This is a genomic window from Salinivibrio sp. VYel1, from assembly GCF_009377945.1.
Classification (GTDB): Bacteria; Pseudomonadota; Gammaproteobacteria; order Enterobacterales; family Vibrionaceae; genus Salinivibrio; species Salinivibrio siamensis.
On the sequence record NZ_RSAM01000009.1, the window covers coordinates 57,672 to 173,014 of the forward strand.

108 protein-coding genes, 1 tRNA gene and 3 pseudogenes (2 of these 112 cut by a window edge) are annotated in these 115,343 nt (G+C 51.3%); 92 read left to right on the top strand and 20 right to left on the bottom strand.

Annotated features, from left to right (window positions below; all coding sequences use genetic code 11):
* From hisS to der, 4 genes are all read left to right on the top strand, one after another.
* A protein-coding gene (gene hisS, locus EHW58_RS09975) for a histidine--tRNA ligase (protein ID WP_370517849.1) crosses the window boundary here: on the top strand, positions 1 to 915 show its 3' portion. 354 nt of this gene lie to the left of the window's left edge; 915 of the gene's 1,269 nt are visible here — the last part of the coding sequence; its start codon lies off the left edge, out of view; the stop codon is at positions 913 to 915.
* Between the two features lie 11 nt (positions 916 to 926).
* A complete protein-coding gene (locus tag EHW58_RS09980; protein WP_370517850.1) occupies positions 927 to 1,520 on the top strand; it encodes a YfgM family protein in 594 nt (197 codons plus the stop codon).
* Positions 1,521 to 1,529: 9 nt separating this feature from the next.
* A complete protein-coding gene (bamB, locus tag EHW58_RS09985; RefSeq protein WP_152796208.1) occupies positions 1,530 to 2,687 on the top strand; it encodes an outer membrane protein assembly factor BamB in 1,158 nt (385 codons plus the stop codon).
* Positions 2,688 to 2,780: 93 nt separating this feature from the next.
* A complete protein-coding gene (gene der, locus EHW58_RS09990) occupies positions 2,781 to 4,286 on the top strand; it encodes a ribosome biogenesis GTPase Der (protein WP_152796210.1) in 1,506 nt (501 codons plus the stop codon).
* 403 nt (positions 4,287 to 4,689) lie between these two features.
* Here the strand turns inward: der and xseA are convergent, their stop codons facing one another.
* Positions 4,690 to 6,078, bottom strand: coding sequence for an exodeoxyribonuclease VII large subunit (gene xseA, locus EHW58_RS09995; RefSeq protein ID WP_152796212.1), 1,389 nt, complete (start codon positions 6,076 to 6,078; stop codon positions 4,690 to 4,692).
* A 214-nt stretch (positions 6,079 to 6,292) separates the two neighbouring features.
* On the opposite strand from xseA, the gene guaB reads away from it, so the two are divergent.
* Together guaB and guaA are read left to right on the top strand one after the other, a co-directional pair.
* A complete protein-coding gene (guaB, locus tag EHW58_RS10000; RefSeq protein ID WP_046074993.1) occupies positions 6,293 to 7,756 on the top strand; it encodes an IMP dehydrogenase in 1,464 nt (487 codons plus the stop codon).
* A 75-nt stretch (positions 7,757 to 7,831) separates the two neighbouring features.
* A complete protein-coding gene (gene guaA / locus EHW58_RS10005) occupies positions 7,832 to 9,409 on the top strand; it encodes a glutamine-hydrolyzing GMP synthase (RefSeq protein WP_046074992.1) in 1,578 nt (525 codons plus the stop codon).
* A gap of 106 nt (positions 9,410 to 9,515) precedes the next feature.
* Here guaA and EHW58_RS10010 read toward each other — a convergent pair whose 3' ends face one another.
* Positions 9,516 to 10,376 carry a pirin family protein gene (locus EHW58_RS10010; RefSeq protein WP_152796214.1) on the bottom strand — a complete coding sequence of 287 codons (861 nt, stop codon included), beginning with the start codon at positions 10,374 to 10,376 and terminating at the stop codon, positions 9,516 to 9,518.
* Positions 10,377 to 10,725: 349 nt separating this feature from the next.
* Between EHW58_RS10010 and EHW58_RS10015 the strand changes: the two genes are divergently transcribed.
* Both EHW58_RS10015 and tadA read left to right on the top strand, forming a co-directional pair.
* Positions 10,726 to 12,240, top strand: coding sequence for an AbgT family transporter (locus EHW58_RS10015; protein WP_152796298.1), 1,515 nt, complete (start codon positions 10,726 to 10,728; stop codon positions 12,238 to 12,240).
* A 98-nt stretch (positions 12,241 to 12,338) separates the two neighbouring features.
* Complete coding sequence (tadA, locus tag EHW58_RS10020) at positions 12,339 to 12,881, top strand: tRNA adenosine(34) deaminase TadA (RefSeq protein WP_077577991.1); 543 nt, start codon at positions 12,339 to 12,341, stop codon at positions 12,879 to 12,881.
* On the opposite strand, the gene EHW58_RS15680 is transcribed toward tadA, so the two are convergent.
* Both EHW58_RS15680 and mltF read right to left on the bottom strand, forming a co-directional pair.
* Positions 12,878 to 13,039, bottom strand: a complete 162-nt coding sequence (locus tag EHW58_RS15680) for a hypothetical protein (RefSeq protein WP_167369481.1) — start codon at positions 13,037 to 13,039, stop codon at positions 12,878 to 12,880. The two genes, tadA and EHW58_RS15680, sit on opposite strands and share 4 nt — an antisense overlap.
* 7 nt (positions 13,040 to 13,046) lie before the next feature.
* A complete protein-coding gene (gene mltF, locus EHW58_RS10025; RefSeq protein ID WP_227486536.1) occupies positions 13,047 to 14,567 on the bottom strand; it encodes a membrane-bound lytic murein transglycosylase MltF in 1,521 nt (506 codons plus the stop codon).
* 402 nt (positions 14,568 to 14,969) lie between these two features.
* Between mltF and purL the strand changes: the two genes are divergently transcribed.
* Positions 14,970 to 18,860, top strand: coding sequence for a phosphoribosylformylglycinamidine synthase (gene purL, locus EHW58_RS10030; RefSeq protein ID WP_152796300.1), 3,891 nt, complete (start codon positions 14,970 to 14,972; stop codon positions 18,858 to 18,860).
* Positions 18,861 to 19,010: 150 nt separating this feature from the next.
* A complete protein-coding gene (glnB, locus tag EHW58_RS10035; RefSeq protein WP_046074987.1) occupies positions 19,011 to 19,349 on the top strand; it encodes a nitrogen regulatory protein P-II in 339 nt (112 codons plus the stop codon).
* 104 nt (positions 19,350 to 19,453) lie between these two features.
* Here the strand turns inward: glnB and EHW58_RS10040 are convergent, their stop codons facing one another.
* Complete coding sequence (locus EHW58_RS10040; protein ID WP_046074986.1) at positions 19,454 to 20,071, bottom strand: YitT family protein; 618 nt, start codon at positions 20,069 to 20,071, stop codon at positions 19,454 to 19,456.
* A 522-nt stretch (positions 20,072 to 20,593) separates the two neighbouring features.
* On the opposite strand from EHW58_RS10040, the gene glyA reads away from it, so the two are divergent.
* The 10 genes from glyA (at position 20,594) to EHW58_RS10090 (ending at position 30,012) form a co-directional block, all read left to right on the top strand.
* The gene (gene glyA, locus EHW58_RS10045) at positions 20,594 to 21,844 is read left to right on the top strand and encodes a serine hydroxymethyltransferase (RefSeq protein WP_046074985.1); all 1,251 of its coding nucleotides are present in this window, start codon (positions 20,594 to 20,596) and stop codon (positions 21,842 to 21,844) included.
* Positions 21,845 to 22,026: 182 nt separating this feature from the next.
* Complete coding sequence (nrdR, locus tag EHW58_RS10050; protein WP_046074984.1) at positions 22,027 to 22,476, top strand: transcriptional regulator NrdR; 450 nt, start codon at positions 22,027 to 22,029, stop codon at positions 22,474 to 22,476.
* Positions 22,473 to 23,603 (top strand): bifunctional diaminohydroxyphosphoribosylaminopyrimidine deaminase/5-amino-6-(5-phosphoribosylamino)uracil reductase RibD, encoded by a 1,131-nt coding sequence (gene ribD / locus EHW58_RS10055; protein WP_152796216.1) that lies wholly within the window; start codon positions 22,473 to 22,475, stop codon positions 23,601 to 23,603. The genes nrdR and ribD overlap by 4 nt, the downstream gene beginning before the upstream one ends.
* 5 nt (positions 23,604 to 23,608) lie before the next feature.
* Entirely contained in the window at positions 23,609 to 24,271 is a 663-nt protein-coding gene (locus EHW58_RS10060) for a riboflavin synthase (protein WP_152796217.1), read from the top strand.
* Between the two features lie 10 nt (positions 24,272 to 24,281).
* Positions 24,282 to 25,391, top strand: coding sequence for a bifunctional 3,4-dihydroxy-2-butanone-4-phosphate synthase/GTP cyclohydrolase II (gene ribBA / locus EHW58_RS10065; RefSeq protein WP_046074981.1), 1,110 nt, complete (start codon positions 24,282 to 24,284; stop codon positions 25,389 to 25,391).
* Positions 25,392 to 25,514: 123 nt separating this feature from the next.
* The gene (gene ribE / locus EHW58_RS10070; RefSeq protein ID WP_046074980.1) at positions 25,515 to 25,985 is read left to right on the top strand and encodes a 6,7-dimethyl-8-ribityllumazine synthase; all 471 of its coding nucleotides are present in this window, start codon (positions 25,515 to 25,517) and stop codon (positions 25,983 to 25,985) included.
* A complete protein-coding gene (gene nusB / locus EHW58_RS10075; protein WP_069363225.1) occupies positions 25,986 to 26,450 on the top strand; it encodes a transcription antitermination factor NusB in 465 nt (154 codons plus the stop codon).
* Positions 26,451 to 26,513: 63 nt separating this feature from the next.
* Complete coding sequence (thiL, locus tag EHW58_RS10080) at positions 26,514 to 27,503, top strand: thiamine-phosphate kinase (RefSeq protein WP_152796219.1); 990 nt, start codon at positions 26,514 to 26,516, stop codon at positions 27,501 to 27,503.
* Entirely contained in the window at positions 27,490 to 27,978 is a 489-nt protein-coding gene (pgpA, locus tag EHW58_RS10085) for a phosphatidylglycerophosphatase A (protein ID WP_370517851.1), read from the top strand. The genes thiL and pgpA overlap by 14 nt, the downstream gene beginning before the upstream one ends.
* A 144-nt stretch (positions 27,979 to 28,122) precedes the next feature.
* Positions 28,123 to 30,012, top strand: coding sequence for a BCCT family transporter (locus EHW58_RS10090; RefSeq protein WP_152796221.1), 1,890 nt, complete (start codon positions 28,123 to 28,125; stop codon positions 30,010 to 30,012).
* An 8-nt stretch (positions 30,013 to 30,020) separates the two neighbouring features.
* Here EHW58_RS10090 and EHW58_RS10095 read toward each other — a convergent pair.
* Both EHW58_RS10095 and EHW58_RS10100 read right to left on the bottom strand, forming a co-directional pair.
* A tRNA-Arg gene (locus EHW58_RS10095) sits at positions 30,021 to 30,096 on the bottom strand.
* Between the two features lie 50 nt (positions 30,097 to 30,146).
* On the bottom strand, positions 30,147 to 31,280 hold the full coding sequence (locus tag EHW58_RS10100) for a flagella assembly protein FlgT (RefSeq protein ID WP_152796224.1): 1,134 nt from the start codon (positions 31,278 to 31,280) through the stop codon (positions 30,147 to 30,149).
* Positions 31,281 to 31,490: 210 nt separating this feature from the next.
* Between EHW58_RS10100 and EHW58_RS10105 the strand changes: the two genes are divergently transcribed.
* Positions 31,491 to 32,126 (top strand): FlgO family outer membrane protein, encoded by a 636-nt coding sequence (locus EHW58_RS10105; RefSeq protein ID WP_046074975.1) that lies wholly within the window; start codon positions 31,491 to 31,493, stop codon positions 32,124 to 32,126.
* Between the two features lie 24 nt (positions 32,127 to 32,150).
* A complete protein-coding gene (locus tag EHW58_RS10110) occupies positions 32,151 to 32,585 on the top strand; it encodes an LPP20 family lipoprotein (protein WP_046074974.1) in 435 nt (144 codons plus the stop codon).
* A gap of 302 nt (positions 32,586 to 32,887) precedes the next feature.
* Here the strand turns inward: EHW58_RS10110 and EHW58_RS10115 are convergent, their stop codons facing one another.
* From EHW58_RS10115 to flgA, 3 genes are all read right to left on the bottom strand, one after another.
* Complete coding sequence (locus tag EHW58_RS10115; protein ID WP_152796226.1) at positions 32,888 to 33,322, bottom strand: flagella synthesis protein FlgN; 435 nt, start codon at positions 33,320 to 33,322, stop codon at positions 32,888 to 32,890.
* A 16-nt stretch (positions 33,323 to 33,338) separates the two neighbouring features.
* Entirely contained in the window at positions 33,339 to 33,662 is a 324-nt protein-coding gene (flgM, locus tag EHW58_RS10120; protein ID WP_046074972.1) for a flagellar biosynthesis anti-sigma factor FlgM, read from the bottom strand.
* 89 nt (positions 33,663 to 33,751) lie between these two features.
* Positions 33,752 to 34,444, bottom strand: a complete 693-nt coding sequence (gene flgA / locus EHW58_RS10125) for a flagellar basal body P-ring formation chaperone FlgA (RefSeq protein ID WP_152796228.1) — start codon at positions 34,442 to 34,444, stop codon at positions 33,752 to 33,754.
* A 125-nt stretch (positions 34,445 to 34,569) separates the two neighbouring features.
* Here flgA and EHW58_RS10130 point away from each other — a divergent pair, with 125 nt between their 5' ends.
* From EHW58_RS10130 to flgL, 13 genes are all read left to right on the top strand, one after another.
* Positions 34,570 to 35,493 carry a chemotaxis protein CheV gene (locus EHW58_RS10130; RefSeq protein WP_152796230.1) on the top strand — a complete coding sequence of 308 codons (924 nt, stop codon included), beginning with the start codon at positions 34,570 to 34,572 and terminating at the stop codon, positions 35,491 to 35,493.
* Between the two features lie 26 nt (positions 35,494 to 35,519).
* Positions 35,520 to 36,347 (top strand): protein-glutamate O-methyltransferase, encoded by an 828-nt coding sequence (locus tag EHW58_RS10135; RefSeq protein ID WP_152796232.1) that lies wholly within the window; start codon positions 35,520 to 35,522, stop codon positions 36,345 to 36,347.
* Positions 36,348 to 36,533: 186 nt separating this feature from the next.
* Entirely contained in the window at positions 36,534 to 36,929 is a 396-nt protein-coding gene (gene flgB, locus EHW58_RS10140) for a flagellar basal body rod protein FlgB (RefSeq protein ID WP_046074968.1), read from the top strand.
* Between the two features lie 3 nt (positions 36,930 to 36,932).
* On the top strand, positions 36,933 to 37,346 hold the full coding sequence (gene flgC, locus EHW58_RS10145) for a flagellar basal body rod protein FlgC (protein ID WP_046074967.1): 414 nt from the start codon (positions 36,933 to 36,935) through the stop codon (positions 37,344 to 37,346).
* 14 nt (positions 37,347 to 37,360) lie between these two features.
* Complete coding sequence (gene flgD, locus EHW58_RS10150) at positions 37,361 to 38,104, top strand: flagellar hook assembly protein FlgD (protein ID WP_046074966.1); 744 nt, start codon at positions 37,361 to 37,363, stop codon at positions 38,102 to 38,104.
* A gap of 24 nt (positions 38,105 to 38,128) precedes the next feature.
* Positions 38,129 to 39,442 carry a flagellar hook protein FlgE gene (flgE, locus tag EHW58_RS10155; protein WP_152796234.1) on the top strand — a complete coding sequence of 438 codons (1,314 nt, stop codon included), beginning with the start codon at positions 38,129 to 38,131 and terminating at the stop codon, positions 39,440 to 39,442.
* A gap of 174 nt (positions 39,443 to 39,616) precedes the next feature.
* Positions 39,617 to 40,366, top strand: a complete 750-nt coding sequence (flgF, locus tag EHW58_RS10160; RefSeq protein ID WP_046074964.1) for a flagellar basal-body rod protein FlgF — start codon at positions 39,617 to 39,619, stop codon at positions 40,364 to 40,366.
* A gap of 22 nt (positions 40,367 to 40,388) precedes the next feature.
* Positions 40,389 to 41,177 (top strand): flagellar basal-body rod protein FlgG, encoded by a 789-nt coding sequence (gene flgG / locus EHW58_RS10165; protein ID WP_046074963.1) that lies wholly within the window; start codon positions 40,389 to 40,391, stop codon positions 41,175 to 41,177.
* Positions 41,178 to 41,197: 20 nt separating this feature from the next.
* The gene (locus EHW58_RS10170; protein ID WP_152796304.1) at positions 41,198 to 41,992 is read left to right on the top strand and encodes a flagellar basal body L-ring protein FlgH; all 795 of its coding nucleotides are present in this window, start codon (positions 41,198 to 41,200) and stop codon (positions 41,990 to 41,992) included.
* A 58-nt stretch (positions 41,993 to 42,050) separates the two neighbouring features.
* Positions 42,051 to 43,106 carry a flagellar basal body P-ring protein FlgI gene (locus tag EHW58_RS10175; RefSeq protein WP_369795706.1) on the top strand — a complete coding sequence of 352 codons (1,056 nt, stop codon included), beginning with the start codon at positions 42,051 to 42,053 and terminating at the stop codon, positions 43,104 to 43,106.
* An 8-nt stretch (positions 43,107 to 43,114) separates the two neighbouring features.
* A complete protein-coding gene (gene flgJ, locus EHW58_RS10180; protein WP_077577998.1) occupies positions 43,115 to 44,065 on the top strand; it encodes a flagellar assembly peptidoglycan hydrolase FlgJ in 951 nt (316 codons plus the stop codon).
* Positions 44,066 to 44,234: 169 nt separating this feature from the next.
* Positions 44,235 to 46,112, top strand: a complete 1,878-nt coding sequence (gene flgK / locus EHW58_RS10185) for a flagellar hook-associated protein FlgK (protein ID WP_152796238.1) — start codon at positions 44,235 to 44,237, stop codon at positions 46,110 to 46,112.
* Positions 46,113 to 46,123: 11 nt separating this feature from the next.
* Positions 46,124 to 47,317 (top strand): flagellar hook-associated protein FlgL, encoded by a 1,194-nt coding sequence (flgL, locus tag EHW58_RS10190; RefSeq protein WP_046074959.1) that lies wholly within the window; start codon positions 46,124 to 46,126, stop codon positions 47,315 to 47,317.
* A 106-nt stretch (positions 47,318 to 47,423) separates the two neighbouring features.
* Here the strand turns inward: flgL and EHW58_RS10195 are convergent, their stop codons facing one another.
* Positions 47,424 to 49,526, bottom strand: coding sequence for a lipopolysaccharide assembly protein LapB (locus tag EHW58_RS10195; protein ID WP_152796240.1), 2,103 nt, complete (start codon positions 49,524 to 49,526; stop codon positions 47,424 to 47,426).
* Between the two features lie 444 nt (positions 49,527 to 49,970).
* Between EHW58_RS10195 and EHW58_RS10200 the strand changes: the two genes are divergently transcribed.
* The 37 genes and pseudogenes from EHW58_RS10200 (at position 49,971) to EHW58_RS10375 (ending at position 85,471) form a co-directional block, all read left to right on the top strand.
* A complete protein-coding gene (locus EHW58_RS10200) occupies positions 49,971 to 51,113 on the top strand; it encodes a flagellin (protein ID WP_152796242.1) in 1,143 nt (380 codons plus the stop codon).
* Positions 51,114 to 51,381: 268 nt separating this feature from the next.
* Positions 51,382 to 52,506 (top strand): flagellin, encoded by a 1,125-nt coding sequence (locus tag EHW58_RS10205; RefSeq protein WP_152796244.1) that lies wholly within the window; start codon positions 51,382 to 51,384, stop codon positions 52,504 to 52,506.
* An 86-nt stretch (positions 52,507 to 52,592) separates the two neighbouring features.
* On the top strand, positions 52,593 to 52,991 hold the full coding sequence (locus tag EHW58_RS10210; RefSeq protein ID WP_227486540.1) for a flagellar protein FlaG: 399 nt from the start codon (positions 52,593 to 52,595) through the stop codon (positions 52,989 to 52,991).
* Between the two features lie 18 nt (positions 52,992 to 53,009).
* Positions 53,010 to 54,368 carry a flagellar filament capping protein FliD gene (gene fliD, locus EHW58_RS10215; protein WP_046074954.1) on the top strand — a complete coding sequence of 453 codons (1,359 nt, stop codon included), beginning with the start codon at positions 53,010 to 53,012 and terminating at the stop codon, positions 54,366 to 54,368.
* Positions 54,368 to 54,673: a hypothetical protein gene (locus EHW58_RS10220; RefSeq protein WP_077606536.1), complete on the top strand. Its 306-nt coding sequence runs from the start codon at positions 54,368 to 54,370 to the stop codon at positions 54,671 to 54,673. Before fliD ends, EHW58_RS10220 begins: the two co-directional genes overlap by 1 nt.
* A gap of 12 nt (positions 54,674 to 54,685) precedes the next feature.
* Complete coding sequence (gene fliS / locus EHW58_RS10225; RefSeq protein WP_046074953.1) at positions 54,686 to 55,090, top strand: flagellar export chaperone FliS; 405 nt, start codon at positions 54,686 to 54,688, stop codon at positions 55,088 to 55,090.
* A 163-nt stretch (positions 55,091 to 55,253) separates the two neighbouring features.
* On the top strand, positions 55,254 to 56,738 hold the full coding sequence (locus EHW58_RS10230; RefSeq protein WP_152796247.1) for a sigma-54 dependent transcriptional regulator: 1,485 nt from the start codon (positions 55,254 to 55,256) through the stop codon (positions 56,736 to 56,738).
* Positions 56,739 to 56,876: 138 nt separating this feature from the next.
* Positions 56,877 to 57,926 carry a PAS domain-containing sensor histidine kinase gene (locus EHW58_RS10235; RefSeq protein ID WP_152796249.1) on the top strand — a complete coding sequence of 350 codons (1,050 nt, stop codon included), beginning with the start codon at positions 56,877 to 56,879 and terminating at the stop codon, positions 57,924 to 57,926.
* Positions 57,923 to 59,080, top strand: a pseudogene (locus EHW58_RS10240) (sigma-54-dependent transcriptional regulator); the annotation flags it as partial. The gene EHW58_RS10235 and the pseudogene EHW58_RS10240, both read left to right, overlap by 4 nt.
* 78 nt (positions 59,081 to 59,158) lie before the next feature.
* Positions 59,159 to 59,332: pseudogene (locus EHW58_RS16035) on the top strand (helix-turn-helix domain-containing protein); the annotation flags it as partial.
* Between the two features lie 110 nt (positions 59,333 to 59,442).
* Positions 59,443 to 59,754 (top strand): flagellar hook-basal body complex protein FliE, encoded by a 312-nt coding sequence (gene fliE, locus EHW58_RS10245; RefSeq protein ID WP_046074949.1) that lies wholly within the window; start codon positions 59,443 to 59,445, stop codon positions 59,752 to 59,754.
* A gap of 15 nt (positions 59,755 to 59,769) precedes the next feature.
* Positions 59,770 to 61,545 (top strand): flagellar basal-body MS-ring/collar protein FliF, encoded by a 1,776-nt coding sequence (gene fliF, locus EHW58_RS10250; protein WP_172970035.1) that lies wholly within the window; start codon positions 59,770 to 59,772, stop codon positions 61,543 to 61,545.
* Positions 61,535 to 62,590 (top strand): flagellar motor switch protein FliG, encoded by a 1,056-nt coding sequence (fliG, locus tag EHW58_RS10255; protein WP_152796251.1) that lies wholly within the window; start codon positions 61,535 to 61,537, stop codon positions 62,588 to 62,590. Before fliF ends, fliG begins: the two co-directional genes overlap by 11 nt.
* A 22-nt stretch (positions 62,591 to 62,612) precedes the next feature.
* Positions 62,613 to 63,575, top strand: a complete 963-nt coding sequence (locus tag EHW58_RS10260) for a flagellar assembly protein FliH (RefSeq protein ID WP_152796253.1) — start codon at positions 62,613 to 62,615, stop codon at positions 63,573 to 63,575.
* Positions 63,575 to 64,894 carry a flagellar protein export ATPase FliI gene (gene fliI, locus EHW58_RS10265; protein ID WP_046074945.1) on the top strand — a complete coding sequence of 440 codons (1,320 nt, stop codon included), beginning with the start codon at positions 63,575 to 63,577 and terminating at the stop codon, positions 64,892 to 64,894. The genes EHW58_RS10260 and fliI overlap by 1 nt, the downstream gene beginning before the upstream one ends.
* 3 nt (positions 64,895 to 64,897) lie before the next feature.
* The gene (fliJ, locus tag EHW58_RS10270; protein WP_077606539.1) at positions 64,898 to 65,353 is read left to right on the top strand and encodes a flagellar export protein FliJ; all 456 of its coding nucleotides are present in this window, start codon (positions 64,898 to 64,900) and stop codon (positions 65,351 to 65,353) included.
* Between the two features lie 88 nt (positions 65,354 to 65,441).
* On the top strand, positions 65,442 to 67,070 hold the full coding sequence (locus EHW58_RS10275; protein ID WP_152796255.1) for a flagellar hook-length control protein FliK: 1,629 nt from the start codon (positions 65,442 to 65,444) through the stop codon (positions 67,068 to 67,070).
* A gap of 22 nt (positions 67,071 to 67,092) precedes the next feature.
* Entirely contained in the window at positions 67,093 to 67,584 is a 492-nt protein-coding gene (gene fliL / locus EHW58_RS10280; protein ID WP_077638747.1) for a flagellar basal body-associated protein FliL, read from the top strand.
* Between the two features lie 8 nt (positions 67,585 to 67,592).
* Entirely contained in the window at positions 67,593 to 68,663 is a 1,071-nt protein-coding gene (fliM, locus tag EHW58_RS10285) for a flagellar motor switch protein FliM (protein ID WP_077638746.1), read from the top strand.
* 29 nt (positions 68,664 to 68,692) lie between these two features.
* Positions 68,693 to 69,091, top strand: a complete 399-nt coding sequence (gene fliN / locus EHW58_RS10290; protein ID WP_046074940.1) for a flagellar motor switch protein FliN — start codon at positions 68,693 to 68,695, stop codon at positions 69,089 to 69,091.
* A gap of 8 nt (positions 69,092 to 69,099) precedes the next feature.
* Positions 69,100 to 69,483, top strand: a complete 384-nt coding sequence (gene fliO, locus EHW58_RS10295; protein WP_158010009.1) for a flagellar biosynthetic protein FliO — start codon at positions 69,100 to 69,102, stop codon at positions 69,481 to 69,483.
* Entirely contained in the window at positions 69,480 to 70,319 is an 840-nt protein-coding gene (gene fliP / locus EHW58_RS10300) for a flagellar type III secretion system pore protein FliP (RefSeq protein ID WP_077578010.1), read from the top strand. Before fliO ends, fliP begins: the two co-directional genes overlap by 4 nt.
* A gap of 11 nt (positions 70,320 to 70,330) precedes the next feature.
* Positions 70,331 to 70,600: a flagellar biosynthesis protein FliQ gene (gene fliQ / locus EHW58_RS10305; protein WP_046074938.1), complete on the top strand. Its 270-nt coding sequence runs from the start codon at positions 70,331 to 70,333 to the stop codon at positions 70,598 to 70,600.
* Between the two features lie 11 nt (positions 70,601 to 70,611).
* Entirely contained in the window at positions 70,612 to 71,394 is a 783-nt protein-coding gene (gene fliR / locus EHW58_RS10310) for a flagellar biosynthetic protein FliR (RefSeq protein WP_152796257.1), read from the top strand.
* A gap of 4 nt (positions 71,395 to 71,398) precedes the next feature.
* Positions 71,399 to 72,535: a flagellar biosynthesis protein FlhB gene (gene flhB / locus EHW58_RS10315; RefSeq protein WP_152796260.1), complete on the top strand. Its 1,137-nt coding sequence runs from the start codon at positions 71,399 to 71,401 to the stop codon at positions 72,533 to 72,535.
* Between the two features lie 150 nt (positions 72,536 to 72,685).
* Positions 72,686 to 74,791: a flagellar biosynthesis protein FlhA gene (gene flhA, locus EHW58_RS10320; RefSeq protein ID WP_152796262.1), complete on the top strand. Its 2,106-nt coding sequence runs from the start codon at positions 72,686 to 72,688 to the stop codon at positions 74,789 to 74,791.
* Positions 74,792 to 74,846: 55 nt separating this feature from the next.
* Positions 74,847 to 76,367 carry a flagellar biosynthesis protein FlhF gene (flhF, locus tag EHW58_RS10325; protein WP_370517852.1) on the top strand — a complete coding sequence of 507 codons (1,521 nt, stop codon included), beginning with the start codon at positions 74,847 to 74,849 and terminating at the stop codon, positions 76,365 to 76,367.
* Entirely contained in the window at positions 76,360 to 77,247 is an 888-nt protein-coding gene (locus EHW58_RS10330; RefSeq protein ID WP_046074933.1) for a MinD/ParA family protein, read from the top strand. The genes flhF and EHW58_RS10330 overlap by 8 nt, the downstream gene beginning before the upstream one ends.
* Positions 77,240 to 77,965 carry an RNA polymerase sigma factor FliA gene (locus tag EHW58_RS10335; RefSeq protein WP_077578014.1) on the top strand — a complete coding sequence of 242 codons (726 nt, stop codon included), beginning with the start codon at positions 77,240 to 77,242 and terminating at the stop codon, positions 77,963 to 77,965. The genes EHW58_RS10330 and EHW58_RS10335 overlap by 8 nt, the downstream gene beginning before the upstream one ends.
* A gap of 55 nt (positions 77,966 to 78,020) precedes the next feature.
* Complete coding sequence (gene cheY, locus EHW58_RS10340) at positions 78,021 to 78,389, top strand: chemotaxis response regulator CheY (RefSeq protein ID WP_046074931.1); 369 nt, start codon at positions 78,021 to 78,023, stop codon at positions 78,387 to 78,389.
* A 30-nt stretch (positions 78,390 to 78,419) separates the two neighbouring features.
* Entirely contained in the window at positions 78,420 to 79,154 is a 735-nt protein-coding gene (locus EHW58_RS10345; RefSeq protein WP_152796266.1) for a protein phosphatase CheZ, read from the top strand.
* A 9-nt stretch (positions 79,155 to 79,163) separates the two neighbouring features.
* Positions 79,164 to 81,398, top strand: a complete 2,235-nt coding sequence (locus EHW58_RS10350; RefSeq protein WP_152796268.1) for a chemotaxis protein CheA — start codon at positions 79,164 to 79,166, stop codon at positions 81,396 to 81,398.
* 18 nt (positions 81,399 to 81,416) lie between these two features.
* Positions 81,417 to 82,553 carry a chemotaxis response regulator protein-glutamate methylesterase gene (locus tag EHW58_RS10355; protein ID WP_046074928.1) on the top strand — a complete coding sequence of 379 codons (1,137 nt, stop codon included), beginning with the start codon at positions 81,417 to 81,419 and terminating at the stop codon, positions 82,551 to 82,553.
* A 10-nt stretch (positions 82,554 to 82,563) separates the two neighbouring features.
* The gene (locus EHW58_RS10360; protein ID WP_046074927.1) at positions 82,564 to 83,346 is read left to right on the top strand and encodes a ParA family protein; all 783 of its coding nucleotides are present in this window, start codon (positions 82,564 to 82,566) and stop codon (positions 83,344 to 83,346) included.
* The gene (locus EHW58_RS10365) at positions 83,333 to 84,514 is read left to right on the top strand and encodes a chemotaxis protein CheW (protein ID WP_152796270.1); all 1,182 of its coding nucleotides are present in this window, start codon (positions 83,333 to 83,335) and stop codon (positions 84,512 to 84,514) included. The genes EHW58_RS10360 and EHW58_RS10365 overlap by 14 nt, the downstream gene beginning before the upstream one ends.
* A 34-nt stretch (positions 84,515 to 84,548) precedes the next feature.
* Entirely contained in the window at positions 84,549 to 85,037 is a 489-nt protein-coding gene (locus EHW58_RS10370; RefSeq protein ID WP_021023081.1) for a chemotaxis protein CheW, read from the top strand.
* Positions 85,037 to 85,471: a DUF2802 domain-containing protein gene (locus tag EHW58_RS10375; protein ID WP_046074924.1), complete on the top strand. Its 435-nt coding sequence runs from the start codon at positions 85,037 to 85,039 to the stop codon at positions 85,469 to 85,471. Before EHW58_RS10370 ends, EHW58_RS10375 begins: the two co-directional genes overlap by 1 nt.
* A gap of 21 nt (positions 85,472 to 85,492) precedes the next feature.
* Here the strand turns inward: EHW58_RS10375 and EHW58_RS10380 are convergent, their stop codons facing one another.
* Both EHW58_RS10380 and EHW58_RS10385 read right to left on the bottom strand, forming a co-directional pair.
* Entirely contained in the window at positions 85,493 to 85,792 is a 300-nt protein-coding gene (locus EHW58_RS10380; protein ID WP_370517160.1) for an EscU/YscU/HrcU family type III secretion system export apparatus switch protein, read from the bottom strand.
* A complete protein-coding gene (locus EHW58_RS10385) occupies positions 85,792 to 86,601 on the bottom strand; it encodes a hypothetical protein (protein WP_152796272.1) in 810 nt (269 codons plus the stop codon). The genes EHW58_RS10380 and EHW58_RS10385 overlap by 1 nt, the downstream gene beginning before the upstream one ends.
* 120 nt (positions 86,602 to 86,721) lie before the next feature.
* Here EHW58_RS10385 and ccmA point away from each other — a divergent pair, with 120 nt between their 5' ends.
* The 10 genes from ccmA (at position 86,722) to EHW58_RS10435 (ending at position 94,572) form a co-directional block, all read left to right on the top strand.
* Positions 86,722 to 87,339 (top strand): cytochrome c biogenesis heme-transporting ATPase CcmA, encoded by a 618-nt coding sequence (gene ccmA, locus EHW58_RS10390; RefSeq protein ID WP_152796274.1) that lies wholly within the window; start codon positions 86,722 to 86,724, stop codon positions 87,337 to 87,339.
* Positions 87,336 to 88,004, top strand: coding sequence for a heme exporter protein CcmB (gene ccmB, locus EHW58_RS10395; protein WP_077578019.1), 669 nt, complete (start codon positions 87,336 to 87,338; stop codon positions 88,002 to 88,004). The genes ccmA and ccmB overlap by 4 nt, the downstream gene beginning before the upstream one ends.
* Positions 88,005 to 88,032: 28 nt before the next feature.
* On the top strand, positions 88,033 to 88,770 hold the full coding sequence (locus EHW58_RS10400) for a heme ABC transporter permease (RefSeq protein WP_046074920.1): 738 nt from the start codon (positions 88,033 to 88,035) through the stop codon (positions 88,768 to 88,770).
* Positions 88,770 to 88,976, top strand: a complete 207-nt coding sequence (gene ccmD, locus EHW58_RS10405; protein ID WP_077638738.1) for a heme exporter protein CcmD — start codon at positions 88,770 to 88,772, stop codon at positions 88,974 to 88,976. Before EHW58_RS10400 ends, ccmD begins: the two co-directional genes overlap by 1 nt.
* On the top strand, positions 88,973 to 89,458 hold the full coding sequence (ccmE, locus tag EHW58_RS10410) for a cytochrome c maturation protein CcmE (protein ID WP_046074918.1): 486 nt from the start codon (positions 88,973 to 88,975) through the stop codon (positions 89,456 to 89,458). The genes ccmD and ccmE overlap by 4 nt, the downstream gene beginning before the upstream one ends.
* A complete protein-coding gene (locus EHW58_RS10415) occupies positions 89,455 to 91,419 on the top strand; it encodes a heme lyase CcmF/NrfE family subunit (protein ID WP_152796276.1) in 1,965 nt (654 codons plus the stop codon). The genes ccmE and EHW58_RS10415 overlap by 4 nt, the downstream gene beginning before the upstream one ends.
* Entirely contained in the window at positions 91,416 to 91,967 is a 552-nt protein-coding gene (locus EHW58_RS10420; protein WP_152796277.1) for a DsbE family thiol:disulfide interchange protein, read from the top strand. The genes EHW58_RS10415 and EHW58_RS10420 overlap by 4 nt, the downstream gene beginning before the upstream one ends.
* Positions 91,964 to 92,530 (top strand): cytochrome c-type biogenesis protein, encoded by a 567-nt coding sequence (locus EHW58_RS10425; protein WP_152796279.1) that lies wholly within the window; start codon positions 91,964 to 91,966, stop codon positions 92,528 to 92,530. Before EHW58_RS10420 ends, EHW58_RS10425 begins: the two co-directional genes overlap by 4 nt.
* Positions 92,527 to 93,738, top strand: coding sequence for a c-type cytochrome biogenesis protein CcmI (ccmI, locus tag EHW58_RS10430; protein WP_077578023.1), 1,212 nt, complete (start codon positions 92,527 to 92,529; stop codon positions 93,736 to 93,738). Before EHW58_RS10425 ends, ccmI begins: the two co-directional genes overlap by 4 nt.
* Before the next feature lie 75 nt (positions 93,739 to 93,813).
* Positions 93,814 to 94,572 carry a VacJ family lipoprotein gene (locus tag EHW58_RS10435; RefSeq protein ID WP_152796281.1) on the top strand — a complete coding sequence of 253 codons (759 nt, stop codon included), beginning with the start codon at positions 93,814 to 93,816 and terminating at the stop codon, positions 94,570 to 94,572.
* A gap of 83 nt (positions 94,573 to 94,655) precedes the next feature.
* Here EHW58_RS10435 and EHW58_RS10440 read toward each other — a convergent pair whose 3' ends face one another.
* From EHW58_RS10440 to EHW58_RS10450, 3 genes are all read right to left on the bottom strand, one after another.
* Positions 94,656 to 96,002: an outer membrane protein transport protein gene (locus EHW58_RS10440; protein ID WP_152796283.1), complete on the bottom strand. Its 1,347-nt coding sequence runs from the start codon at positions 96,000 to 96,002 to the stop codon at positions 94,656 to 94,658.
* A 274-nt stretch (positions 96,003 to 96,276) separates the two neighbouring features.
* Positions 96,277 to 96,981 (bottom strand): DUF3379 family protein, encoded by a 705-nt coding sequence (locus tag EHW58_RS10445; protein WP_077771491.1) that lies wholly within the window; start codon positions 96,979 to 96,981, stop codon positions 96,277 to 96,279.
* Entirely contained in the window at positions 96,968 to 97,507 is a 540-nt protein-coding gene (locus EHW58_RS10450) for a sigma-70 family RNA polymerase sigma factor (protein ID WP_152796285.1), read from the bottom strand. The genes EHW58_RS10445 and EHW58_RS10450 overlap by 14 nt, the downstream gene beginning before the upstream one ends.
* A 463-nt stretch (positions 97,508 to 97,970) precedes the next feature.
* Between EHW58_RS10450 and fadI the strand changes: the two genes are divergently transcribed.
* Positions 97,971 to 99,281: an acetyl-CoA C-acyltransferase FadI gene (gene fadI, locus EHW58_RS10455; RefSeq protein ID WP_077578027.1), complete on the top strand. Its 1,311-nt coding sequence runs from the start codon at positions 97,971 to 97,973 to the stop codon at positions 99,279 to 99,281.
* Positions 99,281 to 101,416 (top strand): fatty acid oxidation complex subunit alpha FadJ, encoded by a 2,136-nt coding sequence (fadJ, locus tag EHW58_RS10460; protein WP_077665883.1) that lies wholly within the window; start codon positions 99,281 to 99,283, stop codon positions 101,414 to 101,416. Before fadI ends, fadJ begins: the two co-directional genes overlap by 1 nt.
* 61 nt (positions 101,417 to 101,477) lie before the next feature.
* On the opposite strand, the gene EHW58_RS10465 is transcribed toward fadJ, so the two are convergent.
* A complete protein-coding gene (locus EHW58_RS10465) occupies positions 101,478 to 104,255 on the bottom strand; it encodes an insulinase family protein (RefSeq protein WP_172970034.1) in 2,778 nt (925 codons plus the stop codon).
* 142 nt (positions 104,256 to 104,397) lie between these two features.
* Between EHW58_RS10465 and sixA the strand changes: the two genes are divergently transcribed.
* Positions 104,398 to 104,889, top strand: coding sequence for a phosphohistidine phosphatase SixA (sixA, locus tag EHW58_RS10470; protein WP_077578029.1), 492 nt, complete (start codon positions 104,398 to 104,400; stop codon positions 104,887 to 104,889).
* A 45-nt stretch (positions 104,890 to 104,934) separates the two neighbouring features.
* Here sixA and smrB read toward each other — a convergent pair whose 3' ends face one another.
* On the bottom strand, positions 104,935 to 105,465 hold the full coding sequence (gene smrB / locus EHW58_RS10475) for an endonuclease SmrB (RefSeq protein WP_046074905.1): 531 nt from the start codon (positions 105,463 to 105,465) through the stop codon (positions 104,935 to 104,937).
* 120 nt (positions 105,466 to 105,585) lie between these two features.
* On the opposite strand from smrB, the gene prmB reads away from it, so the two are divergent.
* Both prmB and aroC read left to right on the top strand, forming a co-directional pair.
* Entirely contained in the window at positions 105,586 to 106,518 is a 933-nt protein-coding gene (gene prmB / locus EHW58_RS10480; RefSeq protein WP_077606560.1) for a 50S ribosomal protein L3 N(5)-glutamine methyltransferase, read from the top strand.
* A 176-nt stretch (positions 106,519 to 106,694) separates the two neighbouring features.
* On the top strand, positions 106,695 to 107,768 hold the full coding sequence (gene aroC, locus EHW58_RS10485) for a chorismate synthase (RefSeq protein ID WP_046074904.1): 1,074 nt from the start codon (positions 106,695 to 106,697) through the stop codon (positions 107,766 to 107,768).
* Positions 107,769 to 107,825: 57 nt separating this feature from the next.
* On the opposite strand, the gene EHW58_RS10490 is transcribed toward aroC, so the two are convergent.
* A complete protein-coding gene (locus tag EHW58_RS10490) occupies positions 107,826 to 108,449 on the bottom strand; it encodes a trimeric intracellular cation channel family protein (RefSeq protein ID WP_046074903.1) in 624 nt (207 codons plus the stop codon).
* A gap of 201 nt (positions 108,450 to 108,650) precedes the next feature.
* On the opposite strand from EHW58_RS10490, the pseudogene EHW58_RS15845 reads away from it, so the two are divergent.
* Positions 108,651 to 109,184, top strand: a pseudogene (locus EHW58_RS15845) (elongation factor P hydroxylase); the annotation flags it as partial.
* Between the two features lie 27 nt (positions 109,185 to 109,211).
* Positions 109,212 to 109,490, top strand: a complete 279-nt coding sequence (locus tag EHW58_RS15850; RefSeq protein WP_077484690.1) for a YfcL family protein — start codon at positions 109,212 to 109,214, stop codon at positions 109,488 to 109,490.
* Positions 109,491 to 109,596: 106 nt separating this feature from the next.
* On the opposite strand, the gene mnmC is transcribed toward EHW58_RS15850, so the two are convergent.
* Positions 109,597 to 111,597 (bottom strand): bifunctional tRNA (5-methylaminomethyl-2-thiouridine)(34)-methyltransferase MnmD/FAD-dependent 5-carboxymethylaminomethyl-2-thiouridine(34) oxidoreductase MnmC, encoded by a 2,001-nt coding sequence (gene mnmC, locus EHW58_RS10500; RefSeq protein ID WP_172970033.1) that lies wholly within the window; start codon positions 111,595 to 111,597, stop codon positions 109,597 to 109,599.
* A 118-nt stretch (positions 111,598 to 111,715) separates the two neighbouring features.
* On the opposite strand from mnmC, the gene fabB reads away from it, so the two are divergent.
* From fabB to EHW58_RS10515, 3 genes are all read left to right on the top strand, one after another.
* A complete protein-coding gene (gene fabB, locus EHW58_RS10505; protein WP_152796290.1) occupies positions 111,716 to 112,930 on the top strand; it encodes a beta-ketoacyl-ACP synthase I in 1,215 nt (404 codons plus the stop codon).
* Positions 112,931 to 113,183: 253 nt separating this feature from the next.
* Positions 113,184 to 114,338, top strand: coding sequence for a 4-phosphoerythronate dehydrogenase (locus EHW58_RS10510; protein WP_077668780.1), 1,155 nt, complete (start codon positions 113,184 to 113,186; stop codon positions 114,336 to 114,338).
* Positions 114,335 to 115,343 carry the 5' portion of an aspartate-semialdehyde dehydrogenase gene (locus EHW58_RS10515; RefSeq protein ID WP_046074897.1) on the top strand. 5 nt of this gene lie beyond the right edge of the window, so the window shows 1,009 of its 1,014 coding nt (coding positions 1–1,009); its start codon is at positions 114,335 to 114,337; its stop codon lies off the right edge, out of view. The genes EHW58_RS10510 and EHW58_RS10515 overlap by 4 nt, the downstream gene beginning before the upstream one ends.

Below are 115,343 nucleotides of genomic sequence, written 5' to 3' on the forward strand. Positions count from 1 at the left end.
AAAGGTCGTTATCGCCAGTTTCATCAGTTTGGCGTTGAGGTGTTTGGCCTAAATGGCCCAGACGTGGACGCGGAACTTATCATGATGACCGCACGTATGTGGCGTGAGCTGGGCATTGCTGAGCATGTGCGATTGGAGCTTAACTCAATCGGCTCACCACAAGCGCGTGCGAACTATCGTCAAGCGCTGGTGGACTTTTTGATGCAACACGAATCAGTGTTGGATGAAGACAGCAAGCGTCGAATGCGGACCAACCCATTGCGCGTGCTCGATACCAAAAATGCGGACATCCAAGCTGTATTGGTTAATGCGCCTCAGTTGGGTGATTATCTGGATGACGAATCAAAACAGCATTTTGCCCTCTTGTGTGAACTCTTGGACGCGGCAGGTATCGAATACCAAGTTAACCACCGTTTGGTACGTGGCCTCGACTACTACAACCGGACCGTGTTTGAGTGGATCACCGATAGCTTGGGTGCGCAAGGCACGGTGTGCGGTGGTGGCCGTTATGATGGCTTGGTTGAGCAACTCGGGGGGAAAGCGACGCCTGCCGTTGGGTTTGCAATGGGATTGGAGCGTTTGGTTCTGATGCTGGAAAACCTCAACCAAGATGATGTCCGCCCGGCGGTGGATGTGTACATGGTCACGGCGGGTGAAGGCGCGATGATCGCTGGGATGAAACTGGCGGAGCGCTTACGTGAACAGGTGCCCGGACTGCGTGTGATGTCACATTTTGGCGGTGGTAGCTTTAAGAAACAGTTTAAGCGCGCGGATAAAGTCGGCGCCTCTGTGGCGCTCGTGCTAGGCGAGGATGAAGTTGCCAACGGCACAGTGGCGTTAAAAGATTTGAAAGGCGGCGAGCAACAAACACTGAATCAGGATGAGATCGCCGCGTCACTAAAAGCATTGATTTAAGAGGACAGAACGTGGACGTCTACACCACAGAAGAGCAGCAGGTTGAAGCCATTAAGAAGTGGTGGCGAGACAACGGTAAAGCGGTCGTGATCGGCGCCGTTGTCGGTTTGGGGGCGTTATATGGCTGGCGTTATTTTCAGTCACAACAGCTCACCAGCCAAGAGCAAGCCTCGCAGCAATACGAACAAGTGCTAAGTGGTATTGAAAGCGGCGATACCGTGTCATTGAGCCAATTAGAAGGCCATGAAGGTTATCGTGCCTTGGCAGCATTGCAGCTGGCACAAAAGCATGTTGCGCAAGGGGAGCTGGAAAGTGCCCGTGAGCAATTGCAAAATGCTCAGCAAGCCGTGAAAGACGAGGCGCTGTACGGGTTGGTGACGACACGCCTAGCGCGCGTTGAAGCGGAGTTAGGCAATTACTCAGCCGCATTGAGCGAACTCGACAAAGTCACCACGCAGAGCTGGACCGCGAAAGTGGAAGAGATCCGCGGCGACGTCTTGCTTCGTCAAGGCGACAAGCAGGCAGCGCGAGACGCGTATGCAGCGTCATTGGCGGCGGCGGAAAGCCCGACCGTTAACATGAAGCTTGATAATCTGAGTCAATAAGGTCGTGGTATGAAAAAACGATTATGGCGCATGGCTGCAATGGCCACGACCATGGCTGTACTGGCTGGCTGTGCCGGTGAAGAAGATGTGGTGCAAATGGCGCCACTGCCTGCTGTGACCAATGAGATATCTTCAACCCAGCATTGGCGAGCACAAGTGGGCGACGGTGTCGGGCAGTATTATTCCGCACTTCGGCCTACAGTTGCCTATGACAAAGTCTTTGCGGCTGATCGACAAGGTTTAGTCGCCGCCTTTGATGTAGAAAGCGGTGAATCTATCTGGCAACAGTCGGTGCAAGACGAGACACCGGCGTTGCTCTCCGGCGGGTTGAGCGCCTCATACGGCAAAGTGTATGTGGGTGGCGAAACGGGTCAAGTGTACGCACTGGATGCGGAAACCGGCGAGCGGGTTTGGCAACAGAACGTGAATGGCGAAGTGCTGGCCAAGCCTTTGGTGGAAGCTGGGTTGGTGATCGTTAACACCAGCCGTGGTGAGTTAGTGGCATTGGACGCGGAATCGGGCGAGCCACAGTGGAACAACACCAATGATGTGCCGAACTTGAGCCTACGCGGTGAAAGTGCGCCGGTGACTATTTCCGGCGGCGTATTCTGGGGGATGGCCAATGGACGCCTAGGCGCGGCGATGATCGAAACCGGACGGTCTATTTGGCAAATTCCTATCTCGACACCAAAAGGGGCGACTGAAATCGACCGCTTAGTGGATGTGGATGCGACCCCAGTGATCGATGGCGACCGTTTGTATGCAGTAGGCTATAATGGCCAATTAGTCTCTATTGATTTGCGCTCCGGAAAAGCGGCGTGGAAGCGGGATTTTTCCTCTGCTAAAGACTTCCTCGTAGCAGGCAATAGTATTTATCTTATTGATGATAAAGACAATATTGTTGCGTTAGATGCACGCAACGGCCTAGAGAAGTGGCGCAACACACAGTTGGCGTACCGTATCTTAACGGCACCCGCGGCAAGCGGCGGCTATCTGGTGGTCGGCGACAGCCAAGGCTACTTGCATTGGCTTGACCCGCAAACGGGCGATTTTGTCGCGCAGCAATCACTGGAAGGTAACGGGATCGCTGTTGCCCCAGTGCAAACGGATGATGGCTATATCGTGATCACCCGTGATGGTCAACTGAGAAAGCTGAGTATCGAGTAAGCGAAGCCACCCAGTTCTATATTTAGGCTCCTGGCTGCAAAGACAGTCGGGAGCCTTGTTTATTAATAAAGCGAATGAAAAGAAGAGGCCTACATGATTCCTGTTATAGCCCTAGTGGGGCGCCCGAATGTGGGGAAATCGACGCTCTTTAACCGTCTTACCCGCACACGCGATGCATTAGTAGCGGATTTTCCGGGACTGACCAGGGATCGAAAATACGGCAAAGCATTGCTGGATGATCACGAGTTTATCGTGATCGACACCGGCGGCATTGACGGCACCGAAGAAGGTGTAGAAACCAAGATGGCGGAGCAGTCGATAGCGGCGATTGAAGAAGCCGATGTCGTGCTGTTTATGGTGGATGGTCGAGCCGGTCTTACGCCAGCGGACAAAGACATTGCTCAGCATATCCGTACCCGTGAAAAAACCACCTTCTTGGTGGTGAACAAAGTGGATGGTATTGACCCAGACACGGCAACCGCTGACTTTTGGCAGCTGGGTATGGACAACATGTTCCAAATTGCCGCCGCGCATGGTCGAGGCGTGAGTGGCTTGATTAATCGTGCGTTGACGCCTTTGGTTGAGCAAGTGTCCGCGGACGAGGACGACGAGCAAGCAGGCTTGGTCGATTTGACCGATGAAGCGGATACGCTCGACAGTGGCGAAGACGCGGTTAAAACCGAAGAGCAGGCTGAAAGCGAGTATGAATACTTACAGTCGCTGCCGATTAAAATCGGTATTATCGGCCGTCCCAATGTGGGTAAATCAACCCTGACTAACCGTATGCTGGGCGAAGAGCGCGTGGTGGTTTATGACATGCCAGGCACTACCCGTGACTCGATTTACATTCCCATGGAGCGTGATGGTCGCGAATACGTGATGATTGATACCGCCGGGGTTCGACGTCGTAAACGGGTGACCGATAAAGTGGAAAAATTTTCGGTGATCCAAACCCTCAAGGCGATTGAAGATGCCAACGTCGTATTGTTGGTGATCGACGCACGAGAGAACATCTCGGACCAAGACTTAAGCTTACTTGGTTTTGCGCTGAATGCGGGCCGCTCGATTGTTTTGGCGGTCAACAAGTGGGATGGCTTAGATAGCGAAGTGAAAGAGCGCGTGAAGTCTGAGCTTGATCGCCGCTTAGGGTTTGTCGACTTTGCCCGTGTGCATTTTATTTCTGCGTTGCACGGCACTGGGGTAGGTCACTTGTTTGAGTCGATTCAAGAGGCGTATCAGTCAGCGACAAAACGCGTCGGAACCGCGATGCTCACCCGCATTTTGAAAATGGCGCAAGATGACCATCAGCCACCGATGATCCGTGGGCGTCGGGTGAAGCTCAAATATGCGCACGCAGGCGGCTACAACCCGCCGATTGTGGTGGTTCATGGTAACTTGGTCAAAGAGCTACCAGACTCTTATAAGCGTTATTTGATGAATTACTATCGGCGAACCTTGGATATTATGGGCACGCCGATAAAGATCCAATTCCAAAACAGCGAAAACCCCTATGAGGGGAAAAAAGAAAAGCTGACATTATCTCAATCCCGTCAGCGTAAACGCTTAATGGATATGGTGAAAAACCGCAATAAGAAGTAATACAAAGCCCAGCAGCGATGCTGGGCTTTTTTTTGATCGCGATGTGGTGGGTTCGATCTCTCTTAGGATCGGTTACTGAATAAAAGTGATCTGACTCACATTAATGAGCGCGATTATCTGTTGTCTTAGATCCTAGTGTGTCACGCTGCCGCTCAGGTTTTGAGCGGTGATAAAATCGACACCCCTTCCCACGTCACACTTTTAGATTGTTCTGGATCCAGGCTTTAATAAAACGCATTTCAGGTTTTTATCCTTTTAAAAATCCAAATGCAGAATATGTAACTTATGCTTTCGGGAAGTGTATTGATAAATATTCTTTTCAGGGTAGGAAGCTGATCAAGGGGAATAAACCCCAAGATCGCGCGATCGCTTACTGATCGGTCAGATGTGTGTTGTGCAGAGTTTAATCAGAAGATTGATGCGGGTGTCGCTGCCGAACCACGCTGGTGACATCGCCGTTGCTGAGCTGAGTGTGTAAGGTATCGCCCTCTTCTAGCTGGTTGATGTTAGTGACGATGTGCCCATCACTATCACGGCTAATTGAATAGCCGCGAGAAAGGGTGGCAAGTGGGCTGACCGCATCTAAGGTGGCGACCAAGGTGGCGAGTCGCTGTTGCGCATGTGACAGGTGTGAGTCCATCGCGTGGGTGAGGCGTTGATGGTATTGCGCCAATTGAGCCTGATGTTGCTGAATACGACGGTCAGGCGTCATGCGCTGCAATCGATTATCTAGCGTGTTCAGTTGGCTGCTGTACCGTGAAAACTGCTTAGTGAGTGCCTGATGCATCCGTCTTTGCAGCTCATCAATATGCTGACTTTGCTGTTGTAGACGACGGCGAGGGTGCTGATGAGACAAACGGTGTTCGTGCTGCGTCAGTGCCCGTTGCTGGCGATACAGGAGGGTGCCAATCGCGTTTTTGAGCGCTTGCTCGCGCTGCTGATATTGCTGCAAGCGATAACTGAGGTCACGGCTCACTAATTCTGCGGCGGCTGATGGCGTCGGCGCGCGCACGTCGGCAACAAAGTCAGCAATGGTAACATCCACTTCATGGCCCACGGCACTGACGATAGGGATCTGACTGGCGGCGATAGTACGGGCGACGATTTCTTCATTAAAGCACCATAAATCTTCGAGTGAGCCACCGCCACGGCCAACAATCAGCACATCACATTCGTTGCGGCTGTTGGCACGTCCAATGGCTTGGGCAATAGAGACCGCTGCCTCTTGTCCTTGTACCAGCGTTGGATAGATAACCACTGGCAGGCTCGGATCGCGCCGTTTCAACACATTTAGAATATCGTGCAAGGCAGCGCCTGTTTTGGAGGTGATTATGCCAACGCGTTTGGGTTGGTCGGGCAAGGCCTGTTTGGCGCTTTGTGCGAATAAGCCTTCAGCGGCTAACGCTTGTTTGCGTTGCTCAAACGCCTGTTGCAGTCGTCCATCGCCTTCGGGCTGCATGTTTTCTAAGATCAGTTGATAGTCGCCGCGAGGCTCGTACATAGAGACACGCGCACGCACCAACACTTGATCGCCGTTTTTAGGTTTGAACATCACGCGGCGATTGTTACCACGGAACATCGCACATTTAACTTGGCTTTGGTTATCTTTCAACGATAAATACCAGTGACCGGATGTCGCAGCGGTAAAATTAGAGATTTCACCCGTGAGCCAGACGATACCGATGTTTTTCTCCAAGCAAAGACGCACTTCGGCATTTAAGCGAGAGACGGAAAGAATGTTTCGGTTGTTAGCGGTCACGATCACGGATCCTTTCAATAAGCCTGAGGGCATACTACCTGCCGCACCCCAGTATGCCAAATAGACCTTGAGCAATCGGTTGCGAAAAAGTCGCGTTGATATCTGGTGATAAATCAACCGACTAAAAATCCGTTGCCCACCAAACAGCGATTCTTAATAAAAATCGATAGCCAAACGTTTGCGCTGCCCGTATAATGCTGCGGCAATATTTTGTTCCCCTTCACAAATTTTGGTGTGAGATATTGCAATGCTGAGAATCGCGAAAGAAGCGCTAACCTTTGACGATGTACTCCTCGTCCCTGCCCACTCAAATGTTCTTCCTAACCATGCCGATCTGCGTACAAAACTGACACGCTCGATCAGCTTAAACATTCCTGTTCTATCCGCCGCGATGGACACGGTGACCGAAGCCCGTTTGGCGATTGCCTTGGCGCAAGAAGGTGGTCTTGGCTTTATCCATAAGAACATGACTATCGAGCAACAAGCCGAACAAGTACGCTTGGTCAAAATCTATGAAGCAGGCATGGTCACCAATCCAGTGACTGTAACCCCAGAAATGACCATTGCTGACGTGAAGGCACTGACTGAGCGTAACGGCTTTGCCGGTTACCCTGTTGTCAATGCACAAAAAGAGCTGGTGGGGATCATCACAGGCCGTGACGTACGTTTTGTGTCTGACTTAAGCAAGCGCGTCGAAGACGTGATGACACCAAAATCTCGCCTCGCCACTGTGCAAGAAGGCGCAGAACGTGAGCAGGTACAACAGCTCATGCAACAGCACCGCGTCGAGAAGATTTTGGTGGTCAACCCAAGTCATCATCTCACCGGTATGATCACCGCCAAAGATTTCCAAAAAGCGGAAAGCAAGCCCAATGCCTGTAAAGACGAGCAAGGCCGCTTGCGTGTCGGTGGCGCGGTTGGTGCCGGTGCGGGCAACGAAGAGCGCATTGCCGCCTTGGTTGAAGCGGGCGTGGATGTGCTGCTGATTGACTCATCACATGGCCACTCTGAAGGGGTTCTGCAACGTATTCGTGATGCACGTGCCGCGTATCCGAACCTGCAGATTGTGGGCGGCAATGTCGCCACCGCTGAAGGCGCACGCGCCCTGATTGAAGCCGGTGTCGATGCCGTCAAGGTTGGAATTGGCCCAGGCTCGATTTGTACCACGCGTATCGTTACCGGCGTGGGTGTCCCGCAGATCACTGCGATCAGTGATGCAGCCGCTGTAGCGCAAGAGTACGGCATTCCCGTGATTGCCGATGGCGGTATCCGCTTCTCAGGGGATTTGTGTAAAGCGATTGCCGCGGGCGCGTCGTGCGTGATGGTGGGCTCAATGCTCGCTGGTACCGAAGAGTCTCCAGGGGAAGTCGAACTTTACCAAGGCCGTGCATATAAATCATATCGCGGTATGGGCTCGGTGGGCGCGATGTCAAAAGGCTCGTCTGACCGTTATTTCCAAAGCGACAACGCCGCAGACAAGCTGGTACCTGAAGGGATTGAAGGGCGTGTCGATTACAAAGGCATGATGAAAGAGATCATTCATCAGCAAATGGGTGGCCTGCGCTCCAGCATGGGCCTCACCGGCTCTGCCACCATTGAAGAGATGCGTACCCAAGCGCAGTTTGTTCGCGTCACTGGCGCGGGCATGAAAGAGTCACACGCGCATGATGTCACCATTACTAAAGAAGCGCCGAACTACCGTCTCGGCTAAAGACATCACCACCGCGATGCATTTGAGAGGGGAGCTCGGCTCCCCTTTGTTCCACTTAATTGAGAAAGCCAGATAATGACCCAGAACATTCATGCTCAACGTATTTTGATCCTTGATTTTGGCTCCCAGTACACCCAACTGATTGCGCGCCGTGTCCGTGAAATCGGTGTGTATTGTGAGCTTTGGAGCTGGGATGTGGATGAGCAAGACATTCGTGACTTTGCCCCTAACGGCATCATCCTATCCGGTGGCCCAGAGAGCGTGGCAGAGGAGAACTCGCCGCGTGCACCGCAGTATGTCTTTAATGCCGGCGTGCCTGTGTTAGGGGTTTGTTATGGTATGCAGACCATGGCCGAGCAGCTTGGTGGTAAGGTGGCCGGCTCTGAGCACCGTGAGTTTGGCTATGCGCAAGTGAAGCGCGTTGGGCAAAGTGCACTGTTTGATGGCATTGAAGATGCCATCGCCGATGACGGGCATGCGCTCCTCGATGTATGGATGAGCCATGGTGATAAAGTGGTCGCCATTCCAGAAGATTTTGTCAAAGTGGCCGAGACGGACACTTGCCCCTTCGCGGCCATGGCCAATGAAGACAAACGTTTTTATGGCGTGCAATTCCATCCAGAAGTCACTCACACGCGCCAAGGCCAACGTATGTTGGAGCAGTTTGTGATGCAAATCTGCCAATGCGAGCGCTTGTGGACACCAGCCACCATTATTGACGATGCGATTGAGCGTATTCGTGAGCAAGTCGGGGATGATGAAGTGATCCTTGGCCTGTCTGGCGGCGTCGACTCTTCTGTGGTCGCCATGCTGGTTCACCGCGCAATTGGCGATAAGCTTACGTGTGTATTCGTCGATAACGGCCTATTGCGTCTTAATGAAGGTGAGCAAGTACTGGAAATGTTCGGTGACCACTTTGGTTTGAACATTGTCCATGTCAACGCCGAAGACCGTTTCCTCGATGCTCTTAAAGGCGAAGCGGATCCTGAAGCCAAGCGTAAAATCATTGGCCGCGTGTTTGTCGAGGTATTCGATGAGCAAGCGAGCAAAATGAAAAATGCTAAGTGGCTGGCACAAGGCACCATCTACCCGGATGTAATTGAGTCAGCAGCCTCGAAAACCGGTAAAGCGCATGTGATCAAATCACACCACAACGTCGGTGGCCTGCCGGAAGAAATGGAAATGGGTCTGGTTGAGCCACTCAAAGAGTTATTCAAAGACGAAGTGCGTAAAATTGGCCTTGAGCTAGGCTTACCGTACCACATGCTTTATCGCCACCCCTTCCCAGGGCCAGGCCTTGGTGTGCGCGTGCTGGGTGAAATTCAAAAAGAATACTGCGATCTGCTTCGTCGCGCCGATGCGATCTTTATCGAAGAGCTGCGCAACGCCGATCTCTACGAGAAAGTCTCGCAAGCCTTTGCGGTATTCCTACCTGTTCGTTCGGTAGGCGTGATGGGCGATGGCCGTAAATACGACTGGATCATTGCCCTGCGTGCCGTCGAGACCATCGACTTTATGACCGCACATTGGGCACACCTGCCATACGATTTTCTGGGTAAGGTATCAAACCGCATCATCAACGAAGTCGACGGCATCTCCCGCGTGGTTTACGACGTCTCCGGCAAACCGCCAGCGACAATTGAGTGGGAATAATTTCCAACCGAAAAGCTTGACGTTAACAAGCTCTAAATAGAAAAAGTCCGCGCAATGGCGGACTTTTTTATTGGTATTCGCGGATGACAGCGTCTTGGCTCAGTCCTTATAACTGTCCGAATTTACCTGCTTGCAGATCGTTGAACGCTTGCAAAATCTCTTGCTTAGTATTCATCACAAAAGGGCCATGACCGACGATGGGATCGGTCATGGGCTCGCCACTGAGTAGCAAAATCACGCTATCTTGTGAGGCGTGCAATGCGACCTCGCGTCCTTGGCGACTAAGCAGTGCCATATCGGCATCGCCAATTGGGTCGGCGCCGTTGATACTGACATTGCCCTCCAGTATTACCACCGCGGTGGTCCAGTCTTGGGGGAGCGTAAGCTGCGTTTTTCCGTCAGCGTTTAACCGTATATCCCAAACCTGCATAGGACTGAAGGTTTTGGCCGGTCCCTGCTGGCCCTCAAACTCACCGGCTATGAGCCGTAATGTGCCCGCCTTATCGGCCAGGGGAATGTCGGGGATATCGGCTTTGCGAATGCCTTGATAGTTCGGGTCGGTCATTTTGTCTTTTTTGGGGAGGTTAACCCACAGTTGCGCCATTTGCAGCTCGCCGCCAGTGTGGCTGAACGCACTGGAATGAAACTCCTCGTGCATAATGCCGCTGCCTGCGGTCATCCACTGCACATCCCCGGGGCCAATCACGCCGCCTTTACCGCTGGAGTCACGATGCGCCACTTCACCTTGGTACACAATGGTCACGGTTTCAAAGCCGCGATGGGGATGCTCACCCACGCCTCGCTTCACGCCATCCGCCGGAAAGTGCATCGGGCCAGCATAGTCCAGCAGTAAAAAGGGGCTCATCTCCGCCGCTTGATTGTGATAGGAAAACAGTGAGCGGGCAGGGAAACCATTACCGACCCAGTGCGGTGCAGGGGCTTTTATGACACGCGAAATGGATTTCATGGTGATCTCCTCGAGTGGGTTTACCTCCATCATATATTTGATGACATAGATTGCTAGGGGTTAAAACACGACTTCCACGCCATATAGGTTTTTTGTTTCTAAATGTTTCAGTGTCCTCAGTAAGCATCCGTTTTTTGTGCTGCTTTTCTAACTACAAAATAATTTAACATTTGGTTAACTGGCTTGCTTATGGCTAACTATGCTGTTTTTTGCTTTACTGGCGATGGTTTGTCATTTTAATGTCACTAAAGCCTGGTGGATCAGGTAAGCAAAGACACAACATCGAAAAATGGAGTAAACAGTGAGCCAACACATAAGCGACTCAACCGATGCTGGCCAGCCGCGCGGCATGGATCGGTTTTTGAACATGATAGAGCGGGCAGGGAACCGAATTCCGGATCCCGCGCTATTGTTTTTTTGGGGGCTGATCACCGTGTGGGTATTATCAGCCATTCTCTCTCAGGTTTCTTTTGATTCAGTCCACCCTTTGACCGGTGACGCTGTCCAAGTGAAAAACCTGCTCACCGGTAGTGCGCTCGCCCACTTTTTAGCCAATATGGTTGACACCTTTACTGGATTTGCGCCGCTGGGGATTGTTTTGGTGGCGATGCTCGGTGTGGGGGTGGCTGACCAGTCCGGCTTTATTACCACCGGCCTTAAGAAAATGCTGAGTGTGACGCCAAAGCAAGCGCTTACGCCGATGCTGATTCTGGTGGCGATCGTTTCGCATACCGCCGCAGATGCAGGCTATGTGCTGGTGATCCCGCTGGGTGGGATTATCTTCCACGCCGCGGGTCGTCATCCGTTGGCCGGTATTGCTGCCGCCTTTGCCGGGGTATCCGGCGGCTTCTCCGCGAACTTTATTCCGTCAGGGATTGACCCTTTGCTGGCCGGTTTTACTGAATCTGCCGCGCATGTGTTGGACGATAGCTATCAGGTAAACCCGCTTGCGAACCTCTATTTCACTGGTCTGTCATCGATTTTGATTGTGGCGTTGGGCTGGTTTGTGACTGAGAAAATAGTCGAGCCACGTCTAAATCGCACGCCAATTGATGAGGACGCAGAAGACGCACCAGATTTAGGCTCTTTTACGGCAATTGAAGGGAAGGCGTTTAATCGAGCTGGGCTGGCGATGCTGCTAGGAATTGCCGCGCTAGTGGCGGCCTCATGGCCGGAAACGTCACCGCTTCGCTCACCGGCGGGCGAGCTGACCGCCTTTGATGCACCGATTATGCAATCGATCGTGCCGCTGATTTTTGTGCTGTTTATAATTCCAGGCATTGTTTATGGCAAAACCGCGGGTACCTTTAAAACTAGCCAAGACGTGATCAAATCCATGTCTGACACTATGGCGACCATGGGCGCTTATATGGTGATGGCGTTTTTCTGCGCGCAATTCTTAGCCGCATTTACCCAATCAAACATTGGTACTTTGTTGGCGCTCAGCGGCGCGGAGCTGTTGCAGTCAATGAACCTGCCAGGTGAGATGACGATTGTGGGGATGATTTTGCTGACGGCAATGGTGAACTTATTGATTGGTTCCGCGTCGGCGAAATGGGGGCTGATCGGGCCGATTCTCGTGCCGATGTTAATGGTCGTGGGCATTTCTCCTGAATTGTCGCAAGCGGCTTATCGTGTGGGTGATTCTGTGTCGAACATTATCTCGCCATTGATGGTGTTCTTCCCGTTGGTGGTGGTGTACTGCCAGCGTTACGTGAAAACCACGGGGATTGGTACCGTGGCCTCAATGATGATCCCTTATTCTCTGACCATGCTGGTGGGCTGGACCTTATTCTTACTCGCCTACTGGGCGCTAGGATTGCCTCTGGGCATTCAAGCCAGTTACCAATACTTGGTGCAGTAATACGCTGTTGCGCGTTGAGTGTCTTAAGCCGGCCTTCGAGCCGGCTTATTTGTATCGTATACTGAGGGCGTATTAGGTTGTTAGTCACAGAGGTTGGGATGAAAGATCCACACGCGTCGGGTAGCGAGCACGACGTTTATATGCGCCACGCGATCCAGCTAGCAGACAAAGCGGAGCAAGAGGGTGAAGTGCCTGTTGGCGCTGTCGTGGTGTATCAAGGTGAGGTGGTGGGCACGGGGTGGAACCGAACCATTACCCAGCATGATGCAACGGCCCATGCCGAAGTGATGGCATTACGCCAAGCCGGCCAAGTGCTGGGTAATTATCGTTTATTAGACGCGGATCTTTATGTGACATTAGAGCCTTGTCCCATGTGTGCGGCGGCGATGGTGCATGGCCGTGTCAGAAAGGTTTTCTTTGGCGCGCCTGATCCCAAAACCGGGGCCGCTGGCTCGGTAATGAACTTACTCAGCTATGACGGTGTTAATCATCATGTGCAAAGTGAGGGAGGGATGTTAGAAGCGGAATGCCGTGCGCAACTGCAAGCCTTTTTCCGCCGTCGTCGTGCCGAAAAAAAGGCCGCTAAAAAAGCAGCCTGTCAATCTCAATCTTGCTTACCTGACTCAGGCAAGGTGTCCTAAAACGCGTCATCAAAGGCCGCAAATTCACGAATCGCAAAGGCACGTTGTCGCCAAAGTACCTTCTTGTGCATATTTTGGCGCATACGCTTACGCCGGTTAGCGGATGAAATGTTGTTTTTGCGAAAGCTTTGTTTCACCAGCCGTTTTCTTGGAACCATGCTGTCCTCATTGCGGTTGCGTGTCTGATTGCGGTGTCGAGTTATCCTCTGACTGCGATGACGCCGGGTCAGGCGCTTGCTCGGTTGTTTGCTCGGGGGCATTTTCCGACGGCTCGTCAGGGGCGACGATCGTCTGCAGACCACCGAGATCTTCAACTTGTTGGCTGTCAAGTGACTCTATGTGCGCTTTCTCATAGCCTAGAATACTTTGGTAATAGCGGCGAATATTTTCGACGTAGCTAAGCGCTTCGTAGCCACGCGCGTAGCCGTAGCGTGTTTGGGTGTAATACTGGCGCTTGGCTAACAATGGCAGCCGCTGTTTTACATCACTCCAAGAGTTAGGATCGGCGCCTTGCGCCTCCGTCAGTCGGCGCGCATCCATCATATGGCCAAAACCAATATTGTAAGACGCGAGAGCAAACCAAATGCGCTCGTGTGGATTAACACTGTCTGGTACACGGTCAAGTACACGTTGCAGGTAGAGCGAACCGCCTTTAATGCTTTGCTCTGGGTCGAGGCGATTGCGCACGCCCACGGATTTGGCCGTCGGCAGGGTAAGCATCATCATGCCGCGCACCCCAGTGGGGGAGATCGCCCGTGGGTTCCAATGTGACTCTTGATACGATAGGGCCGCCAGTAAGCGCCAATCAAAATCGTTCGCGTGCTTTTTGAAAAGCGGCTCCCACTTAGGCAACTTGCTCTCCAATGCCCGTAAAAAGGCGCGGGTATCGACGTAATCGAATTGGTCGACGTGACCAAAATACTTCTCTTCTAAAATAGCTAATTCGCCAGTTTGGTTTATCTCACCGAAGAAGTTGACCATTAAGGCATAGGCACTGCTGTCGCCTTGTTTTTTCATAAACCAGGCCACGGGTTCGTCCTCACTAAGGGCCATGGCGACGGCAATATCTGGGTGGGTGCGTTGCATCAAGGCAATATCGACGGAGTCGGCAATGGTAAAGTCAATCTCACCGTCTGCGACTTGTTTAAGCAGCTCATCATCGTCGGCGTCCTGCACGACTTTCCAGCTGAGATCAGGGTGATCTTGTTTTAACGCTTGCAAGGTGAGGTCGTGGCTAGAGTCTTCCACCACCGCCATGATGGCATCTTCACGATTAAAATCATCAACATCCCGCGGGCGCCAATGCCCTTTTTTATAGACCACTTGTTGGCTGACAAAGTAGTAGGCAGGGCCAGGGCGAAACTGAGCTAAACGTTGGTCGGTAATGGTAAGGCCTGCCGCAATCAGATCCACGTCGCCGCGTTCAAGGGCTGGAAAGAGGCCGGAAAGCGTATAAGTGGGCACCATTTCTAGCTTGACCCCGAGCTTGTCAGCAAACCGAGCGGCGAGCTCGTAATCTAGTCCGGTAGGGCCGTCGGGGCCGATGTAGTAAGAGAGTTCGTTGTTGAGTGTCCCGACTCTTAAGACACCACGGTCTCGAATTTTTTCTAGAACGGTACGATCGTCGAACGTCCAATCACAGCCTGTGACGGTGAGGCTAAGCACAAGCACCGTTAGGCTAATCATCCATGATCGCAAAGAAAAGTCACGCTGTGTCAAAGGCTGTCGCTCACTGTTGCATGCCAGCATCAAACGGCTAGCGATGATCGATAGACGCGCCATTCTACGTGAATAGACGTCAGACCGATAGAGGGAAAATTTTTTGCGCAAACGGTTGCGTCAGGTGTGTTGTCGGTGACAGTTTTCCCCTATAATGGCGGCCGCTTAGGCAAAACGCCAGTCTTAAAGCGCGTGTGGCGTGGCGACACCTCCGAGCAACGTGGGAGGACTGCCCTGGGAGTCAGCGTTAACGATAACGGAGAGAGCAACCATTGCGGCAATGCCGGTGGTGATACCCAAGTTATGGTGCCAAGATGCGATAACTTGGGTATACCCCTTTCATTTACCGCTAACGAGAGACGTACGCACATGGATATTTTGCGTGGTTCCCCCGCACTGTCTGAGTTTCGTGTCAACAAATTACTGGCGAGCTGCCAAGCACACCAGTTACCTGTCACGGCACTGTATGCTGAGTTTATTCATTTCGCCGACTTGTATCATCCTTTGGATAGCGCGAGTCGCGAAAAGCTCGAAAAGCTGCTGACTTATGGACCAACCTTATCGCCGCACGCGCCGGAAGGCATATTGTTTCTCGTGACGCCTCGCCCTGGCACCTTGTCGCCGTGGTCCTCCAAGGCAACCGATATTGCCCATAACTGCGGCTTGGATGCGGTCAAACGCTTGGAGCGCGGGACGGCGTACTATATTCAGTTATCTGCACCTTTGACCAATGAGCAACACGCGACCTTAGTCGGATTGTTGCACGATCGGATGATGGAAGCGGTGTTCAGTGAGCTTGAGGCCGCCGCGGTGCTGTTTGAGCAAGCGGAACCTGCGCCGATGCATAGCGTAGACATTCTCTCCGGTGGCCGAGCCGCCTTAGTCGAGGCCAACCAAGCCTTAGGGTTGGCACTGGCAGAAGACGAAATTGATTATCTGGTCGAGAACTTCACCCAGCTGGGGCGTAACCCAAACGACATCGAACTGATGATGTTTGCGCAAGCTAACTCAGAGCATTGCCGACACAAAATCTTTAACGCCGACTGGACTATCGATGGTGAAAAGCAGCCTAAATCGCTGTTTAAGATGATCAAAAACACCTATGAGCAAACCCCAGATAACGTGCTGTCGGCGTATAAAGACAACGCAGCCGTGATGACTGGCTCAAACGTTGGACGCTTTTTCCCCACTCCAGAGAGCCACACTTATCAATATCATCATGAACCGGCTCATATTTTGATGAAGGTGGAAACCCATAACCATCCCACCGCGATTTCACCGTGGCCAGGCGCAGCGACCGGCTCAGGCGGTGAAATTCGTGACGAGGGGGCGACCGGTGTCGGGGGCAAACCCAAAGCAGGATTGGTCGGTTTTTCTGTCTCTAACCTTAAAATTCCGGGCTTTATTCAGCCGTGGGAGCGCGATTATGGCAAGCCTGAGCGCATTGCCACTGCGCTCGATATTATGCTGGAAGGCCCGCTAGGCGGTGCGGCGTTTAACAACGAATTCGGTCGCCCTAACTTGCTGGGCTACTTCCGTACCTATGAGCAATGGGTGACCTCACATGCCGGTGAGGAAGTGCGTGGCTACCACAAACCCATCATGATCGCCGGTGGTATGGGTAACATCCGCGATGGCCATGTGCAAAAAGGCGAGATAGATGTGGGCGCCAAACTGATTGTGTTAGGTGGCCCGGCGATGAACATCGGCCTTGGCGGCGGGGCGGCATCGTCGATGGCATCAGGCCAGTCGGCGGAAGACTTAGACTTTGCCTCGGTACAGCGTGAGAACCCAGAAATGGAGCGTCGCTGCCAAGAGGTGATTGATCGTTGCTGGCAACTTGGCGACAACAACCCGATTGCCTTTATCCACGATGTGGGCGCGGGTGGCTTGTCCAATGCCATGCCAGAGCTGGTCGATGATGGCGGCCGCGGTGGGCGCTTTAATTTGCGTGATATTCCTAATGACGAGCCGGGAATGAGTCCGCTTGCCATTTGGTGTAACGAGTCACAAGAGCGCTATGTCTTGGCGGTTAAACCGGAAAATATGGCGCTTTTTGAAGCCTTGTGCGAGCGTGAACGGGCGCCGTACGCGGTGCTTGGTGAGGCCACCGATGCGCGTCATCTGTCGCTTGAAGACAGCCACTTCGACAATACCCCTATCGACATGCCGATGGACATTCTGCTGGGTAAAGCGCCCAAAATGCACCGGGATGTGACGCGTCAGCAAGTGATAGGTGTTGCGCTTAACACCCAAGGCATTGAGCTGGATGAAGCCTGTGAGCGTGTTTTACGCTTGCCGGCGGTGGCGGAGAAAACCTTCTTGATCACTATCGGTGACCGTTCGGTGACCGGATTGGTTGCTCGTGACCAAATGGTCGGCCCGTGGCAGGTACCGGTCGCCAACTGTGCGGTGACGGCGGCCAGCTATGACAGTTATCACGGCGAAGCGATGGCGATGGGTGAGCGTACCCCAGCTGCCTTGCTTGACTTTGCTGCCTCTGCCCGTATGGCGGTGGGAGAAGCACTCACCAATATTGCCTGTGCCGATATTGGTAGCCTGACTAACATTAAACTGTCTGCGAACTGGATGTCCGCGGCAGGTCACCCGGGCGAAGACGCCGGCTTGTACGAAGCGGTCAAGGCAGTGGGTGAGGAGCTGTGTCCTGAGCTGTCACTGACCATTCCAGTGGGTAAAGACTCAATGTCGATGAAAACCCAGTGGCAGCAAGACGGTGAAAACAAAACCGTGACCGCGCCGATGTCGCTGATCATCACCGCCTTTGGGCGCGTGGAGGATGTGCGTCGTACTGTAACCCCACAATTGCGTACCGACAAAGGTGATAGCCACTTGATCGCAATTGACCTCGGTGAGGGCGCGCAGCGTCTGGGCGCAACCGCGTTGGCTCAGGTTTATCATCAATTGGGCGATAAGCCTGCCGATGTCACCAGCAGCGCTCGCCTAAAAGGCTTTTTCCATGCGATGCAAACCTTGGTGGCAGAGCAAAAGCTACTGGCGTATCACGACCGTGCCGATGGCGGACTGTTCGTCACCTTGGCAGAAATGGCGTTTGCCGGTCACACCGGTATTGACGTGGATATCGCCCGTTTAGGCGACGATGCCTTGTCGGTACTGTTTAACGAAGAGCTGGGCGCGGTGATCCAAGTGGCGGCGCAAGATCTCGAGCGTGTTTATGCGGTGTTGGATGAACATCAATTAACCGAATGCAGCCATCTGATTGGCGGCTTAAGCGATAGCGATGAGATTATCTTGCGTCACGGTGAGGCATCTATCTATCAAGCCAGTCGTCAGTACCTGCGTCAGGTTTGGGCTGAAACCACCTATCAAATGCAAGCGCGTCGCGATAATCCGGACTGCGCTCGTCAAGAGTTTGACGCCAAGCAGGCGGTCGATCCTGGTTTACACGCTAGCCTGAGCTTTGATGTGCACGAAGACATCGCTGCGCCTTATATCGCCACCGGTCAACAACCGACCATGGCTATTTTGCGTGAGCAAGGCGTGAACTCGCATGTGGAAATGGCAGCTGCCTTCGATCGCGCTGGATTTAACGCCGTGGACGTTCATATGAGTGACATTCTCTCAGGACGCGTCAGTTTGGACGGCTTCCAAGGGCTGGTGGCCTGTGGCGGCTTCTCTTACGGTGACGTGTTGGGCGCCGGTGAAGGTTGGGCAAAATCAATATTGTTTAACAGCCGCGCGCGCGATCAATTTAGTGCCTTCTTTACGCGTGAAGACACCTTAGCACTTGGCGTGTGTAATGGCTGCCAGATGCTATCGAACCTACATGAACTGATCCCAGGCGCTGCACACTGGCCACGATTTGTTCGTAACGAGTCGGAGCGCTTTGAAGCCCGCTTTAGCATGGTGGAAGTGCAATCCAGCCCCTCCGCCTTCTTTGCCGGGATGGCAGGGTCACGGATGCCTATTGCGATATCGCATGGTGAGGGGCGCGTGGAGGTGCGCGATGCTGAGCATCTGGCGGCCATTGAAGCGTCCGGCACGGTGACGCTGCGTTACACCGATAATCACGGCCTGCCAACACAAGCGTATCCTGCCAACCCGAATGGCTCACCGAATGGCATTACCGCGCTGACCACAGAGTCGGGCCGCGTCACCATTATGATGCCGCACCCTGAGCGGGTATTCCGTACAGTCGCCAACTCTTGGCACCCAGATGATTGGGGCGAAGACAGTGCGTGGATGCGTATGTTCCGCAATGCGCGGGTGACCTTGGGGTAACCCTTAAATGTGATACAAGCCGCCATCGTTTGGCGGCTTTTTCGTGTTATGCGTGAATCGATGGATGATTTTTTATCCTGCTGCGATACAATTTGAGCTAAACACTTGATCCATCAGGACCGGCCAGCGGCCAACGAGAGGGATAACAGAATGAAAAAAATTGAAGCCATCATCAAGCCATTTAAACTCGATGACGTACGCGAGGCGCTCGCCGACGTGGGGATTACGGGGATGACCGTCTCAGAGGTAAAAGGCTTTGGTCGTCAAAAAGGCCACACTGAGCTTTATCGCGGCGCCGAATATATGGTCGATTTTTTACCCAAAGTGAAGCTTGAAGTGATCGTCAGTAACGATGTGGCTGAGCAGTGTGTGGATACCATTATTGATACCGCACAAACCGGTAAAATCGGAGATGGCAAAATCTTTGTCTTTGATGTTGAGCGCGTGGTGCGCATCCGTACCGGTGAAGAAGACGAAGAAGCGATTTAATCACGCGCTATAAGCGAATACGATCAGTAGTAAAAAGCCAAGCATCATGCTTGGCTTTGTTGTTTTGCGCCGTGCTGTCGGATTGATTAGCGTTGAGAGGGCGCTCAAGCCCCGGGGTTAGCAGGATGCGCCTGATAGCGCCCGGGCTTATGATTCATCGCCAAGACTAAGTTGAGCACAATCGCGCCAACCACCGACCACATCAAGAGGTTGAGGTCGATGAGGAAGAAAGATAACGCGAGGATGGTGCAGTCGATGCCCATTTGTAGTTTTCCTGCCGAGATCCCAAACTTGTCCTGACAATAGAGCACCAAGACGTTAAAGCCGCCTAAGCTGGCGTTGTGACGGAAGATCATCAACATGCCGACGCCCATTAGCAACCCACCAATGACGGCACAGTACGCAGGTGCCAGCCAGGTAATTTCAAAGAAATAGGCAATATGGTCAGCCATCACCGATACCGCGCCCCCCGCAAGTAAGCTGCGCAGTGCGAAGCGTGGGCTCATGCGAAACCATGCCATCAAATAAAATGGGCAATTACACAGAAAGTACAGGGTGCCGAAGGACAAGTCTGTAAATTGGCTGACCAACAGAGCCAGCCCTGTGGTCCCGCCCGTTAAAAGTCCGGCTTGTTGCAAGAAAAACACCCCTTGGGCGACTAAGAACGCGCCAGAGGCAATAGCAATAATGTCTTCTTTAAAGCTGTGTTGATACTGACTCACACGGCTTCTCCCTACTTATTAGCGTGACAACAACAAAAACGTGATAACAACAAAAAGCCCGCCAAAACCCAAAGGGCTGGCGGTAAAAAGTTAATGGGATAATCGGGCGCGGATTTTATCGCCAATTAGGACGAAGAGAAAGGCGGGGAGGTAAATCACTTGAATGTAGAATGTCAGCATTATGATACTCAGCTGTAAAACCTTTACACCGACTATGTTCGTTGACGCCCGACCATTACGATTGCCATGCGCGATAAAAAATTGTGACGCAGGCTACCTGATAGGTTGGATTTTTTGTAGAATAGCAAACGCAGTCATAGCGGTAACGAAAACGTTTGCGTGGTGCTGGTATGGCGAACGATTTTCCTTGGCTTAATCGCTTTGATTTGTCATCTTAAGGCGACTAAGCCAAGGCGTGATCTAAGCCATCGCCCCTGCGCCGGTTTTTGCTAGGTGAGCTGAAAAAGCCCTAGCGTTTGCTTTATGGGTAATTGCCCGCCAATGTTAAGTCAGGAGAGACAAATGCTAAAGCGTGACATGAAGATTGCGGATTACGATCCCGCCCTGTTCGCCGCCATTGAAGAAGAAACGGCACGTCAGGAAGAACATATTGAGCTGATCGCATCAGAAAACTACACCAGCCCACGCGTCATGGAAGCGCAAGGCTCTCAACTGACCAACAAGTACGCGGAAGGCTATCCCGGCAAGCGCTATTACGGTGGGTGTGAGTATGTCGATAAAGCCGAAGCGCTGGCGATTGAGCGCGCGTGTGAACTGTTTGGTTGTGAGTATGCGAATGTGCAGCCTCACTCAGGTTCACAAGCAAATAGCGCGGTATATATGGCCCTGCTCAACCCTGGAGATACGGTTCTGGGAATGAGCTTGGCGCATGGTGGTCACCTGACTCATGGCTCGCCGGTCAACTTTTCTGGTAAGCATTACCATGTCATCCCTTACGGTATCGATGAAGCGGGCAAAATTGACTATGAGCAAATGGAACAGCTTGCGCTGGAGCACAAGCCCAAAATGCTCATCGGTGGCTTTTCTGCTTATTCACAAGTGGTGGATTGGAAGCGCATGCGTGAAATCGCCGATAAAGTGGGCGCATGGCTATTGGTCGATATGGCGCACGTCGCGGGTTTAATTGCGGCAGGCGTATATCCAGATCCATTGCCACACGCGCATGTGGTGACGACCACTACCCACAAAACGCTTGCGGGCCCTCGCGGTGGTTTGATCCTGTCTAATGCGGGTGAAGACCTCTACAAAAAGCTCAACTCTGCGGTGTTCCCAGGTGGTCAAGGTGGCCCACTGATGCACGTAATTGCGGGTAAAGCTGTCGCGTTTAAAGAGGCGATGGAACCTGAGTTTAAGGCTTACCAAGCGCGTGTGATTGATAATGCTCGCGCGATGGTCAAAGGCTTCCAAGCGCGTGGCTACAAAATAGTATCAGGCTCAACCGATAATCATTTGTTGCTGGTTGATCTTATCGATAAAGACATTACCGGAAAAGAAGCAGACGCAGCACTGGGCGCGGCTAATATCACTGTGAACAAAAACAGTGTGCCGAACGACCCACGCAGCCCGTTTGTCACCTCTGGTATTCGTGTGGGCACCCCAGCCATTACACGTCGTGGCTTTACTGAGCAAGATGCTGAGCAGCTTGCGCATTGGATGTGTGATGTCTTGGATAATATCGATAATGAGCAAGTGATTGCCGAGACCAAAGAAAAAGTCCAAGCGATTTGCCGTCGCCTGCCTGTGTATGCCTAATTAATAACACGGAAATGAATAGGTTATAAGGCGCCTTTGGGCGTCTTTTTTATTTTTATCGACACGATGTGCCTCACTGGCTTTGTTTAGCACACAAAACCACCATAAAGTCCTCTTCGATAGGCTTTTTCATCGCTACAAATCGGTTACACTAGCAAGACGATATTGAGGAGGCGACACTCATGCACTGTCCATTCTGTGGTGCTACCGACACCAAAGTGATCGATTCTCGTCTTGTGGCTGATGGTCACCAAGTTCGCCGTCGCCGCCAGTGTTTGGCGTGCGCAGAGCGTTATACCACGTTCGAAACGGCGGAATTAGTGATGCCACGGGTGATTAAGACCAACGGTAACCGAGAGCCGTTTGACGAAGAGAAACTGCGTGGCGGCATTCAACGCGCATTAGAAAAGCGTCCAGTGAGCGCGGATGATATTGAAAAAGCGATCAACAGTATAAAGTCACGTTTGCGTGCCACCGGAGAGCGCGAAATTGGCTCTGCCATGGTAGGGAACTTGGTCATGGAAGCGCTCAAGGAGCTCGATAAAGTGGCTTATATTCGCTTTGCCTCTGTGTATCACAGTTTTGAAGACATTCGTGAATTTGGCGAAGAAATCGCACGGTTGCAAAAATGAGTCAAAGCGATCGGGATACAACCATGATGATGCGCGCGTTAGCGCTCGCGGCGCAAGGCTGTTATACCACCACGCCTAATCCTAATGTCGGTTGTGTGATTGCACAGGGCGACGAAGTGGTCGGTGAAGGGTTTCATATTGCCCCCGGCGGCCCGCACGCTGAAGTACATGCATTAAAGGCTGCGGGAGCACGCGCACAAGGGGCGACAGCTTACGTCACCTTAGAGCCTTGTTCTCACTATGGTCGCACGCCGCCGTGTTGCGATGCGCTGATTGCTGCCAACGTTAGCCGCGTCGTGTGCGCGATGCAAGACCCAAACCCGCAAGTAGCTGGACGTGGAATCGCACGGTTACAAGAAGCCGGCATTGAGGTGGTTGTGGGCGTGATGGCCGAGCGCGCCAACGCGCTGAACCCCGGTTTTATCAAACGTATGCAAACTAAAATGCCCTATGTGCAGCTCAAACTGGCAGGGAGCCTCGATGGGCGCACCGCCTTGGCGAATGGGCACAGTAAATGGATCACTGGGGAACCCGCGCGCGCCGATGTGCAAGCATTTCGCGCGCAAGCGAGTGCGATTCTATCGACCAGTGCCACGGTGATTGCGGATAACCCGAGCCTCAATGTCCGTGACAACCAACTTCCTCGTGCTGTCCTCGACCATTATCCTCAATCGACGCGACGCCAACCGACACGTGTGATCTTGGATAAACACAATCAAACCGTGCCGGAAGCGAGTGTCTATCAACTTGCGGGCAACGTGATCCGTATTGTTGATACGCCGAGTAATAAAGCGTGGCCAGATAACGTGCAAGAATGGGTGATGCCCGATGCATCGCTCACCACTATCCTTCGTGCATTGGCGGAACATGATATTGACAAAGTATGGGTGGAAGCAGGCGCGAGGCTGGCAAGCCAGCTGCTGAGTGAATCCTTGGTGGATGAGCTGATTGTCTACCAAGCGCCGGTATTATTAGGGGCCGATAGCCGTCCTTTGGTCGCATTAGGCGGATTAGAGTCGATGGATGACGCGCCACGTTTCCACTTTAACCAGGTAAAGACTGTCGGTGACGATGTCCGCTTACGGGCGAGCCTCTCTGAGCATGCCGTAATTACGCAAGAGTATTAAGAACAATGTTTACTGGAATTATTGAAGCGATAGGGCGCGTACAAACCCTGAGTCGTCGGGGACAAGACATTACTCTGACGATCGACAGCGGTGCGCTTGATCTCTCGGACGTCAAACTGGGTGACAGCATTGCCACCAACGGGGTGTGCTTGACTGTCGTCGCATTGACCGCAACGGGCTATAGCGCGGATGTCTCCTCTGAGACTTTGGCGCGTTCATCGCTGGGCGCCTTGTCGGTAGGAGATAGCGTTAACCTTGAGAAAGCCATGCTACCTACCACCCGTTTTGGCGGTCATATGGTTTCGGGGCATGTTGATGGCTTGGGAGAAGTAACGTCCGTTAGCCAAACTGGCCGCGCCTGGGAGTACTGGATTGCATTACCGCCTGAACTCGCCAAGTATGTGGCATTGAAAGGCTCTATCACGGTGGATGGTATCAGTTTGACGGTGAACGAGGTGAACGGCAGTGCGTTTAAACTCACCATCGTGCCGCACACGGCTGAGCAAACCACTATTCAGCACTTTGCGCCTGGGCGCAAGGTAAACATCGAAGTCGATGTCATTGCCCGTTACCTTGAGCGATTGATGCTCGGTGACAAGGCCGCTGAACCGACACAATCAACGGGTGTCAGTCTAGACACATTGGCCCGTTCCGGCTTTTTGAAATAAGGATCCCAAGATGGCAATTAGTAGCGCTCAAGAAATCATTGACGATATCCGCCAAGGCAAAATGGTGGTGTTGATGGATGACGAAGATCGCGAGAATGAAGGTGATTTGATCATCGCGGCAGAAGCTGTGACCCCAGAAGCGATCAACTTTATGGCCACGCATGGCCGAGGGTTGATTTGTTTGACGCTGACCCAGCAGCGCTGCCAGCAACTTGGGTTGCCTTTGATGGTGTCGGACAATAATGCGCAATTTTCCACCGCGTTTACCGTGTCGATTGAAGCGGCAGAGGGTGTTACCACCGGGATATCGGCGGCCGACCGCGCACGCACCGTGCAAGCCGCGGTTACTCCCGACGCTAAAGCGGCTGACTTGGTGCAGCCGGGCCACGTCTTCCCCTTGATGGCGCAAGAAGGAGGGGTGCTCACCCGTGCTGGCCACACCGAAGCGGGGTGCGATCTGGCCCGTTTAGGTGGCTATAGTCCTGCTTCCGTGATCGTTGAGATCTTAAATGAAGACGGCACCATGGCGCGTCGCCCAGACTTGGAAGTATTCTGTGACAAACACGGCATCAAGCTGGGCACCATTGCCGATTTGATTGAATACCGTAATCTCAATGAGACGACCATTGAACGGGTGGCGTCTTGTAAATTGCCGACGGAATTTGGTGAGTTTGATTTAGTCACCTACCGCGACACCATTGATAACCAAATCCATTATGCGATGTGTAAAGGCGAGGTGACCGCCGATCCCACCCTAGTGCGTGTGCATCTGCAAGACACTTTTACCGATGTGCTCCAATCTGATCGGACGGCTGAGCGCAGCTGGAGTCTGACCCGCGCGATGCAAAGGGTTAGCGATGAAGGCGGGGTGTTGGTGATTCTGGGTAAAGAAGAAACCAGCGATGCCATTATCAACAAAGTGAAAGCGTTTGAAGCGCAAGATAAAGGTGAAAAACCCGCCGGCGCTAAATGGCAGGGGACCTCTCGCCGAGTGGGGATTGGGTCGCAAATATTGGCGGATCTTGGTGTCAAGCAAATGCGCCTGCTGTCGTCGTCGACCAAGCGTTATCATGCCTTGTCAGGCTTTGGCCTGAACGTGGTGGAATACGTCACCGAATAAGATAGATAAACGGGGCGCGCGATTAGCACCATCATCGACTGGCACGGAACATGGTGCCATCGGATAAAAATGTGGTAGAATCGCGCGGTTTCTCATTCCGGAAAGCAAGTCACAGGAAGGCTCATGAACGTAATCGAAGGGGCATTTGCCGCGCCCAACGCGCAGGTTGCTATTGTTATCTCTCGCTTTAATAGCTTTATCAACGAGAGTTTGCTGGATGGTGCGGTTGACGCACTGAAGCGCCAAGGCCAAGTCAACGACGATAATATCACCGTGGTGCGTTGCCCAGGTGCCTACGAGTTGCCTGTGGTGACCCAAAAGCTCGCCAAGAGCGGTCGCTATGACGCGATTGTGGCACTCGGATCGGTGATCCGTGGTGGCACACCGCATTTTGACTATGTCGCCGGAGAATGTAATAAAGGGTTAGCACAAGTTGCACTGGAGTTTGAAACCCCAGTCGCATTTGGTGTGCTGACGGTAGACACCATTGAGCAAGCGATCGAACGCGCAGGTACCAAGGCTGGTAACAAAGGGGCAGAGGCTGCACTGAGCGCGCTTGAAATGGTGAATGTTCTGTCCCAAATTGAATCCTAAATGGGGGTTAAAGTGAAACCAGCCGCACGACGTAATGCACGTCAGTTTGCATTGCAAGCCATCTATTCATGGCAGCTAGCGCAAGGCAATGTCGCTGATATTGAAGCCGCGTTTCTTGCCGCAGATAAATACGAAGAAGAAGACGAGCATCAGAAAACCGAGCCGCTTCTACGTGAACCAGAAACGGATGTTGCTTATTTTCGTAATCTGTTTAGCGGTGTAGCGCTTAGCCATCAAGAGCTTGATAGTAAGATGCGCCCGTACCTATCCCGTCCTTTGCAGGATTTAGATGATATGGAGCACGCCTTACTACGCCTTGCAATGTATGAGCTGATCAAGTGCGACGATGTCCCCTACAAAGTGGTTATCAATGAGGCCGTGGAACTGGCCAAACGCTTTGGCGCAGAAGACAGCCATAAGTTTGTTAATGGCGTCTTGGATAAAGCGTACCCTCGGCTGCGCTAATCCCTTCCTGACTAGGCCAGCACTGCTGGCCTTTTTATTGTTCTATCCAACAAAATAGTGTTTATGACACGCAACGAATTTGATTTGATTCGCGACTACTTCGCTCGTCAGCCGGTCAAGCGTCGTGATGTCGCTTTAGGTATTGGTGATGACTGTGCGTTGGTCGAGGTCCCTGAAGGCTGCCAGTTAGTGGTGACCACAGATACGCTGGTGGAGGGCACCCATTTTCTTCCGACTGCGAGTGCCTCTGATGTGGCGCATAAAGCGTTAGCCTCTAACTTAAGCGATCTGGCTGCAATGGGCGCAATACCAGCGTGGTGTTCACTGGCGCTTACCTTGCCTGACCCCGATGAAGCTTGGGTGGCAGGGTTTTGCCAAGGCTTTGCGGCCCTTGCCGAGCACTTTCAAGTCCAGCTGATTGGCGGTGATACCACACGTGGGCCCAAAAGCATCACCATTACCCTACATGGTCATGTTCCTAAAGGGCAGGCGCTGACTCGTGCGGGGGCGAAACCGGGCGACTGGATTTTTGTGACCGGCACATTGGGTGAGAGCCAAGCGGGGCTCGATTATATTCTCGGCAAGCCAGTGGTTGATAAGGCTCGCGCAACCACATTGATCAATCGTCATTATCGGCCTCAGCCACGAGTGACCGCTGGACAGGCATTGCGAGGTATCGCGTCAGCGGCGATTGATATTTCTGATGGTTTACACGCAGACTTAACCCACATCCTCACCGCTAGTGGTGTCGGTGCAAAAGTTGATGTGACGCAACTGCCGCTTTCTGAGTCTTTGTTAGCGGAGATCGGCGATACTGAGCAGGCACAAAAACTCGCCCTCACCAGTGGCGAGGAGTACGAGCTTTGTTTTACGGTACCGGAAATGTATCGGGGGATGCTAGATACGACGCTTAAGCACAGCGGAGTCAATGTGCAATGCATCGGGCAAATAACCGGCAACCACCGCCTTGAACTTGTGGCAGACAGTCAGCCTCTCGATTGGGTGCTGTCTGGATGGGATCATTTTAAGGAGCCACGTCGTGACAGATCCTAAGCATCGTTTATCCTTGACCAATCCATATCATCTATTGGCACTTGGCTTTGGCAGTGGCTTATCACCGATTGTACCCGGGACGGTCGGTACCTTGTTTGCGGTGCCATTCTACCTGGTGCTGGTGAACGTTGGGGGAACGCTTGCACTGTGGTTGGCGATTATTGTCGGTAGCTTAGCGGGCATTGCTATCTGTGGTCGGGCATCGAAAGACATGCAAGTGCATGACCATGGAGCGATTGTTTGGGATGAGTTTGTTGGTTTTTGGCTGACAATGGCGTTGGTGCCTACCACCGACTGGCAAACCGTTTTAGCCGGTTTTGTGTTATTCCGCCTCTTCGATATGGTTAAGCCATGGCCGATCAGCTGGTTGGATAAGCACATCCATGGTGGCTTAGGGATCATGTTGGACGACATTTTAGCTGGCGTGATGGCAATGCTGAGCTTGTGGCTCATGACTCACTTCTTCCCTATTTAGTGAGCCGCTTAAGCAACGGTTAGCTCTGAAAAAGCGACACTCGCATCGAAAAAATTATCTGTTCGTTACCATAAGAAAGTTTTGTTATTTAATTCTTCGAAAAAAGTATAGACTCGCGTCGATTACTTGCTGGAGATATAAGTTATGAATACAAAACTTATTGATAAACCAACATTTATTGGTTCAATAGGGCTGTTGCTGCTTGTTGTGACACTGTTAGCTGCCTTTCCTGTCAAAGGTGCAGAGTGGATCGCTTATGCAAAAGACATGATGACCAGTAAGCTCGGTGTTGCCTATTTGGCTCTCGGGCTTGCTGCGTTGTTTTTTATGGTTTTTGTGATCTTTAGTGATTTAGGGCAAATCAAACTGGGCGAAAAAGACGAGAAACCAGAGTTTGGCCTAGCTTCATGGGCGGCAATGCTATTCTGTGGTGGTATTGGTGCCAGTATTCTCTACTGGGGCTGTATCGAGTGGGCTTATTACTATCAAAATCCGCCCTTTCAGCACGCGCCTGGCAGTGAAGCCGCGATTCAGTGGGCATCCACCTACGGTATTTTCCATTGGGGACCCGTTGCTTGGGCTATTTATATGATCCCTGCGCTGCCGATCTCTTATTTCTTTTATGTTCGGAAACAACCTGCGCTAAAAATCTCGAATGCATTAATGCCAGCGATAGGCGAGCGGCGAGCTAAGGGGGCGCTTGGTAAATGTTTAGATGTCATGTTTATCTTTGGCATGTTGGGTGGGGCGGCAACGACATTAGGTTTAGCCGCACCACTTATTAATGGCGGTTTGACATATTTGACGGGGCTACCGAACAATACATTGACCCAAGTTGGCGTGCTCATTATTTGTACGACGATTTTTGCCTATTCGTCTTATGTCGGGATGGAAAAAGGGATTAAATTCCTAAGCAATATCAATTTTTGGGGATCAATGGGGTTACTGCTGTTCGTTTTTATCGTTGGTCCCAGTGTGTTTATGCTCGAAACAGGGCTAGACGCAATCGGTCGCATGATGTCGAACTTTTTCTCTATGGCGACTTGGGCTGAGCCATTTGGAGGCTATGGCGAGTTCTCCAACACTCAGTTCCCACAAGATTGGACCATTTTCTATTGGGCATGGTGGTTAGTGTTTGCTCCGGTTATGGGCCTATTTGTCGCGCGGATTTCCCGAGGACGTACCATTAAAGAGATGGTCACGGGCGCCATTTTCTTTGGTTCAATGGGCTGCGCGCTATTCTTTATCGTCTTGGGCAACTATGGCCTATCGCTACAATTAGGTGGCCAACTTGATGTCGTCGCGATTCTCAACGCACAAGGCGCACCCGCTGCGATCTTCGCGACCCTAGATCAGTTACCGATGTCGACCCTGGTCATCGCCGTTTTTACCTTATTATGTGTCATATTCACAGCAACGACGTTTGATTCAATATCTTACATTCTTGCTGCTGTTGTACAGAATAATGTTGAAGAAGAGCCAATGCGTTGGAATCGCTTGTTTTGGGCGTTTGCGCTGTCCTTCTTGCCTGCTGTTTTGATGTTTATGGGGGGCTTATCGACATTACAGACGGCTGCAATTGTTGGTGGGTTGCCGTTACTGGTGATATCGGTGTTGTTGATGATCTCATTTGTGCGAGCCGCAACGCTTGATCTGCGAGAGCAGGCTGAGTATGAAGATCCTGTCATTCATATTGAGGCTTTCCCGCAGGTTGATCCATGGTCACATGAAGGCGCAGCTTTCGGAGAGTTTGAAAGCTTATGTCAGTCTGCACGCCAGGCCGTCGAAGACGTGCAAAAAGAGACGGAAGCACTGACATCTCTGAAACGTGAGTACTTTGGCTTTTTTAAAGGGGAAATCCTTGAAAATGAGATGAATGAGCTTTCAGAGCAGCAAGTTGCGAAGTTGAGAAAAGCAGAAAAAGCTTTAAAAGATGCAATTGCTCGTAAAGTTCGCCTTTCTCAGCAGGCGGAGAAAGCGCATGCTGAGTATAAGAAGTTATCGACAGACAACGACGAAGCTCAGGTGGCGTAAGAAAAAGATGGCGCTCCCACAGGGACTCGAACCCCGATCGATCGCTTAGGAGGCGACTGCTCTATCCTGTTGAGCTATGAGAGCGTGTCGACATTATACGTAAAAACAGGCGCGATTTAAGCGCCTGTTTTCATTTAATTTACCCCTTTGGTCACTATGTCGCCGATTTGTATGCTGCCGCTGAGATTATTGGGCTGAACCACGGCTTCCGCGCTGCTTTCATAAACGCGTGCAACGGTCAGTGTGATGCCGCTTTTTCGACGTTGAGTACGTACGATACCTAAATCATCGGTGAACGAGGCAATGTGCCACAGGTTCAGTTGATCGCCTTGTTTAACCCCATTGATACGCCCGACACTTATTTGTGCAATATTGTCTTTAAGGGCGACGATTTCTGGCTTACTGGCGCGACAAGACAGTGATGACTCCAAGTCTAACAATATATTTCGACTCATTCGGCGTGCCATTTGCCCATAAGGAGATTGCCAAAAGCGCGCGGTCTGGGTATCGACTTGGCTATGGCGTTCAAACGGCCATTGGGCAACATCGCGATAGCGGCGTTGAAATATGACTTCACCACTCTCACTGTCCATTGCCTGGACATTGACGGCCAATTGGCGGTTATTTTGTGCCTCACCAAAGCCACTGGCGTCCGTCGTGGCAGACAGATCAGTGATTGCGCCGGTGATCACAAACTGCGCGTCTTTGTCTTCAGCTAACATGGCCACCGTGCGGGGCGCATTAGGAGAGACATCAACATTGGCGATACCACGCCCGACAAAGCTCTGTGCGTGTTGTTTTATCTCACGGTTGAGGAGTACCGAAAAGTCATCGCCAAATTGATAAATGCCCCCTAACGCGGCTTGTTGGGGTGAAACAATCGGAAAACGTGTTAACACCATGCCTTTTTTATACTGGGTTTTGTGGCAAGCGTTTGCCGATGGATAGATATCTAAGCGCAGATTGACAACATAATTGCCGCCTTGAGTGCCTTCTTCTAAGACTTGTACCTCGCGTACCGCATTGCCGCTAAACTGATAACCAGGTTTAGCTTGCGAGTAAAAACGCTTGAGTTGCTGCAAGCTACCTACATCGGCACCGGCAAAGCGCATAGCATCAAAGGTCGCGGCTTCAAGTGCCCGAACACGGGCGGCTTGCTGGCTTTCGAGTATGGGGGAACTGGCCGATACTTCATACCACGCCGCGTGTGTCCAAGGAGCGACACTCAGGCTGACAATGAGCGTTAACCGCGCCAAAAGGGTTTTCATAGTCAAGATCTCACTTAGTGGGTATGGAAATTGCTTTCAATCTATTAGAGCGTAGGGTTAAGCCCTACCAAAAAGATGACGCAAAGACGCTGATGCAAGTTGTGTACCTAAATAGAGCCAGCAATCAAAGGTAAAGGTTTCATCAAATCAACCGATACCCTTAATGACACACTTGTCTCACATCGATGACTGAGCGCGGAGCATGATACGATGAAAAAGTGGATAGTGGCGATAGTAGCGCTATTGGTAACAGGCTGTGCTTACACGCCAATTTATAACGGCAAAGAGCCGTATTCGGGCAGTGAGTTTTTCCTTAAGCAGCGGCCACGTCACACGCTTGATTACTTTCTAAACAGTATGGCCGATGAGCTGTTAGCCACCAATGCGTATTTGACAGCGCGAACGCCCTTGGCGGTCACCTCGTTTGTTGATTTGCAAAAAATGGATGAGACCAACTGGTTAGGTAATACCGTCACCGAGGGACTGATTTATCAAATGCAGCGCCGCGGCTTTACGGTGATTGACTTTAAATCGACGGGCGCGATTCGGGTGACGGAAGATGGTGATTTTACCATTAGCCGAGACTGGAAAGAACTTAACCCTGAACAACAAATCGATTATGTATTGACGGGGACTATGTTGCGTCAAGGCGGCGGGGTATTGGTTAATGCCCGGGTAATCGGTATGGAATCTCGCGTGGTGGTTGCTTCGGCGCAGGGCTTCTTGCCGGCCGATCGTATTGGGCGTGATATTGATAGTTTATACAAGGTTCGCAAACGCGATGGCGTGATTATTCGAGACGATCAAAACCGCGTGAAGCGAGAGACAGTGGTGCTAAAACCTTAGTACAGGAAAGAGTAAGGTAGATAAATGTTTACGAAACACGGATTTGTCATCGCAATCTTGCTGATGCTGTCAGCCTGTCAGCCATTAACTAAGATGAAAGAAGAAAATATCATCTCGGCGGTGGGAATGGCGTCAATTAGTGCACAACAAGGCGCAACCCAAGAAGAAAAAGAAACCCGGGCCATGCGTGCCTCTAAAGTGGATGCGTACAAAGAATTGAGTGAACAAGTATATGGCTTGCGGGTTAGCAGCCGTGCACGCGTTGATGATCAAAGTTTAGGCCGCGACACGACCCAGGGCGCGGTGGATGGTATTATTCGCGGCGCAGAAGTGGTGGCCAGTTATAAAGTGGGTGACAGTTACGTCACTGAACTCGAACTCGATCTCGATACCATGCAGAAAATGAAACGCTATGGCGAATCGCAGCCTGTACCGAATAACAATAATATTATTTTCTAGCCACTAGGGCGTCTTGCTTTGATCAAATGAGAAGGATGACGCCAACATCTTGGCACTTAAGCAGGCAGGGTGTAAAAACGACGTATGCCTTTAGACGGAGAGCGAGCACTATGCTCGCTTTTTTTGTGCTTGAGTCAGGTACCATCGTGGCGCGATAGTGCGTTAGGCCATCTTAGGGAGCAAGCCAGAGTCGACAAAAAACAGGCAGACGATTGTGCGCCGATAAGATAGGCAAGAAAAGCGAGACAAATAGGTGGCCGGTGTGGTGGCTTGGAGCGTGGTCGTTGTTCGTAGGAAAGACGTTATGCTTTAACGTTAGTGCCTAGGGTTTTTCTCCCCGACGCATTGCCGTCTTGATTATAGGTCAATTCTGACTTACCACCGCTTTCTTGGAACAGGTTGCGCAGGCGATGAATACTCAGACTCGCGCGCTGAAGCGCGATGCCATTGGTTTCATTTTGCTGTTTGCAGGCTGAGAGGGTGGCTTGAATGGCATTCACGTGTTCACTTAACGTTTCATCATGGTTAAGTAAATCGCGCTCTGGGTGACGGCTAATTTGCGCATCATTACGTTGAATTTCGTTGATAAGCGACTGTTTTTGCTTGGCTATTGCTTCGATATCTTCAGAGGAGCGGCTGGCAATGACACCGGCTTCTTGCTCGAGCACGCTTTGTAGCGCTTGGACTCGCTCGAGTTGCTGTTCAACCAAGGTTTTTAAAGGCGCAGTAGGGGTCATAACCACTCCAATCAGCTTAGCTGTCGTTGAGATCGTTCTCGAAACGCATCATGTTTGCGGCGAGCTTATCAGGATCTACTTTGTAAGAGCCGTTTGATATCGCTTGCTTGATTTGATCAACCTTGGCGCTATCAAAGTAAGGCTCAGATGCCATTTTCTGATTCATTTTATCGATCACTTGGCTTTGTTGGCTGAGTGAAACAGCGTCGTCTTGGGGTTTTACCCCTTGCTGTTCACGGACTGAGCCGCTTTGCGTTTCTTGTGTTTTGGTCTGGTTACTCGTATTACGAGTTGTGGTCAGGGGTTGCTGATTACCACGTAGTTGGTCAATACTCGCCATAACATCGCCTTACTGTCAGTCGCTTTTTGAGTCCGTTGCTCAGCATATCGGCACACCTTGCTGTTACTTTAGCATTGTGACGTAAAAAGTTAGAAATTAACCGTTACTTCGCCGACCGCTGAGATTGTAGCATCGACAATCCGGTTAGATTTATTGTTCTTCACTTTTATTTGCTCACCTAGAGCGCCATCACTTAATGCCGTGCCTTTTGCAACAATGTTCAGTCCGTTTCCTTGCGCAGTGATCAAAACGTCATCATTTCGACACACGGCGCAGACATCGTTACTGCTGATCGGTTCACCTATTCCCACGGTTCGTTTGACTTTAGAGCCAATTAAACGCGCGGGTTGCGTATAGGTATGCCCGCGTTGAAACCGACTATTTACCATTTGAACAGCTAGATCATTCGATGCAATAGTCATGCCACGGTTGAGTGGTCGCTTTGCGACAACCGAGGGGGTCATCAACTCGATTTTAACCGGAATATACACTTGCCAGTTGTCTCGATCACAAGACACCATCACGGTGACCGAGGTATTAATCTGTTGACGGCCTGGCACTTTGGTGTCGAGTGGCACGGGGCAATCGGTTAGGCGCATGCGCGAATCAAGGTTCCCCGCCGCGATGTTGAGTTCGCCATTTTTAGGTAGAGAAATAATACCGGCGACATGTGCCTCTGCGGCTTCTTGCACCGCTTCAATTTGACTTACTGTCGCAGCAGCTATACTTAGGCTAAAGCTTGCAAGCCAAATGACGATAAATAAACGTGATATCTTGGACATAATTCAATCCAGCAGTAGCGGACGTTAAGAAAAAAAATCCCTTCTTTTCTCGAGAGTCATGTGATTACCCACTATGATTACCATGCTACTCTACAAAAAAAACGGGGCAATATGGAGTTTATCTTATGACAGGTGGTGTTCTTGATTCGGTCAACCAGCGTACACAGCTGGTAGGGCAAAACCGGTTAGAGCTGTTGACTTTCCGCCTGATGAGAAAACAGCGCTTTGGCATTAATGTTTTTAAAGTCAAAGAAGTGTTGCAGTGCCCACGGCTCACCGCAATGGCAAATTTGCATCCTTTGGTGAAAGGAGTGGCCCACATCCGCGGTCAAACCGTCTCTGTCATCGACATGAGCCTAGCAACTGGCGGGCCAGCTATTCCCGATCCAGAGAACCGCTTTGTGATTATTGCCGAGTTTAACCGTTCCATGCAGGGCTTTTTAGTCGGCTCGGTCGAGCGTATCGTCAATATGAACTGGGAAAAAATTCTTCCTCCCCCGCAAGGGACAGGACGATCGCACTACCTCACTGCGGTCACCGAAATTGATAACGAGTTGGTGGAAGTGCTCGACGTTGAAAAAATTCTCAATGAAATCGCGCCTGTGAATGAAGATGTGAGTGAGGAAGTACTCTCGAAACGTGAAGAGCGGGAAGAAAGTGCTCCGAGTCAAGTGCTAGTGGCCGATGATTCCAGCGTTGCACGCCGACAGGTGAAGCGCGCGGTTGAAAGCGTCGGTTATGACGTTATCTTGGTACAAGATGGCAAAGAAGCACTCGAAAAACTGAAAGAAATGGCCGCTGAGGGAAGCATCTATAGTCAACTTGCCTTGGTGATCTCCGATATCGAAATGCCTGAAATGGATGGGTATACCCTCACAACTGAGATTAGAAAAGATTCGAGTCTTAAAGATCTTCATGTAGTATTGCACTCATCATTGAGTGGGGTATTTAATGAGGCCATGGTTGAGCGTGTCGGGGCTAACTCGTTTATCGCGAAGTTCGACCCTGACGAATTGGGCTCTACCGTACTCGAGGCGGTTAAGTCGTAACCCAACCAAAGCGATTGAGTTAATTAATGACAAATGTAGCAATCAGTGACCAAGAATATCGAGACTTTTGCAAACATCTCGAAGCCAAGTGTGGGATCGTACTGGGAGACAGCAAGCAGTATCTGGTACGTAGCCGCTTGAGCCCGCTGGTGAATAAATTTGGTGTGGGGTCGCTGTCAGAGTTGATAAAGTCAGTCACCACTGGACGTAATCGCGAGCTGGCAGTCGCTGCGATAGATGCGATGACCACCAATGAAACCTTATGGTTTCGCGATACTTATCCGTATGAAGTGCTGGCACATCGTTTGTTACCCGAGCTAGCCAAATCTCGTAAGCCGATAAAAATCTGGTCTTCAGCAAGCTCCTCAGGGCAGGAGCCCTACTCCATTGCCATGACAGTGGCGGAAACCCAGCAACGCAAACCTGGCATGCTTGGAAGCGTGAGTATCACCGCGACTGATATATCGACATCCATGCTGGAGGCGTGTCGCCAGGGGATATACGACAACTTGGCACTGGGACGCGGACTGTCGCCGGAACGTCGACGTACCTTTTTCGAGGACGTGGGAGATGGCAAAATGCGGGTGAAAGAAAATATCAAGCGCATGGTGACGTTCCGCCCGCAAAACTTGATGGAAAGCTATAGTCTGTTAGGCAAGTTCGACATCATTTTTTGTCGTAATGTACTGATCTACTTTTCACCTGATATGAAAGCCAAAGTGTTGAATCAGATGGCGGGGGCATTGAATCCTGGCGGTTACTTGATCTTGGGCGCGTCGGAGTCACTCACGGGGTTAACCGATAAGTTTGAAATGATCCGCTGTAACCCCGGCATTATCTATAAGCTTAAATAGCAGGCGGCAAAGCGGCACATGGTTTGCCGCTTTTTACATCTCTCTGCCGCTCTCTCACTTTTTATCGATAGACATTCCTGTCTCTCACCCCACGTCCCACCTGAGCTGAAGACAAAAACAAGGCCTTGTTGAAAACTTGGCACCCTGTTTGCTTTATTACATGCAGTAAGAACTCGGAGGTTGTCCATGGCGATCACATTTGACAATGCACTTGGTGTGCACCAGCACACAGTTGGCGTTAGAGGCAAGCGGGCAGAAACCCTGTCTAGCAACATTGCGAATGCCAACACGCCAGGTTACAAGGCGCAAGACATCGACTTTCAACGCGCCTTAAAAGCGGCAACATCCGAGGCAAGTATTGGCCTAAGCCGCACCAATGAGCGGCACATTGCTGCCTCTAGCCAGGTGATGGGGGAAAAGAAATACCGTATCCCCACGCAACCAGACACTGGCGATGGCAACACGGTTGATGCGCAATTAGAAAAGAATTTGTTCATGCAGAACGCACTAGAATACCAAGCCTCACTGGACTTTCTTGGCTCTAAGTTCAAGAACATGAAGAAGGCATTGAATGGGAAATAATCGATGAGTTTGTTTAATATTTTTAACGTGTCGGGATCGGCGATGAGTGCCGAGTCAGTACGATTGAACACCACATCAAGCAACCTGGCCAATGCCAACTCGGTGAGCAGTTCTGCGGAAGAAACGTATCGAGCTCGGCATCCGATTTTCTCTGCGGAGCTTAACCGCTTTAAACAGCAAGGGGAAAGTGTGCCGGTCAACATTGACGGTATTGTGGAAAGCCAAAAGCCATTACGGGCGGAATATAACCCTGATCATCCGATGTCGAATGAAGAAGGGTATATCTTCAAACCGAACGTGAATGTCATGGAAGAAATGGCGAACATGATTTCGGCATCGCGGGCCTACCAGACCAACGTGCAGGTTGCCGATGCCAGTAAACAAATGCTGATGCGTACGCTTCAGATGGGGCAGTAATGTAGGAGGCGAAGATGGCCGGAATCGACGGTACAGGTTCGAGTAACGGACTGTCCTACATTGACCAGCTAAAGGCGCAGCAAGAGAAAAAACTGCAAGAGAGCCAAGATAGTACAACAGGCAAACAGGCACTCAAGCAAGAAGACTTTCTTTCTCTGCTCACCAAACAGCTGTCACAACAGGATCCGTTCAAACCTGTCGATAATGACAAGATGATCTCGCAGATGGCGTCTTTTGCGACGGTAGAAGGCATCGGCAAAATGAACAATCAGTTTGATACGTTCAACGAGTCGATTACTTCCAACCAAGCATTGCAAGCGTCATCCTTGGTCGGACGTGATGTCCTTGTGCCTGGATCGACAGGTGTTAAAGGAGAGACTGGCGGTGTGGCTGGTATGGTGAAGTTGCCGCGTGCGCTCGATAACGTCAGTGTCCGAGTTGAAAACGAACAAGGACAGCTATTACGAACGTTCAGTATGGGTGCCAAACCGCCGGGCGATCACCGTGTGGAATGGGATGGGCTCGACGATAACGGCAATCCTATGCCGGAAGGGACCTATAAGCTCAAAGTTAGCGGCTTGGTTGATGGCCAAACTCAAGAGTTTGATGTGTCGACCTATGCCAATGTAAACAGTGTCTTGCTGGGGAATGGCGATGGCAACGTGATGCTAAATCTTGCCGGCTTCTCCTCACCGTTTAAGCTTGCTGAAGTGCTAGAGGTCGGTAATGCCGACGTCGGAAATGTGACGAAAGGCTAACCGATTTATTAGGAGTGAAAAGCAATGGGTTTTAATATTGCGTTAAGTGGCCTTGGTGCGGCCCAGAAAGACATGAACACCACCAGTAACAACATCTCGAATGCCAATACGTATGGCTTTAAGGAGTCACGTGCTGAGTTTGGTGATGTCTACTCAACCTCCATCTTCTCTAATTCGAAGACCACGAACGGGACCGGTGTACAAACGTCGACCGTGGCACAGCAGTTCCACGAAGGCTCGAGTATCTACACCAACAACCCGCTTGATTTGCGGATTAGCGGTAATGGTTTTTTCGGCGTGTCAAATGACAAGCTGCAAAACAACGATTACCACTTAACGCGCAACGGTGCCTTCCACCTTGATAAAAATAACGACATTATCAACTCTGAAGGCCAGTATCTGCTCGGTTATAATGTCGACCCTGATACTCAGCAGGTTTCGTCGTATGAGCCGCAGTCGCTCAATGTCCCAGATCAGTTTGGCCAGCCTCGTGCGTCACAAAATGTTGATATCGGCTTGAACTTGCCTGCCGGCGGGGAAGAGAAAGATCCCGCGCAGTTTAATTTTGAAGATCCAGAAACCTACAATAAGCAAACCTCTGCCACAGTCTATGACTCCCTCGGTCAGCCATATAAGTTGTCGACGTACTATGTAAAAGGCAACGATCCGGCGAACCCGAACAGCTGGTCAGTGTACTACACCATGACAGATCCTGAAGGCGAGAAGCCGGTGAATATTCAAGGTGGTAACGTGACGAGCGCGTCTGGACAGGTTGGCCACACCATCGACTTTAACTCTGATGGTTCAGTGAACAATATCAATGGTGGCAACCCGATCGTGACCGATGCCCTAGGGCCTGCGGGGGCGGGATTGGAAATGAACGGCGCGAATGGTGATCAGCAGCTCACGCTCAACTTCGATAATCCGACCCAGTATGCGGCACCGTTTGAGATGCGAAAATTCACCGATGATGGCGCAACCACGGGGTATCTCACCAAAGTCGACATTGATCCTAAAGGCACTATCATGGCGACCTACAGTAACGGCGAAAATGTCGCGCTAGGACGAGTGGCGATGGTGCGTGTTGCCAACCAGCAAGGCTTGGCACAAGTGGGCAATACGCAATGGGACGTGACGCAAGATTCGGGTGACCCCGTTTTTGGTGAAGCGATGCAAGGAGCCTTCGGGCAGGTAAAAAGTGGCACGATCGAACAGTCCAATATCGATATGACCCAAGAGTTGGTTGATTTGATCACCGCGCAGCGAAATTTCCAAGCAAACTCTCGTGCCTTGGAAGTGAGCAACCAGATGCAACAAAATATCCTACAGATCCGCTAGCGATGATACGCCTTGCCGCTTAGCCATAGGGCGGCAAGGCTTTTCCATTCTCTCCCTTTTTTCTTTCTTTTTAACCACACCACATCCCTGTTAAAGTGCTGATATTTAACGATTTAAATTACTGGCACGCTCTTTGCTTTCTTCTCTGTAGAACGATTGTGGAGGCAACCAATTATGGATCGCTCGTTATACCTAGCCATGAGTGGCGCAAAGCAAGATATGCAGGCCATGCAACTGCGCGCCAATAACCTGGCCAATGTCAGCACCACAGGCTTTCGAGCAGATTTAGAGCAATCTCGCTCCATGCAGGCCTATGGTGAAGGACTACCCAGCCGTGTGTTTAACATGACTGAGCGACCTGGATACAGCTTTGAACAAGGCTCGACGATCACCACTGGCCGAAACCTCGATGTGGCGGTGCAAGGTGAAGGCTGGATGTCAGTGCTAGACAGCCAAGGGCAAGAAGGCTATACCCGTGCGGGCCATCTCAAAGTGGATCAAACCGGCTTACTCCAAAACAGTAATGGTAACCTCATTGTCGGAGAGAGTGGGGGCCCGATATTTATTCCCCTCCCTGCAGCCAAAATTGAAGTGGGCAAAGACGGCGGTGTCTCTGTACTCCCCCAAGGTGCGCCAGCTGATGCGATGGAAGTGGTGGATAGAATCAAACTGGTTCGCCCAGATAATCAAGATCTCTTTAAAGACAAAGACGGCGTGTTCAAACCCAAAGAGCCCGGCACTGTGTTTCCGGCCGATGCGGGTGTGACGTTGCAAACGGGCGCGTTAGAAGGCAGTAATGTCAACGCTGTGGGTGAGATGACTGGGTTAATCGACTTGCAACGTCATTTTGAAATGCAAGTGAAGTTAATGAAAACCGCGGAAAAAATGGACGAGTCGTCTTCATCGTTATTACGGCTTGGCTAAGGTTTATTAAGAGGAAGTAATTATGCATCCAGCATTATGGGTCAGTAAAACCGGACTTGATGCGCAGCAGACCAATATCTCGACGATTTCGAATAACCTAGCCAACGCATCCACGGTCGGGTTTAAAAAATCACGCGCGGTGTTTGAAGATCTCTTCTACCAGAACATCAACCAACCAGGTGGGCAATCCTCACAGAACACTGAGTTGCCAAGTGGATTGATGCTCGGTGCTGGTTCAAAAGTGGTGGCCACTCAGCGCGTGCACACCAATGGTAATGTGCAAACCACAGACAATGCCCTTGATATGATGATTGAAGGGGATGGCTTTTTCCAAGTATTACTGCCTGATGGCAACATCGGCTATCAGCGTAACGGCCAATTTACCCTGAATGACGAAGGCACGATAGTGACATCAGGTGCGGGCTATACGCTAGAGCCAGAAATTACTGTTCCTGAAGACGCGGTACAAATTACGGTCGGAACGGATGGTGAAGTGTCTGTGCGATTACGTGGTCAACAAGAGAACCAAGTACTCGGGCAAATAACCACGGTTGATTTTATTAACCCAGGTGGGTTGGAGCCTATCGGCCAGAATATTTACCTGCCCACTGGTGCGAGTGGTGATCCTCAAGAGGGGGTGCCTGGACTCGATGGGTTCGGTGAAGTGAAGCAATCGATGCTGGAAACCTCTAACGTGAATGTCACCGAAGAGCTGGTGAATATGATTGAGGCTCAGCGCGTCTACGAAATGAACTCCAAAGTGATCTCGTCGGTCGACCAGATGCTCAGCTACGTCAATCAGCAGCTGTAATAAGGGTTAAGGAGGCAATGATGACGGTGCAACGTATATTAATCCCAGGCCTTTTCCTTGCCACCTTGTTGGGGCTAGGTGGCTGTTCATTGCCGGGGCAACAAGACACAGGCAGTGATCTTGACCAAGCGACCTCGACCACCGACGCGGTCGAAGGGGACACCACACCGGACAGCGAAGGCTTGATTGGCTTATTGCGTCAACGTGAAGACCCCAAAGCGGATGATCCAGCGTGGTCGCCAATCCGGCCGCAACAAGCGCCCGAGCATTACGCCACGGCGACAGGATCCTTATTCAACGTGAATGACCAGCGTGACCTGTACGATGGTTCAAAACCACGTAGTCTGGGTGACATTGTGACCGTGATGCTGGAAGAAAACACCCAAGCGCAAAAAAGTGCCAGTTCTGACTTGGCTAAATCCAATGATCTCAGTATGGATCCCTTATCACTAGGCGGTGAGGAGATCACCATTGGTGAGCGAACACTGTCGTACGAGGTCAGTAACGACAACTCGGTAACCGGCTCCACCTCGGCGGATCAGAGCAACAGCCTGCAAGGCTCTATCTCTGTACAGGTGGTGGATGTACTCGCGAATGGGAATTTGATGGTACGCGGTGAAAAGTGGCTTACCTTGAATTCAGGGGAGGAATATATCCGCCTCAGCGGTACAATTCGCCCGGCCGATATTGGCCCTGACAACACCATTGCTTCGACCCGTATTTCCAACGCTAGAATTCAGTATTCAGGGACAGGTGAGCGACAAGATACCCAAGAGCAAGGCTGGTTGGCACGATTCTTTAATGTCACCTTGTAGCCCTACAATGTGTCGGAGAGTTGACGTGAAAAAGTGGTTGTTATCGATAGTCTTGCTGATGGTGGCGATGCCAAGCCTCGCCGCACGCATCAAAGATGTGGCGGAGGTCGCAGGGGTACGCAGTAACACCCTAACCGGCTATGGCTTGGTGGTGGGGTTACCCGGTACAGGTGAAAGCACGCCCTTTACCGATCAAAGCTTTAAGTCGATGCTGGAAAACTTTGGCATCCAATTGCCGCCAGATATCAATCCTCAATCAGCTAACATTGCCGCCGTTGCCGTCACCGCTGACTTGCCCGCGTTTGCAAAACAAGGTCAAAAACTTGACGTTACCGTGTCGTCGATTGGTTCGGCAGAGAGCTTACGTGGTGGCACCTTGTTACAAACTTTTCTCAAAGGCTTGGATGGTAATGTCTATGCGACCGCACAAGGAAACTTGATTGTGGGCGGTTTTAGCGCCACCGGTGCTGATGGCTCTCAGTTGGTGGGCAACACCCCAACCGTTGGACGGATCACTAATGGCGCGTCCGTTGAGCGGGAAGTTCCTAATCCTTTTGGTCGTGGTGATTACCTGACTTTCAACTTATTCCAATCCGACTTTACTACCGCACAGCGTATGGCGGATGCGGTTAATCGCTTTCTTGGTCCGTCAACCGCATCAGCTATGGATGCAACCTCAGTGAGAGTCAGAGCACCGCGTGATGTTAGCCAGCGTGTGGCTTTCTTATCAACGGTTGAAAATATTGAGTTTCAGCCGGGTGATGCGGCAGCGAAAATAATCGTTAATTCTCGCACTGGCACGATTGTGGTCGGGCAAAATGTGCGCCTTCGCCCAGCGGCGATCACCCATGGTGGCATGACGGTCTCGATCCAAGAGGACTTCAATGTTGATCAGCCTAATCCATTAGGTGGCGGTGAAGCTGTGGTCACGCCTGATACCGAGATCAATGTTGAGGAAGAGCAAGGGCGGATGTTCCACTTTAAACCTGGCGTGACATTAGACGACTTAGTCCGCGCCGTGAATGGCGTTGGTGCTGCTCCCTCCGATCTCATGGCGATTCTGCAAGCGCTGAAACAAGCTGGGGCCATTGATGGCCAATTGATAGTGATATAGGGCAACGCATGAAATCTCCTGTTGATAGTCAATTTGTACACGATATAAGCCAGCTCGACTCACTACGTCGCCAAGCCGTGAAAGGGGAAGAAGGGGATGAGCAAGCGGCGTTGCGTTCAGCCGCCGAGCAGTTCGAGTCCTTATTTACCCAGATGCTGTTCAAGTCAATGCGTGATGCCAATGAGGCGTTTGAGTCTGATTTAATCGACGATCGTACCTCGAAGTTTTATGAGCAGATGGCCGATGAACAAATGGCCAGTGAACTAAGCCGAGAGGGCTCACTGGGCCTCGCGGATATGATTGTTGAACAATTAGGCAAAGCGCAAGGCGACAGCCAGCCAGATATGAATGAAGCGGCTCGCGCGTCGGCGCAATCTTTGCCGTTGGATCAAAACCGTAGTCGAGAGGCAGCAGAAAAAGCGATTGCGGCGCTCGATAGTCAGTCTATCGCGCCGCCAGTCGCCAGTCCCCCTACGCCCCAACGTTCAGAAGGCTTCGATTCGCCTGATTCCTTTGTGAACACGCTGGCACCGCATGCTCGTCGCGCGGCCCGCGCGTTAGGCACGGATCCGGCGATTATTCTTGCTCAAGCAGCACTAGAAACCGGTTGGGGAAAAAAGGTTATCGCCAATGCCCGCGATAACAGTCATAACTTGTTTAATATAAAAGCGGATCAACGTTGGGGAGGCGATAAAGTCGCCACACAAACCCTAGAAGTGTATGACGGGATCCCGGTCAAAGAAACGGCAAGCTTTCGGTCGTACCCCTCCTATCAAGAGAGTTTTGACGATTTCGTCTCATTTTTGCGTGACAACCCGCGCTATGAGCAAGCTTTATCGCAATCTGCGCAACCTGAACAGTTTATTCGGGCACTTCATCAAGCCGGATATGCCACCGATCCGGAATATGCCGATAAAGTCATTCGTGTGCTCGACCAAGTGCGTGGCATGATGGACTAAGGCGGCGGCAGGCAAGAGCTTGCCGTTTTTACTTCATCTTGCTTTAATTGTACTCTTGAACTCCTTAATACATTGTTTTAATGAGACAATAACTCAAATTCACTCCTTGGCTCAATTTTTGCTTAACCCCTAGTATCTCGTTTTAATTGCCGGGTTATTTGGAGGCACAATGGGCTTGGACCTGCTTTCCCTTGGGTCGCAAGGCGTACTGACTGCGCAGCGACAGCTGAATACAACAGGTCACAATATCTCTAACGTGAATACGGAGGGATATAGTCGTCAGTCGGTTGAGCAAAAAACCAATGATGTCCAGTTTTGGGGCGGCAATAACTACGGCACCGGTGTCCATGCCGCGGCAATACGCCGCAACTATGACAAGTTTGCGGTCAACGAGTTAAATGTCTCGACGTCAAACCTTTCTCATGCTGCTGCCCGCAATGAACAGCTTGGGCGGCTTGACGATATGATGGCGCATTCGGCCAAAAAAATACCCGAGAATATGAACGAATTTTATGGGGCGGTCAAAGGGCTGGCAGATAGCCCCAGCGACATGGGCGCTCGTAAAGTCGTGCTCGAGAAAGCGCGTATGGTCGCTTCTGGTATGAACGATGTTTATGGTGTGTTGCAGCAGCAATCAATTGATACGTCCTCGCAAATTGATGCCACCGTCAAACGAATGAATGACATTGGTCAAGAGTTGGTGGATGTGCATAAAGCCATACTGAAAACGCCCGCCGAAGCCAATGACTTGCTAGACCGGCATGACAAGCTGATCAAAGAGCTCTCTGAATATACGCAGGTGAGTGTGAACGCGCGTGAAGATGGGCTATTCAACGTGATTATCGGCAGTGGCCATATGTTGGTGTCAGGGATGAATAGTAGCGAGTTGACCACCTTGCCGGGCAAGCCTGACCATCAAGAGCGTCGTTTGGCGTTGGTGGAAGGTAAGACAGTGAAAGCGATTTCTAATCAAGACATCCGCGGCAAACTCGGGGCATTGTTTGAATATCGTGATGATACCTTAGGACAAGCGCGAGACGAATTAGGACGGATGGCCATTGGCTTTTCTGAATCGCTCAATGACTTACAGGGTCAAGGGTTTGATCTTAACGGTGAGGTTGGCAAGAACATTTTCACTGACTACAACAGTGACCGTATTGCGAGTGCGCGCGCGATAAAAAGCGGCGACTCTACCGCTGACTTGAAAGTTTATATCGATGATCTTCAGCAGCTCAAGCGGGGTGATTATCAACTGAAATTTGATGGCACCCAATATACCCTCACCTCACCGGATGGAAAGCAATCGACGGTGACACCGAGTGGCACGCCGCCTAGTTTTAATGTCGACGGGATGCGAGTACAAGTGGATGCCGGGTTGGCGGCTAATGAGCGCGTTTTAATTCGGCCCGCTCGCTCAGCGGCTGGGCAAATGCGTGTGACCATGGAGGATCCGGCGAATATTGCGGCGCAAAGTTATGTCAGTGCAAGCTCGGTGAGTCATGGCGACGGTGATGTGCGAATTTTACAAGCCGGTGGACAAAAAGAGTTTCAAGTTCGGCTCTCCCCCGATGGCAGCCAATTTGCGGTGACCGATCCTAAGGGGCAAGTCTTGGTCGCGCCACAAGCCTACCCACCGGGTGGACCGATTGATGTCAATGGCACTGTCGTTGAGATCAACGATAAAGCGGCACCGGATGATGTGCTGGCTATCAGCCTTATCCCGGCTGATGGTGACAATAGTAATCTTATCCGCATGCAAGAGCTGCAAACGGAAAAACTGATGGATAACGGTCGCTCGACGGTGCTCGATGTCTATGAGGGACTAAGTACCGATCTTGGGGTGCAAAAAGCCTCTTATGAGCGTCTGCAAGATGTGAGTATGGTTGAACACGATGCCGCAGAAAGTCGTGTGGCGGAAGTGTCTGGGGTGAACCTGGATGAAGAAGCGGCCAATATGATGAAGTTTCAGCGCGCGTACATGGCGGCGTCACGGATTATGACCGCCGCTAACGAAACATTTGACTCTCTGCTCAATGCAACGCGATAAGGTAGGACAGTATGATTAGTCGTATTGCCAGCTTTCACAATTACCAGTCGGTCTCCAACGACATTATGCGTCAGAATGTGAAGGTGCAGGATAACCAAGAGCAGATGGCGACGGGGAAACGTGTTATTACATCCGGTGATGATCCGGTGTCGTCTATCTACATTCAAAACTTTCGCCAGCAAGATGAGCAGATTGACCAATTTATTGACTCGATAACGTTAGCGCGAAACCGACAAACTCGCGAAGAAATCGCGATTGATGAGTCCGAACAGCTCATGGACGGCGCGAAACGCAAAGTGATGGCGATGATCAACGGCTCGTTATCGGTGGAAGACCGCACCGCGCATCGGCAAGATTTGCAAGGGATGTTTGATAACTTTATGGACTTGGTGAACACCAAGGATGAGTCAGGCAATTTCTTGTTTTCTGGTACCCAAACCAGTACGCAGCCTTTTTATCGTGATAGCCAAGGCAACGTGCGTTATGCGGGGGATAGTTACTTTCGTACGGCCCAAGTAGCCCCAGCGGTAGAAGTGCCGACGTCTGATCCAGGCGATAAACTGTTTATGGAAATTGATAACCCTTTTGGTGATTATCAGCCTGAATACGATCTTGAAGACGGGTCTTTACTGCTGATGGCGAAAGCGGAAAATACCAATGATGCGGATACCTCTAACTATTCGGTGTCTTTTGACGTTAATGCGAGTGGGGACACCACCTACTCGTTGATGCAAGATGGTACTGAGGTCAGTGCCGGGCTGTATGATCCTCAAAACGGCGTTGAGTGGAACACGCTGAAAATGACTTTCGAGGGTGAGATGAAGCCAGGTGATACCATTAACCTTGAAAGGCAAGACAGTTTTAACGTTTTTGATTCGTTTAAAAATGGTGCCGCGCTGTCTTATGCCGATATTGACGATGCGTCTGCCACAGCAGAACTCCACCAAGTGACCGAACAGTTTGCAGCAGCCTTCAAGCATTTGAACAAGGCTCGTTCAGAAGTGGGAACACGACTGACCACCTTAGATAGGCAAGAAAGTATGCACAAAGACTTCAAGTTGGTACTCAACCGCTCACTGGGCACCATGGAAGACCTGGACTATACCCAGGCGGCCATCGATATGAACGAGGACATGCTCGCGCTGCAAGCGTCCCAACAGGCCTTTGCCAAAACGAAAGATCTCTCGCTGTTTAATTATATCTAACCCAAAGCGTAAGCCTTTGTTGGCCACAAGGTGCCGAAGATAAGAGAAAAACGGGGTCGCATCAGCGGCCCCGTTTTGTATTCGTTTAGACTTGCAGTCTCATCCTTCAGGGGCAGAGGTCACTCACCATACGGTGTGCCATGGCATCGAGCAGGGGTTGCTTATCTTTGAGCATGGGCGGATAACTGAACGCGTACTCATGGTTCCCCGGCATCGCGTCAGGGGTTTGCATATCACTGTGCTGATGGCCGGCAAAAAACACATAACATGGGGTGCCAACTGCAACCGTCAGCCTGTGTACCGCTGTCCCTGCGGTAAACACACCAGACAATTGTTTGATTGTGTGCGCCGTCCCCATAAAGTCATTTTTAAGATCCAGTCCCGGCAAGGAGACGATCTCGACCCCCGTTTGTTTCTTAATTTTACTGAGTTCTTTATCACACTCGCCATATTGCAAATTGACAAATTGGGCATTGGGGCAAAGCTGGCGCATGGTTTTTATCCAGCCAGCCAATTCATCCGCGACCAAATAGTGAATATTACGGGTGGCGGCGGCGAGGCCACTTCGCCAACACACGCCAAACACGGGCCCGTGTTGATGTAGCTCGGCTAACGGGGCGATCCAAGGCGCATCGGCGGCGACATCTGGGACAATGTAGGTTTGGTGATACAAATGGCGCCCAAAGTGTTGGTAGCACAGGCCCGCCAACGAGCCACCGGCAATCCAACTATCAATATCGGCCAGGACATGCTCTGGCACAAAAATGTCTTTCCCGTCAGTACGAGAAATGGGCACAATTTCCGTGCTGGGGAAAGCTTGGCGTAGTAGGGGCTCTAAGCGGGGATCACAGCCGACATACACTTTCCGAGTGCGTTCAACCACCATGGCAACATTGTGAAAATAAGCCAGTTCATCCCCAACCCCTTGCTCGGGCATGATAAGCACGGCATCGGTTTTTGGCCGAGATAAATCCCAACGGGGTAAGTTGCCGTGATATTTGAGGCGGCGACCGCATTCAATCCCAGCTTCATTGGCTTGGTAGAATTTCTCCCAGGCCATTTGCGTACGATAGACAAACGCCAGGTTAAATCGCAGTGCCTGATCATCCGGCTGCGCCGATAGCAATGCTTCTAGACGATGCTGTGCTTGCTCAATATCGCCCATATACCAATCAAGCTCGCCCAGTTGTGCTTGTAACGTATTGGCTTGCTTATCCTTGACATGATTGAGTGCCTTGAGGTGGATCTGGTAGCAATCGGTTAATTTATCTTGGGTAAATTGATGGTGCTGCTTGAGCAGTTCGAAGGTCGCACGGGCATGGGCATAGTGTAGTTCACCGCGCTCAGGTTCATCACGCAAACATTGTTTGGCCAGTTTACTTGCTTCTAGCCAGTTAGCTTCATTGAGATAAACCACTAGGAGTTGACGCAAAAATGCCGTGTCTTGCGTTTGCTTATAGGTCGTTAAACAGCGCTGGCGCGCGCTGGCATACTCCCCCAGTCCGGCTTCTGCGCGGATGAGTAGCAGTTGCCAAACTGGATGAGCCTGTGCTTTTTCACTGCCACGTAGTAGCAATTGTTGTGCTTTGCCGAACGCTTTCTGATCCAATGCTTGTTGCGCCAATGCCATCAGCGCCGGTGGGTAATCCGGCTCCAGCGTGAGTATGGTTTGGTAAAGCTGCTCAGCTTGGTCACTATGCCCATCAGCGACCAAATCAGCCGCCACTGACAAGGTTTTGTTAATTTCATCGGCCAGCCCTTGGTTTTTTAGCTGGTGGAGCTCGTCACGCAAAGCATGCGTTCGACGACTTTCTCCCTGTAGGCCGAGCTTGGCTGTTAACTGCTCACGCAAATTAAGGATGTCTTGGTTCGTCGGAGCGGCGGCAAACAATGTCTCAACAAGTTCCATGGCCGCGTGATTATGCCCTTGTTGCGTCAATAACTGTGCCTTATCGAATAACAAAGACAGATCGTCAGGGGCATGCTCAAGCGCGTGGTCAAGGTGAGCCATTGCTTGCGCGTGTTGCCCCGCTTCCGCATCCAATACGGCCAGCACTTGCCGCACTTGCACGGTATCGGGTGCGTGGCTCAGTATTTGCTCGAACACTTGCCGCGCGTCGGTTTTCTTCCCTTCTTGGTAAAGACGAATCCCGAGCTGGAAGGCGTCATCCAGCGTCATATTAGTGTGGCCGTCATTGTCTTGCGTCATCGGTTACATCGTCCTGTTATCCGTGAGAGCCTCGCGTATTACCGCAAGAGGCTGGCGAGCATCGATAAGCCAATAATTTAGCAAAAAATATGCCTCGCGTCCGGCTGTTGAGCGAAGTTGGCCGCTAACTTGCAGGCTAACGCTCACATAGACGGCAAAAGCTAGGCGAGGCATTGCCGCACCTTGCCGCCAAGCACAGAAAAGCGGCAGCGCTTTTTGAATCAATTTTGGCTGTTAGTACAACGAAAAGCGTTTAAAATCATGATTTTTAAGGATTTAAAAAAGTTGGCACACATATTGTATTTATTCGAACAAGCGGCCAGTTTTTGAACGGGCTGATTTTGAAACTGATTAACAAGCTGTTCCCGCAGCACCGCCAAACACAGTGCAACACGTCGCGGGTAGGCTGTTTCGCAAAGCAAGCGAAAGTCAAAGGAGAGCAAAATGGGTGTAACAGTTAACACCAACGTGTCTGCGATGACTGCGCAGCGTTACCTGAATAAAGCGACCGATGAGTTGAATAATTCAATGGAACGTCTGTCGTCAGGTAGCCGAATTAACAGTGCTAAAGACGACGCGGCGGGTTTGCAGATCTCTAACCGTTTGGTTGCCCAAACACGAGGCCTTGATGTGGCAATGCGAAACGCCAATGATGGTATTTCTATTGCGCAGACTGCCGAAGGGGCAATGCAGGAATCGACCAACATTTTGCAGCGTATGCGGGATCTTTCCCTCCAGTCTGCAAACGGTGCCAATGGTAAATCTGAGCGTGTCGCTATCCAAGAAGAGGTAGAAGCACTGAAAGATGAGCTTAACCGGATTGCTGAAACCACGGCGTTTGGTGGCCGTCGATTGCTTAATGGCTCGTTTGGTGAAGCCTCGTTCCAAATTGGTGCGGATGCCGGTGAGGCGATCATCATGGGACTATCGAGTATTCGCGCTGATGATTTCCGCATGGGTGGCGTAGAATTTGTTGGCGGTCAACCCAAATCAGCTGGGTGGGAAGTGGATGGCGCAGCCTCGACATTACAGCTGCAATTTACGACTAAAGATGGTGAAAACATCAGCTTGAGCATTAATGCAAAAGCGGGCGATGATGTCGAAGAGCTGGCCAGCTATATCAATGGTCAATCGGATGAAATGCTCACCGCATCGGTTGATGAACAGGGGCAATTGCAAGTCTTTGTGCAAGAGCCCGATGTGCAGGGGGCGGTCACATTTAGTGGTGGTCTAGCGGCATCACTTGGTTTAGCGAGCGGTAATGGCGATCTGGTCTCTACTGCTGACATTGATGTGTCAGATGTGGGTGGCGCGCAAATGGCTGTGGGGGTGATTGATTCGGCTATGCGCTATATTGACAGCCAACGTGCGGACTTGGGTGCCAAGCAAAACCGACTCAGCCACACCATTAGCAACTTGTCGAATATTCAGGAAAACGTGGCGGCATCGAATAGCCGGATCCGCGATACCGACTTTGCCCGAGAGACCACGGCAATGACCAAAGGGCAGATCTTGCAGCAGGCGGGCACCTCCATGTTGGCGCAAGCGAAACAAATGCCACAAGCGGCACTGAACCTTCTGCAATAATTCTCTTTATATCAACACACTAAAAGCGGCAATGGGTTGCCGCTTTTTTTTGTGCCATTTTTTCGCAAAATCTTGCTAAAGATATTTCTCCTTTGGGCGTTAACCTTCATAGCGCCTTACGGCAGTGGTGTAAATGCACCGCCAAGCACCGACAAAAAAAGCTAAAGCTTTCTCAACGTGCGCCGCTAAATGGGTTGTGAACAATTTTGATACTGGTTTTCCCTGGTCAGCTGGGCGAAGCCGGACCTAGAACCAAAGGAGAATAGTTATGGCTATTACTGTTAACACTAACGTCCCTGCGATGACTGCTCAGCGTTATTTGAATAACTCAACCGATGCGCTGAACAACTCGATGGAGCGTTTGTCATCCGGTTCTCGCATTAACAGTGCTAAAGACGACGCGGCAGGCCTTCAGATTTCTAACCGTTTGATGGCACAAAGCAGTGGTTTGGGCGTGGCTGTACGAAATGCGAATGACGGCATCTCAATGGCGCAAACCGCTGAAGGTGCGATGGAAGAGTCAAGCAACATCTTGCAACGTATGCGTGACTTGTCACTGCAATCAGCTAACGGTGCCAACGGTGATGCTGAGCGTAGCGCAATCCAAGAAGAGGTTGTCGCGCTGAAAGACGAACTGAACCGTATCGCAGAAACCACCTCGTTTGGTGGGGCGAAACTGCTTAACGGTACCTTCGGTACGCGCTCTTTCCAAGTGGGTGCAGACGCCGGTGAAGCTGTGATGATGGAGTTTAAAAACATCCGTGCTGACCACAGCGAAATGGGTGGGGCAAGCTTTACGGCCGCTAACGCTAAATCAGCAGGTTGGACGGCGACTGCCGGTGCCACCATGGCAATCAATATCACTAATGCTGACGGGACGTCCACATCTATCAATGTGACGGCCAAAGGCGGAGATGATATTGAAGAGATCGCTACTTACATCAATGGTCAAGCTCAAGATAAACTGAGTGCGTCTGTGACTGAAGATGGCGAGCTGCAAATCGTAACCGGTGCTGGATCAGATGCCACCTTCACGGGAGCCTTGGCAACATCGCTAGCGATGGGTACCAAAGTGGATGAAACCATTAAAGATGTTGATGTTTCGTCTATGGGTGGTGCGCAAAAAGCCGTGGGTATGATTGATAATGCAATGCAGTTTATCGACTCTCACCGTGCGGAATTGGGTGCGAAGCAAAACCGCTTGAGCCACACCATTGCCAACTTGGATAACGTTAATGAAAACGTCTCGGCCTCTAACAGCCGTATCCGTGATGTGGACTTTGCCAAAGAAACAACCAACTTGACCAAATCACAAATCTTGCAGCAATCTGGTACCTCTATTTTGGCGCAAGCCAAGCAGGCACCACAAGCCGCACTGAGCTTGCTCGGTTAAACCATTCACGAGTGGCGGCCTAATCGCCGCCGCTACGTTTTGGGAGGTGAATAGCGATGGACATTTCATCCGTTACAAATTCATCCCTGCCGCACTCAGCTCATTCTGATGGCACAAAGGTTGCTAGAGATGTAAGAGTTGGAAAAGTACGCCCAGATCCGGTCAGCCAGCACCAGCAGGCAGAGCGTCGTGAGGCGAGAGAGTCAATGCAACAACGCCGTGTAGAGCAGTCACAGCGCATTGAGGAAAATCGTCAGCTACAACGCAAACAACTGGAGAAGTTGGTAGAGCGGCTCGATGAGTTTATGTCCGACTTTAACAAGGGGCTCGCATTCCGTTTGGATGAAGACACAGGACGCAGTGTGGTCACCGTTTATGAAATGAACAGTGGTGACATCATCCGTCAGATCCCAGAGCAGGAAATGTTAGAGCTTGCTAAGCAATTGTCGCAACACGCGCGAGGGCTTGTCACAGAAAAGGTATAACGAGGTGAGAGAGTCGTTATGAGTGTTAAGGCAGCAGGCATGGGCGGTGGCATGGATATCAACTCCATGGTCACTAAAATCGTGGATGCTGAGCGTGCACCTAAACAAGAGCGTATCGTCAAACGCATGAATGATGTCGAAACCGACATCAGTGCGTTTGGCCGCTTAAAAGAATCTCTCGATAAACTCAAAACCCAAATGTACGATTTTCGTCGTAATGAAGGTTTTGCGGCGAGAACCACATCAGTTAGCAATCCAGACGCACTTGGCGCCAGCGCGACGCCAGATGCCATCCCCGGTCGTTATCAAATCGATGTTCAGCAACTCGCGGGTGCACACAAGCTTGTGTCACCGGGCGTTGATGCTGATGCGTCTTTAGGTAGTGGCAAGCTCACTATTACCATGGGTAATCGCACCAGTGTGATTGATGTTCCCCAAGGCAAAGACAGCTTGGCAGACATCGTGCGTGCGATTAATAGCGATCCGAAAAATCCCGGTGTACAAGCGTCGCTTATCCAAGATGATAGCGGCGCACGCATGGTGTTGAATGGCAATAAAACGGGGGCGGATAATCAGGTGGAAGTCAGTGTTGATGCGCAAGTGGGGAGTGCGCTTCATCAGTTAGGCTTCAAAGCGGGACAAGCCAATAACGGCATGGCACAAATGCAAGCTGCACAAGATGCCAAGATACTGATTGATGGTATCGCGTCAGTCTCCAGTGCCACGAACACCTTTGATAATGCCATCGAAGGCGTATCACTGGAAGTCGCGCAAACCAGTGATAAGCCGTTGGCACTCGCCGTTGAACATGACCGAGAGTCTGTACGTTCGACCATTACGTCGTTCGTCGATAATTACAATGCGTTTTTCCGTGTCTCGCAAGCGGTCAGTAAGTATGACCCTGAGACCCAGCAAGGTGGCCCTTTGGTGGGGGAAAGTGTCATTCGAACGGCAACCAGTCGATTGCGCAATCTTTTCTCGTCACCGATTGAGCAAGCCCCGGAGGGAATGAAAACCCTGAGCGAGCTTGGTGTCACTACTACTATGGACGGTCGTCTAGAAGTCGACAACAAGGTGCTTGATCGGCAACTGCGTCAAAACTTTAACGCATTGGAAGGTTTTTTTGGTGGTAATGATGGCTTTGCGCGTCAGCTTGAACAAGTCGTCGGCGGCTTTACCGGCGCGGGTGGTGCGATCAGTAATCGTGAAAGCACATTGTCAGAGCAAAAACTTCGCCTTCGTGATGACCAACGAGAGTTAGACCGCCGCATGGAAAACTTAGAGTCGCGCACCATGCAGCGCTTTTCTGCGATGGAAGAAGCCACCTCGCAAATGCGTTCACAGTTACAAGCTATGCAAAACATTATGCCGGGTTAATGATGACCCAGGTATCCGAATGGCTCGACGCACTCGAGCAGATTGATGAAGCAATTGCGCAGCAATTGAACATGAGTGACATTGATTCAGAAAAACTGGCTCAGCAATTGCATGACAGACAAGCGTTGCTTGAGCAGATTGCAGCGTCGCCACAAGCGCCGAATCAACAGCAATGGTCTCAAGCGTTAGCAAGAACAGAAACGCTCATTGATGCACTCGAGGGGCAGAAAGCCGATGCTGCCAAGCGCTTGTTACAGCAGCGCAAGGGGAAGCAGTCTGTGCAGCTGTATAAGAAATTTCAATAAGTGAGGAAGACTATGAGAGGCTCACTACAGGCCTACAAGAAGGTCTCGGTTGACAGTCAATTAAGCGCTGCGTCGCCTCATAAGGTTATCCAAATGCTGATGGCAGGCGCGATTGAGCGCTTAATTCAAGGCAAAGCTGCCATGGCACAAGGCGACTTATCCGTCAAAGGTGAGCGGTTAGGTAAAGCGTTAGATATCATTATTAATCTACGTGCATGTCTATCAATGGATGATGGCGGCGATATTGCTGATAACTTAGACGCCATCTATGACTTTATGATTCGTCAGGTGAGTACCGCGAATTTGGAAAACAAACCGGAACCCATCGACGATGTGATTGAGCTGTTAAGAGAGATAAAATCCGCTTGGGACCAGATCCCTTCCGAATACCATAATATGACTCAAGCGACCAGTTAAACTGCCTATCAAACCACTGACATGGCACTGGAGTCACAGGTTTACTGTGTCTCCGGTTGCCTTATGCGCGTTCTCTATTACAATGTCTTGATTAAAATTGAGATTGTTGTTGCTTAAAAGCGACACAATTATAAAAAGTTATCAGGGCAGACGTATCTCACACATGCAAGATTTAGCAAAGATCCTCGTTATCGATGACGATGACCAGTTTCGTCACGATCTCGGCGTGATACTCGACTTTATCGGCGAGCGTTACGCGCTTCACTCGACCACAGATGTCAGTGATGCACTTTGGGAGCAAAACTGGGGCGCATGTTTTCTTGGCCACGTCCGCTCGACACCGCTACTTGAAAAAGTACTTGAGCAGCTTGCGACCTATCATCACGTGCCTGTGATTGCGATTCGACGCCACGATCGTGAGCTTTCAGGGTTACCTAACTATGTGGGTGAACTTGGGCTACCTTTGAACTACCCGCAATTATTCGATGCACTCCATCACTGCCGCGAGTTTGCTGGTAAACAGGCTTTCAGTATTCCACAGTTGTCTGGCGATAATACCGCCTTTCATAATATGGTGGGCAAAAGCGATGCCATCGAACAGGTCCGTCATCTTATTGAACAGGTCGCTTTTACCGAAGCCAGTGTTTTGATCCTCGGTGAATCCGGTACCGGAAAAGAAGTGGTGGCGCGTCATATTCACCATGCCTCATCGCGCGCGTCTGGCCCCTTTGTGCCCGTCAATTGTGGGGCGATTCCAGGAGAGCTGTTAGAAAGCGAACTCTTCGGTCACGAGAAAGGTGCCTTTACGGGCGCGATTTCAGCGCGTAAAGGGCGCTTCGAACTGGCGGAAGGCGGAACGCTGTTTTTGGATGAAATCGGCGACATGCCGATGCCAATGCAAGTCAAATTGTTACGTGTGTTGCAAGAACGCACGTTTGAGCGAGTGGGAGGCAACAAAAGCATTCGCGCCAATGTTCGCGTCGTTGCCGCGACCCACCGTACGCTAGAAACCATGATCAAAGACGGTGAGTTTCGAGAAGATTTGTATTATCGACTCAATGTCTTTCCTATCGAAATGCCAGCGCTGCGCGAGCGAATTGATGATATTCCGCTATTGATCCATGAGCTCATGTCTCGTCTTGATGTGGAAGGTAATGGTCGGATCCATATTTCACCTCGCGCGATTAATTCGCTGATGGAGCATGAGTGGCCAGGCAATGTACGCGAGCTGGCTAATCTCATTGAACGTTTGGTTATCTTGTATCCTGGGCAAATGGTCGATGTGAACCATTTGCCAGCTAAATATCGCTACAGTGATATCCCTGAATTCCAGCCTGAGGCCTATTCGGTCGAAGATACTGAAATGGCGGAGCGTGATGCGCTAACGGCGATGTTTCATGAGCCGGACGAACCTGCTTTCGAAGAGGATATGCCAGGCTTTGCAGATAGCCCAGGATTCACAAGCTTGCCGCCTGAGGGGGTTAACTTGAAAGAAACCCTCGCCGAGGTTGAGATTGATTTGATTAAGCAGGCGCTAGAGGCGCAGTCTGGTGTGGTTGCTAGGGCGGCTGACATGCTGAGTATGCGGCGAACGACACTGGTAGAAAAGATGCGAAAGTACGGATTGAATAAGGAAGAATTAATCTAGAACGACGAGGCGTCAAAAAGCGGAGTCAAAAAAATGACTTCGCTTTTTTGTCTTCAACTAGCTGATAATATTAGTTATTTTTATGGCATAATCTCTGCTTAAGTGAGTAAAACCTTGATCGAAATGTGTGTTGCCTAAATGGAAACCCAATCTTCGCCACTGGGATCAGTGGATCAACAAGTCACTCGGTATAAGCAAGTTCTCGATGTGATGCCAGCAGGCGTTATTTTGCTTGATGCGAATGGCCGTGTCGCTGAAGCCAATCCAGAGGCACATCGCCTTCTTGGGGAACCGCTTACTCAGCAGCGATGGTTTGATGTGATTCAACGCGCATTCTCGCCGCGAGATGATGATGGACACGAAGTCTCTCTCAAAGATGGTCGTCGGGTGAAGCTTGCCATTTCTGCGTCCGATTCAGGGCAACTTATCTTGATCACCGACATGACAGAAACCCGTTTATTGCAGTCGCGCGTCAGTGATCTGCAACGGCTATCGTCGTTGGGGAAAATGGTGGCGTCGCTGGCACACCAAGTGCGTACGCCGCTATCTAGCGCGATTTTATATGCGTCGAATCTTGGCGCGCCCAACCTCAACGATGCGACCCGGCAGCGGTTTCAATTCAAACTGTTAGACCGGCTACATGACTTGGAAAAACAAGTGAATGATATGTTGTTGTTTGCGAAGGGTGGCGACAACAAAGTGGTTAAAGTGTTTACCGTTGAGCAGTTGTTTAACGAGTTCGAGCCGATGGTGGATGCGGTGATTCAAGGTCACGATGTTGACTTTGCCATCAACAGTGATGATGAGAGTCTTGCGTTGCTCGGTAACCCCAATGCATTGGCCAGCGCGCTGAGTAACTTGGTCGTCAATGCCGCTCAAGTGGCAGGCAAGGGCTGCCAAGTTGTGGTTGATTCGCGCCAACAAGGCGATAATTTATTGCTGTCTGTTGCGGACAATGGTCCTGGGATTGCGCCTGAACTGCAAGCGAAAGTTTTAGAGCCTTTTTTTACTACACGACAGCAAGGTACAGGTCTTGGCCTCGCCGTTGTGCAAATGGTGTGTCATGCCCATGATGGCAAGCTCACCTTACAATCGGAGCCTGAAAAAGGGGCCTGTTTTACATTGTGTTTGCCGCTCGCCAAGGGTGTAGCGGCAGAGCAGGGTAAGAGCGTAGGAGAAACACAATGAGCCAAACCACAGTGCTAATCGTTGAAGATGATGAAGGCTTGCGCGAGGCGCTGGTCGATACCCTAGCCTTGGCGGGATACCATTGGCGTGAGGCGGACAGTGCAGAGCAAGCCCTAGTGACACTCAAAGCCGAGCCGATTGATATTGTTGTTTCAGATGTACAGATGGCGGGTATGGATGGCTTGGCGCTTTTGCGCTCAATCAAAACACATATGCCGAATTTACCCGTTTTGCTCATGACGGCTTATGCCAACATTGAGGATGCGGTCGCTGCCATGAAAGAGGGGGCGATCGACTATATGGCCAAACCCTTTGCGCCTGAAGTGCTACTTAATATGGTCAGTCGCTACGCCCCGGTTAAAAGTGACGACTCGGATGCCATTGCAGAGGATCCTAAAAGCGTCGCCTTGTTAGCCTTGGCCGATAAGGTTGCCAACACTGATGCCAACGTGATGATCCTTGGACCCTCAGGGTCGGGTAAAGAAGTGATGGCGCGCTATATCCATGACCATTCTACCCGCGCGAGTGCCCCGTTTGTCGCGATTAACTGTGCCGCGATTCCAGAAAACATGCTGGAAGCAACCCTTTTTGGCTATGAAAAAGGGGCGTTTACCGGTGCTGTGCAAGCGTGTCCGGGAAAATTTGAGCAAGCCCAAGGTGGCACTATCTTATTGGATGAAATCAGTGAGATGGATTTGGGGCTACAAGCCAAACTGCTCCGTGTGTTACAAGAGCGAGAGGTGGAACGTCTCGGGGGTCGCAAAAGCATTCAGCTTGACTTGCGCGTGCTTGCCACTAGCAACCGCGATCTAAAAGACTATGTTGCCCAAGGGCACTTTCGTGAAGACTTATATTACCGTCTGAATGTGTTTCCCATCACGTGGCCTGCGTTATATGAACGCCCAGGTGACATCATCCCGTTGGCAAACTATTTATTATCACGGCATTGTCAAAAACAAGGTCTCCCTTGCCCAAGCATACAGCCTGACGCTGAGCAAAAGTTGTTGAATTACACCTGGCCGGGCAATGTCAGGGAGCTTGATAACGTGATGCAGCGTGCCTTGATACTGGCAACCCAATCTCATATTCAAGCGACAGATATTTTACTTGAAGGGCAAGACTGGCAAGATGCCTCGAGTTTACAAAGTAAGGTGATGGATAGCCAATCAACCGTTTCGGCGACAACGTCATCTTCAGTACCGAGTCATGATGCGATGGAAGCGCAGTCTAATGGTGCAGGGTTAGGCAATGAATTACGCGATCAGGAGTTTTCCATCATACTGGAGACCATTCGAGCCTGTGAGGGGCGGCGTAAAGATGTGGCAGAGCGCTTAGGGATCAGCCCCAGGACACTGCGCTATAAGCTCGCCAAAATGCGCGACGCCGGGATTGATATTCCCCAGTAATCACCCAAAGTCGTCAGCCTTTGCGAAAGTGGTCTCAAAGTTGCACATGGTAAGATGACTGATGAAAATCTGACTGAATTGACAAAATATTGACACAGGAAGGATCGACGATGAAAGCGAATGCCTTGACGCAAGAGATGCAAGCCATGGCGGCAGCGGCGAAGAATGTCTCTCAGCCTGCAACTGGTCAACAAGTCAGCCAAGAATTTGGCGATATGCTTGCCAGTGCGATTAACCATGTAAATGGATTGCAAAAGACGTCGGGTGAGCTTGCCACACGGTTCGATGAAGGTGACCGCAATGTAAGCTTATCGGATGTCATGATTGCTCGAAACAAGTCGAGTGTGGCGTTTGATGCCACCGTGCAAACGCGCAACAAGTTAGTTGAGGCGTATAAAGAACTCATGAATATGCCTGTTTAATGTAGGAATTAATCAGTGGCTGAAGAGAACCAAAACACCGATCTGGCGGTTTCAGATGGCGCAGCAGCACTGCCATCAACCGATGCGGCATTAGACGCAGAGCAAAGCACGCAAGATCCGGACGCATCAGAGCAGTCAGCATCGTCAAACTCGATATTTGGCGATCTCGACATGGTGCGCCAGTTGATCTTGGTGTTAGCGGTTGCGATTTGTGTTGCGCTGATCATGATGCTGTTTTTTTGGGTGCAGGAACCCGAAATGCGGCCACTGGGTACGTACGAAACAGAAGAACTGATCCCTGTTTTGGATCACCTTGACCAAAACAAAGTAGAATACCAACTGGATGGTAATACCATCCGCGTCCCCTCAAGCGATTATTCCTCGATTCGTCTCGGTTTAACCCGGGTAGGGCTGAATACCAGCACGGCCGAAGGCGATGAAATTTTGCTCAATGACATGGGTTTTGGCGTCTCGCAAAAACTCGAGCAAGAACGTTTAAAACTTAGCCGTGAGCGACAGCTCGCCGCCGCGATTGAAGAAGTGCGGCAAGTGCGAAAAGCACGTGTCTTGTTAGCGATGCCCAAACAGAGTGTCTTTGTGCGCCACAATCAAGAGGCGTCGGCCACGGTATTCTTAACCTTGGGAGGGACGAACACCTTGGGTCAAGAGGAAGTGGACTCCATCGTTGATATGGTCGCCTCTGCCGTCCCCTCGCTAAAACCCACGCGCGTCACCGTTACCGACCAACATGGTCGTTTGCTAAATTCTGGCAGTGAAGATCCTGCGTCAGCGGCGCGACGCAAAGAGTACGAATTGGAACGTAAGCAAGAACGTCAATTGCGCGAAAAAATCGACTCAATACTGATCCCCGTACTAGGGCTGGGTAACTATACCTCGCAAGTCGACGTGTCACTGGATTTCAGTTCGTTAGAAGAAACGCAGCGTCAGTTTAACCCCAACACACCGGCAACACGAAGCGAATATACGCGCGAAGATTATAATGGCTCGGATCGTGTAGCGGGTATTCCAGGGGCGTTAAGCAACCAGCCGCCGGCCGATGCCTCCATTCCGGAAGACGTCAGGGATCTTAAAAATGGTGCAGGTGGTACCGGCTCAGTGAGCCGCGAATCGACACGTAACTTTGAACTCGATACCACCATTCGCCACCGCCGCGCGCAGTCAGGCGTTATTGATCGGCAAACTGTTTCTGTGGCGGTGAACTTTAAACAAAGTGTCGACCCTGAAACCGGGGATACGGTCAAGCAGCCGTTGTCAGACGATGAACTGGCCAAAATCCGCCGTCTCTTAATGGGCGGGGTGGGCTTTAGCGAACAACGTGGAGATGTACTTGAAGTCATCGCCGTCCCCTTTGTTGAGCCAGAGCAAGCGGCCGAGCAAGATGTGCCGATTTGGGATCATCCCAACTTTAATGACTGGGTACGGTGGTTAGCGGCGGCCTTGGTGATTATTGTTATTATCGTGGTCTTGGTTCGTCCAGCGATGAAAAAGCTGCTTTATCCAAATACCGACGAAGATGGCAACACCGTGGGTCCCAATGGCGAAATCCTTGGCCCAGACGGCTTGCCAGTTACCCCTGATGGGGATGATGTCGGCTTGATAGGCTCTGAGCTTGACGGCTCTAGCAACTTTGCGATGTCAGCGTCGGATGTTGAGCTGCCAAACTTACATAAAGATGAAGACTTGTTAAAAGCGGTGCGGGCGCTGGTGGCTAATGAGCCAGACCTGGCCGCACAAGCGGTGAAAAATTGGGTAACCGAAGATGGCAAATGAAGTCGCAACCACAGGCGGTGATGAGCAAGCGGGCTCAAACTTCGATGTCAACTCGTTGAGTGGGATTGAAAAAGCCGCCATTTTGCTGCTCAGTTTAAGTGAACAAGACGCCGCGAGTATTATTCGCCACCTTGAGCCGAAACAGGTTCAGCGGGTAGGCGCGGCCATGACCTCGATGACTGACCTTAACTCGGACAAAGTGGCTGCCGTCCATCGAGCTTTTTTGGAGGAAATCCAAAAATACACCTCGATTGGGATGGGGAGTGAAGACTTTGTGCGCAACGCCCTGGTAGCAGCCTTGGGTGAGGACAAAGCGAATAATTTGGTCGATCAGATCTTGTTGGGCAGCGGCTCCAAAGGCTTGGACTCACTGAAATGGATGGATCCGCGCCAAGTGGCCAGCATTATCATCAACGAGCACCCGCAAATCCAAACCATCGTCTTATCCTATTTGGATCCCGAGCATTCGGCAGAGATCCTCTCGCAATTTGTAGAGCGTGACCGTCTCGATTTAATGATGCGGATTGCCAACCTTGAAGAAGTGCAACCAGCCGCACTCCATGAGCTGAATGAGATCATGGAGAAACAGTTTGCAGGTCAAGCAGGGGCACAAGCGGCCAAAATTGGTGGCTTGAAAGCGGCAGCGGAAATCATGAACTACATGGACAACAGCGTCGAAGGGGTGTTGATGGACTCGATTCGCGATCAAGACGAAGAGATGGCCTCACAAATCCAAGACTTGATGTTCGTGTTTGATAACTTGATTGATGTGGACGATCGCGGCGTACAAACCTTGCTACGTGATGTACCACAAGAAGTGCTGCAAAAAGCGCTCAAAGGGGCGGAAGATAACTTGCGCGAGAAAATCTATCGCAACATGTCTAAACGTGCAGCAGAAATGTTGCAAGATGATATCGAAGCCATGGGGCCAATCCGGGTTTCAGACGTGGAAGGGGCGCAGAAAGAGATTCTATCTGTCGCACGCCGTCTCGCTGATGCAGGTGAAATCATGCTTACCGGAGGCGGCGGCGATGAATTCGTCTAAGTCGTTTTTGTAAGGGGCAACGATGAGTTTAGAAAAACGCCGTGGCTATATCCGCGTCGATGAGGCCGATGCCGAAAGCATTGATAGGTGGGCACTGCCCCCTTACAACGAAGGCGAAAACCTGCCCAAAGAGACCGCACTCAATTATGACCCCAGTTGGGAGCCGGACGTTGAGGTGGAGCTGGAGGAAAACGAGCCAGCCCCCGAACCTTTAACCGCCGATGCCCTCGATGCTATTCGCCAGCAGGGCTATGACGAAGGGTATGAAGAAGGCAAGCAGCTGGGGCATGCTGAGGGGCTCGAAGCCGGTTTAGAACAAGGGCATGAGAAAGGCCATGAAGAAGGAAAAAAGGCGGGGTTTGAGCAAGGCCTCGCCGATGGCCAAGCGCTGATTGAAGCGCGTTGCCAGCAGCTTGACAGTATTCTCAATCAGCTAAGTCATCCATTAGAAAAGCTGGATATCGATGTCGAGCAACAACTGTTAGTGATGGTCCAGACCTTGACGAAATCATTGACAGGCGTGGAGCTAGACACTAACCCTCAGGTGATTCTACAAACCTTACGGGCCGCCATTGCCGCTTTGCCAGTGGCCGACCACCCGGTTACTGCTGCTTTGCATCCAGATGACTATGCCATTGTCACCGACGCGTATGACAACGATATGCTGGCTGCCCGCGACTGGACTTTGCAATCAGAGCCCGCACTCTCGCGTGGAGACGTCCATGTAAAAGCCAAAGATTCAGTCGTCGACTATCGCTATGCTGACCGCGTGGACGCGTTATTAAGAGAGTTTCAAGGGCAGAATCAACCCCGGCAATCCACGCCATCAGACGGCGCAACGGTAGAGCCTATTGATACTGGCGCCTATGCCAACGAATCAGCGACCGCTGAGCGCGAGCCGTCGAGTGACGAACCCGTTGAGCAAGACGCCACGGCCACGACGCAAGATGAACCCACATCGACTGAGGATCCAGGGCAATCATAATGAGCCAACTCGCTGAGCGGTTAAAACAATGTCAGCTTGATAATTTAGCCCCCAAGCCAGTGGCGTCGGGCAAATTGGTGCGTATGGTTGGGCTGACACTTGAAGCGATAGGCTGTCGCGCGCCCATTGGGTCTGTTTGTTCGGTTGAAACCCTTAATGGCACTATTGAAGCCGAAGTCGTGGGATTTGCCGACGAACTTTTATACCTGATGCCCAACGAGCAAGTATCAGGCGTATTGCCAGGTGCAAGAGTGACGCCTTTGTCTGAACGCAGTCAACTCTCGGTGGGTATGGAGCTGTTGGGACGTGTTATTGATGGCATGGGTAACCCACTGGACGGTAAAGGCGACATCTACACGGATAAACAGGCGAGTTTGGAGGGCATGCCCATTAACCCCTTATCACGTCAACCCATCCGTGAGCCGCTTGATGTTGGCATCAAAGCGATCAATGGTCTTTTGACGGTGGGGAAAGGGCAGCGTATCGGCTTGTTTGCTGGTTCTGGGGTGGGTAAATCTGTCACCTTGGGGATGATGACACGCGGTACCACTGCACAAGTGGTGGTCGTGGGGTTGATTGGTGAGCGTGGCCGAGAAGTGAAAGAGTTTATCGATGATATCCTCGGAGAAGAAGGCCGTGCCCGAGCGGTAGTGGTTGCCGCGCCTGCCGACGCCTCACCGCTGGTGCGGTTAAAAGGCTGCCAAACGGCGTTGACCATTGCTGAGTATTTTCGCGATCTGGGTCTTGATGTTCTCTTATTGATGGACTCGTTAACGCGGTTTGCGCAGGCTCAGCGCGAAATTGCGTTGTCGGTGGGCGAGCCACCCGCGACCAAAGGGTATCCGCCTTCGGTGTTTGCGCGCTTACCCTCACTGGTTGAGCGCGCGGGGAACGGTGCCGTTGGACAGGGGTCGATCACGGCCTTTTTTACCGTGCTGACCGAGGGGGATGATTTACAAGACCCTATTGCCGATGCAGCACGAGCGATACTCGATGGTCATATTGTGCTATCGCGCGAGTTAGCAGATAGCGGTCATTATCCTGCCATTGACGTTGAGCGTTCAGTGAGTCGAGTGATGCCCAATATTACCAGCGATGAGCAAATACTGATGTCGAAAGCGGTGCGGCAAGTGTTGTCCGTGTGCCGTAAAAATCAAGATCTGGTCTCGATAGGCGCCTACAAACCTGGCAGTGATGCGGCGGTTGATCAGGCGTTTAGTTTGAAGCCCAAGCTCGACAATTATCTGCAGCAAGGGATCAAAGAAGTGGTTCCTTTTGATATGTGTGTCAACATGTTGCGTTCAACCTTACAGGGGTAACCGATGGCCGATCACGCACTTCAGTTGCTGTTAGACAAAGCCCAAGAGGATGAAAAGCAGGCTCAGCTCAGTGTGAGCGCGGCTCAGCAATCACTTGATGATTACTATCGCCAGTTGGAGCAAATTGAACAGTACCGGCTTGAGTATTGCCGTCAGATGTCTGAGCGTGGTCAGTCAGGCTTATCGGCCAGCGCCTTTGGTCATTTAAATAAATTCATTGTTCAGCTTGATGAAACCTTGGCAAAACAAAGAGATGCAGAGCATCAATTTAAAGATCATTTAGAGCAGTGCCGTCAGACATGGCAACAAACCCGCCAGCACCGGCAATCACTAGAGTGGCTGATAGAAAAACGAGAACGTGAGGAAGCAGAGCGTGCTCGTTACCAAGAACAACGACAAATGGATGAAATGGCAGCGATTATCGCACGTCGACGCCCCTCGTCCTTCTCTTCACAATAAAATGGCGCGATAATTGCTTTCTCATTACCGACGCGCCAGCTGATGCCAAGCTGACGCATAGGTAACCATAGGTAATGATGAGAAACTTATGACGCAGTCAATGCTGACACTTTCCAATGTTTCGAGTAAAACCCTGTCTGCGCCGAGTGAGGGCGCGTCCAGCGAGGTGAAAGGAGAGAAAAGTGCCGGCTTTTTGTCCGCTTTGCATCAATCCCTTGATGGAAGTGAAGGACAAGGGGAGTCTATCAAGCTAACCCCTGATGGCAAAACCTTACTCGTCGATGGTCAGGCCATTGATGCGGAAGCCATGTTGGCTGACGGTGTTTTCAGCGAGGCGGAGATGGAAAAAATTGCCGATATGACGGCAATGGAAGAAAGCCAATCTTTATTAATGCGTTTGAATCAAGCGGCGGACATGCTTACTGGCAAAACCTTGCCTGCCGGTGGGGATACCACGGCATTATCTGCCGATGCATTACCGATGAGCGACGTTGACAGTAACGCGCGAGTAGACCTACAGGGTCAAGAGGGTGAAGTAGACAAACAAGCACTGCTTGCCGAACTCTCTAAAGCGCTACCGGATGAGGTTTCCGCGGAGGAGGTATTGGCGCAGTTATCGCCCGAACAACTCGCCGCGTTAGTCGCCCAGGTTAAAGCCACGCAAGATCGTGGCGCCGCATTGGAACAAGGTGCTGGGCGCCAAGTGGCGCTTGATAGCAGTGGTGAGATGCCTAAAGGGGGGCAATCTCTCCCAGTGGATGGACCGGCGATCAAATGGGCGGCCATGAAGGCGCAGCAGGAGAATCAACATGGGGCCGCCGCCGCTAAGATGGCGCCCGGTGAGTCTGCCTTAGGCGATGCTGCGTCAGCCAATAAAGAGTCTGCGCTTAAAGATTGGTTAGCCAAAGAAGGGGCGACGACGAAAACGAATGAATTGGCTGATAAGCTGCGACAGGCGTCGGGCCTACAACAGAATATGGCAAACCCTGACGTAAAAGGTGGCGCAACAGGCAACCCGAATGCCGCTTCTATGTTAGCCGGGCAAAATGAACGGTCAGACCATGTCAGTAAAGCGGCATTGAAAGCGATGGCAGAACAGGCGGTTCAAACTGACGCCGCATTGGCTGCAGGCAGCGCTGCAAGCGCGGCGGAAGGGGCCTCACGAGGCGAGAACTTGGCCCAGCAATTGGCAAGCAGTCTAGGCACACCAAGCGCGAACGCAGCGACAGTACGACAAGATATTCAGGTCGCTCAAACTGCGCAGGCCCCGCTACCTTTGGGGCAAACACCTAGCGACGCGGGCGCGGCACTGACTGAGCGAATCAATGTCATGTTGTCTAAAAACCTCAAGCAAGTGGATATTCGTCTCGACCCACCCGAGCTTGGACGCATGCAAATTAAGTTGGGGATAAACAACGACCAAGCCTCTGTGCATATCACGGTGGCGAACCAGCAAGCGCGTGATGCTGTCGAGCAAGCGATGCCAAGGTTGCGCGATATGTTGCAGCAACAAGGGCTACAGTTAGCCCAGGGGTCGGTTCAACAGCAAGACAGTGGTGCACAACAGATGGCCTCTGGCCAGCATGGCGATGGTGCTGGCAATGCAGGTGGGGCACCACTTGGCACGACAGGGCCGGATGATGGCGATGATGCCATGCTAGCCGGGCAAACGCTGAACGTCTCACACAGTGATCGCGCCGTCGATTACTATGCTTAAATAACAAGGAGCAAGACCAGCCATGGCAGATGATAACGCAACCCCAGAGCAAGGTGGGAGCAAGAAAAAGCTGATTATTATCATTGTCGCCGCCGTTGTATTGCTCGCGGCGGTAGGCGGTGCGGCGTTCTTTTTCCTATCTGGTGATGACGGCAGCCAAGAAGACATTGTCCTCGAGGAACAAAACAATGCCCTGCCCGCGATTTATGTCACCTTGCCTAAACCCTTTGTTTTTAATGTCACCGGGGATGAGCAACAACGACTGGTGCAAGTCAATACCCAGTTGTTAGTGCGTGGCAGTGAGATGGAAACCCTAGCGAAGGAAAACTTACCGCTGATTGAGCACGCGCTTCTTAATACGTTTGGTGCGGCGACGGTGGAGCAACTGCGCACACCACAAGGCCAACTCGAAATTCGTCGCCAGTCGGCAGAAAATGTGCGCGCGGCCTTAATCAAAGTAACGGGCGAGCCGGTGGTAGAGCGTGTGCTCTTTACTGGATTTGTGATGCAATAGGTGATGACGTGACTGACTTACTCAGCCAAGACGAGATTGATGCGCTTCTTCACGGTGTTGATGACGTTGAAGAGGAGGATAACGAGCCCGAAGTAGGTGAAGGTGGTGCGGTTCAGTTTGATTTCTCGTCACAAGACAGAATTGTGCGTGGGCGGATGCCGACGCTCGAGCTTATTAATGAGCGCTTTGCCCGTCATATGCGCATTAGCTTGTTTAACATGCTGCGTAAAACCGCCGAAGTGTCGATCAACGGCGTGCAGATGATGAAGTTTGGCGAGTATCAAAACACCTTGTACGTGCCGACCAGTTTGAATATGGTGCGTTTTCGCCCACTAAAAGGCACCAGCTTGATCACCATGGAAGCCCGTCTGGTGTTCATATTGGTGGAAAACTTTTTTGGTGGCGATGGGCGCTTTCATGCTCGAATTGAAGGGCGGGAGTTTACCCCGACAGAGCGGCGTGTGATCCAGATGCTGCTGAAGTTGATGTTTGAGGATTACAAAGACGCGTGGGCGCCCGTGATGGAAGTGGCCTTTGAGTATTTAGACTCAGAGGTTAATCCGGCAATGGCCAACATTGTCAGCCCTTCAGAAGTGATTGTGGTGAGCTCATTCCATATCGAGCTTGATGGTGGTGGCGGTGACATTCATATGGTCATGCCCTACTCAATGCTGGAGCCGATTCGCGAGCTACTTGATGCCGGGGTACAAAGTGACAAGATGGATACCGATGTGCGCTGGAGTAAAGCGCTACGGGATGAAATCTTGGATGTGAATGTTGAATTGAGTGCCAAGCTTTTAGATGTCACTTTATCCTTGCGCGATCTGATGGAGCTGCAAAAAGGCGATGTGATTCCGGTTGATATGCCGGATGCGTGTACGGTGTTCGTGGAAGACTTGCCCACCTATCGCGCGAAGATGGGACAATCTAACGATAAGCTGGCACTGAAAATTGTGGAAAAACTTAAGCGTCCTGAAATGGCGAAATCGGACATTTCGCTGTTGCAGGATAAACCTGAGCTACTCGATGATCTCGAGGAAGATTTACCCATCGATGATAAACAAGGTAATGCTCAGTGATCAGAATCTGTAAACAAGGGTGAGACGTCATGGATCAAAATGATGTAGACGATGATTGGGCTGCAGCCCTGGCTGAGCAATCTGATGCCGAGGGCTCTGATGATGTACAAGCGGCACCACTTGAAGAGCTCACTGATGACAGCGAGCAAAAAATGGGGGCGGATGAACAGCGCAAACTGGACGCGATCCTCGATATTCCAGTGACCATTTCTATGGAAGTGGGGCATACGCAAATTAACATCCGTAACCTGCTTCAGCTCAACCAAGGCTCGGTGGTTGAGTTAGATAGGTTGGCCGGGGAGTCGCTCGATGTGCTGGTCAATGGCACGCTTATCGCACACGGTGAAGTGGTGGTCGTTAACGACAAGTTTGGTATCCGCCTCACGGATGTGATTAGCCAAACTGAACGGATTAAGAAACTACGATAGGGATGACGGTGAACCGACGCGTTTGGGGTGTACTCTTGGTGCCAATGCCCGTGTGGGCGGCGGCGCCCGAGGTCAGTATAGTGACAATGCTGTTGTCGCTGGGGTTGGTGCTTGGGCTTATCTTTGCTCTGGCCTGGTTGCTGCGACGATTAAAAGTGCCGGGGCTGGCACAGCAAAGTGACGGAATCACGATCGTCAGCCAATTGGCAGTGGGTCAAAAGGAGCGCATTCTGGTGGTCGATATCCACGGCGAGCAGCTGGTTGTCGGCGTAACGGCTACCAGCGTGAACGTGTTAAAAACACTGGATAACCCCATTCCAACGGCGACGCCAGCGTCTGACAAGCCTTCTCGCTTTGCCAATCAGCTTAGCCAACTGTTGAATCGAAAATGACGATACGAATGTTATTGGCCGCTTGGGTCTGGGTGGCAGCTACCTTATTTACACCGTTTGCTGCAGCCGAACAAGAAGCGACGCCAGCACAAGAAAGCATCACCACCGAATCGATTAGCGAAAGTGGTGAGGCGGCACGTTTAGAAGTGGGTCGCAATACGGGAGGCGGGATCCCAGCGGTCACGATGCGTGTCAACCCGGATGGCAGTGAAGACTACTCCGTCACGTTGCAAATTCTGGCAATAATGACCGCGCTGGGCTTTTTGCCAGCGGTTGTCATTTTAATGACGTCGTTCACTCGGATCGTGGTGGTGATGGCCATTTTGCGTCAAGCCATGGGGTTACAGCAAACGCCATCGAACCAAGTGATCATTGGCATCGCGATGTTTTTGACCTTATTTATTATGTCACCTGTGATTGACCGAATGAACACAGAGGCGATTCAGCCTTATATCAATGAACAAGTCACAGCAAGGGAAGCCTTTGATCGGGTACAGGTGCCGCTGCGTGAGTTTATGCTCCGGCAAACGCGGGTTAAAGATTTGGAAACCTTCGTCAATATGTCCGGATCACAAGTCGATGAGCCTGAACAAGTCCCGATGACGGTGCTGATCCCCGCGTTTGTAACGTCTGAGCTCAAAACCGCGTTCCAAATTGGCTTTATGCTGTTCTTGCCGTTTTTGGTGATTGATTTGGTCGTGGCGTCGGTATTGATGGCAATGGGTATGATGATGCTATCGCCCATGATAGTGTCGTTACCCTTCAAGTTGATGCTATTTGTTCTGGTTGACGGGTGGAACTTGATCCTCTCCACCTTAGCAGCCAGTTTCGGCTAAAGGAGGCAGCGATGGCCCCAGAAGCGTTTGTCGAGCTTTTCCAAGATGCGCTCTATTTGGTGTTACTCCTCGTCTCAGCGATTGTGGTGCCTGGTTTGTTGGTTGGCCTGATTGTCGCCATCTTTCAAGCGGCAACCTCGATTAACGAGCAAACGCTGAGCTTTTTACCGCGTTTGATCGCGACCTTTATTGCGCTGATGTTTTTTGGCCACTGGATGACACGAATGCTGATGGAGTATTTCTATCGCTTGATTGATCACATCCCCAACATTCTCTACTGACGAGGCAAGCCATGGAATATCCAGCCTCGGTGATTTTATCTTGGATGGCTAACTACTTTTGGCCCTTTACCCGTATTTCGTCAATGATGATGGCGATGACCTTCTTTGGCGCGCGGTTTGTGCCAGTGAGGATCCGCCTCTACCTCTCTTTAGCGATTACCTTTGCCGTGATGCCCGCGTTACCGGCCGCCCCCGAGAATATCGAGCTGGTCTCTTTTGCGGGGTTTACCGTGCTTGCGCAGCAAGTGATCATAGGTGTGGCGATGGGGATGGTCACTCAATTTATCACCCAAACGTTTGTGGTGTTAGGGCAAATTTTGGGGATGCAGTCGAGCTTGGGTTTCGCATCCATGGTCGACCCGGCTAATGGTCAGAATACCCCTTTGCTAGGGCAGTTTTACTTATTTTTGGCGGTGATGTTGTTTCTCGCCACGGATGGGCATTTAAAAATGCTTAACCTAGTGGTGATGAGCTTTGATACCTTACCGATTGGCGAGATGATTGGTGCTGCCGACTACCGCAGTTTGGCGCAGTGGTTCGGGATCATGTTTAAAGTTGCCCTCAGTATTTCCCTAGCAGGCGTTATCGCCTTGCTGGTGGTCAACTTGTCATTTGGTGTGATGACGCGCGCCGCGCCGCAGCTAAACATTTTCTCTCTTGGCTTCGCTTTTGCATTGTTAATGGGGTTGCTGATCAGCTGGTATTTGCTGTTCGGTATGTTGACGCATTACAACAATCATTGGGAAACAGGGTTAAACCAAGTTTGTTCGCTAATTCGAATTAATTGCGAGTAGAGGCATGGCAGAGAGCGACGGTCAGGAAAGAACAGAAGACGCCACGCCCCGAAGGCAGGAGCAGGCGCGGGAAAAGGGCCAAGTACCGCGCTCAAGAGAACTGGCTTCCGTGGCAGTGTTAGTGGTCGGGGCGATCAGTTTGATGTGGTTCGGGCAAGCGCTGGGCGAAGCCTTAATGGCATTGATGACGCGCCTATTCTCCTTGTCACGTGCAGAGATCTTTGATAGCTCAGAGCTGATGCTGGTGGTGGTCGGTGAGCTACTGCATTTGATTTTGCCACTTGGGCTGATCTTGATTGTGCTATTTATCTCCGGCCTCGTGGGAGCGGCCGGGCTTGGTGGGGTGAGTTTCTCTTGGGAAGCTGCACGGCCTAAGCTGTCGAAAATGAGTCCGCTTTCTGGGTTTAAGCGTATGTTTGGCACCCAAGGCTTGGTCGAGCTATTGAAGTCTATCCTCAAAGTGCTGTTGGTCGCCGGCGTGGCGGCTTATCTGGTTTATGTGAACCTGGAAGACTTCTTTGAGCTGACCATTGATACCTTTCCCAGCAATCTCTACCACGCGCTCGACATATTAATGAACTTCGTATTGCTCGTGTGTTGCTCACTGTTGGTTGTGGTGGTCATTGATGTGCCGTTTCAAATTTGGCAACACAATGAGCAGCTTAAAATGACCAAGCAAGAGGTAAAAGACGAGCACAAAGAAACTGAGGGTAGCCCAGAAGTGAAAGGGCGTATTCGCATGTTGCAGCGTGAGATGGCGCAACGCCGGATGATGGCGGACGTGCCTCAAGCCGATGTGGTCGTGACTAACCCCGAACACTACTCCGTGGCGCTACGCTACAACAGTGATATGGATAGTGCGCCCGTCGTGATAGCTAAAGGCTCGGACTTTACTGCATTGAAAATACGAGAAATTGCGGCTGAATATGACATTGCCATTGTCCCCGCTCCCCCACTGGCGCGGGCATTGTATTTTAGCACCGAGCTTGAGCAACAGATCCCTGACGGTTTGTTTACCGCCGTCGCGCAGGTCTTGGCGTATGTCTTCCAGCTTAAGCAATACAAAAAAGGACGGGGTCGACGACCCACTCGTCCTGATGACGCTTATTTACCTATCCCTTCCGACTTGCAGCATGACTAAGCGTTGCTGAACGCGGCAATGTCAGCGCAGTGCCAAAATGCTGACACTTTATTGTCTTTTTTTGGCGTAAAACTTGCTTCCTCTGCATTCCCGTTTTGATTATACGCGGCACAGGCCCGCGTTCACCAATCATGGATTTGAACGCTTAACATGTTAAAAGCCAACTGGCGATTGCCATTTTCTGACAAAGTGCCTTACCACAAGTTAGGAGCGATGCCGGCTATCGGCGCGCCAGCACTGGTATTAGCGACCTTAGCGATGGTGGTTCTGCCTGTTCCACCGATGCTGCTCGACTTGATGTTCTCATTTAACATTGCATTGTCGCTCGTGGTCTTGCTGGTCACCATTTATACACGGCGCCCACTTGAGTTTGCGGCTTTCCCAGCGGTGCTCTTGATTGCAACGTTAATGCGGCTGGCGCTTAACGTTGCTTCCACGCGTGTGGTTTTGCTTTATGGACACGAGGGCTCGGATGCAGCAGGCCAAGTGATTGGTGCTTTTGGCTCGGTGGTCATTGGTGGTAACTATGCCGTGGGCTTGGTGGTCTTTCTTATCCTGATGATCATTAACTTCATGGTCGTCACCAAAGGTGCGGGCCGGATTTCAGAAGTGACCGCGCGTTTTACCTTGGATGCATTGCCGGGTAAACAAATGGCGATCGATGCCGACTTAAACGCAGGGCTTATCGACCAAGAACAAGCACGGTCACGACGCCAAGAAGTCACGCAAGAAGCGGATTTTTATGGCTCAATGGACGGTGCGTCTAAATTCGTTAAAGGCGATGCCATCGCCGGTATTTTGATCCTTTTCATCAACATTGTGGGTGGCTTGTCTATCGGGATGGGTCAACATGGCTTGGGTTTTTCCGAGGCGTTGGAGGTATATACCTTACTGACCATTGGTGATGGTCTGGTTGCACAAATACCGTCGTTGCTGCTGTCGATAGGCGCCGCCATCATGGTGACGCGACAAAACACCGAAGAAGACATGGGACAACAGGTGGTATTCCAGCTGTTTGATAACCCGCGTGCGTTGATGATTGCCACCGGTATTTTGACGGTGATGGGGCTAGTACCGGGGATGCCTCATGTGCCTTTCTTGCTGCTGGCAGTGATTTGTGGTGGCCTGGCGTACTGGAAATACAAGCAATATCAAAAATCACAGCAAGCGCCGGAGCAAACCGATCTTCCCGAAGCCGCGCCCGCTAAACCGAAAGAGTTATCATGGGACGATGTGCAGCCGGTAGATGTTATCGGACTAGAGGTTGGATATCGTCTGATTGCCATGGTCGATCGTGATCAGGGCGGAGAGCTGCTCGACCGAGTCAAAGGCGTACGTAAAAAGCTGTCGCAAGATTTTGGTTTTTTGATCCCACCGGTACATATTCGCGACAACCTTGAACTGCCACCCCATAACTATCGCATCACCTTAATGGGGGTCGCTGTCGGAGAAGCCGACGTCCACCCTCAACATGAACTCGCGATCAACCCAGGTCAAGTTTTTGGCCCTATCGACGGCGAGCCCACCCAGGATCCGGCTTTCGGCCTTGAGGCGGTTTGGATTGAGCCAAGCCAACGAGAGCATGCCCAAGCGCTCGGTTACACCGTGGTTGACTCTGCCACTGTGTTGGCCACCCACCTTAGCCAGATGTTGACCAACAACGCCGAGCGTTTATTGGGTCATGAGGAAGCGCAAAATCTGGTCGATATGTTAGGTAAGCAAGTACCGCGCTTGGTTGAAGGACTGATCCCGGATCAAATTCCGCTCAGTGTGCTAGTCAAAGTACTGCAAAACTTACTGAGTGAAGCGATCCCTATTCGTGATATTCGCACTATCGTGCAAACCATGGCTGAGTATACCGGTAAGAGTCAAGATCCTGACATTTTAACCGCAGCAGTCAGGATTGCATTGCGTCGTCTGATCGTTCAAGAAATCAATGGCAGCGCCCCTGAACTGCCAGTTATTACGCTTGTTCCTGAACTGGAACAGATGTTGCATAAAACTATGCAGGCATCCGGTGGCGAGTCGACAGGGATTGAGCCGGGTCTGGCTGAGCGGTTGCAGTCTTCGTTGGCTGAAGCGACGCAACAGCAAGAGTTGCAAGGAGAGCCGGCCGTATTGCTAACGTCTGGCGTGCTACGAGCGACATTGGCGAAATTTGTTAAAAACACAATACCGACACTACGCGTCTTGTCTTATCAAGAAGTGCCTGATGAAAAACAAATTCGTATCGTCAATGCGGTTGGCAACAATTAACATCGTTTATGAGTAGGGCAGTGCTTTGAAAATAAAACGTTTTTTTGCAAAGGATATGAGAGCAGCGTTAAGCCAAGTGAAAGAAGAACTTGGCGCTGATGCGGTGATCATGTCTAACAAAAAAGTGACAGGCGGCGTAGAAATTGTCGCGGCGGTTGATGCGGATACAGAGCCAATGCCTGATAAGCCCGCACTAAAAGCGCAGCAACAATCTGCTCAGGCTTATTCTCAGGCTCACCGCCAACTTGCGGATGATCAAGTGCAACTGCGTCAACGGCAACAGGCAGGTGGTCGTCAAAACGGTCATACTAAGCGCCCACCTCGTTTTTCTGCCATGTTGGATGAGTACCGTGACCAATCTCAGCCCGCGGAACCAGAAACAGAAGCTGATTCGTTGAGCGCGTTGCTACAACGCCAACAAAAGCAGCCAGCACGGAGCCCATCGCCATCAGGGGCTGACGAGCGGCCCGCCGCGCTAGGACGCGGTTATGAGCCTCGTCGGCAACTTAAAAGTAGCAGTCGTTCTGGCTGGCAAACGGCTGCCAATAAGTCGAGCGGTCCGCATGCATCTTCGTCAACGTCCAAGCCTAAGCTAGATCCATCCCGGTTTGAGGCACGCCAATCCCAGGCTTCTCATCAAGAAATTGATGCAATGCGTCAGGAAATGGCATCAATTCGAAGCTTATTAGAACACCAATTGTCGGGGCTTATGTGGCAAGAGGTAGAGCGGCGAGAGCCGTTACGCGCCATGCTTATCAAACGCTTAGAGCGTATGGGACTATCTTCTGAGCTAGCGGATCAACTGGCCTGTTATATCCCAGAAGAGACACCACCGAATGAGGCGTGGCAAGCGCTCCTTGACTTGGTTGCGGATCAGGTGATCACGGTTGACGAGAATATGCTAGAAACCGGCGGCGTGATTGCACTTCTTGGTCCGACAGGGGTCGGGAAAACCACTACGATTGCTAAGCTGGCGGCGCGAGCCGCGATGGAATTTGGCCCGGAAGATATTGCCTTGGTGACCACAGATACATTCCGTATCGGTGCCCATGAACAGTTAGCCACGTACGGCCGTATTCTTGGTTGCCCCGTTAAAGTGGCTAAAGATGCCGATGAGCTTGCCGACATCCTTTATCAGCTGCGTCATAGACGCTTGATATTGCTAGATACCGCCGGGATGGGGCAGCGTGATCTTCGCTTGTCGGAACAGCTCGATACCCTGATGCAAAATAGTGGCTCGCATATTCGTAGCCTACTGGTGTTACCGGCGACATCACAACGCCGTGTATTGCAAGAAACCATTGAACATTTTCGCCGCATCCCGTTATCGGGATGTGTTCTGACCAAACTCGATGAATCGCTCAGCCTCGGTGAATTGTTGTGTGTCACCATCGAAAATGCCCTGCCTGTGGCCTACTTAGCCGACGGGCAACGTGTGCCGGAAGATATCCGCCAAGCCACGGGACAGTTCCTGGTTGGCAAAGCCAGTGAAATGTTGGAGTCAGGTGCGGATCAGCACAATCACTTCTGGAACAGTGATGTCCCAGAGTCGAATGGGGCGGACTTTTATGATTGAGACAAGCATGCAAGATCAAGCAAGCGGCCTGCGCCGTTTAACCAATCCGTCACGCACCAAGGTTATTACCGTAACCGGGGGAAAAGGTGGCGTAGGAAAAACCAATGTCACGCTGGGAATGGCCGCGTCTATGGCTCGCCAAGGGAAAAAAGTCATGGTGTTGGATGCCGACCTTGGCCTCGCCAATGTGGATGTGCTACTTGGCCTAAGAGCGGGCAAGAATCTGTCTCATGTGCTTCAAGGCGTCTGTGATCTGAAAGATATTATTCTCGAAGGTCCGCACGGTATGAAAATCGTACCTGCATCGTCTGGTCTTCAAGGTATGACGGAGCTCACACCGGCGCAACATGCTGGTTTAATTCGCGCTTTTGGTACACTCGAAGAAGAGGTTGATGTACTCTTAGTGGATACTGCCGCGGGGATTTCAGACATGGTACTGAGTTTCTCGCGCGCCGCACAAGATGTCGTCATTGTGGTCTGTGATGAACCTACATCAATTACTGATGCGTATGCATTGATTAAAGTACTCAGCCGTGAACATGGTGTGACACGCTTTAAAGTTGTTGCAAATATGGTCAGAAGCTACCGTGAAGGACGAGACTTGTTCACAAAATTAACGCGAGTCACTGAAAGGTTTCTCAATGCTAATCTAGAATTAGTAGCATGTGTTCCCGTTGACGAAAGGGTGAGGCAAGCAGTGAGAAAACAAAAAGTTGTCATTGACGCATTTCCTCGCTCGCCCGCATCATTGGCAATGAATGCGCTGGCGAACAAAGCGCTGACTTGGCCGGTGCCGCGAAATCCGGGAGGCCATCTTGAGTTTTTTGTTGAGCGGTTGCTTATCAAAAATGATGACGCAGGAGAGTTAGTTCGTGAATAGAGCGCTCACGTATAGCCGCACAGGGGCAGATCGCCAAGCGGTACTTGAGCGTTATTCGAGTTTGGTCAAGCGCATCGCGCATCACTTGATGGGGCGCTTGCCACCGAGTGTTCAAGTAGAAGATTTGATCCAAGCTGGTATGGTCGGCCTCCTTGAGGCACAGCAAAATTATGACCCCTCCAAAGGGGCGAGTTTTGAAACTTATGCCGGTATTCGAATTCGCGGTGCTATGCTGGATGATATGCGCCGCGGTGACTGGGTGCCACGGTCTGTCCACAAGGCGAGTCGTTCAATCAGTGATGCTATCGCATCGCTAGAAAAAGCGTTAGGTCGGGATCCAACCGACGTGGAGGTTGCAGAAAAGCTTGATATGAGCTTAGAGCAGTACCATCAGGCGCTTAACGATGTAAACTGTGGACGTTTGATCGGGATGGATGATCTGGGCGTCTCTGAAGATGCATTCACAACAGAGAGTCGCCGTAATGACAACACTCCCTTTCAGGGTGTTGCGGAAGACAGTTTCAAAGCCGCATTAGCGGCGGCGATAAAAAGTCTTCCTGAAAGAGAGGCGCTGGTGCTATCTCTTTATTATGATGAGGAATTAAACCTCAAAGAGATAGGAGCAGTGATAGGGGTCAGTGAATCCCGGGTCTGTCAGATTCAAAGTCAGGCTACGCAACGTTTGAGAGCTAAGCTATCCGCTTGGCATAGTGAGTAAGTAACTGTTTCGACAATAAAACGAGACCTCACCGGAGGCAACCTTGGATAAAAACATGAAAATTCTCGTTGTTGATGATTTTTCAACAATGCGCCGTATCGTAAAGAATCTTCTTCGTGACTTAGGTTTCAACAATACCGTTGAAGCGGATGACGGCTTAACCGCGCTGCCAATCCTCAAAAAAGGCGGTATTGATTTTGTCGTGACCGATTGGAATATGCCTGGTATGCAGGGGATTGACTTGCTTAAAGAAATCCGTAAGGACGGCGATCTTAAGCACCTGCCTGTATTGATGATCACCGCTGAGGCGAAGCGCGAGCAAATTGTAGAAGCCGCGCAAGCAGGGGTGAACGGTTACATTGTTAAACCTTTTACTGCCGCTACGTTGAAAGAAAAGCTCGATAAGATTTTCGAGCGTATGTAATTCGCAAGCGCACAGTAAGAAGGAACCGCCATGATCAATCTGGACCAAGCGAAACAATTGGTCGCGTATCTTGAAAACGGAGAGCAAGATAACGCTAATACGCTTCTTACCGAAATAGCGAAAGAAGCGCGTGACCCACTGTTCAATGAAGTGGGGAAGCTCACCCGCCAATTACATGACTCGATTACTGACTTTCGTTTGGATCCTAGAGTGAGTGATTTGGCCAACGTGGATATCCCTGACGCTCGCGACAGGCTCACGTATGTCATGCAGAAAACCGAATTGGCCGCCAACAAAACCATGGATTCGGTTGAACGAACCATGCCGATAGCAAGCGAGCTGCAAGACAACTTGCAAGCTGTTCGCCCCAACTGGAACAGCCTGATGCGCGGTGAGATTGCCTTGGATGAGTTCAAGTCGTTGTGTCACAACATTGACGAACTCTTGACCCAAGTAGAAGGGGGCGCGACAGAATTGCACGCGCACCTGACTGAAATCCTCATGGCACAAGACTTCCAAGACTTAACCGGCCAAGTTATTCGGCGCGTGATTGAATTGGTGCAAGAAGTTGAGCAACAGCTGGTAGAAATACTTACCGCCTTTGGCATGGATGGCGCTGCGATTGACGCAGCACCGGCGAAAAAAGCAGATGATACCACCGATAAGTCAGCCCCTGAGGGTCCTGTGATTCACCCTGAAGAGCGCGATGACGTGGTTCACAGCCAAGATGATGTTGACGATTTATTATCGAGTTTGGGTTTTTAGAGGTGCGCTATGAGCTTTGAGATGGATGAAGAAATCCTTCAGGACTTTTTGATTGAAGCGGGAGAGATCCTCGAGCAGATGTCTGAGCAGCTGGTCGATTTGGAGCGTGCCCCTGATGATGCAGACTTACTAAACAGTATTTTCCGTGGCTTCCACACGGTAAAAGGTGGCGCGGGCTTTCTTGGCTTAAATGCGCTGGTCGATACGTGCCACGGTGCTGAAAACGTCTTTGACAACTTACGTAATCACGGACGTGAGGTGACATCAGATGTGATGGACACCATTTTGCAGGCGCTGGACACTGTCAATGATCAATTCGCCGCGGTACAAAACCGCGAAGAGCCAGTGCCAGCCGATGGTGCCTTGCTTGAAGCACTACACCGCTATGCGAAACCCGCGAGTGAAGATGAGGCTGTGGTGGAAGAGCCTGCACCTGAACCAGACCCCGAGCCAGAACCCGAACCTGAACCTGAGGCGTCTGAAAGTGACGCATCAAACCAAGACGACAGTGCGATCAGTGGCGACTCAGTGGATGAGATCACCCAAGATGAATTCGACAAGTTGCTCGATCAGCTCCATGGTGAGGGAAAAGCACCCACGGCGTCTGATTCAGCATCAGAAAAGCCTGAGGTGGTGGAAAGCACTGAGGCGGATAGCGGCGATATTACCGACGACGAGTTCGAAAAACTGCTTGATGATTTGCACGGTGCAGGTAAAGGCCCTGCTGGAGGGGCAAGCGACACCAGCAATGAAAGTCCATCAGCGCCATCGGATAAGCCCGCTTCGGCGTCGTCCCAATCTGGTGGTGATGAGCTGATCGATGACGACGAGTTTGAAAAGCTCTTGGATGATTTGCACGGTAAAGGCAAAGGCCCCGCCGCCGAAGCGGAGAAAGCGAAAGCGGATGCCGATAAGGTGGATGCACAAGCCAAACCTCAGCCAAAGTCGGAGCCTGCGCCCGCACAAAAAGCGAGCAAGCCTGAGCCCGCGAAAGAAAGTACACCGAAAAGTGCCGGCGCGGGTGCTAAAGCGCCTGCTGCGGCAGAAAAGGCACCTGAGAAGAAGCCACCGGCCGCCCCTCAACAAGAGCAAACGGTACGAGTTAATACCTCCACGCTTGACGGCATTATGAATATGGTCGGTGAGCTGGTGTTGGTGCGTAACCGCTTAGTGAGTCTGGGCCAAAGCAGCAACGATGAAAGCATGGCCAAGGCGGTTACCAACCTAGATGTGGTTACTGCCGACTTGCAAGGCGCGGTGATGAAAACGCGTATGCAGCCAATTAAAAAAGTATTTGGCCGCTTCCCCCGCGTTGTCCGTGACTTAGCACGTAGCTTGAAAAAAGAAATCGTCCTGGAAATGCAGGGCGAAGAAACCGATCTGGATAAAAACCTGGTCGAAGCGCTGGCTGACCCTATGGTCCACTTGGTACGTAACTCGGTGGATCACGGTATTGAAATGCCTGATGAGCGTGAAAAAGCGGGTAAACCTCGTGTCGGTACCATCACCCTCAAAGCGTCACAAGAAGGGGATCATATTCTCCTGACCATTGCTGATGACGGTGGCGGTATGGATGCTGAAAAGCTGAAGAGCATCGCGGTTGACCGTGGTGTCCTTGATGCAGAAGCGGCGGCTCGCTTAAGTAATAGTGAAGCGTACAACCTGATTTTTGCTCCTGGCTTTTCAACCAAAACCGAGATTTCCGATATTTCTGGTCGTGGTGTGGGGATGGATGTGGTGAAAACCGGCATCACCAAGCTTAATGGCTCGATTAATATCGACTCTGAGTTAGGTCGAGGGACAGTCCTGGAAATCAAGGTGCCATTAACGCTGGCGATATTGCCAACCTTGATGGTAGGCGTTGGTGAAAATCCGTTTGCCTTCCCGCTGTCGAATGTCAGTGAAATTATCAGCTTGGACATGTCCAAAACCAACACGGTGGATGGGCAGCTTACCTTGATTGTTCGAGACAAAGCCATCCCGATTTTCTTCTTGCAAGATTGGTTGTGTAAAGGATCAACTGATATCGATAAAACCAAGGGACATGTGGTGATCGTGCAAATCGCGCATCAACGCATCGCGTTTGTGGTAGACACCTTGTTTGGTCAAGAGGAGGTGGTCATTAAGCCACTTGACGAACTACTTCAAGGGACGCCGGGAATGGCAGGGGCAACCATCACCAGTGATGGTCATATTGCTCTGATCTTGGATGTGCCCAACCTGTTGAAACATTACGCAGGTTAATTTGAGAAAAGGACGCCCATGGCAGTAAAAGTATTGGTGGTAGATGACTCCAGTTTCTTCCGTCGCCGTGTTAGTGAAATCATCAATGCCGATCCGAGAATGGAGGTCATTGATAGTGCAGTGAATGGCAAGGAAGCGGTGGAAAAAACCGCTCAACTCAAGCCTGACGTTGTCACTATGGATGTGGAGATGCCAGTACTTGATGGTATCTCGGCGGTGCGCCAGATCATGGCGCAAACGCCCACACCAATTTTGATGTTTTCATCGTTGACGCATGATGGGGCGAAAGCCACGTTAGATGCACTTGAAGCTGGGGCGCTCGACTTTCTTCCTAAAAAGTTTGAGGACATCGCTCGCAATCGCGAAGAAGCGACCAGTTTACTGCAACAGCGCGTACTCGAAATTGCGCGTAAACGGCCGGTACTTCGACGTGCGACGCGCCCATCCTCCCCAGGCAGTACTGGGCAAACGGCTTCGCCATCGGGCGGTGTGCGCACGCCTGCGCGCCCAGCGTCCCGCCCTGCGGTGGGGACGAGTGCGCCGTCCAAGGCGCCAGCGCGATTTACCGCCACAGGGAAACGTTACCAATTGATGGCGATTGGTACGTCGACCGGTGGTCCCGTTGCGTTGCAAAAAGTACTGACCAAGCTACCTGCAAACTTTCCGCTGCCGATTGTTTTGATTCAACATATGCCTGCCACATTCACATCGGCGTTTGCGCAGCGCCTGAATGGACTGAGCAAAATCACTGTCGTTGAAGCGAAAGATGGGGACACGCTCAAACCTGGGCACGCCTACCTGGCGCCGGGAGGGATGCAAATGATGATTGATGGCAGACCAGGCGCGGCACGTCTAAAAATTCTCGACGGCGGCGAGCGGATGAATTACAAGCCTTGTGTGGATGTGACCTTTGGCTCCGCCGCTAAAATATATGGCGATAAGGTTCTGTCGATGGTGCTCACCGGTATGGGCGCAGATGGTCGAGAGGGCGCACGTATGCTAAAAAGCGCGGGGGCAACTATCTGGGCACAGGACGAAGAAAGCTGTGTCGTTTATGGCATGCCGCAAGCAGTGGCGAAAGCGGGTATCTCGTCGGAAGACTTACCGCTGGAGAGGATCGCCGAACGCATCATGGTTGAGCTGAATTTAAAATAAGGAGTGGGGCTTGATAGTCTGGAGTATCGCCAACCAAAAGGGCGGTGTTGGTAAGACAACCACCACGGTGACATTGGCAGGATTGATCAGTGAACGTAAGAAACGTGTCCTGCTAGTGGATACGGATCCACACGCTTCTCTCTCGACCTATTTGAATTTTGATTCAGAGCAGCTGCCAGCGAGCTTGTTTGATTTGTTTCAACTACAAACTGTCAATAAAGAGACTGTGAAGCCGCTCATTGTCAAAACACAGTTTGAGAATATGGACTTAATTCCTGCACACATGTCGCTGGCGACGTTAGACCGTGTGATGGGGAACCGGGGTGGCATGGGGTTGGTGCTAAAAAAAGCACTGGATGCATTGGCTGACGAATATGACTATGTGTTGATTGATTGCCCACCGATTTTGGGCGTGATGATGGTCAACGCGTTGGCGGCCAGTCATCGTGTATTGATCCCGGTTCAGACCGAGTTTTTGGCGATGAAAGGGTTGGAACGTATGATGCGCACGTTGCAGATCATGCAAAAGTCTCGTAGCTCTAACTTTAATCTCACTATCATTCCAACCATGTACGACAAGCGTACGCGGGCATCGCTGGAAACCCTACAGGAGCTTAAAATTCGCTATAGCGATCAGGTCTGGGCCTCAGCCGTGCCTATCGATACTAAGTTTCGAGATGCAAGCTTAAAGCATATGCCAGCGTCTTTCTATGCGAAAAATTGCCGTGGTGTATTTGCCTACAAAACTCTATTAACCTATTTGGAGCGACTGGAGCAGGATGAACAAGCATAATGCCCTATCCAGTGGTCAAGCGCTCGACGATTACTTTGAGGCCCTGCTGGATGACTTAGGTGAGGTAGCCCAACCAGGCAAACAGCCTGTAGAGCCCGCTAGTGCCACGCCGGAGGTGTCGTCTGCATCGTACCTCGGTGATGCTTCCCCACGGCTTCAGCCACAGCCTATAATGAATGCGGGAATACCTGAGCCGGTCGCGTATGCTGAGCCGGAACGCGACTTGGCGGAAGTCGAGCGATTACTTGCCCAGCTCAAAGTCGATGAAGAGGCGGAGCTGGAAACGAAAACGGCGACCCAAACTGAAGAAGACGTTGCCCAAGAGACGGCCGAGCAGGTTGTCGATCCTGCTGTGGAAGAGGCACAAGAGCAAACCCTTGAAACCTATACCATGGCCGATTGGGGGCTTGATGTTGAGGAGCAGGTTCAGGTAGACGAGGCGGTCCCTGAGGTAGAAACTCTTACCGAGACCGAGACCGAGACCGAGACCGAGACCGAGACCGAGACCGAGACCGAGACCGAGACCGAGACCGAGACCGAGACCGAGACCGAGACCGAAGCGTACGTCGATGTCGCGGTAGAAGCAGAACAAGCTGATCCGGAACTTGATACAGAGGCCGTTGAGGAGACGGTACAAGCAGAGCAGATTCACGACGAGGCTGAAGCCGACACGCAAGCCGGTGACGATCTGCCCCCCACTCAATGGGAAAATGCTGAAACGGAAGCAGAGTTTCAGGTATTATTCTTTGAAAGCATGGGTGTGACCTACGCGGTCCCTTTAGCCGAATTGGGCGGTATTCATCAATTGGGCGAGTGCAATCGCCTTATCGGTCGGCCGGATTGGTATCTAGGATTGCAGACAGAAAAGCAACAACAGCTTGATGTTGTTGATACCGCTCGCTGGGTGATGCCAGAAAAACTGGCAGATAATCAGCACAGGGACGACTATAATTATATTGTGATTCTGGGCGATAGTAAGTGGGGACTGGCGTGTGATCAGTTACTCGGTACTCAGACGCTCAGTGGCAAAGCGATTCGCTGGCGAAAACAAGCGGGAAAGCGACCTTGGCTAGCGGGCATGGTTAAAGAAAAAATGTGTGCTCTGATCCATGTTCAAGCATTTATTGCTATGTTAAATCAGGGAATTGACGCCAAGGCGATGGCGTAATAACTAGTTACACAGCGCGTAAAGAGGAAAATCAATGTCTCAGGTAGCTGAAATTCAAAAAGAAGGCGTCAATGACGAGGTGTTGCAGTGGGTTACTTTTCAGCTTGAAGAAGAGACCTACGGCATTAATGTAATGCAGGTACGTGAAGTGCTGCGTTACACTGAGATTGCACCCGTACCGGGCGCCCCTGACTATGTATTAGGTATCATTAACTTGCGCGGCAACGTCGTTACCGTGATAGATACACGGTCGCGTTTTGGCTTGGCGTCAGCCGAGGTCACCGATAACACGCGCGTGATCGTTATCGAAGCCGAGACCCAGGTGATTGGTATTATGGTTGATAGCGTCGCGGAAGTGGTGTACCTGAAAACATCAGAAATCGATACCACGCCAAGTGTTGGCACGGAAGAAAGCGCTAAGTTTATTCAAGGCGTGAGTAACCGCAATGGCGAGCTTCTTATCTTGGTTGATCTCAACAAGCTGTTGACCGACGAAGAATGGAATGAGATGGCAATGCTGTAATGATGGAGCTTGTGCTGACGTGGTCGCCTGTTGCTGTGACGGTGGTGTTTGCCATCGTTGCTTTATGGCGCCTTCGCGCAGAAAAGCGTGCCAGGCAGCGACTAGAGAATAAGCTGCAAGCTATGGAAACCGTGCTCAAGAGTGCGCGTCAACGCCATGACAGCTTAGCGAAGCAATTTAATGAATTGCGGGCAGGTAGCATGGGGATGGGGCAGAAGCTCGCCGATTTATCTGCCAATGTGGATGAGTTGTTAGAAAAGCATGTTGAGCTGGAAATGCAGGATTCGGAAAGCCGTCTCTATAGTCGAGCCAGTAAAATGGTTGATTTGGGCGCGGATGTTGATGAGTTAATGCAAGAGTGTGATCTCCCCAAAGCAGAGGCCGAATTGCTGCTTAATCTGCGTAAACGACAAGCTGCCAATCAGCAGCGCTAACCACTAAAACTCTCCGATACCCTATACCAAGGTGTCTATCGGTGTATGTCCCTGCCAACCTGGCGGGGTCTTTCCCTCCAGTACCCAAGCGTACGCAATCAATTCGGCAATCACTCGATAGAGCTCAGGTGGGATCTCATCATCTTTATCTAATCGGTCTAGCCAGGCGAGTAAATGAGCATCTTGATGAATGAGTGCACCTTGCTCACTCAAGGCCTCAATCAGCTCCAGCGCCAGTTGATCAGTGGCTTTCGCTTTGACTTTTGGGGCCTGGTAGCCGTCATACCCGAGAGCCACTGCGCGTTTTTTATCTTTCATCATTAAACCCTCATGGAAATGCCAGCGGCTGGCACATCACTCTCTGATTCTGGTCCGGTTTCATCGATCTCTTCACTGATCGCTATATCTAAGGCAATCGCTTGATGCGCAAACCGCTCACTGAGCCAGTCAAGCGTTTGATGAATGCGGTGTTTGAGTGTCGTTGTCGGTGTGGTCAGTGTGAGTGCTCTTTCGTGCTTGGACAAGGTTAAGTCGGCACGGACAAATTGGTGCCTAACCGGAAGATATAGGCGAACGTGCCACTGAACCGTTTCCTCAGTGGAGGGAGACGTTTGTTCACCTTGTTTTTTTGCCGTGACACGAACGGGCGGCCGCTGGAGATCGGAAAAAGGTAATACCCATTGCCACTCGCCAGGGCGTGATGACTCAGCCACTCTTTGCTCGGCCATCAGTCTTAATGAACCCGTAAGATTATCGCCCTCTGACTGGGGCGAGAGCCATTGCTTGAGTAGTGTGGCAAGCAACTTATCGGCAGGGCGTTGTGTGAGCCACTGGACAATGGTGTCTGAACTGGTTCCCTGTTGATGGCCGGGAGTGGGAAGCGTCCAAGCGGTAAGTAGTGATTGCATTAACGCTTGGGTTGATGCTGGCTGTTGTCTCATGGTGGCAGTCAGTGCAGGTAACAAATGTAACTGGGCTAACACATCGGCCAACCCTGTGCTGGCCGCGGTATGTATTAGGGTAAATTGTGCCTGCGACAGCGCGCGGCCATCGATTGATGGCAAGGACGGTGAGGCGATGGCTGCGGGTTTTACCATCAAATGCTGTAGATTGGTTGGTGCAATCTTCATGGTTTCTCACAATTATTTACGCGAGTCACACTTTGCAACCCTGTGGTAACTAACAGTCATTTTGACCATTGTGGTACTATGCGTCCACTTTTGTAACACAAGCAGGATGCAACATTTGTCATGTTGGAAGTGAAACAGCTTTGCTGTGTTCGTGATGACCGAGTGTTGTTTGATGCGCTGACATTCTCTCTGGCTCCTGGTGATCTCGTACAAGTAGAAGGCCCAAATGGAGCAGGCAAAACCACATTATTGCGTATCATCGCTGGCCTTGGGTTGGCGGACAGTGGCGAGGTCTGTTGGCAGCAGCAGGCGATCACCCAACAACGCGATGCCTTTTATCGCGATCTTCTTTTTTTAGGTCACACCACAGGGGTCAAGCGCGAACTCACCGCGTTTGAAAATCTGGCCTATTACATGCGGATGCATGGACGGTGTGATCATGATGCAATTTGGCAAGCACTTGCCAAGGTCGGTTTGGCGGGGCGTGAGGATATCCCCGCGGGACAGCTGTCTGCGGGACAAAACCGGCGCGTTGCCCTCGCACGGCTTTGGTTAAGTGACCGGAGATTGTGGATTCTCGATGAGCCGCTGACGGCGATTGATAAACAAGGGGTGAAAGTGCTTGAAGCTGTGTTTGAGCGGCATGTGCAACAAGGCGGAATGGTGCTATTTACCACTCACCAGGACATGTTTGTGGGTCACCCGCTATTGCGTCGTATTCGTTTGGGGGCGCAATGATCAAAGCGATGTGGTTGATTATTCGCCGAGAGTTAAAAGTCGCTTTTCGTCAGCCGGCTGATAGTCTAAACCCTTTGTGGTTTTTTATTATTGTGATCACCTTATTCCCGCTCGGTGTTGGGCCTGGCCCTCAGTTACTGCAGACCATCGCCCCCGGCATTATCTGGGTCGCGGCATTACTGTCTGCACTGCTGTCACTTGAGCGTTTGTTCCGTGATGACTACCTTGATGGGTCGCTTGAGCAAATGATGCTGATGCCCGTCCCCTTGCCGCTGTTAGTGATTGCTAAAGTCATTGCCCACTGGTTATTGACCGGCTTGCCCTTGTTATTAGTCAGCCCAGTGTTGGCATTATTGCTATCGCTAGATGGGGTCCAGTATCAAGCGGTGGTGATGACCCTATTGTTGGGCACGCCCACATTGAGTTTTGTTGGTGCGATCGGGGTTGCCTTAACAGTGGGTCTTCGCAAGGGAGGTGTTCTTTTGAGCTTGCTGATCCTCCCGCTTTATATTCCTGTACTGATTTTTGCCACCTCAGCAATTGATATGGCGGGATTTGGTGCAGACATCAATGGACAGCTGGCGATCCTTGGTGCCATGTTGGCCGGGTCCGTCACCCTGGCCCCCTTTGCTATCGCCGCCGCGTTGCGTGTGAGCGTGAACTAATTATTAATCAGGAAGTAGAGCAATTGTCATGTGGAAGTGGCTTCACCCTTACGCAAAGCCGGAAGTGAGCTACCGGCTGTGTGGAAAACTTCTCCCTTGGTTTGCTGTGTTGGCAGGCTTGAGCTTGGTTGTGGGCATGGTTTGGGGCTTAGCCTTCGCGCCAGCAGACTACCAACAAGGCGATAGTTTTCGCATTATCTATATTCATGTCCCTGCCGCTATTTGGTCGATGGGGGCCTATATGTCGATGGCCATCGCGGCGTTTATTGGTCGTGTTTGGCAGTTAAAAATGGCGGATTGGGCGGTGGGTGCTATTGCACCAGTGGGGGCCGTGTTCACCTTTATCGCCTTAGTCACTGGGGCCATTTGGGGCAAGCCCATGTGGGGCGCGTGGTGGGTGTGGGATGCACGCCTCACTTCTGAGTTAATTCTATTGTTCCTCTACATTGGTGTCATGGCTTTGTATAACGCGTTTGACGATGCGCGCACGGCCTCGCAAGCGGCGGGGATCTTGGCGATGGTGGGGGTGATTAACCTGCCTATTATCCACTTTTCGGTTGAATGGTGGAACACGCTGCATCAAGGCGCCACGATCACTAAGTTTGCCCGCCCCTCGATCGACCCTGGGATGCTTTGGCCGTTACTTGTTTGTTTATTAGGCTTTGCCTGCTTTTTTGTCGCCTTGACCTTGATGGGACTGCGTAATCAAATTTTATTAAGAGAGTCTCACCGGCCTTGGGTTCGTGCACTGGCGGAGGGGAAATAATGCATTTTGAGAGTTTTAGTGCGTTTTTAGCGATGGGAGGCTATGCCGCTTATGTCTGGAGCGCATTTGGTATCACGGCGGCTGCGATGCTGGCACTCATCCTTGGTTATCGACGGACACATAAAAAACGCCTGCAAGCGGTCAAACAGCAAATCGCCCGTGAGCAGCGAATAAAAGATGCACAAGCACTGGAGAACACATTATGACGCCCCGACGTAAAAAACGGTTGTGGATCACGTTAGCGTTGCTAATTGGTGTTTCGACCACTATCGGTTTGGTTTTGTATGCCTTGAACCAAAACATGGATCTGTTCTACACACCGACTGAAATCGTGCAAGGCAAGCCGGATGGAAGCAAGCCCGAGGTGGGCCAGCGCTTAAGAATTGGCGGCATGGTGGTGGAAGGTTCAGTGAAGCGCGATCAGGAATCGTTGCAAATTCAGTTTGATGTTGCCGATGTGGGTCCCGCCGTCACCGTGACGTATGAAGGAATTTTGCCGGACCTTTTTCGGGAGGGGCAAGGTATTGTCGCCCAAGGCGTGCTGGTTAACTCACGCACTGTGAAAGCGAGTGAGGTGTTGGCTAAGCATGATGAAGAGTATATGCCGCCTGAGATAGCCGAGGCGATGGAAAAGAATCATCAGCCGCTTGAATACACAGAGGAGCAAAAACAAGGTAGTCAGTTATGATTGTTGAGCTCGGGCATTATGCGTTAATCCTGTCGTTGGGACTGGCGCTGTTATTGAGTTTCTATCCGCTGTATGGCGCCAATCAAGGCCATGAAGGGATGATGAAAATGGCGCGTCCTCTCTCTTTGGGGATGTTTGCCATGTTGCTGTTTTCTTTTATCGCGTTGAGTTGGGCATTTTATACCAACGACTTTACGGTGGCCTATGTCGCGAGCAACTCCAACAGTGCCTTGCCTTGGTACTATCGCTTAACCGCAGTTTGGGGGGCGCACGAGGGATCACTGTTACTTTGGGTGCTGATTCAGGCGCTTTGGACCGTGGCGGTGGCGGTATTTAGCCGCGGCATGCCGTTGTCTTCGGTCGCACGGGTATTGGCCGTGATGGGAATGATTTCGGTCGGTTTCTTGTTGTTTATTATTCTTACCTCGAACCCGTTTGACCGCACCTTGCCTTATTTCCCCGTCGACGGGCGTGACCTCAACCCATTGTTGCAAGATCCGGGGCTCATTGTGCATCCTCCTATTTTGTACATGGGGTATGTAGGTTTTTCGGTCGCCTTTGCGTTTGCTATTGGTTCACTGCTTGCGGGACGTTTGGACACCGCGTGGGCGCGCTGGTCGCGTCCTTGGACCACCGCCGCATGGTTATTTTTAACCTTAGGCATTGCGCTCGGCTCTTGGTGGGCTTATTACGAGCTTGGCTGGGGCGGCTGGTGGTTTTGGGATCCAGTCGAAAATGCCTCATTCATGCCTTGGCTGGCGGGTACCGCTTTGATGCACTCATTGGCGGTGACAGAGAAACGGGGCACCTTTAAAGCGTGGACCGTGTTACTCGCCATTTCTGCGTTCTCACTCAGCTTGTTAGGGACATTCTTGGTGCGCTCTGGGGTGTTGGTATCGGTGCATTCGTTCGCCTCCGATCCGGCGCGTGGCTTGTTTATTCTTGGCTTTCTTGTGGTGGTGATTGGCGGTTCATTGCTGCTTTATGCGATGCGCGCCTCTGAGATCAAAGGGCGCACTAAGGTGTCGTTCATTTCACGAGAAAATGCCTTGCTGGTTAACAATACTTTGTTAATGACAGCGCTTGTCATCGTCCTCATTGGCACCTTATTGCCGCTTGTGCACAAGCAGTTGGGCCTTGGCTCGGTGTCGATTGGCGAGCCCTTCTTTAACTTCCTGTTTGCGTGGCTGATGCTACCGTTTGCCTTTTTCCTCGGCATTGGACCTTTGATTCGCTGGAAGCGTGACAAGCTGTCAACCTTAGCCAAACCGATGCTCGTGAGTGGTATTGCGGCTGTTGTTCTAGGTGTCGGTGCCATCGCAACCTTAGCGGACAGTTTCAAAGCGATGGCGGCAATGGGCGTAACCATGGCGCTGTGGATCACCTTCCTGCATGGCTATGAGCTTCACTTGCGTGCTACCCATCGTCATGCCTTTACAGTAGGGATTAAAAAACTGGGGCGCAGCCATTGGGCCATGGTGCTGGGTCATATTGGCCTTGCGATCACCATTATTGGGGTGGCAATGGTTGAGAATTATGACATTGAGCGTGATGTCAAAATGGCGCCGGGCAGCAGCGTCACTTTGCAAGGTTATACCTTTAAGTTTACCGACTTATCAGACAAGCAAGGGCCTAACTACCAGGGTTACGTGGCCTCGTTTGATGTATACCGTGGTGACACCTTTATCAACCATTTGGATGCCGAAAAGCGGTTCTATTCAGTGCAGCGCTCGATGATGACTGAAGCGACCATCGATCGTGGCTTTACGCGTGACCTATACATCGCTATGGGTGAAGAGTTGCCTGATGGCTCATGGGCAATGCGACTTTACTACAAACCCTTTGTGCGTTGGATTTGGTTTGGTGCCATTGTCATGGCGCTGGGTGGTGCGTTAGCGATCAGCGATAAGCGCTACCGGTTTCGTCGCAAGCGGGTACCCAAGCAGGAGGCCAGCGTATGAAGAAGGTACTTTGGTTTTTGCCATTATTGGCGTTTGCGGCACTGGCGGGCTTTTTTGTCGCTCAGCTCGACAACAACGCCAAAGGGGATGATCCGACTAAGCTGGAGTCAGTCTTGGTCGGTAAACCCGTGCCCGCTTTTCATCTCGAGGATCTACAAACGCCGAGCAAGGAGTATGACCAGGCCATTTTCACAGGCGAACCATTGCTGCTTAACGTGTGGGCAACCTGGTGTCCGACCTGTTATGCCGAACACCAGTTTTTGAACAAACTGGCGGCGCAAGGGGTAAAAATTATCGGTCTCAATTACAAAGATGATCGTGAAAAAGCAATCAAATGGTTGAACAACCTCGGTAATCCTTACCAGATTAGTCTGTATGATGGCGATGGGATGTTAGGGCTTGATTTGGGTGTGTACGGTGCGCCGGAAACGTTTTTGATTGATGCTAACGGCGTGATTCAGTACCGGCACGTGGGTGATGTGAACGCTCGTAATTGGCAGGAGACCCTCAAGCCGAAGTTCGACGCATTGAAGGAGGTTGACGGATGAAGCGACTGATCCTACTCAGCGTGCTGTGGCTGAGCGCGACCTTGGCGTTAGCGAATGCGATTGACGTGTACCAATTCGACTCGGCCGAGCAAGAGGCTCGGTTTCGTGCCCTCACCAGTGAGTTACGCTGCCCCAAGTGTCAAAATAACAGCATTGCCGATTCTAACGCCGAGCTTGCGCAGGATTTACGCCAAAAAGTGCACCAAATGTTACAGCAAGGTCGGACGGATGAAGAGATTCGCAGCTTTATGATCGCGCGTTACGGCAACTTTGTGACTTACAACCCGCCCGTCACCGCATCAACTGTAGTTCTATGGCTGGCGCCTGCGCTGGTGCTGATGTCTGGCGTGGGGGTGATGATAGTGCGCAGCCGACGTGCCAAGCAGACCATCAATCACGCGTTGAGCGATGAGGAGCAGCAACGGCTCGATGCGCTGTTGTCATCGACAGAAGAGGACGATGATTCACCTGCAGGCACCTCAGCAACGAACATGGATACCCCCGCGGAGCAACCGGCGTCATCTGAGCATGCGTCAACCCAGCAAAATAAGGAGCCAAAATGATTGAGTTTTGGGGCGCGACCTTGGTGTTTTTTGTCCTTGGCGCAGTGATGTTTTTGTGGCCCCTTTGGCAAAAAAGTGAGCACGATCATCAGGGGAGCCGTGATGCACTCAATAAAGCCTTTTACTTTGATCGTGTGGAAGAAATTGAAGCGGAAAGTGCAGAAGGCTTAATCGATAATGCACGCGATCTGAGGCAGGATCTGCAGCAATCATTGCTGGACGATATCCCAGAAAAGGAGAAAGCCAAACAAGCGCGTCATTTGCGCCTGACGCCGATGCAGTGGGTGCCAGGTTTAGTCGTACTGGCGGTGGTCAGCTTCGGCTTGTATGGCATTGAGGGCAGTGCCAACCAAGTAGCGCAGTGGCAACAAACTGCCCAACAGTTACCGTCATTGTCCAAGCGTCTACTGGACAATGAACAGCCGCTGACGCAACAAGAGATGCAAGACTTAACCTTGGCGCTGCGCACACGCTTGCAGCATGAGCCGACCGATAGTACAGGGTGGCTGTTGCTGGGTCGTATTGGCCTTGCTAATCGAGACGGTGAAACGGCCAAAGGCGCTATGGAAAAAGCCTATGCTTTGGCGCCTTCACAACCTGATGTTCAAGTCGGGTTGGCGCAAGCCTTGTTGTTTGCCGGTGATGAGGCAGACAGTGTGCGGGCACAGAATTTATTAAAATCCGTGGTGAAAGCGGATCCCTTTAATCTGCAGGCGATGTCGTTGCTCGCGTATCAAGCGTTCGAGCAAGGGCGATATCAAGATGCCATTGCCACGTGGAAGGCGATGAAAACCTTGATAGGCAGTGACGATCCGCGTAACCAGACGTTAGATCAGTCGATCGCACGCGCGAAGCTAGCGCTTAACAGCGCCGATGGTGCGAAAGTCGCGGTAACAGTGGCACTGGGTCAGCAAGTGCAGTTACCCCAGGACGGCGTGGTGATTATTTCCGCGCATGCATCGGCAAACTCACCGATGCCAATCGCGGCCAAGCGCCTGCCTTTATCGAAGTTTCCCTTGTCTGTAGATTTGGCAGACACTGACAGCTTAAATCCTAATCAGGCGTTATCCTCGTATGATAAGGTGGTGATTCGGGCGCGGATTGACCAAGACGGCAATGTGGCCACCAAGCAAGGTGATTGGATTGGGCAGAGTTCTGAGGTAAGCGTGGGCAGCCAGGCTGAACTGGTTATCGACAAACAGCAATAACCAAGACAGAATAGTCATCATTGTTAGCAAGGCTGGGCATTCCCAGCCTTTCATTGTGTAGAGGAATCCCATTTGATGTGGAAACGTCTGTGTTTGATGGTGGCGGTACTCGGCCTGTTATCCGGTTGTGTATCACGTCCGCCAGGGGCAGAGCCGCACCCAGAAGACCCGTTAGAAGGCTTTAACCGTGCGATGTGGACGGTCAACTACGATTATCTGGATCCCTATGTGGCGCGTCCTGTTTCAATCGCTTATGTTGATTACGTGCCAAGCCCCGTGCGTACCGGGATTTCTAACTTTTTGGGCAACCTCGAAGAGCCCGCCAGCATGTTGAATAGTTTGATCATGCTGGAAGGCGAGAAAGCCGCGACCCATTTTAACCGCTTTTGGATCAACACCTTGTTTGGGTTAGGGGGCTTGATTGATATCGCGTCAGCGGCTGATATTCAAAAATATGATCAGCGCGAATTTGGTGATGCCATCGGTCACTATGATGTGGGAACGGGCGCGTATATTATGCTGCCTGGCTATGGGCCTACCTCAGTGCGAGAAGGCGCGGGCGAAGTCGTTGATGGCCTTTATCCGCCGCTTGCGTTACTCACCCTGCCGCAGTCGGTTTTAAAATGGATGTTTGATGGGATGGAGTCGCGCGCAGCGTTAGTGTCTCAGGAGTCGCAATTGGATAACTCGCCGGACCCTTATGCGTTTGCACGAGAGGCTTACCTGCAAAACCGTCGCTATCGCGCCAAAGGGGATGAAGCGCTTGAGCAACAACCTGCCTTGGATGATGAGTTTCTCGATGATTTTATCGATGATATCGATGCCGCGCCGTAGATCAGCGTAAGCGAGTTAGGTAAAACGCGATAAAAAACACCACGGCCAAAGCCGTGGTGTTTTTGTTGGATAAGGCGTGATGCTTAGAAACGATAGCTGGCTTGCACGCCAACTAACCACACATTACCTGTGGTTTCGCCTTCAAATTTACCAAATAGAGCCTCTGCATTTTTCTCTGATTCAGAGTTGATGCCATCACGCGGCTCTTTCACCGGGGCATCTTTGGCAAACACATAGGTAAAGGCCGCATCTAGCGTGAGCTTAGGGGTCACGTCATAGCCGGCGCCCACGCTTAACCAGGTCCGGTCAGTTTCTGGGATGGTCAGGGTGCGATTTTTATCGCTTACCGCCGACGTGTCATAGGCAACGCCTGAGCGGAGCGTCAGCTGCTGATCCCACTGATAGGTGGTGCCGATGGCAAAGCGGTAGTTATCTTCCCAATTTTCTACTTTTACCATTTGTGGGTCATTAGACAGCGATGGAATATCTGCTTCTAACTTGTCAAAACTGTTCCACTCGGTCCAGTTAATACTGGTGTGTACCGCCCACTGCTCAGTCAGTTGATGCAACGAAGAGAGCTCGGCGGTAGCGGGCAGGGTGAGATCCATACTGCCGGGATAGTGGTTGCCACTCAAAAGGTCTTTTGGTGCGAGTTGACCTTTATCAATTTCTATCTTGTTGTAAGTGACCCCTTCAGCATGTCCATCCAGCGTTAGGTTTACTTCGGAGCGATAGCTAATACCAACGCGGTGCTTGTCATTGATGTCGTACACGGCCCCCAATTGCCAACCCCAAGCACGGTCATCCCCTTCCATATATTTTAAAGTCGATCCTGCCGGAATGGACTTGTTAGCGGCCATCGTATTCGCTTGCGCGCCAATACTCCCTTCTCCCAACACATAACGGATACCGGCACCGAGGCGTAATTGCTCGGTGGCTTTCCAAGCGATATTAGGGTTGATCTCAAAGGTAGTCACCGCCGCTTCGTTACCAAACTGGGTCCCAGTAAAGTCATTGCCCAAATCGGTTTCCATGCCAAAGTTGGTCGCCAGAGCTAAGCCCGCGGTAAAGCGATCGTCGATTTGATGGGCAAAATAGAAATTAGGGATCACGGCATCATGGGCAACATCATCGGTTGACGTTGCAGTCTTTTTATCATTCGAGATGTTTGTGTTTGTCCCATCAATATCAACGTTAGGGTTCACATAGATACCCCCTGCTGATACTTGCGTGTCGGCAAGGTAGCTTAATAGCGCAGGGTTACGAAATTGCGCACTGGCGTTATCCGCCATTGCTGCTTCCCCTGCGAAAGCGCGGCCAAGGCCGGTTGCTGAGGTTTCTGCGAGCTGAAAACCGGCACTGTGTGCGGTCGTGGAAAGAGAGCCGAGCGCGGTGGCGACGGCAAGATAAACGATCTTATTATTTTTCATCTGCTTACTTGTTCGCTGTATAAAGGGAGGCCTAGAGTAAAAGCTCGCGTGCGTAAATCAATTTATCGCTACGATAAAGGGTAAAAACAAAATAATGAAACAACAAAAAACGAGTTTTTAGTGTTTTTATCTGCTGTGTTGGCGGGGATTTAAGCGACGAAGGATGAACTCAGCGCACACCTGTTACACATTAGGAGGCGAAAAGTCGTTGGCGCGGAAGGAAAAATCACAGCATGCGCCCTCTCTGCCTGCCGAGAGGGCGCACAATACGCGGTTAGATCGCTCTGGGGGTGAGTTGCTGTTGCAGTTGCTCGGCAATGGGGGCGGCGGCGCTTTTCGCCTCGCCGACCACAATCACGCTCGCTGAATGCACGGGGCGGCTGACGGCTTGCATTTTTCCGTCACTTTTTTGTGCGGGCGCCTGACTGGCAGACGGGACCACAAACACCGTATAGGCTTGTCCATCACTCTCCATCACCATGTGTAGGGCATGTTGCTCACCAAAACTACAATGGTTGATGTAAGTCACCTCGCCGGGGAGCGCATTAAACGCTTTGCCAAAGGGTTGTAACTTCGCGTTGACTTGCTCAATGGTCGCCCCCTCGTTAATACCTTCTATAAAGGCATGTTCGTGATAATAGTGCGCCAATGCCGTTTGATTAAGGTCGAGCGTCGCGTGCCCCCAATTAAACTGACCAAGTGCAATACCAAACACAAAGGCAATAGAGGCGGCAATAGCGAGATGCCAGCGCGGACGTTTGGCTCGTTGCTCAACGTCGGTGGTTTGCGAAAACAAAATTTTATCGGCTAAGTCTTCTGGCACATCCACGCGAAGCGCTTGGTCGATTTTACTGTCCAACTCGGCGATATCGTCCGCATAGTTTTGGTGACGTTCAGACTCGGCCTTGGCGGCTTGCAACTCAGGATCAGTATCATAAGGGTCTGCAAGTAGGCGGCGGCGAAATTCAAGATCGTCCATACTGTTGGCCTCCTGAGGTGGCGGTGGTGTCCAGCGCTTCTTTGAGTTGAGCGCGAGCGCGAAAGAGGCGAGTCATCACTGTGTTTTTGTTCAAATCCAAGATTTGGGCGATTTCGTCGCCGCTAAAACCGGCAATAACCTGTAAGACCAAGGGCTCGCGATATTCCGGTGATAAAGCGGCAATCTGCCGGTGTAGCCAGCGTTGTTCCATGGACGCTTCTTCGCTGGGTCGCGTTTTGTCTTCCAATTCGCCATCGTCAATGTCCACATGGTCAAACTGCTTCCGTTCGAAGCGCCTCGCATTCTCTCGGCGCAAAATGGTGATTAGCCAGGCTTTGGCTGCCTTGTCATCTTGCAAGCTGTCTAACGAGCGCCAAGCGCGTAAGCAGGTTTCTTGCACCAAGTCTTCCGCGATATGCGAGTCTTTTGCTAACCAGTAGGCATAGCGGTAGAGGTCACGATGCCATGCGCGCACCAATGCCTCGTATCGTGCTTGTCGGGTCATACCGGATGAGCCTTTATCCATGGATTAGTCAGCCTATAAAGACCGAGTGATTTGTCATTTTATTTCATCTTAGGTGAAAAATCGGTACAAGTTTGATCTGTTTCAATATTAGAACCCGACAAGTCGGTAAAGTGACTCCTGTCGTTATCGGCCATGTGTCGACACTCGTGAGGTTGAGTGAACGGCGTTTCCTTTTTGAATGATATGACTTTCTGTTCGGATCTGGGTGCGGGAAAAGCACTGCACACTTCCCAGATTATCGTTTTGCTTTCCAATATTTTTGGGGCCTGCGTTCGCGCAAGGCCCCTTTTTTTATTTTTCTTTTTGCTTTTTCGTTTGTTTACCATGAACCATTGTGGTGACACGGGTAGCGGATCTGTGCGCCTGTTGGCAATCTTACCAATCAATTAAAACGGATGTTTTAAGCTGGTAACAATTTGGTTACACTCGTGGTCAGACCTGTAGAACATCCTAAGGAGCAGTGATGACGTCTCAGCAACACCTCAAAACCAGCAATGGTGATCGCATTGCTATTGTGTCTGGGCTACGCACACCCTTTGCCCGCCAATCAACCGCTTATACTGACGTGCCAGCGGTTGATCTCGGCAAAATGGTGGTACAAGAGATGCTCAACCGAAGCAGTATTTCCCCGAAAGACATTGATCAAGTGGTGTTTGGTCAGGTGGTGCAAATGCCTGAAGCGCCAAACATTGCTCGCGAAATCGTGCTAGGTACTGGCATGGATATTCACACCGATGCCTACAGTGTTACGCGTGCCTGTGCCACCAGCTTTCAGGCGGTCGCCAATGTGGCAGAGAGTATGGTTGCAGGCACTATTCAAGTGGGTATTGCCGGCGGGGCGGATTCATCATCCGTACTGCCCATCGGCGTTAGTAAAAAACTGGCGCGGACATTACTAGACTTGAGCAAGGCGAAAACCATGAGCAAGCGATTAAAGCTGCTCAGTAAGCTTTCAGTGAAAGATCTGGCACCGGTTCCGCCCGCCGTGGCTGAATATTCGACGGGGCTGAGCATGGGGCAAACGGCCGAGCAAATGGCAAAGTCGCATCAGATCCCACGCAAAGAGCAAGATGCGCTAGCGCTGCGCTCCCATCAACTGGCGAGCAAAGCTTGGGATGAAGGCTTGCTCAGCGATGAAGTGATGACGGCCTATCCCGAACCTTACAAAACATGGATTGCACAAGATAATAACCTGCGCCCCGACTCCACGCTGGAGGACTACGCTAAGTTGCGTCCTGCATTCGACCGTAAGCATGGCTCGGTCACGGCGGCCAATAGCACGCCGCTGACTGATGGTGCGGCTGCGGTATTGATGATGCCAGAGAGTCGCGCGAAAGCATTGGGTCTTGAGGTGCTCGGTTACATTCGCTCGTATGCGTTCTCCGCCATCGGGGTGGAAAAAGACATGCTGATGGGCCCTTCTTACGCCACACCACTTGCGCTTGATCGTGCGGGGATTTCTCTTGCGGACTTAACCTTGATTGATATGCACGAGGCGTTCGCTGCGCAAACCTTATCCAATGTTAAAATGTTTGCCTCCGACGCCTTTGCTCGTGAGCATTTAAATCGTGACCGCGCGATTGGTGACATCGATATGGATAAATTCAACGTGTTAGGGGGGTCAATCGCCTACGGCCATCCATTTGCCGCGACAGGCGCGCGGATGATCACCCAAACCTTACGTGAATTAAAACGTCGTGGCGGCGGATTAGCATTGAACACAGCCTGTGCAGCAGGTGGCCTAGGCGCAGCAATGATCTTGGAGGCAGAATAATGACCACAGAAACCCATCAAGCCTTTCATTTAACGGTTGCTGATAACCAAATAGCCTGGCTGACCATTGATGTGCCGGGCGAGAGCATGAATACGCTGCAGGCAAGCTTTGTTGAGGGCGTTTCCGCGGTATTAGACCAACTCGAAAACGATAAAAGCGTGAAAGGGCTAGTGATTCACTCTGGTAAGCCAGATAACTTTGTGGCCGGTGCAGACGTGCGCATGCTAGAAGCCTGTGACAGCGCCGAGCAAGCCCGCGATATTGCCGCGCAAGGTCAGGCTCTGTTTTCACGCATTGAAAAGCTTCCATTTCACGTGGTGGCAGCCATTCACGGCCCTTGCCTAGGTGGTGGGCTGGAGCTCGCGCTTGCCTGTCACAGCCGTGTGGCCACAGATTGGGATAAAACGCGCCTTGGCTTGCCAGAAGTACAACTAGGCTTGTTGCCAGGGTCGGGCGGTACACAGCGACTCCCTCGCCTTATCGGTGTGCCTGACGCACTCGATATGATGCTAACGGGCAAACAGTTACGCGCCAAAAAAGCGAAAAAGCTTGGTGTGGTGGATGACTGTGTGCCAGATACCGTTTTGCTCGACGTGGCCGAACAGCTGGCGCAGAAATCGAAACCAAAACGCAACCGCAGCTGGCAAAGCTGGATGCTGAGTGGGAATGCGGTTGGGCGTAACATCGTCTTTGATCAAGCAGGCAAAAAAGCGCGAGCGAAAACCCGTGGTAATTACCCTGCCGCCGATGCCATTTTATCCGTGGTGAAAAAGGGCCTCGATAAAGGTTTGAAAGCCGGCTTTGAGGAAGAAGCGCGCCAGTTTGGTGAGCTGGTGATGACGTCGGAGTCTAAAGCACTTCGTAGCATTTTCTTCGCGACCACCGCGATGAAAAAAGAAAACGGTGCCGATGCTGAGCCCAGCGATATCAGTCGTATTGGCGTGCTTGGCGGTGGCTTGATGGGCGCGGGAATTGCGCATGTTTCGGTCGCAAAAGCGGGTTATCCCGTACGCGTGAAAGATGTGAGCGAAGATGGTATTTTGAATGCTCTGCGGTATAGCTATCAACTGCTGGACAAAAAACGCAAGCGTAAACAGCTCAGTAAGGCCGAGCTGCAAGCGACGATGATGCAGCTATCGGGCGATACACAGGCGACGACCCTCTCTAACTCGGATGTGGTGATCGAAGCGGTATTTGAAGATTTATCGCTTAAACACCGCATGGTGGAAGAGATGGAGTCCATCACCGAGAAGGACGCGATTTTTGCTACCAATACCTCGTCATTGCCTATCCACCAAATCGCTGAAGGCAGCCAGCGCCCGGAAAACATTGTGGGCTTGCACTACTTTAGCCCGGTAGAAAAAATGCCACTGGTGGAGGTGATCCCCCATAAAAACACCAGTGATAAGACGATTTCGACTGTAGTTAAGCTGGCGCGCCAGCAAGGTAAAACGCCGATTGTGGTCGGTGATAGCGCAGGCTTTTACGTCAACCGGATCCTTGCCCCTTATATGAATGAGGCCGCGCGCGTGTTGTTGGCTGGAGAAAGCATTGAGCATATCGACACCGCGCTATTGGACTTTGGCTTCCCTGTTGGGCCTATCACCTTACTTGATGAGGTGGGCATTGATATTGGCGCTAAGATAGCGCCTATCCTGACGCAAGAGCTTGGGGAGCGTTTTGAAGCGCCGGATGTTTTCGATGTGCTGCTGAATGACGACCGCAAAGGGCGTAAAACAGGTAAGGGCTTCTATCGCTACGATGCCAGCAAAAAAGGCAGCAAGGCTAAGCAGGCCGATAAGAAAGTCTACAGCTTGCTCAATATTACCCTTAACGCCCAGTTGTCTGGTCATGAGGTGGCGCAGCGCTGCGTATTGATGATGCTCAATGAAGCGGCACGATGCCTCGATGAGGGCGTGATTCGTTCTGCACGTGACGGTGACATCGGTGCGATCTTTGGTATCGGCTTCCCGCCGTTCTTGGGCGGACCTTTCCGCTATATGGACCATATCGGCATTGACCGTGTGGTCAACTTGCTCAACGAGCATCAAAATCGTTACGGTGAACGATTTGCTCCTTGTGAGCGCTTAACCGTGATGGCCAAAGAAGGGCAGGTGTTTTACCCCGAAAGCTAACCGTTAGCCAGCCAATGATAGAAAGGGCAGCCAGTGGCTGCCCTTTCTATTGATTGGGAGATTAGTCCTCACTACGCTGACATAAAGCGCGGAAGGCAGCGATATCCGCAATCGGATAGGCACCGTCTAGGTGTGCATCTTGTTGATGTTCTGTCCCGCAACTGTGCATGACTAACCTATCTGCGGTTCTCGGCTTGAGTGTATTGACCACAAACCGCACCATATCCGCGCGACTGAGTGTCGCCATCGCCTCTGCAACCTGCTCGCGACGTTGGTATTGATAGTCTTTGTTGCCAATACTGATCCAGTAACGTTGAGCGCGAGCTCGTAGGTTATTATCCGGCTCTCTCACTTGTGCCAATAAGCTTTGCTTGCTGCTTTGCCAGCTTGCCTCCGTCATTTCTAACAGCACCATGAAAAAAGCATTGAGAAAGTCGTCAATCGCTGCCATTAACTGGTTGGGGCCTGCCATGGGGGACTGCACATAAAAAATCAGTCCAGGGTGGCGGTTTAGCGGTAAGTTATTAGCACCAACCATATAACCTAATTGTTGTTTGGTGCGCAGTTCGTTGAAAAAAGTCGCCGACATCAGGTGGTTGGCCAAGGTGTAGGTCGCCACAGCTTGAGGGTCGGTCGATGAACTTTGGTAATACACTAGAAGCGCTGACTCAGCATGCGCAAGAGGGCGCTCAAAACTGACGGTACCGACGCCCTCAAGTAAGGTCAACGGACGCACAGACTCTTGATACGCTTGTCCTTTCACGCGCAAACTGTCTTTGACAGTTTCTGCTAAGGCCTTGGCATGATGGCGGTGCCAATTACCATACATAAACATATCGACATGCAAGGTGGCGAGCATGGCATCGACAAAGTCAGGTAAGTCACTCAGGGTCACCGTTTCCAATGCCGCTAAAAGGGCGTGATACGGTGGATTATTAGGCTGAAGCAGCCCGGTCATGCTGTTATATAATTGGCTCAGCGGCTTGTTCTTTTCTGCGTTTTCCCAGCTACGTTGCAGCTGCGCTTTTATGGTCTCGAAGCGCTCAGGGTTGAAACTGCGCTGAGAGAAGGTTTTCAAGATAAGTTCGAGCAATAGCGGCTGCTTGTCATTGAAGCCACTGAGTGTCAGCGTTACCCCACCTTGGTGCGCGTATAAATTGTAATTTATTCCCGCAATTTCAGCCTGATAGGCTTGCTCATTTAGGGCTTCGAGCAACATTTCAACACTTAAGCGGGTCATGACAATGTTTTTCACCGTCGCCACGGCATGTGGGCTATCGATGGCGATATAGATGTGGCCTTTAGGCACGCGAAAGTGGGGTTCTTGGCCATGCCAAAGGCGGAAACCAGGTAGCGCTTCAATTAAGCTTGGTACCTCGCTGGCATCTTGCTCGATAGCCAGTGGATGCAGGGCATCGGCAATATAAGGGTTGGGGTCAGGCAGTGTCAGTGCCGGTGAAATGTAATCGGTTTTCCATTTGGCAATTTGTTGCGTAGAAAAGCGTTTCACCGCGTAGGGCGTGTGATACCAATCGGCGCACTGATCGTAACTTAGCCCTTTGGCAACCAGCATCACGCGAAGATTATCGACGCTCATATGTTGTAGCATGGCTTGAATCTGGTGGCGATCAAACCCTGTCATCATGTAGTCGCCATACAGAAGATCGGCTGGCGCATAATGCTGCATGTTCATCACCAAATGACTGACGGTATCAATGGGTCGGTGCGGGTCTTGGTAATGAAATGCCAGCTCTTGGACTTGTCGTTTTTCTTGATAACGCCAAGGTTGTAATCCATCGCGCCGAATGAGGGCAATGGCTTGAAAAACATAGGCAATAATGTCGTCGAGATGGCTAAGCCCTAATGGCGTCAACGAAAAACCGAGGGTAAATTCACGAAAATCTCGCCCGCTGATCCCACCACCCGCAGACAAGGTGTTGATATAGCCCTTATTTTTTAATAGTGACATTAAACTCCCTGGCCCCTCATACCCCAATAAATGGGCAATGTAAGACAAAGGCTTAGTGCGGTATTGCTCGGGACTTTCAGGGACAGAAAACGCCAAGGTGAGCTTACGAACGTCTTTTAAAGGTTCAATGCTCACCCATTGATGCTGCTCATTTTTGGTGACTAAGGGCGCATTGATGGCAAGTTCGGGGTAGTGATGGTTGGCAATGGCGGAAAAATATTGTTTCGCGAAGCGCTCAAGCTCATCCAATGACTGTGGCCCGGTCAATGCCAGTGTCATAAGATTGGCGCTGTAGTTAGCTTGGTAAAAGGCGATGAGATCATCACGTACATTGGAGTCATCGCGGTCCGCGAGCGTCTCGACACTGCCAACGGAGAACTTGGCAAATGGATGGTTGGGGTTGATGGTTTCTTTATGAACTTGATAGATACGTCGCACGTCGTCATTGAGCTTCATGCGATACTCGGCGTCGACCGATTGGCGCTCTTTATCCACGGCATCAGCATCAAAACGCGGTGAAATGAAAAATGCGCTGAAGCGATCTAAGCTCGCGGCGAACTGGCGGGGGCGAATATCGAAAAAGAAGGTAGTGTGTTCTGTGCCTGTCCACGCGTTATTGTGGCCACCATGCTGGCTAATAAAGCGCTGAAAGTCACCGATGACGGGGTACTGCTCAGTCCCCAAAAAAAGCATATGCTCAAGAAAGTGGGCCAGCCCTTGTCGCTCGTCTGGATCGTGGAAGTGACCGACATTCACTGACAATGCTGCGGCACTACGATGCGCATATGGGTCATTCACCAATAAGACACGTAATGCGTTAGGAAGCGTGATATAACGGTAGTGTTTATGGTCGTTAGGGCTAACGTGCACAAGCATCTCACTATCAGAGTAAATAAGTTAGTAGTAAGTATGACTACCAGTGACCAGAGTCGCAAACCACTTATTTGGTCTTTTGCGGTTCATCTTGATAGCATGCAGCCAATCTTGGCATATGAATGTGGGTATTAAGGCGATGAAAGTAATCATAATGCGTCATGGCGAAGCGCAAGCATTTGCGGCCAGTGATAGCGACCGCGCGCTAACTGCCAATGGTGAACAACAAAGTAAACAGATGGCGACGTGGCTGAACCAGCAATTAGATGGAAAAGTGATTGATAAAGTGTTGGTGAGCCCTTACTTACGTGCGCAACAGACATGGCAGGTATGTGCGCCTTTATTACCCGATGCAAAAGAGGTGATCACGGAAGAAGAGATCACCCCTTATGGGCAAAGTGATCGTGTCTATGATTATGTCAATGCAATGATAGAGGTTGAGACGCTCGACGTGGTCTTGGTTGTCTCTCATCTGCCCTTAGTCGGATACCTCACTAACGAGTGGGTGCAAGAGGGGCAACCGCCAATGTTTGCGACCTCAGCCATGGCCATGATAGAAGTGGACGTCACGACCCACCAGGCGTCGCTGAGTGCGCATATGTCACCACGACAGCTTTTGAATCCGAAATAGATAAAGCGGCTTGATGCTGACCTGTTTCTTTAGCGACAGGTTGCTTTAGCGCTCAGGCACTTCAATCAACACCAGCAAGGCGGCATCCCCACCAAACTCACGTGGGGCTTGGTGAAACGCCATCACATTGGGGTGTTGTGCTAGCCACAGTGGAATTTTGTCTTTGAGTACGCGTTTACCAATCCCGTGCATTACGCTGGCGCAACGAATACCGTCTTTCACACAGGCCGCGAGCATCGCCCCCAGCTCTCGTTTGGCTTCTGTTTGGGTCATCCCGTGTAAATCGAGATAGATATCGGGCACATACACACCACGGCGAAGCCGCTTGACCTCGTATTTAGAGACATCCTGGCGGGCGTACTGCATCGGGCCCGATTCACTGAGCAGCGGCTCGAACTCATCGGAAAAGTAAAACGCATGATCGCTACTCTGTCGCTCAAACTGACGTTGTTTGCGCGTTTTGGTCGTCTGGCGTTGTGGCGGGTTTATGGTATCCTGCTTCAACTTTTTTGCGCCCTTGACGGCATCACGGAATAGCGCCAAGTCCTCTTCCGTCATCGATGGTTTTTTGCTCATAAAAACTGTCCCCGAGGTGATGACCTGAATTGTACATTCAGCCAGCTCAAAATGCTGCTTATTGTACTGACCTCGCGTCAAAGGGCGACCCCCAATTGCATGAAGCCGATGGAGGCCAATGTGGATACGATTTTTACTGAAGAGGTGGTCAGCGAGTTACATACGCTGCAAGACATGCTGCGCTGGACCGTCAGTCGTTTCAATGCGGCAGGCTTGTTTTATGGCCACGGCACCGATAACGCGTGGGATGAGGCGGTACAGCTGGTCTTACCGACACTCTACTTGCCGATCGATGTGCCCTCAGAAACGCGCTTTTCGCGTCTGACCACCAGTGAAAAGCATCGTATTGTTGAGCGTGTCATTGCACGTATCAATGATAAAACACCGGTTGCCTATCTGACCAACAAAGCGTATTTCTGTGGCTTAGAGTTTTTTGTCGACGAGCGCGTGCTCGTTCCACGTTCACCGATTGGTGAGCTTATCCAGCAAGAATTCGCTGGCATCTTGCCTCACCCGCCTCGCCGGATTATGGATTTATGCACGGGCAGTGGTTGTATCGCTATCGCGTGTGCTTATGCGTTCCCAGAGGCAGAGATCGATGCGGTGGATATTTCCACCGACGCGCTGGATGTGGCTGAAATCAATATTCAGGATCATGGCTTGGAAGAGCAAGTGATCCCGATGCGATCGGATTTACTAAAAGATGTCCCGCACGATAAATACGACTTAATTGTGAGCAACCCACCGTATGTTGACGCGGAGGATATGGACGACTTACCGGATGAGTTTCGCCATGAACCTGAGCTGGGGCTTGCCGCCGGCACGGATGGCTTAAAGTTAGTACGGCGTATGCTTGCTAATGCCCCCGATTATCTCACAGAAGAGGGCGTATTGGTCTGTGAAGTCGGCAACTCGATCGTGCATATGCAAGAGCAGTATGGTCATTTGCCTTTGCACTGGATTGAGTTTGAAAACGGCGGTCATGGCGTGTTTATGATCAGCCGCCATGACCTCGTTGCGTGTGCCGATGAATTTGCGCTTTATCGCGATTAGCGGCAAGGCATCTTTTCGATATAAAGCCAGCCTCGAGCTGGCTTTTTTATTCTCTATCACTGACAAGCGTTGCCTCATGCGCCTGGATTTTTTTTGCGTCTTTGGTTGCTTTATGGTTAATTGCTAACAAAGTACGCAAAAATACAACAATGCCGATCAGGCAAATAGAGGAAGGCATGGCAGGCAACACGATAGGACAGATATTTCGCGTCACGACCTTTGGAGAAAGCCACGGCGTTGCGTTGGGGGCGATTATTGACGGCTGCCCGCCGGGGTTAGCACTGAGCGAAGCGGATATGCAGCATGATCTCGATCGCCGTCGTCCCGGCACGTCGAAATACACCACACAGCGCCGTGAGCCGGATGCGGTGAAAATCCTTTCTGGGGTCTTTGAGGGCCAAACCACGGGGACATCGATCGGGTTGATGATCGAAAACACCGATCAGCGCTCGAAAGACTACTCCAAAATCAAAGATGTGTTTCGTCCCGGTCATGCGGACTTTACCTACCATCATAAATACGGCATCCGCGACTACCGCGGCGGTGGTCGCTCGTCAGCGCGTGAAACGGCGATGCGCGTGGCTGCAGGCGCGGTGGCTAAAAAATACCTCGCGCAAGTACATGGCATTCAAGTGCGTGCTTACTTGGCGCAGATGGGAGAGGTGACCATAGACACGGTCGATTGGGCTCAAGTCGAGCAAAACCCCTTCTTCTGCCCGGACGCAAATAAGCTCGAGGAGTTAGATGCACTTATCCGTCAGCTCAAAAAAGACGGCGACTCAATTGGTGCCAAACTGACCGTGGTGGCGGAGAATCTGCCGGTAGGCCTAGGTGAGCCGGTATTTGATCGCTTAGATGCAGATATTGCCCATGCGCTAATGGGGATCAATGCGGTAAAAGGGGTCGAAATTGGTGATGGTTTTGATGTGGTGCAGCAGCGTGGCAGTGAACATCGCGATGAAATTCACCCTGAAGGGTTTGCCTCAAACCATGCTGGTGGCATTCTCGGTGGGATCTCTTCAGGCCAGCCATTGGTGGCACATTTAGCGCTCAAACCCACCTCGAGCATTACCGTGCCGGGCAAGAGTATTGATGTTCACGGTGAATCCGCGGATGTGGTGACGCGTGGTCGTCATGACCCGTGTGTGGGTATCCGTGCGGTGCCGATTGCTGAAGCGATGGTGGCGATTGTGTTGATGGACCACTTGCTGCGTCATCGTGGACAAATGGGCGAAAACCCCAGCACTTAACAGCGCGTTCTTCTCACGCGACAGACAAAAACCGCACTACGTTGTGCGGTTTTTTTATCAGTGTAGAGAGGAAGGGGCTTCAAAGCGGAAAACCGGTAACGACCAGCTAAAGCGAACAGCCGCCATTCGGAATCCAAAACCAATCACTAAACTGGCGACGGTCGCAATCAGTTCACCGACATCAAGTCGAATCAAACTAAAGTAGAGCGCACCGGTGACAAAGGCGACCAAGGCATACAGCTCTTTGTGCAATACCATAGGCGATTGACGACAGATCAAGTCGCGCAATAGCCCACCAAAAATACCGGTAATCAAGGATGAAACCATGCAAATTAACGGGTGTAACCCCATATCCATCGCCACACGGCAACCGATAATACTAAAAGCGGCAAGGCCCAGTGCATCTAGGGTAACAAAGAGTTTATAATTGCGAGCAACCCAACTGGCAATCCATGGCGTGATCAAGCCGGCGAGGCAGGTGATCACGAGAAAGTGTGGGTTAGCGACCCAGGTTAGAGGGTAGTGGCCAAAAAGAATATCGCGGACTGTCCCGCCTCCGATAGCGGTGGCACTAGCGACAAACATCACCCCAAACCAGTCCATGTGTTTTCGCCCGGCACTGAGCGCGCCTGTCATGGCTTCCGCGGTAATGCCTATGACATAAAGCGTCAATAACAACATACAACCCGACACCTTACATTGAGATTAGAAATTGACGCGCATTGTAGTGGCCTTATTTGCCTTTCACAATCAAATTTGTAGTAAAAAACACATTAAAAAGAATGTGTATATTGAAAGGTTTAGCCGAGGTATGTGCGGCTTTTTATCGCTAAGAGCGTGTTTTTGTTTTCTTATTGATATTTGATCTTATTAAAGAGCAGTATGACCCACGATTATCACGACTTGATCCAACTTTTTAACCAATCCTTTCTTGCCTCTTTCAATACTGAGCTGGTGCGTGGCGGGGATGAACCTATTTACTTACCTGCGGATGCGGCGCACCCGCATCACCGCGTGATCTTTGCCCGCGGATTTTTTGCCTCTGCCTTACACGAAATTGCACACTGGACCATTGCCGGTGTGCAGCGCCGTCAATGGGAAGACTATGGCTATTGGTATCATCCGGATGGCCGTGACGCTGACACGCAAGCGGCCTTCGAGGCGGTCGAAGTGAAGCCGCAAGCGATTGAATGGATCCTCTCTGCAAGCTGTGGGTTTCGCTTTCAAGTGAGCTGCGACAATTTAAGTGGTGTTGAGCCCGATCGCCACGCGTTTACTGATAAAGTTCGGCAACAAGTCGTACAATATGTCTCGGATGCATCGACAAGCGCCGCTTTGCCCGTGCGCGCCAAGCAGTTTTCTGATACCTTGCGAGACTTTTATGGTGTTGCACCGTTGACGCCAGATACCTTTACGTTGCCAAGCCAAGCCAAGGTTAAAAAGATGAAAGTTCAAGACTACGAAGCACGCATTCTAGCGTTAATCGATGAGATGGTAGAAACCGCCTCAGACGATGAATTGTTTGCCAGTGGCTATTTACGTGGCCACGTTTCTTTAGCGGCAGCGGACTGTGAGTTGGAAGGCGTTGATGAGGTGTCAGCATTGAAAGCGCGCGTCGATGCCAGTCTCAATGACAATGCCAGTGAGCTGTCACCCGGCGACCAACGTCTCGTCGGAGCGCTGTGGGATCTATTGCAGCAGCAAGTGGAAAAAGACGCGTAACGTGCTGTTTTAAATCGAACATTAAGCGGTATCACAAACGATACGTCTTGGAAAAAGAAAGCCATCGCCTCGACGATGGCTTTTTTTTTGACCTTATCCGAGGGGGCTACAGTGCTTTACCTTTTAGCAGCTTACGAACCCACATTCGCCCTGGATGCAGAGTGTCTAGGACCGACTGAGGTAAAGGTAAAGGCTCGTCACACAGCTGTGCTGCTAGCACTTCTGCCGCCAATGGCGCTGAGGTGAGGCCGCGAGAGCCGAGCCCCAGTAAGCAAAATAATCCTGGGTAAACGGGAACGGCGTCCGCCTTTTCTTTGTCTTTTTGCAAGGTTTGGTAGGTGGAAACCAAGGCGTCATAATCACACACGTTGCCCACAAAGGGTAAATGGTCGCGACTGGCGCAGCGCACCCCAACGCGTCCTTTTTCCGCCAGTGGCACCGCGCGCGCCCACTCAGTGTCGATACAATCGGTTAAGCGTTGTTGATTTTCTAGCTGATCGGCAGCTTGGAACGCTAAGTCAGCATTATTGCGACGATAGCTGGCGCCTAGACAATGTTCCTCCCCCTGATTAGCCGGTGTTAAATAGCCTTCGAAACACAATACAGTGTTGAGCTTACTGAGTTCGGTATTGGTGGGCACATGGCTGACTTGACCGCGCACGGGGTAAACCGGAATAGGCTGTGTTTGGCTGAAGCTATCTGCTTGGTGGCCATTGGCGATCACCACATTTTGATGACAAACCTCACCCATGCTGGTATCGAGTGTCCAACCATTGTCCGATTGCGTCAGCGCATTCACATGACAACCAAAATAAGCATCAAGCTGCCCGCTGGCTATCGCTGCATCAATCACGCCCGCGGTAAACTGTTGCGGGCTCATCCAGCCGCCAAGCGGATAAAACACGCCGGCATGTCCGGTTTCTAAACCGACTTTCTCGCTCACGCCATCGACATTTAACGGTGTGACCAATGCTTCAGGAAAGGCACCATCGACCATCTTAGCGAGCTTAGCGGCACTTTTTTCGTCGTAGCCGAGTTGCGTGACGCCACACCAGTCGTGTTCAAATGGGATACCTCGCGTGCGTTGCTGATCGATAAATTGGCGAGAAAACAAAAAGGCGGGGGCAAAAAACTGGCTTAAATTATCGTTATTGCCATTTAAAAGCGGATAAATGGCGCCTTGATGGTTCCCAGATGCGCCAGCCGCAGGGCGCGGGTCTTGGCAATACAGCGTGACTTGCTTACCCCGTTGAAGCAATGCGGTGATTAAGGCGGCACTGGCAATGCCGCCGCCAATAATGGCGATGTCGTCCGCTGTTGAGGCAGGTGAGCGTGCATACCAAGGTGAGTAGCTTGCAGCGGCTTGGCGAGCAGGCAATGTGCCTGACAACATGTCGCGTTTGAAGCCGAAGCCTTTTACTTTTTTCATCTCAAAACCGGCCTCGATAAGGCCACGGCGCACAAATCCCGCCGCTGTGAAGGTGGCACAGGTACATTGCTCGCGCGCAAGTCGTGCCATGCCATTAAACAAGGCTTGATTCCACATCTCTGGGTTTTTGCTTGGGGCAAAGCCGTCTAAATACCAAGCATCCACGATCCCTCCAGGGCCCGTTGGCACTTGTGGTAACCAATCTTTAATATCACCAAACCACAAATCGAGTGTAATCTGACCTTGAGCCAAGACGACACGTTGACAACCCGCGAGCGGGACGGGGTAATAGGCACGTAATTGCTCAGCATAGCTTGCCAGCTCTGGCCAAGCTTGATGTGCACGGGCGAGATCCTCTACTGTCAGGGGGTACTTCTCAAAACTGATAAAGTGAAGCTGGGTCACAGGTGCATTTGGATGGGTTTGACGGAACTGCTCGAATGCTGCCCAAGTAGCCAGAAAGTTGAGCCCAGTGCCAAAGCCGGTTTCCGCAATCACAAACCGGGATGATGTGGCGGTTTGCCAACGTGCGGGAAGTTGGTTTTGTTCGATGAACACATAGCGGGTCTCGGCCAAACCGTCGTGATTGGAAAAGTAGACGTCATCAAACTGTTCCGCGACGGGGGTGCCCGTATCATTCCAGCTGATTTTTGCGTGGTCGATCGAGGGAGTGCTCACAAATGCCTCTTACACAGGAAAGGAAAAAGCAAATTGTACTGGCTCTAAGGAAAGCTGACCACTTATCAGCTTTAAAAACGCTATCATCCACTGCGAAATTAACGTCTAGGAAAGAATCATGAAACGAGCTGTCATTACAGGCATGGGGATTGTTTCCAGTATTGGTAACAACGTCAAAGAAGTGCTGGAGTCGCTCAAAGCGGGAAAATCTGGCATTAACTTTTCTCAGCAGTTTGCAGATATGAAGCTGCGCAGCAATGTTTGGGGTGATCTCAAACTCAACCCCGCCGACCATATTGATCGCAAAAGAATGCGCTTTATGGGTGACGCGGCGGGTTTTGCCTACCTAGCGATGGAACAGGCAATCGAAGACTCGGGCTTAGCCCCTGAGCAGGTTTCTAACCCACGAACTGGTTTAGTTGCCGGGTCGGGGGGCGCGTCATCCGTTAACCAAGTTACCGCCGTTGATACATTGCGCGAGAAAGGGGTTAAACGTGTTGGCCCTTACATGGTGCCGCGCACCATGTCATCAACTGTTTCAGCGTGTTTGGCGACTCCGTTCCAAATCAAAGGGGTGAACTACACCATGAGCTCTGCATGTGCGACTTCGGCACATTGTATCGGCCATGCCCTAGAGCTGATTCAACTGGGTAAACAAGATGTGGTGTTTGCCGGTGGCGGTGAAGAGCTGGATTGGTCGCTTACCATGATGTTTGACGCGATGGGAGCCCTTTCAACCAAATACAATGATGATCCGCAAAAGGCATCACGCACCTATGACGCGGACCGGGACGGTTTCGTCATTTCAGGTGGCGGCGGCATGCTGGTCGTGGAAGAGCTGGAGCATGCGTTGGCGCGTGGTGCGACCATCTACGGTGAAATTGTCGGGTACGGTGCAACGTCTGACGGGTATGACATGGTGGCACCGTCGGGTGAAGGCGCTGTGCGCTGTATGAATATGGCGATGCAAGATGTGGATGGCGAGGTTGATTACATCAATACGCATGGTACATCAACGCCTGTGGGTGATGTGAAAGAGCTAGGCGCAATTCAAGAAGTGTTTGGCGGTAAGAGCCCAGCCATTTCTGCGACTAAGTCAATGACAGGTCACGCGCTCGGTGCTGCTGGTGTGCACGAAGCCATCTATTCAACCTTGATGCTTGAACAAGGCTTTGTCGCGCCAAGTATCAATGTGGAGAACTTGGATCCCGCGGCTGAAGGGTTAGATATTGTGACCCAACCGCGAGAGCAAGCACTGACGCGCGTGATGTCGAACAGCTTTGGGTTCGGCGGTACCAACGCCACCTTGGTGATTGAAAAGTATCGCAGCTGATCCCGCGCCTGTTTCCAGGTTTGCAGAGAGACTCTGCCATCAGACACGGATCATTATCGTTGAGAGCCGTTAATGGTCTTTTCAGGTCCTGGATTTACCCGGCTTCGGCCGGGTTTTTTTATGTCTGAGGCCACCCGGTAAGCGGGGTAACCCGCTCAGCTGAAGGGTGTTTTCTTACCGTGAGACAGATACAATAACCTTCTCGCATTTAGCATCCGATAAGCGATGCACCGACTCACATAGGACGTTGAACGTGAAAATTGTCGTAGACGAAAACATGCCTTATGCCCAAACCTTGTTTAGTCAATTGGGTGAGGTGGTTGCATTACCCGGGCGCGCAATCCGTGCCGCGGATTTAATCGATGCTGATGCATTAATGGTGAGAAGCGTCACGCAAGTGAACCATGCGCTGATTGACGGTGCCACCCGTCTTCGTTTTGTCGGTTCAGCCACTGCTGGTGAAGATCATCTTGATTTTAACGCCTTGCACGCACAAGGCATCCATGGCACGGCAGCGCCAGGTTGTAATAAGGTTGGTGTCGCGGAATATGTGATCAGTGCTTTATTGGTATTGGCACAACAGCAAGGCTTTAAATTGACCGACCGCACAGTCGGTATTGTTGGCGTGGGTCATGTGGGAGACTACTTGGCTGCGCGGCTTGCGGCTCTTGGGATTACAACTTTGCTTTGCGACCCACCTCGTCAGGCTCGAGAGAACCTTGCTGACATGGTGGACATTGATACTCTGATCGCAAAATCGGACGTGGTCACTTTCCATACACCTTTGACCACGACTGGTGAGCACCCCACTTACCACCTCATGAATCAAGCTCGGTTAGAGGCGCTTGCGTCAGGCAGCATTTTGATAAATGCTGCGCGTGGCCCGATTGTTGACAACCATGCACTTAAAGCGCGGTTAGCACGAGGCGACATTGATGCGGTGTTGGATGTTTATGAACATGAGCCTGAGGTCGACCTTGCCCTTATGGACCAGCTCACGTTTGCCACACCTCATATTGCAGGCTATGGTCTGGAAGGAAAAGCCCGTGGTACCACCATGGTCTTTAACGCACTGTGTGAACACCTTGACTTGCCTCATCGTGTGCATGCCAGTGAGCTGCTGCCCACGGCGCCGATTCCACAGGTTGCCTTGGCACAGCCGTGGCAACAAAGCGATCTGATGGCACTGACCCAATTGGTCTACGATATTCGCCGAGATGACAGTGATTTTCGTCGTGCCATGCATACCGCAGGTGATGACAAACAGGCTCAGCGTACAGCCTTTGACCAATTGCGAAAAAATTACTGGGATCGACGCGAGTACAGTGCGATCACGGTAGCCGGACAGGCTGATTTCGGGTTACAGTCGCTGGCTAAGCTGGGCTTTAGTATTGAGGAGCATGCATGACACAAGCATTTGACGTTGCCATTTTGGGCGCAACCGGTGCGGTAGGGCGCACCATGATCGAGATTTTAGAAGAGCGCGATTTTCCCATTGGCACGCTACACCTCCTCGCCAGTGAGCGAAGTGCAGGTGAAACCATTAGCTTCAAAGGTGAGAGCTTGCGTGTGCAAAATGTCGACAAGTTTGATTGGACACAGGTTCAGCTTGGCTTGTTCTCGGCGGGCGCACAGGCTTCTGCGCACTGGGCGCCGATTGCAGCAGATGCGGGCGTCGTCGTTATCGATAACACGTCGCAGTTCCGCTATGACTTCGACGTACCCTTGGTGGTGCCTGAGGTGAACGCCGCCGCGATTGGTGACTTTCGTAACCGTAATATTATTGCTAACCCAAATTGCTCGACGATTCAGATGCTGGTGGCATTAAAACCTATTTACGATGCCGTCGGTATCGAACGCTTAAATGTGTCTACCTACCAATCGGTTTCTGGGTCAGGGAAAGCAGGCGTCGATGAGCTTGCCGGACAGACGGTTAAATTGCTTAACAGCCAAGATGCGGAGCCTGCGTTATACAGCAAGCAAATTGCTTTTAATTGTTTGCCCCAGATTGATCAGTTTATGGAAAATGGCTACACCAAAGAAGAAATGAAAATGGTGTGGGAAACTCAGAAAATTCTTGCCGATGAGATGATAGGGGTTAACCCTACTTGTGTGAGAGTGCCCGTGTTTTACGGTCATGCTGAAGCTGTGCACCTTGAGTGCCGTCAACCGATTGACGCGACGGAAGCGGTGGCGATCTTGAGTCAGCATGAACATATCGAGGTCTTTGAAGGGGAAGACTATCCTACACAGGTGAAAGAAGGCACTGGCTCAGATAAAGTGCTCGTCGGGCGTATTCGCAATGATATCAGCCACCCCAATGGACTTAACCTCTGGGTGGTGGCAGACAATGTGCGTAAAGGCGCAGCGACGAACTCAGTGCAAATTGCTGAAGTACTGGTTCGCGATTACC

Coding starts and splice junctions, on each gene's coding strand:
- bamB (WP_152796208.1), top strand. CDS start 1,530: ATGAAAAAACGATTATGGCGCATGGCTGCAATGGCCACGACCATGGCT.
- der (WP_152796210.1), top strand. CDS start 2,781: ATGATTCCTGTTATAGCCCTAGTGGGGCGCCCGAATGTGGGGAAATCG.
- xseA (WP_152796212.1), bottom strand. CDS start 6,078: ATGCCCTCAGGCTTATTGAAAGGATCCGTGATCGTGACCGCTAACAAC.
- guaB (WP_046074993.1), top strand. CDS start 6,293: ATGCTGAGAATCGCGAAAGAAGCGCTAACCTTTGACGATGTACTCCTC.
- guaA (WP_046074992.1), top strand. CDS start 7,832: ATGACCCAGAACATTCATGCTCAACGTATTTTGATCCTTGATTTTGGC.
- EHW58_RS10010 (WP_152796214.1), bottom strand. CDS start 10,376: ATGAAATCCATTTCGCGTGTCATAAAAGCCCCTGCACCGCACTGGGTC.
- EHW58_RS10015 (WP_152796298.1), top strand. CDS start 10,726: ATGGATCGGTTTTTGAACATGATAGAGCGGGCAGGGAACCGAATTCCG.
- tadA (WP_077577991.1), top strand. CDS start 12,339: ATGAAAGATCCACACGCGTCGGGTAGCGAGCACGACGTTTATATGCGC.
- EHW58_RS15680 (WP_167369481.1), bottom strand. CDS start 13,039: ATGGTTCCAAGAAAACGGCTGGTGAAACAAAGCTTTCGCAAAAACAAC.
- mltF (WP_227486536.1), bottom strand. CDS start 14,567: ATGATTAGCCTAACGGTGCTTGTGCTTAGCCTCACCGTCACAGGCTGT.
- purL (WP_152796300.1), top strand. CDS start 14,970: ATGGATATTTTGCGTGGTTCCCCCGCACTGTCTGAGTTTCGTGTCAAC.
- glnB (WP_046074987.1), top strand. CDS start 19,011: ATGAAAAAAATTGAAGCCATCATCAAGCCATTTAAACTCGATGACGTA.
- glyA (WP_046074985.1), top strand. CDS start 20,594: ATGCTAAAGCGTGACATGAAGATTGCGGATTACGATCCCGCCCTGTTC.
- nrdR (WP_046074984.1), top strand. CDS start 22,027: ATGCACTGTCCATTCTGTGGTGCTACCGACACCAAAGTGATCGATTCT.
- ribD (WP_152796216.1), top strand. CDS start 22,473: ATGAGTCAAAGCGATCGGGATACAACCATGATGATGCGCGCGTTAGCG.
- EHW58_RS10060 (WP_152796217.1), top strand. CDS start 23,609: ATGTTTACTGGAATTATTGAAGCGATAGGGCGCGTACAAACCCTGAGT.
- ribBA (WP_046074981.1), top strand. CDS start 24,282: ATGGCAATTAGTAGCGCTCAAGAAATCATTGACGATATCCGCCAAGGC.
- ribE (WP_046074980.1), top strand. CDS start 25,515: ATGAACGTAATCGAAGGGGCATTTGCCGCGCCCAACGCGCAGGTTGCT.
- nusB (WP_069363225.1), top strand. CDS start 25,986: ATGGGGGTTAAAGTGAAACCAGCCGCACGACGTAATGCACGTCAGTTT.
- thiL (WP_152796219.1), top strand. CDS start 26,514: ATGACACGCAACGAATTTGATTTGATTCGCGACTACTTCGCTCGTCAG.
- EHW58_RS10090 (WP_152796221.1), top strand. CDS start 28,123: ATGAATACAAAACTTATTGATAAACCAACATTTATTGGTTCAATAGGG.
- EHW58_RS10100 (WP_152796224.1), bottom strand. CDS start 31,280: ATGAAAACCCTTTTGGCGCGGTTAACGCTCATTGTCAGCCTGAGTGTC.
- EHW58_RS10105 (WP_046074975.1), top strand. CDS start 31,491: ATGAAAAAGTGGATAGTGGCGATAGTAGCGCTATTGGTAACAGGCTGT.
- EHW58_RS10110 (WP_046074974.1), top strand. CDS start 32,151: ATGTTTACGAAACACGGATTTGTCATCGCAATCTTGCTGATGCTGTCA.
- EHW58_RS10115 (WP_152796226.1), bottom strand. CDS start 33,322: ATGACCCCTACTGCGCCTTTAAAAACCTTGGTTGAACAGCAACTCGAG.
- flgM (WP_046074972.1), bottom strand. CDS start 33,662: ATGGCGAGTATTGACCAACTACGTGGTAATCAGCAACCCCTGACCACA.
- flgA (WP_152796228.1), bottom strand. CDS start 34,444: ATGTCCAAGATATCACGTTTATTTATCGTCATTTGGCTTGCAAGCTTT.
- EHW58_RS10130 (WP_152796230.1), top strand. CDS start 34,570: ATGACAGGTGGTGTTCTTGATTCGGTCAACCAGCGTACACAGCTGGTA.
- EHW58_RS10135 (WP_152796232.1), top strand. CDS start 35,520: ATGACAAATGTAGCAATCAGTGACCAAGAATATCGAGACTTTTGCAAA.
- flgB (WP_046074968.1), top strand. CDS start 36,534: ATGGCGATCACATTTGACAATGCACTTGGTGTGCACCAGCACACAGTT.
- flgC (WP_046074967.1), top strand. CDS start 36,933: ATGAGTTTGTTTAATATTTTTAACGTGTCGGGATCGGCGATGAGTGCC.
- flgD (WP_046074966.1), top strand. CDS start 37,361: ATGGCCGGAATCGACGGTACAGGTTCGAGTAACGGACTGTCCTACATT.
- flgE (WP_152796234.1), top strand. CDS start 38,129: ATGGGTTTTAATATTGCGTTAAGTGGCCTTGGTGCGGCCCAGAAAGAC.
- flgF (WP_046074964.1), top strand. CDS start 39,617: ATGGATCGCTCGTTATACCTAGCCATGAGTGGCGCAAAGCAAGATATG.
- flgG (WP_046074963.1), top strand. CDS start 40,389: ATGCATCCAGCATTATGGGTCAGTAAAACCGGACTTGATGCGCAGCAG.
- EHW58_RS10170 (WP_152796304.1), top strand. CDS start 41,198: ATGACGGTGCAACGTATATTAATCCCAGGCCTTTTCCTTGCCACCTTG.
- EHW58_RS10175 (WP_369795706.1), top strand. CDS start 42,051: ATGGTGGCGATGCCAAGCCTCGCCGCACGCATCAAAGATGTGGCGGAG.
- flgJ (WP_077577998.1), top strand. CDS start 43,115: ATGAAATCTCCTGTTGATAGTCAATTTGTACACGATATAAGCCAGCTC.
- flgK (WP_152796238.1), top strand. CDS start 44,235: ATGGGCTTGGACCTGCTTTCCCTTGGGTCGCAAGGCGTACTGACTGCG.
- flgL (WP_046074959.1), top strand. CDS start 46,124: ATGATTAGTCGTATTGCCAGCTTTCACAATTACCAGTCGGTCTCCAAC.
- EHW58_RS10195 (WP_152796240.1), bottom strand. CDS start 49,526: ATGACGCAAGACAATGACGGCCACACTAATATGACGCTGGATGACGCC.
- EHW58_RS10200 (WP_152796242.1), top strand. CDS start 49,971: ATGGGTGTAACAGTTAACACCAACGTGTCTGCGATGACTGCGCAGCGT.
- EHW58_RS10205 (WP_152796244.1), top strand. CDS start 51,382: ATGGCTATTACTGTTAACACTAACGTCCCTGCGATGACTGCTCAGCGT.
- fliD (WP_046074954.1), top strand. CDS start 53,010: ATGAGTGTTAAGGCAGCAGGCATGGGCGGTGGCATGGATATCAACTCC.
- EHW58_RS10220 (WP_077606536.1), top strand. CDS start 54,368: ATGATGACCCAGGTATCCGAATGGCTCGACGCACTCGAGCAGATTGAT.
- fliS (WP_046074953.1), top strand. CDS start 54,686: ATGAGAGGCTCACTACAGGCCTACAAGAAGGTCTCGGTTGACAGTCAA.
- EHW58_RS10230 (WP_152796247.1), top strand. CDS start 55,254: ATGCAAGATTTAGCAAAGATCCTCGTTATCGATGACGATGACCAGTTT.
- EHW58_RS10235 (WP_152796249.1), top strand. CDS start 56,877: ATGGAAACCCAATCTTCGCCACTGGGATCAGTGGATCAACAAGTCACT.
- fliE (WP_046074949.1), top strand. CDS start 59,443: ATGAAAGCGAATGCCTTGACGCAAGAGATGCAAGCCATGGCGGCAGCG.
- fliG (WP_152796251.1), top strand. CDS start 61,535: ATGGCAAATGAAGTCGCAACCACAGGCGGTGATGAGCAAGCGGGCTCA.
- EHW58_RS10260 (WP_152796253.1), top strand. CDS start 62,613: ATGAGTTTAGAAAAACGCCGTGGCTATATCCGCGTCGATGAGGCCGAT.
- fliI (WP_046074945.1), top strand. CDS start 63,575: ATGAGCCAACTCGCTGAGCGGTTAAAACAATGTCAGCTTGATAATTTA.
- fliJ (WP_077606539.1), top strand. CDS start 64,898: ATGGCCGATCACGCACTTCAGTTGCTGTTAGACAAAGCCCAAGAGGAT.
- EHW58_RS10275 (WP_152796255.1), top strand. CDS start 65,442: ATGACGCAGTCAATGCTGACACTTTCCAATGTTTCGAGTAAAACCCTG.
- fliL (WP_077638747.1), top strand. CDS start 67,093: ATGGCAGATGATAACGCAACCCCAGAGCAAGGTGGGAGCAAGAAAAAG.
- fliN (WP_046074940.1), top strand. CDS start 68,693: ATGGATCAAAATGATGTAGACGATGATTGGGCTGCAGCCCTGGCTGAG.
- fliP (WP_077578010.1), top strand. CDS start 69,480: ATGACGATACGAATGTTATTGGCCGCTTGGGTCTGGGTGGCAGCTACC.
- fliQ (WP_046074938.1), top strand. CDS start 70,331: ATGGCCCCAGAAGCGTTTGTCGAGCTTTTCCAAGATGCGCTCTATTTG.
- fliR (WP_152796257.1), top strand. CDS start 70,612: ATGGAATATCCAGCCTCGGTGATTTTATCTTGGATGGCTAACTACTTT.
- flhB (WP_152796260.1), top strand. CDS start 71,399: ATGGCAGAGAGCGACGGTCAGGAAAGAACAGAAGACGCCACGCCCCGA.
- flhA (WP_152796262.1), top strand. CDS start 72,686: ATGTTAAAAGCCAACTGGCGATTGCCATTTTCTGACAAAGTGCCTTAC.
- flhF (WP_370517852.1), top strand. CDS start 74,847: ATGAGAGCAGCGTTAAGCCAAGTGAAAGAAGAACTTGGCGCTGATGCG.
- EHW58_RS10330 (WP_046074933.1), top strand. CDS start 76,360: ATGATTGAGACAAGCATGCAAGATCAAGCAAGCGGCCTGCGCCGTTTA.
- cheY (WP_046074931.1), top strand. CDS start 78,021: ATGAAAATTCTCGTTGTTGATGATTTTTCAACAATGCGCCGTATCGTA.
- EHW58_RS10345 (WP_152796266.1), top strand. CDS start 78,420: ATGATCAATCTGGACCAAGCGAAACAATTGGTCGCGTATCTTGAAAAC.
- EHW58_RS10350 (WP_152796268.1), top strand. CDS start 79,164: ATGAGCTTTGAGATGGATGAAGAAATCCTTCAGGACTTTTTGATTGAA.
- EHW58_RS10355 (WP_046074928.1), top strand. CDS start 81,417: ATGGCAGTAAAAGTATTGGTGGTAGATGACTCCAGTTTCTTCCGTCGC.
- EHW58_RS10365 (WP_152796270.1), top strand. CDS start 83,333: ATGAACAAGCATAATGCCCTATCCAGTGGTCAAGCGCTCGACGATTAC.
- EHW58_RS10370 (WP_021023081.1), top strand. CDS start 84,549: ATGTCTCAGGTAGCTGAAATTCAAAAAGAAGGCGTCAATGACGAGGTG.
- EHW58_RS10375 (WP_046074924.1), top strand. CDS start 85,037: ATGATGGAGCTTGTGCTGACGTGGTCGCCTGTTGCTGTGACGGTGGTG.
- EHW58_RS10380 (WP_370517160.1), bottom strand. CDS start 85,792: ATGATGAAAGATAAAAAACGCGCAGTGGCTCTCGGGTATGACGGCTAC.
- EHW58_RS10385 (WP_152796272.1), bottom strand. CDS start 86,601: ATGAAGATTGCACCAACCAATCTACAGCATTTGATGGTAAAACCCGCA.
- ccmA (WP_152796274.1), top strand. CDS start 86,722: ATGTTGGAAGTGAAACAGCTTTGCTGTGTTCGTGATGACCGAGTGTTG.
- ccmB (WP_077578019.1), top strand. CDS start 87,336: ATGATCAAAGCGATGTGGTTGATTATTCGCCGAGAGTTAAAAGTCGCT.
- EHW58_RS10400 (WP_046074920.1), top strand. CDS start 88,033: ATGTGGAAGTGGCTTCACCCTTACGCAAAGCCGGAAGTGAGCTACCGG.
- ccmD (WP_077638738.1), top strand. CDS start 88,770: ATGCATTTTGAGAGTTTTAGTGCGTTTTTAGCGATGGGAGGCTATGCC.
- ccmE (WP_046074918.1), top strand. CDS start 88,973: ATGACGCCCCGACGTAAAAAACGGTTGTGGATCACGTTAGCGTTGCTA.
- EHW58_RS10415 (WP_152796276.1), top strand. CDS start 89,455: ATGATTGTTGAGCTCGGGCATTATGCGTTAATCCTGTCGTTGGGACTG.
- EHW58_RS10420 (WP_152796277.1), top strand. CDS start 91,416: ATGAAGAAGGTACTTTGGTTTTTGCCATTATTGGCGTTTGCGGCACTG.
- EHW58_RS10425 (WP_152796279.1), top strand. CDS start 91,964: ATGAAGCGACTGATCCTACTCAGCGTGCTGTGGCTGAGCGCGACCTTG.
- ccmI (WP_077578023.1), top strand. CDS start 92,527: ATGATTGAGTTTTGGGGCGCGACCTTGGTGTTTTTTGTCCTTGGCGCA.
- EHW58_RS10435 (WP_152796281.1), top strand. CDS start 93,814: ATGTGGAAACGTCTGTGTTTGATGGTGGCGGTACTCGGCCTGTTATCC.
- EHW58_RS10440 (WP_152796283.1), bottom strand. CDS start 96,002: ATGAAAAATAATAAGATCGTTTATCTTGCCGTCGCCACCGCGCTCGGC.
- EHW58_RS10445 (WP_077771491.1), bottom strand. CDS start 96,981: ATGGACGATCTTGAATTTCGCCGCCGCCTACTTGCAGACCCTTATGAT.
- EHW58_RS10450 (WP_152796285.1), bottom strand. CDS start 97,507: ATGGATAAAGGCTCATCCGGTATGACCCGACAAGCACGATACGAGGCA.
- fadI (WP_077578027.1), top strand. CDS start 97,971: ATGACGTCTCAGCAACACCTCAAAACCAGCAATGGTGATCGCATTGCT.
- fadJ (WP_077665883.1), top strand. CDS start 99,281: ATGACCACAGAAACCCATCAAGCCTTTCATTTAACGGTTGCTGATAAC.
- sixA (WP_077578029.1), top strand. CDS start 104,398: ATGAAAGTAATCATAATGCGTCATGGCGAAGCGCAAGCATTTGCGGCC.
- smrB (WP_046074905.1), bottom strand. CDS start 105,465: ATGAGCAAAAAACCATCGATGACGGAAGAGGACTTGGCGCTATTCCGT.
- aroC (WP_046074904.1), top strand. CDS start 106,695: ATGGCAGGCAACACGATAGGACAGATATTTCGCGTCACGACCTTTGGA.
- EHW58_RS10490 (WP_046074903.1), bottom strand. CDS start 108,449: ATGTTGTTATTGACGCTTTATGTCATAGGCATTACCGCGGAAGCCATG.
- EHW58_RS15850 (WP_077484690.1), top strand. CDS start 109,212: ATGAAAGTTCAAGACTACGAAGCACGCATTCTAGCGTTAATCGATGAG.
- fabB (WP_152796290.1), top strand. CDS start 111,716: ATGAAACGAGCTGTCATTACAGGCATGGGGATTGTTTCCAGTATTGGT.